Annotated in this window: 73 protein-coding genes and 1 tRNA gene; 31 read left to right on the forward strand and 43 right to left on the reverse strand. The window is 65.0% G+C overall.

What is annotated here, in order from left to right:
* Positions 1–337: 337 nt before the first annotated feature.
* On the reverse strand, positions 338–1,093 hold the full coding sequence (locus BLQ58_RS20145; protein ID WP_254776036.1) for a class I SAM-dependent methyltransferase: 756 nt from the start codon (positions 1,091–1,093) through the stop codon (positions 338–340).
* Positions 1,094–1,345: 252 nt separating this feature from the next.
* On the opposite strand from BLQ58_RS20145, the gene BLQ58_RS20150 reads away from it, so the two are divergent.
* Both BLQ58_RS20150 and trmB read left to right on the forward strand, forming a co-directional pair.
* Positions 1,346–1,420, forward strand: a tRNA-Gly gene (locus BLQ58_RS20150).
* 76 nt (positions 1,421–1,496) lie between these two features.
* Positions 1,497–2,279: a tRNA (guanosine(46)-N7)-methyltransferase TrmB gene (trmB, locus tag BLQ58_RS20155; protein WP_029051495.1), complete on the forward strand. Its 783-nt coding sequence runs from the start codon at positions 1,497–1,499 to the stop codon at positions 2,277–2,279.
* 58 nt (positions 2,280–2,337) lie between these two features.
* Here the strand turns inward: trmB and BLQ58_RS20160 are convergent, their stop codons facing one another.
* The 3 genes from BLQ58_RS20160 to BLQ58_RS20170 all read right to left on the reverse strand — a co-directional run bounded on the left by BLQ58_RS20160 (position 2,338) and on the right by BLQ58_RS20170 (position 4,179).
* Entirely contained in the window at positions 2,338–3,219 is an 882-nt protein-coding gene (locus tag BLQ58_RS20160) for an undecaprenyl-diphosphate phosphatase (protein WP_029051494.1), read from the reverse strand.
* Positions 3,220–3,298: 79 nt separating this feature from the next.
* Positions 3,299–3,865, reverse strand: a complete 567-nt coding sequence (locus BLQ58_RS20165; RefSeq protein ID WP_029051493.1) for a DUF1439 domain-containing protein — start codon at positions 3,863–3,865, stop codon at positions 3,299–3,301.
* A gap of 26 nt (positions 3,866–3,891) precedes the next feature.
* Positions 3,892–4,179, reverse strand: a complete 288-nt coding sequence (locus BLQ58_RS20170) for a hypothetical protein (protein ID WP_029051492.1) — start codon at positions 4,177–4,179, stop codon at positions 3,892–3,894.
* Positions 4,180–4,396: 217 nt separating this feature from the next.
* Here BLQ58_RS20170 and BLQ58_RS20175 point away from each other — a divergent pair, with 217 nt between their 5' ends.
* From BLQ58_RS20175 to BLQ58_RS20190, 4 genes are all read left to right on the forward strand, one after another.
* A complete protein-coding gene (locus BLQ58_RS20175) occupies positions 4,397–5,212 on the forward strand; it encodes a TetR/AcrR family transcriptional regulator (protein ID WP_029051491.1) in 816 nt (271 codons plus the stop codon).
* A gap of 240 nt (positions 5,213–5,452) precedes the next feature.
* Positions 5,453–6,106: a protein-L-isoaspartate O-methyltransferase family protein gene (locus tag BLQ58_RS20180; protein WP_029051490.1), complete on the forward strand. Its 654-nt coding sequence runs from the start codon at positions 5,453–5,455 to the stop codon at positions 6,104–6,106.
* Between the two features lie 13 nt (positions 6,107–6,119).
* On the forward strand, positions 6,120–6,443 hold the full coding sequence (locus tag BLQ58_RS20185; protein ID WP_029051489.1) for a rhodanese-like domain-containing protein: 324 nt from the start codon (positions 6,120–6,122) through the stop codon (positions 6,441–6,443).
* 163 nt (positions 6,444–6,606) lie between these two features.
* Complete coding sequence (locus BLQ58_RS20190) at positions 6,607–8,079, forward strand: TolC family outer membrane protein (RefSeq protein ID WP_029051488.1); 1,473 nt, start codon at positions 6,607–6,609, stop codon at positions 8,077–8,079.
* Between the two features lie 32 nt (positions 8,080–8,111).
* Here BLQ58_RS20190 and BLQ58_RS20195 read toward each other — a convergent pair whose 3' ends face one another.
* The 5 genes from BLQ58_RS20195 to BLQ58_RS20215 all read right to left on the reverse strand — a co-directional run bounded on the left by BLQ58_RS20195 (position 8,112) and on the right by BLQ58_RS20215 (position 14,139).
* On the reverse strand, positions 8,112–9,416 hold the full coding sequence (locus tag BLQ58_RS20195; protein WP_092601554.1) for an O-antigen ligase family protein: 1,305 nt from the start codon (positions 9,414–9,416) through the stop codon (positions 8,112–8,114).
* Between the two features lie 68 nt (positions 9,417–9,484).
* Entirely contained in the window at positions 9,485–10,321 is an 837-nt protein-coding gene (locus BLQ58_RS20200; protein ID WP_029051457.1) for an META and DUF4377 domain-containing protein, read from the reverse strand.
* A gap of 86 nt (positions 10,322–10,407) precedes the next feature.
* Positions 10,408–11,682 carry a lipid IV(A) 3-deoxy-D-manno-octulosonic acid transferase gene (gene waaA / locus BLQ58_RS20205; RefSeq protein ID WP_029051456.1) on the reverse strand — a complete coding sequence of 425 codons (1,275 nt, stop codon included), beginning with the start codon at positions 11,680–11,682 and terminating at the stop codon, positions 10,408–10,410.
* Positions 11,682–12,773, reverse strand: coding sequence for a lipopolysaccharide heptosyltransferase I (gene waaC / locus BLQ58_RS20210; protein WP_029051455.1), 1,092 nt, complete (start codon positions 12,771–12,773; stop codon positions 11,682–11,684). Before waaC ends, waaA begins: the two co-directional genes overlap by 1 nt.
* Entirely contained in the window at positions 12,754–14,139 is a 1,386-nt protein-coding gene (locus BLQ58_RS20215; RefSeq protein WP_029051454.1) for a phosphomannomutase/phosphoglucomutase, read from the reverse strand. Before BLQ58_RS20215 ends, waaC begins: the two co-directional genes overlap by 20 nt.
* Before the next feature lie 282 nt (positions 14,140–14,421).
* Here BLQ58_RS20215 and BLQ58_RS20220 point away from each other — a divergent pair, with 282 nt between their 5' ends.
* From BLQ58_RS20220 to BLQ58_RS20270, 11 genes are all read left to right on the forward strand, one after another.
* Positions 14,422–15,564, forward strand: a complete 1,143-nt coding sequence (locus BLQ58_RS20220; RefSeq protein ID WP_029051453.1) for a glycosyltransferase family 4 protein — start codon at positions 14,422–14,424, stop codon at positions 15,562–15,564.
* Positions 15,561–16,880 carry an exopolysaccharide biosynthesis polyprenyl glycosylphosphotransferase gene (locus BLQ58_RS20225; protein ID WP_049815952.1) on the forward strand — a complete coding sequence of 440 codons (1,320 nt, stop codon included), beginning with the start codon at positions 15,561–15,563 and terminating at the stop codon, positions 16,878–16,880. The genes BLQ58_RS20220 and BLQ58_RS20225 overlap by 4 nt, the downstream gene beginning before the upstream one ends.
* 32 nt (positions 16,881–16,912) lie before the next feature.
* On the forward strand, positions 16,913–18,031 hold the full coding sequence (locus BLQ58_RS20230; protein ID WP_049815951.1) for a glycosyltransferase: 1,119 nt from the start codon (positions 16,913–16,915) through the stop codon (positions 18,029–18,031).
* Positions 18,031–19,281, forward strand: coding sequence for a lipopolysaccharide biosynthesis protein (locus BLQ58_RS20235; RefSeq protein ID WP_029051257.1), 1,251 nt, complete (start codon positions 18,031–18,033; stop codon positions 19,279–19,281). Before BLQ58_RS20230 ends, BLQ58_RS20235 begins: the two co-directional genes overlap by 1 nt.
* On the forward strand, positions 19,278–20,393 hold the full coding sequence (locus BLQ58_RS20240) for a glycosyltransferase family 4 protein (protein WP_029051258.1): 1,116 nt from the start codon (positions 19,278–19,280) through the stop codon (positions 20,391–20,393). The genes BLQ58_RS20235 and BLQ58_RS20240 overlap by 4 nt, the downstream gene beginning before the upstream one ends.
* Before the next feature lie 144 nt (positions 20,394–20,537).
* A complete protein-coding gene (locus BLQ58_RS20245) occupies positions 20,538–22,940 on the forward strand; it encodes a hypothetical protein (RefSeq protein WP_029051259.1) in 2,403 nt (800 codons plus the stop codon).
* An 11-nt stretch (positions 22,941–22,951) separates the two neighbouring features.
* Positions 22,952–23,947 carry a glycosyltransferase family 2 protein gene (locus tag BLQ58_RS20250; RefSeq protein ID WP_029051260.1) on the forward strand — a complete coding sequence of 332 codons (996 nt, stop codon included), beginning with the start codon at positions 22,952–22,954 and terminating at the stop codon, positions 23,945–23,947.
* Entirely contained in the window at positions 23,940–24,302 is a 363-nt protein-coding gene (locus BLQ58_RS20255; protein ID WP_029051261.1) for a GtrA family protein, read from the forward strand. Before BLQ58_RS20250 ends, BLQ58_RS20255 begins: the two co-directional genes overlap by 8 nt.
* Positions 24,287–25,156 carry a GNAT family N-acetyltransferase gene (locus BLQ58_RS20260; RefSeq protein ID WP_254776032.1) on the forward strand — a complete coding sequence of 290 codons (870 nt, stop codon included), beginning with the start codon at positions 24,287–24,289 and terminating at the stop codon, positions 25,154–25,156. The genes BLQ58_RS20255 and BLQ58_RS20260 overlap by 16 nt, the downstream gene beginning before the upstream one ends.
* Complete coding sequence (locus BLQ58_RS20265) at positions 25,146–25,970, forward strand: PIG-L deacetylase family protein (protein ID WP_029051263.1); 825 nt, start codon at positions 25,146–25,148, stop codon at positions 25,968–25,970. Before BLQ58_RS20260 ends, BLQ58_RS20265 begins: the two co-directional genes overlap by 11 nt.
* 14 nt (positions 25,971–25,984) lie before the next feature.
* Positions 25,985–27,241, forward strand: a complete 1,257-nt coding sequence (locus tag BLQ58_RS20270) for an oligosaccharide flippase family protein (protein ID WP_092601783.1) — start codon at positions 25,985–25,987, stop codon at positions 27,239–27,241.
* A 60-nt stretch (positions 27,242–27,301) separates the two neighbouring features.
* Here the strand turns inward: BLQ58_RS20270 and rfbC are convergent, their stop codons facing one another.
* The 15 genes from rfbC to rfbB all read right to left on the reverse strand — a co-directional run bounded on the left by rfbC (position 27,302) and on the right by rfbB (position 42,108).
* On the reverse strand, positions 27,302–27,853 hold the full coding sequence (gene rfbC, locus BLQ58_RS20275) for a dTDP-4-dehydrorhamnose 3,5-epimerase (RefSeq protein ID WP_029051264.1): 552 nt from the start codon (positions 27,851–27,853) through the stop codon (positions 27,302–27,304).
* Positions 27,854–27,865: 12 nt separating this feature from the next.
* Positions 27,866–28,738, reverse strand: coding sequence for a glucose-1-phosphate thymidylyltransferase RfbA (gene rfbA, locus BLQ58_RS20280; protein ID WP_029051265.1), 873 nt, complete (start codon positions 28,736–28,738; stop codon positions 27,866–27,868).
* Between the two features lie 83 nt (positions 28,739–28,821).
* A complete protein-coding gene (gene gmhB, locus BLQ58_RS20285) occupies positions 28,822–29,394 on the reverse strand; it encodes a D-glycero-beta-D-manno-heptose 1,7-bisphosphate 7-phosphatase (RefSeq protein WP_029051266.1) in 573 nt (190 codons plus the stop codon).
* Positions 29,391–30,083, reverse strand: coding sequence for a nucleotidyltransferase family protein (locus BLQ58_RS20290; protein ID WP_092601556.1), 693 nt, complete (start codon positions 30,081–30,083; stop codon positions 29,391–29,393). The genes gmhB and BLQ58_RS20290 overlap by 4 nt, the downstream gene beginning before the upstream one ends.
* Complete coding sequence (locus BLQ58_RS20295; protein WP_029051268.1) at positions 30,083–30,682, reverse strand: D-sedoheptulose 7-phosphate isomerase; 600 nt, start codon at positions 30,680–30,682, stop codon at positions 30,083–30,085. The genes BLQ58_RS20290 and BLQ58_RS20295 overlap by 1 nt, the downstream gene beginning before the upstream one ends.
* Positions 30,667–31,695: a GHMP family kinase ATP-binding protein gene (locus BLQ58_RS20300; RefSeq protein ID WP_029051269.1), complete on the reverse strand. Its 1,029-nt coding sequence runs from the start codon at positions 31,693–31,695 to the stop codon at positions 30,667–30,669. Before BLQ58_RS20300 ends, BLQ58_RS20295 begins: the two co-directional genes overlap by 16 nt.
* A 6-nt stretch (positions 31,696–31,701) precedes the next feature.
* Positions 31,702–33,000 (reverse strand): hypothetical protein, encoded by a 1,299-nt coding sequence (locus BLQ58_RS20305; RefSeq protein ID WP_029051270.1) that lies wholly within the window; start codon positions 32,998–33,000, stop codon positions 31,702–31,704.
* Positions 32,997–34,259, reverse strand: a complete 1,263-nt coding sequence (locus BLQ58_RS20310) for a glycosyltransferase (RefSeq protein ID WP_029051271.1) — start codon at positions 34,257–34,259, stop codon at positions 32,997–32,999. The genes BLQ58_RS20305 and BLQ58_RS20310 overlap by 4 nt, the downstream gene beginning before the upstream one ends.
* Positions 34,256–35,098: a hypothetical protein gene (locus tag BLQ58_RS29215; RefSeq protein WP_029051272.1), complete on the reverse strand. Its 843-nt coding sequence runs from the start codon at positions 35,096–35,098 to the stop codon at positions 34,256–34,258. The genes BLQ58_RS20310 and BLQ58_RS29215 overlap by 4 nt, the downstream gene beginning before the upstream one ends.
* A gap of 109 nt (positions 35,099–35,207) precedes the next feature.
* Positions 35,208–36,671 carry a mannose-1-phosphate guanylyltransferase/mannose-6-phosphate isomerase gene (locus BLQ58_RS20315; RefSeq protein WP_217636045.1) on the reverse strand — a complete coding sequence of 488 codons (1,464 nt, stop codon included), beginning with the start codon at positions 36,669–36,671 and terminating at the stop codon, positions 35,208–35,210.
* A 79-nt stretch (positions 36,672–36,750) separates the two neighbouring features.
* Complete coding sequence (locus BLQ58_RS20320; RefSeq protein WP_092601563.1) at positions 36,751–37,905, reverse strand: glycosyltransferase; 1,155 nt, start codon at positions 37,903–37,905, stop codon at positions 36,751–36,753.
* 148 nt (positions 37,906–38,053) lie between these two features.
* Positions 38,054–38,923: a GumC domain-containing protein gene (locus BLQ58_RS20325; protein WP_092601565.1), complete on the reverse strand. Its 870-nt coding sequence runs from the start codon at positions 38,921–38,923 to the stop codon at positions 38,054–38,056.
* Positions 38,924–38,930: 7 nt separating this feature from the next.
* Positions 38,931–40,025 carry an MraY family glycosyltransferase gene (locus BLQ58_RS20330; protein WP_092601567.1) on the reverse strand — a complete coding sequence of 365 codons (1,095 nt, stop codon included), beginning with the start codon at positions 40,023–40,025 and terminating at the stop codon, positions 38,931–38,933.
* A 117-nt stretch (positions 40,026–40,142) separates the two neighbouring features.
* Positions 40,143–41,054 carry a dTDP-4-dehydrorhamnose reductase gene (gene rfbD / locus BLQ58_RS20335; RefSeq protein WP_092601569.1) on the reverse strand — a complete coding sequence of 304 codons (912 nt, stop codon included), beginning with the start codon at positions 41,052–41,054 and terminating at the stop codon, positions 40,143–40,145.
* Complete coding sequence (gene rfbB / locus BLQ58_RS20340) at positions 41,044–42,108, reverse strand: dTDP-glucose 4,6-dehydratase (RefSeq protein ID WP_092601571.1); 1,065 nt, start codon at positions 42,106–42,108, stop codon at positions 41,044–41,046. Before rfbB ends, rfbD begins: the two co-directional genes overlap by 11 nt.
* 257 nt (positions 42,109–42,365) lie before the next feature.
* On the opposite strand from rfbB, the gene BLQ58_RS20345 reads away from it, so the two are divergent.
* Positions 42,366–43,214, forward strand: coding sequence for a symmetrical bis(5'-nucleosyl)-tetraphosphatase (locus BLQ58_RS20345; RefSeq protein ID WP_092601573.1), 849 nt, complete (start codon positions 42,366–42,368; stop codon positions 43,212–43,214).
* A gap of 37 nt (positions 43,215–43,251) precedes the next feature.
* Here the strand turns inward: BLQ58_RS20345 and BLQ58_RS20350 are convergent, their stop codons facing one another.
* The 7 genes from BLQ58_RS20350 to BLQ58_RS20380 form a co-directional block, all read right to left on the reverse strand.
* Positions 43,252–44,067: a lysophospholipid acyltransferase family protein gene (locus tag BLQ58_RS20350; protein ID WP_092601785.1), complete on the reverse strand. Its 816-nt coding sequence runs from the start codon at positions 44,065–44,067 to the stop codon at positions 43,252–43,254.
* Positions 44,068–44,110: 43 nt separating this feature from the next.
* The gene (locus BLQ58_RS20355) at positions 44,111–45,385 is read right to left on the reverse strand and encodes a dihydroorotase (RefSeq protein ID WP_092601575.1); all 1,275 of its coding nucleotides are present in this window, start codon (positions 45,383–45,385) and stop codon (positions 44,111–44,113) included.
* A gap of 41 nt (positions 45,386–45,426) precedes the next feature.
* Positions 45,427–46,398, reverse strand: coding sequence for an aspartate carbamoyltransferase catalytic subunit (locus BLQ58_RS20360; RefSeq protein WP_092601577.1), 972 nt, complete (start codon positions 46,396–46,398; stop codon positions 45,427–45,429).
* 91 nt (positions 46,399–46,489) lie between these two features.
* Positions 46,490–47,014 (reverse strand): bifunctional pyr operon transcriptional regulator/uracil phosphoribosyltransferase PyrR, encoded by a 525-nt coding sequence (gene pyrR / locus BLQ58_RS20365; RefSeq protein ID WP_092601579.1) that lies wholly within the window; start codon positions 47,012–47,014, stop codon positions 46,490–46,492.
* Positions 47,011–47,448 (reverse strand): Holliday junction resolvase RuvX, encoded by a 438-nt coding sequence (gene ruvX / locus BLQ58_RS20370; RefSeq protein WP_092601581.1) that lies wholly within the window; start codon positions 47,446–47,448, stop codon positions 47,011–47,013. Before ruvX ends, pyrR begins: the two co-directional genes overlap by 4 nt.
* Complete coding sequence (locus BLQ58_RS20375; RefSeq protein ID WP_092601787.1) at positions 47,441–48,013, reverse strand: YqgE/AlgH family protein; 573 nt, start codon at positions 48,011–48,013, stop codon at positions 47,441–47,443. The genes ruvX and BLQ58_RS20375 overlap by 8 nt, the downstream gene beginning before the upstream one ends.
* Before the next feature lie 85 nt (positions 48,014–48,098).
* Positions 48,099–48,815, reverse strand: coding sequence for a pseudouridine synthase (locus BLQ58_RS20380; RefSeq protein WP_092601583.1), 717 nt, complete (start codon positions 48,813–48,815; stop codon positions 48,099–48,101).
* Positions 48,816–48,879: 64 nt separating this feature from the next.
* Here BLQ58_RS20380 and BLQ58_RS20385 point away from each other — a divergent pair, with 64 nt between their 5' ends.
* Positions 48,880–50,430, forward strand: coding sequence for a cryptochrome/photolyase family protein (locus tag BLQ58_RS20385; protein ID WP_092601585.1), 1,551 nt, complete (start codon positions 48,880–48,882; stop codon positions 50,428–50,430).
* Positions 50,431–50,507: 77 nt separating this feature from the next.
* Here BLQ58_RS20385 and BLQ58_RS20390 read toward each other — a convergent pair whose 3' ends face one another.
* From BLQ58_RS20390 to hemC, 3 genes are read right to left on the reverse strand one after another with little or no spacing between them, the layout of a single operon-like run.
* The gene (locus BLQ58_RS20390) at positions 50,508–51,698 is read right to left on the reverse strand and encodes a heme biosynthesis protein HemY (protein ID WP_092601587.1); all 1,191 of its coding nucleotides are present in this window, start codon (positions 51,696–51,698) and stop codon (positions 50,508–50,510) included.
* 4 nt (positions 51,699–51,702) lie between these two features.
* Positions 51,703–53,811, reverse strand: a complete 2,109-nt coding sequence (gene hemDX / locus BLQ58_RS20395) for a fused uroporphyrinogen-III synthase HemD/membrane protein HemX (RefSeq protein ID WP_092601589.1) — start codon at positions 53,809–53,811, stop codon at positions 51,703–51,705.
* A gap of 10 nt (positions 53,812–53,821) precedes the next feature.
* Positions 53,822–54,817, reverse strand: coding sequence for a hydroxymethylbilane synthase (gene hemC, locus BLQ58_RS20400; protein WP_092601591.1), 996 nt, complete (start codon positions 54,815–54,817; stop codon positions 53,822–53,824).
* Positions 54,818–54,969: 152 nt separating this feature from the next.
* Here hemC and ppc point away from each other — a divergent pair, with 152 nt between their 5' ends.
* The 4 genes from ppc to BLQ58_RS20420 all read left to right on the forward strand — a co-directional run bounded on the left by ppc (position 54,970) and on the right by BLQ58_RS20420 (position 62,199).
* Positions 54,970–57,993: a phosphoenolpyruvate carboxylase gene (ppc, locus tag BLQ58_RS20405; RefSeq protein WP_092601593.1), complete on the forward strand. Its 3,024-nt coding sequence runs from the start codon at positions 54,970–54,972 to the stop codon at positions 57,991–57,993.
* A 222-nt stretch (positions 57,994–58,215) separates the two neighbouring features.
* A complete protein-coding gene (gene argH / locus BLQ58_RS20410) occupies positions 58,216–59,625 on the forward strand; it encodes an argininosuccinate lyase (protein ID WP_092601595.1) in 1,410 nt (469 codons plus the stop codon).
* 301 nt (positions 59,626–59,926) lie between these two features.
* Positions 59,927–60,469 (forward strand): TRAP transporter small permease subunit, encoded by a 543-nt coding sequence (locus BLQ58_RS20415; protein ID WP_092601597.1) that lies wholly within the window; start codon positions 59,927–59,929, stop codon positions 60,467–60,469.
* On the forward strand, positions 60,469–62,199 hold the full coding sequence (locus BLQ58_RS20420; protein WP_092601599.1) for a TRAP transporter large permease: 1,731 nt from the start codon (positions 60,469–60,471) through the stop codon (positions 62,197–62,199). The genes BLQ58_RS20415 and BLQ58_RS20420 overlap by 1 nt, the downstream gene beginning before the upstream one ends.
* A 120-nt stretch (positions 62,200–62,319) precedes the next feature.
* Here BLQ58_RS20420 and BLQ58_RS20425 read toward each other — a convergent pair whose 3' ends face one another.
* From BLQ58_RS20425 to apbC, 4 genes are all read right to left on the reverse strand, one after another.
* Positions 62,320–64,584, reverse strand: a complete 2,265-nt coding sequence (locus BLQ58_RS20425; protein ID WP_092601601.1) for an arginine/lysine/ornithine decarboxylase — start codon at positions 64,582–64,584, stop codon at positions 62,320–62,322.
* A gap of 175 nt (positions 64,585–64,759) precedes the next feature.
* The gene (gene dcd, locus BLQ58_RS20430) at positions 64,760–65,326 is read right to left on the reverse strand and encodes a dCTP deaminase (protein WP_092601603.1); all 567 of its coding nucleotides are present in this window, start codon (positions 65,324–65,326) and stop codon (positions 64,760–64,762) included.
* A 204-nt stretch (positions 65,327–65,530) separates the two neighbouring features.
* Complete coding sequence (locus BLQ58_RS20435) at positions 65,531–66,106, reverse strand: superoxide dismutase family protein (RefSeq protein ID WP_092601605.1); 576 nt, start codon at positions 66,104–66,106, stop codon at positions 65,531–65,533.
* 137 nt (positions 66,107–66,243) lie between these two features.
* Complete coding sequence (apbC, locus tag BLQ58_RS20440; RefSeq protein WP_092601607.1) at positions 66,244–67,332, reverse strand: iron-sulfur cluster carrier protein ApbC; 1,089 nt, start codon at positions 67,330–67,332, stop codon at positions 66,244–66,246.
* Between the two features lie 376 nt (positions 67,333–67,708).
* On the opposite strand from apbC, the gene BLQ58_RS20445 reads away from it, so the two are divergent.
* Both BLQ58_RS20445 and metG read left to right on the forward strand, forming a co-directional pair.
* Positions 67,709–68,344, forward strand: a complete 636-nt coding sequence (locus BLQ58_RS20445) for a YiaD family glycine zipper/OmpA-like lipoprotein (protein WP_092601609.1) — start codon at positions 67,709–67,711, stop codon at positions 68,342–68,344.
* A gap of 310 nt (positions 68,345–68,654) precedes the next feature.
* Complete coding sequence (gene metG, locus BLQ58_RS20450) at positions 68,655–70,727, forward strand: methionine--tRNA ligase (protein ID WP_092601611.1); 2,073 nt, start codon at positions 68,655–68,657, stop codon at positions 70,725–70,727.
* Between the two features lie 166 nt (positions 70,728–70,893).
* Here the strand turns inward: metG and bamE are convergent, their stop codons facing one another.
* The 3 genes from bamE to BLQ58_RS20465 all read right to left on the reverse strand — a co-directional run bounded on the left by bamE (position 70,894) and on the right by BLQ58_RS20465 (position 77,500).
* Complete coding sequence (bamE, locus tag BLQ58_RS20455) at positions 70,894–71,442, reverse strand: outer membrane protein assembly factor BamE domain-containing protein (RefSeq protein ID WP_092601613.1); 549 nt, start codon at positions 71,440–71,442, stop codon at positions 70,894–70,896.
* A gap of 65 nt (positions 71,443–71,507) precedes the next feature.
* Positions 71,508–75,617 carry a translocation/assembly module TamB domain-containing protein gene (locus tag BLQ58_RS20460; RefSeq protein WP_092601615.1) on the reverse strand — a complete coding sequence of 1,370 codons (4,110 nt, stop codon included), beginning with the start codon at positions 75,615–75,617 and terminating at the stop codon, positions 71,508–71,510.
* Positions 75,617–77,500, reverse strand: coding sequence for an autotransporter assembly complex protein TamA (locus BLQ58_RS20465; protein WP_092601617.1), 1,884 nt, complete (start codon positions 77,498–77,500; stop codon positions 75,617–75,619). Before BLQ58_RS20465 ends, BLQ58_RS20460 begins: the two co-directional genes overlap by 1 nt.
* A 173-nt stretch (positions 77,501–77,673) precedes the next feature.
* Between BLQ58_RS20465 and BLQ58_RS20470 the strand changes: the two genes are divergently transcribed.
* The 3 genes from BLQ58_RS20470 (at position 77,674) to panC (ending at position 79,805) form a co-directional block, all read left to right on the forward strand.
* Positions 77,674–77,865 (forward strand): DUF3460 family protein, encoded by a 192-nt coding sequence (locus BLQ58_RS20470; RefSeq protein WP_092601619.1) that lies wholly within the window; start codon positions 77,674–77,676, stop codon positions 77,863–77,865.
* Positions 77,866–77,897: 32 nt separating this feature from the next.
* Positions 77,898–78,806 (forward strand): segregation and condensation protein A, encoded by a 909-nt coding sequence (locus tag BLQ58_RS20475; RefSeq protein ID WP_066731933.1) that lies wholly within the window; start codon positions 77,898–77,900, stop codon positions 78,804–78,806.
* 156 nt (positions 78,807–78,962) lie between these two features.
* Positions 78,963–79,805 (forward strand): pantoate--beta-alanine ligase, encoded by an 843-nt coding sequence (gene panC / locus BLQ58_RS20480; RefSeq protein WP_092601621.1) that lies wholly within the window; start codon positions 78,963–78,965, stop codon positions 79,803–79,805.
* 66 nt (positions 79,806–79,871) lie between these two features.
* Here the strand turns inward: panC and BLQ58_RS20485 are convergent, their stop codons facing one another.
* The gene (locus BLQ58_RS20485) at positions 79,872–81,059 is read right to left on the reverse strand and encodes a PepSY-associated TM helix domain-containing protein (protein WP_092601622.1); all 1,188 of its coding nucleotides are present in this window, start codon (positions 81,057–81,059) and stop codon (positions 79,872–79,874) included.
* 173 nt (positions 81,060–81,232) lie between these two features.
* Here BLQ58_RS20485 and BLQ58_RS20490 point away from each other — a divergent pair, with 173 nt between their 5' ends.
* Positions 81,233–81,787: a GNAT family N-acetyltransferase gene (locus tag BLQ58_RS20490; protein WP_092601623.1), complete on the forward strand. Its 555-nt coding sequence runs from the start codon at positions 81,233–81,235 to the stop codon at positions 81,785–81,787.
* Here BLQ58_RS20490 and BLQ58_RS20495 read toward each other — a convergent pair.
* Positions 81,762–83,345 (reverse strand): cobyric acid synthase, encoded by a 1,584-nt coding sequence (locus tag BLQ58_RS20495; protein ID WP_092601789.1) that lies wholly within the window; start codon positions 83,343–83,345, stop codon positions 81,762–81,764. The two genes, BLQ58_RS20490 and BLQ58_RS20495, sit on opposite strands and share 26 nt — an antisense overlap.
* Before the next feature lie 107 nt (positions 83,346–83,452).
* Here BLQ58_RS20495 and cobU point away from each other — a divergent pair, with 107 nt between their 5' ends.
* Positions 83,453–84,193, forward strand: coding sequence for a bifunctional adenosylcobinamide kinase/adenosylcobinamide-phosphate guanylyltransferase (gene cobU / locus BLQ58_RS20500; RefSeq protein ID WP_092601625.1), 741 nt, complete (start codon positions 83,453–83,455; stop codon positions 84,191–84,193).
* Positions 84,190–85,167, forward strand: coding sequence for an adenosylcobinamide-phosphate synthase CbiB (gene cbiB / locus BLQ58_RS20505; RefSeq protein ID WP_092601627.1), 978 nt, complete (start codon positions 84,190–84,192; stop codon positions 85,165–85,167). The genes cobU and cbiB overlap by 4 nt, the downstream gene beginning before the upstream one ends.
* The last annotated feature ends 40 nt before the right edge of the window (positions 85,168–85,207 follow it).

An 85,207-nucleotide genomic window follows, 5' to 3' on the forward strand; every position in this document is an offset into this window, starting at 1 on the left:
GAGACGCAGCGCACACAGGCCACGATGGTGTCCTTGTGGACGTCCAGCCCGGCACAGCGGGGATAGAGTACTTGCATGGAGCCTCCTGCCAGAGTCAACGGCGTCGGCGGCAGCCCTCGTTGTCGAAATCTAGTAGACGTGCTTCGGGGTGTTGCCACCCACGGTCACAATTCGGGGTGCTCGCAGGGCTGCGGGTCCAACTAGTCAACGGGCTCGGGGCACCAAGCGGGAGCCGACCTCGTTACCGACACCGTCTATCATCTTATTCCTGTCACCGCGCAATTCACCGGCCCCAAGCCCGCTTCATCCTTCGGGGTCCGGCCCGCCCGATGGATAACTAGTCAGGGCGATGGCGTTTTCGGTAAGCGCACACGATGGCGTCACTAGGAAAGAGCTTTGTCAGAGGGAAAAGTGCAAGCGTTCCACCGTACTGGATCAGAAAACTGACGAGGCGGGGATTGGCACAGCGAAGCCTCGCAGCCAGCCCTTTTACCCGGACTGACGGTAGTTCGATTTGACTCATTAGCTGAAAGCCAGACTTTTCAACCAGCGCCGTCAGATTGTCCTTGTTGAAGAAGTGAACATGCGGTGAAGGCAAATCCTTTTGCCAGAGCCGAGCGAACGGCCCGGTCCATCCGAGGCGCGCAAACCCGCGCGCTAGACGATAGAATAATCCAGCGCTATTTGGAAGGCTCAGGACCAACAAGCCATTATCCAACAAGCGGTCCGCCGAAGCGCGAAGTGCGGAACCGATATGTGGAATATGCTCGATTACGTCATTGAACACAATCACGTCGAACCGTTCGGCGGGTGTCAGTGCATCGGGGAAGTAACCTATGCGAACAGGTAGTCCCCGGGACACTGTCTTTTCACCAACTGCCAGATCAGGTTCGAGGCCCAGTGCATCGAAGTGCCGCACTGCTTCCTCCAAAAACCAGCCGTGGGCAGCACCAACGTCCAATAACGTCGCGCCGTTGCCATTGGACCGGATCAGATCGATCACTTCCCGGAAATTTTCAAGCCGAATGGCCTTTAGCCCTGCCTCCCGAATTTTTTCGTCGACCGCAAGGTGGGCTAGCTTGTCGTTGATCACTGGTTGCAACAGGCTTCCCTCATAGCCGCAACTGCGACAGGTGAAGTGCCAGGGCGTGATGCCCGGCCCGATCGCACCCGCGCAAACGACGCACTCCGTTGGAAATCCGCTCCCCATGGGTACACCCCCGTGTATTAATTTCGAGCATTATATCGATCCCAGCACGCCAGTCCGGCTCGCTCTCCTCTTGAGCTCAACGGTCTCTTCGCGATGGACAACGAACGTGCTACAATCCGCCCCCAGTAAGCCATGGCGGGCGTCGTATAATGGCCATTACCTTAGCTTCCCAAGCTAAAGACGTGGGTTCGATTCCCATCGCCCGCTCCACTTCCCAGATCTGACAAGCCGCCTCTGGCACCCGGTCAATGATGACCGGCGATCCGCCCGGCGGTTTTTTGTTGCCATGCTTCCCCAAAACACGAACACCGACACGCTGCCGGGCGACGACGCCGACGGCGCCAGCGGACACCCTGAAGACGCCACCCCTGCCAAGCCGGGTGACGAGGTCGCGCATCCGCGCCGCATCCGCTCGTTTGTCAGGCGAGCCGGGCGCACGTCCACCGGACAGCAGCGCGCCATCGACGATCTCGGTCCGAAATTCATCGTGCCGTATCAAGGCGAGCCGCTGGACTGGGCGGCCACGTTCGGGCGCGAGGCACCGTCGATTCTTGAAATTGGCTTCGGCATGGGCGAGACGACGGCGCATATCGCCAAACTGCGTCCGCAGGACAATTTCCTGGGCTGCGAAGTCCATGAGCCTGGCGTCGGCGCGCTGCTGAAGCTGATTGGCGAGAACGATCTGCAGAACGTGCGGATCATGAACCACGACGCGGTGGAAGTCATCGCCCACATGCTGACCGAGCAGTCGCTGGACGGCGTGCATATCTTCTTTCCCGACCCGTGGCACAAGAAGCGCCACAACAAGCGCCGCCTGGTGCAGCCGCCGCTGGTCAAGGTGCTGGCCAGCCGCCTGAAGCCCGGTGGTTATTTCCACTGCGCGACGGACTGGGAAGAATACGCGCACCAGATGGTGGAAGTTCTCAGCGGCGAACCGGCCCTGGAAAATACCTCGACCGCTGCCGGCGGCTTTGCGGAACGCCCCGATTACCGTCCCGTGACCAAATTCGAAAAACGCGGCGTGCGGCTAGGCCACGGCGTTTGGGACGTGGTATTCCGGAAGAAATAAGAAAGGGGCCAACGGCCCCTTTTTTCATGATGTCGCGGATTAGCGCTTGCGTCGCAAATCAGGCGTGCCAGGACACCATACCCGTCCAGGCGGTCAGCAGCACGATAATCCCGAAAGCGATCCGATACCACGCAAATGGCTTGAAATCATGCGTGGCCACGAATCGCAGCAGCCATCGTACGCACAGGAACGCCGAAAGGAACGCGAACACAAAGCCGATGCCGAAAATGCCCAGGTCGTCGGCCGACAGCACCGCGCGCGCCTTGTACAGTTCGTAGACCGTGGCGCCGAAAATGACCGGAATCGCCAGGAAGAACGAGAACTCGGTGGCCACCTGACGCGACAAGCCGAACAGCATGCCGCCAATAATGGTCGCGCCCGAGCGCGAGGTGCCCGGCACCAGGGCGAAACACTGCGCCAGGCCCACCTTCAAGGCGTCGCGCCAGGTCAGGTCGTCGATCGATTCGATGCGCGGCGCGCCAGCTTTCGCCGCTTCCAGCAGCGCATTGCCCTGCGGATGCGACACGGTACCGCGCCGCCGCTCTCGCCATTCCGCCCAGAGAATCACCACGCCGCCGACGATGAACGCCAGCGCCACGGTAATCGGATTGAACAGATGGGCCTTGATCCATTTGCCGAACACCAGCGCCAATACGATGGCCGGCACCGTGGCAACGATCACGTTGATCGCAAAGCGTTGCTGCCTCGGGTCGGACGCCAGCCCGCCCAGTACGGCGCCGATACGCCGCCGGAATTCCCAGCAAACCGCCAGGATCGCGCCGAACTGAATCACGATCTCGAAGATCTTGCCTTTTTCGTCATTGAAGTCCAGCAGTTGTCCGGCAAGAATCAGGTGGCCGGTGCTGGAAATGGGGAGAAACTCGGTCAGTCCTTCGACGATGCCGAGAATCACGGCCTTGAGGGCGAGTGCAATATCCATATGGACTCAAAAAGTGGGCGCGAATGGCGGGGGTACCGCCAGCGATGCCCGAAGGCATCGCATTATTGTTGCTCTGGATTTACGGCCGATTAATCTTGACGTTGATACCGTCAGGCAGGACCGTGATTGTACCGGGCTCCACGCTGGTGCCGGCCAGCCGCAACTGCTCCGGCTTGAACGTATAAAGCGGATAGTTTTGCAGCAACTGCTCTGACAGGATACCGCCCAGTGCATTCAACTGGCGTGAAAACTGGCCCGGCAATCCCTGCACGTCGAACTGCTTGACCTCGGGGTCCTGCAGCACCAGCGAATGACTTGGCGGGTCATAGCGCAGCGCGCTGTCCAGCGCGAAGCGGCCCGTCAGCGGCTGGCGGAAAAACAGCCGGTTGTCGATGGTGGCATCGAAGCTAACCAGCACGCGATTGCGCGTGGAGTCCAGCGCCAGCTGCGGGTTGGCAAGCTGGATATCGAACACCTCCATATAACGCTTGTTGAACGGGAATTTCTTCGCCAGCGCATCCTGCAGCTGGCTTTGCGAGAATGTGTACTCGCTGCGGAATACGCTGCAGCCCGCCAGCCAGCCCGTGGCCACCAGCGTAGCGACACCTGCGGCCGCCAGCCAGCGCCGGCGCGTCATCGCGATCATGCATGCATCTCCATCAAACAGTAGGGTCAGCGCACCGCCCCGGCCGGCGCCGTCGCCTGCTCAAGCCGCGTCAGCCAGGCTATGGCGGATTCGCGGGAATCGCCGCACATTTCGGCCGACGGACGCAGTCCGCCGCAGAATGCCGGCCGCTGCGGCTGCCCGAACACCGCACACCGCATGTCCGCCATCAGTTGTGCGCACCCCTGGCCGGCCGGCTTGCCATGCGGCATGCCTGGCAGGGACGACGTGATCGACGGCGCGATACAGCAGGCGCCGCAGCCGGCACGGCAGGTGGGTTCAGACTGGCAGGACATGGTGAAGGTTCAGCGACAGATTGCCGACAATAAAAGGGCACGGCGGAGGCGCTGTGCCAAGCCGGCATTGTGCCTGACCCGATCCGCAAGACCTGCAACAAAGCGCAACGTACGTATCATGCATCACTTATCCCGTTCGTCGCACGCCGCTTGACCCCGCAATTCCGGTCCTCTACATTACTGACCGACAAGTTATTAATACCCCGGTGCGTCCCGCATGCATCGCTTTCGTGCCTGCCCCGTGAGCCCTGCCCTGCCCAAAAAAGACCACGAACCCCGCCGCTGGAGCCGCCGCAAGGCCGCGCGCCCGCAAGAGCTGGTGGCCGCCGCGTTGACGCTGTTCGTAGAACGCGGCTACGCCGCGACCCGGCTGGAGGACGTGGCGGCGGCGGCCGGTGTGTCGAAGGGAACGGTCTATTTGTATTTCGCGAACAAGGAAGAACTGTTCAAGACGGTGGTCCGGGAAAACATGGTGCCCGCGCTGGCCAAGGGCACGGACCTGGTGGACACCTACGAAGGCTCCACCCCCGAACTGCTGCGCGAACTGCTGCTGGGCTGGTGGGGCCTGATCGGCGCCACGCCGGTAGCCGGGCTGACCAAGCTGATCATTGCCGAGTCGGGCAATTTCCCCGATATCGCCCAGTTCTACCAGGACGAGGTGATGGGCCCCGGCGATGCGCTGTTTGCCCGCGTGCTGGCGCGCGGGGTGGCACGCGGCGAGTTCCGCCACGTGCCGGCCAATCCCGCGACCACGCTGCTGTGCGCGCCGCTGGTGTTCCTGATGCTCTGGCGCAGCGCCTTCAGCCAGGTCAATGTGCCGGCCATCGACCCCGACGCCTTCCTGGACCAGCTGCTGCATATGCTGCTGTTCGGCCTGACAGCGGGCGCCGCCCGTGACACCCCGCTGCCCGTGCCCCAGGGCCCGTTCGTCTGGGAACGGATCCGTAACGAGCTGATGGCGGAGCGTGCCGCCTCGGAATCCGCACCCGCCGCGCAGCCCGGCCGGGACGATGCAGCGACCATCCCGACATGAAGACACCCCACGCCGCGCACCGGCCCGCGTGCCACGGCGCAACGCTAACCGTTTGTAAACATGCCAGCCCGGTCGGCGGAGGTAAAATAGCGGGCTTTTGCGTAACATCCCGGCATGCGGCGGCTCTGCCGCCGGACGGGACGAGGCAAATCCGGCACTGATCGAAACAACAGCGCGGACGGCGGGAAAAAAAAGCCGGCCGGCGGCGCAACCCCGCAAGCATCTGGAAGGAAAGGCAAGATGGATCTCGAAAAAGCCCGATTCAACATGATCGAACAGCAAATCCGCCCATGGGACGTGCTGGACCAGGAAATCCTGGACCTGCTGGCCGTGGTTAAGCGCGAGCAGTTCGTGCCGCAGGCCTACGCCGCGCTGGCTTTCGTCGACATGGAGATTCCCCTGCCGGGCGGCGAGAACATGATGCCCCCGCGCGTGGAAGCCCGCGTCCTGCAGGACCTGAACGTACGCAAGCACGAGAACGTGCTGGAAATCGGCGCAGGTTCGGGCTACATGGCCGCGCTGCTGGCGGCGCGCGGCCGCCACGTGGTGACCGTCGATATCCGTCCGGAACTGGTGGCACTGGCGCGCCAGAACCTGGCCAATGCCGGCGTGACCAATGTGGAAGTGGCCGAAGGCAATGCCGCCGACGGCTGGGCCGTGGCCGCGCCGTACGACGTCATCTGCATCTCCGGCTCGCTGCCGGAGCTGCCGCAGTCGATCCTGTCGCAGGTCAAGGTTGGCGGCCGTATCGCCGCCATCATCGGCACGGCGCCCGTGATGGAAGCCCGCATCATCACGCGCGTGTCGGACACCGAGTACCAGATGGTGAACGTGTTCGAGACGCTGGCCAAGCCGCTGCAAGGCGCGGCACAGCCGTCGCGCTTCAAGTTCTGAACCGGAGCCGGCCATGCAGGTAATTACCGCCCCCGAACTGGCGCAATGGCTGGCCGATGCCGGCCGCGCCAAGCCGGTGTTGCTGGATGTGCGCGAGGATCTGGAAGTGCGCACCGCCGCGATGCCCGGCATCACGCATATCCCGATGGGCCAGATTCCGGCCCGTCTCAACGACATCGACGAAGACGCCGAGATCGTCTGCATCTGCCACCACGGCGCACGCAGCATGCAGGTGGCCAACTTCCTGGAGCGCCAGGGCTATGCCAAGGTCTGGAACCTAACCGGCGGCATCCACGCCTGGTCGACCCAGGTCGATCCGTCCGTTCCGCAGTATTGATCCGGAACCGGCCCCGGCAGCACGCCGGGGCCGTGCCACCGCGCCGCAGCCCGGCCGTACCCGCAGCATCCGCAATATCCGAAGTACCCCGTCCCTGGCAGTACCACCCGTCGCAACCTATCGATCGTTGGCCGCGCGTGCCGCTGGCCGAGCTGGAGATGTCATGAGTTTTGCGCTTTCCGCCGTGTCCGTTGCGGCCAGGAAACCCCTGGCGCTCGCGGCTGCCCTGCTCGCCTGGCTGCCCATGCCGTCCGCGCTGGCCGCCGACCTGCTGCAGGTGTATCGCGACGCGCAAGCCAACGACGCCCAGTTCGCCAGCGCCCGCTCGCAATTGCTGGCCACGCGCGAAAAGCTGCCGCAGGGTCGTGCCGGCCTGCTGCCCCAGGTCGCGGGCACGGCGGGCGCGCAGCGGACCATGGCCGACTACAGTTCGCCGGTGGATACCACGCGCTACTTCAACGCCAACACCTGGGCGCTGCAGTTGACACAGCCCCTGTTCCGCTGGGACCGCTGGGAAACCTACAAGCAGGGCGAACTGGCGTCGCTGGCGGGGGAAGTTACGTTTCAGCAGGCGCAGCTGGACCTGATCACGCGCGCGTCGCAGGCCTACTTCGACGTGCTGGCCGCGCAGGACAACCTCTACCTGGCCGGCGCACAGAAGAAGGCCATCGGCGAACAGCTGGAACAGGCCAAACGCAATTTCGAGGTAGGCACGGCCACGATCACCGATGCCAACGACGCGCAGGCTCGCTACGACCTCGCTACATCGACCGAAATCGCCGCCCAGAGCGCACTGGAGGTGACCCGCGCCACGCTGCAGCAGATCACCGGCAAACCCGTGGACGAACTGATGGGGCTGCGGCCCGAGGCCCAGATCCCCGGGCCACTGCCGGCCGACGTGAACGCGTGGGCATCGCAGGCCGAGCAGACCAATCCGCAGGTGGGACTGGCCAGCTATAACCTGGAAACCGCCCAGCGCGAGACGAACAAGGCCAAGGCGGGCCACCTGCCTTCGGTGGATCTGGTGGCATCCTACGGCTACACCAACGCCCAGGGCACGGCCACGCAGCTCAGCAACGTCGGTAGCCGCTACAACTCCGGCGTTGTGGGCGTGCAGCTGAATATCCCGATCTTCACCGGCGGCCAGATCCAGTCCCGCGTGCGCGAAACCCTGGCCCTGGCCGACAAGGCCGCGAGCGATCTGGAATTTGCCCGCCGCACGGCCGCGCAACAGGCACGCCAGACGTACTCCGGCGTTTTTAACGGGTTGGCCCAAGTCAAGGCACTGGAAGCGGCGGAGCGCTCGGCACAGAGCGCCGTGGAATCCAACCAGCTAGGCTACGAGGTGGGCGTGCGCATCAATATCGACGTGCTGAACGCCGAAGCCCAGCTGTTTTCCACGCGGCGCGACCTGTCAAAGGCCCGTTACGACACCATCATGAATGGCATGCGCCTGAAGGCTTCGACCGGCACGCTGTCCGAGGACGATGTGGTGCAGATCAACACGCTGCTGACGCAGTTGCCGGGGGCGATGTATAAGGTGCCGGGGAAGATGAACGTGGGGTCTGCACCAGCCGCCAAGCCGGCGCGCGGAACCAGTTCCCGACGGGACATGCCCGGCTCGCCGCGTAGTTAGGCGGATATCGCTTTGCCACGCACCATGCGGCTTCAGGCGGACAAGGACGACGATCTCGTGGTGGAGGCTACCACGTCACGACCGGCGTCCGACGTGACAACAGGTCCCGCAGCACTGGCCGCCTCTCGACCAGCCAAGCCCAGCAGTAAGCCCACCAAACCAGCATAGAAAACGATATTTGCCTGGTGCGCGAGGGTCACCTGCGTCAGACCCGATAGCAACGACGCCATAATGACGGCAAGGCCTGCAGCTCCGACGCTTTCACCACGAACGTTGCCTGTTGCGCGGCACGTACGAATCATCCTCCAGAACAGCGCGGCCGGAACGAGGAATAGTCCAAGCAAGGTCAACAGCCCGGGTACACCCGTCGTAGAAGCAGCCTCCACAACATCGTTATGTGCGTGTTCAAGCACGCACACCATCGACTCCGATCGGTTGGCGCAATACGGGGCCTCCTTTAGAATCAGAGCGAACTGTCCGGCCCCAATTCCCGACCACGGATGCTCGGCAAAATAACGCATACCGATTTCCCACATCTGCAACCGTGCGCCAACCGACGATTCCGAATTACCCTGATCAAACTGACGTACCTCCATCACTGCCTTATCCACCCGCTCGGCCAGCGGACTACCAGGTACAAGGTACGCTCCGCCCACAATGGCTAAAATGGCTGCACTGGAAGCTAGGAACATGCGCAGGCTAAAGCCGCGATACCGGACCAGAAGCAAGGGAAACAGCGTAAGCAACATCGCCACCATGCCGCCCCGTGAGCCGTTCATCATGAGGGTCAGCGTCGCACAAGCAACGTTGAGCCAAGCCTGAACGTGCGTTCGGAGCCCGTTGCCGGGCCTAGCAAAGCCAACTAGAGCCAGTGCTGCCACCATATTTGCAAACGCGATAGGCTGAACCCACGCCGACGGCCTGTCAGTGTGCAAGACCAGCGTTTGGAAGGTCACGATCACCAGCGATCCAAACAATCCCATGGTAATTCCGGTCCAAAGTCGATCAGGATTCGGCGCGGCGCGAACGATAATCCAGCAGGTCAGAACCGCCAGCAGCATACGGGACGGATTGTCGATCACATTCCATGGGGTGTGGTGATAAAACTTCGACACTAGGTAGACCACCAGGAACGCCAGAACCGCGAGAGTCAGCGGCATCAGCACATTGGCATGCTGGCGCCAATCGCGTCCCAGCCCACGCCCCCCGCCCAGAAGCACCACACCGACGCCCGCCAGAAACATCCCTGCCCCCCGTGGCACGCACAGAACCAGGATCGGAAACGCAAGGACGAGAGCATCGGCCATCGTCGACAGCCGGTTGGTGCGAATAATCATAAGTCGAAAGAGTCACTCGCTCTGCCGAATACGTGCGTCCCCGGCCAGCGCCAAATCAACCCGCCATTCTAATCCATCGCCCTTTCACTTCCCCTCCGCCGCTCCACCACCTCGAGCAACTGCCACCGAATGACCGTCGCATCGGCCGGAGGATTCGGCACCTGGTACTCCCTCACCCGCAGCTTGTACGTGATGCCCGGCTCGAAATCGAGGCCCTCGATCGGCCCGTACCAGAGTTGCCAAGGCGCGTCGGACGATTCCCGCCAGCGGTAGCACTGCAGCTTGCCGGCACCGGTGCATTCCACGCGCTGTGAATCGATATAGACGATTTTCTCCCGGCCAGGCACGGCCCCCGTTGCGGGGTCCAGCTTGTCGCCGCGCCTCCCTACGCCTTCGCGTTCGACGAACTGCAGCAGATCGCCATCGGCCGTCTTCCAGATGATCTGGCGGCCCGTGGCGCCGGCCGATGGCTGCGTGCCGACCGTCGTAAAGGGCGACTGCATTGTCTTGAGCAGGGCCGACTCCGTTTCCATCCGGGGGCCCAGACACGCCATGCGCGTGCCCGCCACGCGGTCGAACCGGATGCCGGTGTCGGTCTTGCCATAGCCACCGGTAAAGCGGTTGCACCCGCTGGTGCCGTTGACGGTGCCTTGCGACGAGTCGATGCCGTCGCTGAAATTAAAGACGATCGGCTCGCCGTTGTCGCCGTACGGAATGTCACGCATCGTGCCGTCCGGCATCTGCCAGCGCACCAGTTGCCAGCGGCTGGGGCCGCTGGAGCGCGTTTCGTTCAGGCTGGCACTGGCCGATGGATTGTCGGGCGGCTGGCCCGTGGCACAGGCCGACAGGACGGCCGCCGCGCCAAGCAGCAGAGTCATCACAAGGGAACGCAGAACACTTTGCATGGGTCGACTCCTTCAGCTTGCCGCGCGAAAAGCGCAGCAACATCCACAATATCGACCAGTCTAGCGTCCCGCGCGTCGTCTGTATGTCAGCGCAACACTGGCGCCAGCGCCCCCAGCGTCCGGGCCGTCGCCCCCCGATGCAGCCCCGCGAACGTCAGTGCATTCGCCCGCATCTCGGCCAGCCGCGCCGCATCGCCCAGCACGCCGGCCGCCGCGGCCATCAGTTCGTCGGCGTTGGCCACGCGCAGGCAGGCGCCGGCGGCAATGGCATCCTCGGTGGCTTGCGCGAAGTTGAAAGTGTGCAGCCCCATCAACACCGGCGCGCCTACCGCGCAGGCCTCGATGAGGTTCTGCCCGCCCAGCGGGATCAGGCTGCCGCCGATATAGGCCATGTCCGATGCCGCGTAGTACATCGCCATTTCACCCATCGAATCGCCGAGCACGATGTCGGCCGTGATGGGTTCCGCCACCTGATCGATGTCGAGCGCGCTGCGGCGCTGGACGGTAAATCCGGCGCGCGCGGCCATGGCGGCGACTTCGTCGAACCGCTGCGGATGACGCGGCACCAGCAGCAGCGCGGGACGCGTCTCGCCGGGCCAGCGCGAGAAAGCTTCCAGGATCAGCGGCTCCTCGCCTTCGCGCGTGCTGGCGGCCGCCAATACCTGCCGGCCGCCAAACGCACGCCGCAACTGCTGCCCGCGCGCCATGCCCGCCTCCGGCGGCTGCATGTCGAACTTCAGGTTCCCGGTGATCTGCACCGCTTTCACCCCCAGCGCGCGATACCGCTCGGCGTCGCCCGGCGTCTGGGCCAGCACCATCGTGAAGTCGTTGTAGAGCGAAGCTGCCGCGTTGCCGAATCGCGCCGTGCGCCGATAGCTGCGCGGCGACAATCGGGCGTTGACCAGGAACAGCGGCACGCCGGCGCGCCGGGTCACGTGCACCAGGTTCGGCCAGACCTCCGTTTCCATGATCAGTCCGGCGTCCGGCCGGAAATGCGCCAGAAAACGCCGCACCATGTAGGGCACGTCATAGGGCAGGTAGCACTGCTGCACGCGCGGGTTGCTGCCATAAAGCTGCGCGCCGGTCTGCCGCCCGGTCGGCGTCATGTGCGTGAGCAGCAGCTGGTGCTGCGGATAGGCGGCCAGCAAGGCGTCGATCAGCGGCTGCGCGGCACGCGTTTCGCCCACCGATACGGCATGGACCCATAGCCACGGGCCGTCGGCCGGCACGTCGTCGTAGCGCCCGAGGCGCTCCCCCACGTGATGAAGATAGCCAGGTTCCTTGCGTGACCGCCACGTCAGGCGCAGCAGCGCCACTGGCAGGATCACCAGCCAGAGCAAGGTATAAACAATTCGAAGCATCAGATGGAGACTCCGCGCACGCGCCGTGCGGCGGCATAAACCTCATCGACGTCGGGCACGATGCCGTCGTCGCCCACGTTGGCGATGCGGTCCGACCAGTAGCCTTCGGTCTTCCAGCGCCACGTGGCGGTATAGATCTCGACCGTCGGCCGGCACAGCGCCGCGGCGATATGTACCAGCCCGGTATCGACCCCGATGACCACCTCGGCCCGGTTGATCAGGCCGAAACCCTGCATCACCGAGAAACGCGGCAGCACCTGCGCGCCGGGCATGCCAGCGGCCAGCGCCTCGGCGTCGCGCCTTTCGGATTCGCTGCCCCACGGCAGCAGCACGGTGAGCCCTTCCGCATGCAGCTTGTGGCCAAGTGCATGCCAGTTCGCCACCGGCCAGCGTTTCTTCGCACCCGCCGTGGCGTGGAAACAGACCGCGAAGCGTGCCGGCAGGCCGGCCCAGAGCGGATCGTCGACACGCAGCGTGCTGGCGGCCAGCCCAAAGAACTGCGGCGGCTCCGGCGGCGTCGTGCCGGTCAAGGCCGCGCCAAGCAGGCGCGACCGCCGGACGGAATGGGTCTGTCGGGGCACCGTGACGGGCGCGGTATAAAACAGCCGCGCAGCCGGCTCGTAGCCCGAACCTTGCGTCGCATTGCCCAACCCGATCACCGGTGCGCCAGCGGCGCGCGAAGCGGTGCGCGCCACGATGGCCGTCTTGAGCAGGCCCTGCGTCTCCAGCACGGCGTCATAGGCCTGTTCGCGGATGGCCGCGCGCAATGCGGCTACCTCCGCCCAGGTCTGGCCCTGCCAGAACCGCTTGCGCCACCGCCGCAGCGCAAACGGGATGACGCGGCGCACTTCGGGCAGCAGCTTCACCAGGTCGACGTAGCCCTCTTCCACCACCCAGTCGATCTCCGCATCCGGCCAGCGCGCGCGCAGGTCGTGTACCAGCGGCATGTTGTGCACGACGTCGCCCAGCGACGACACCTTGACGATCAGGATACGTGGCCGGGCAGGCAACGCAAACGTCCCCGCCGCCGCCAAAGGCTGCGGCGGGGTCTCGGCCGACGGCGGCACGCCCTCAGAACGGGAGCTTTGCATCCGGTTTTTCCGCCAGAATCACGCGCTTGAACTCGGCCTGGATGCGCGCCAGCGCGGCATCGTTGTCGGCCTCGAAGCGCATCACCACCACGGGCGTGGTGTTCGACGGCCGGGCCAGGCCGAAGCCGTCCGGATATTCCACGCGCACGCCGTCGATCGTGATCACTTCCTTTGCGCCCTCGAACTTCGCATTGGCGCGGATCTTGTCAAGCAGCGTGAAGGCTTCGCCCTCGGCGACCTTGAGTTGCAGCTCCGGCGTGCAGTTCGAGTTCGGCAACGCGTTCAGCACGGCGCTCGGGTCGGCGTGGCGCGACAGGATTTCCAGCAGGCGTGCGCCCGTGTACAGGCCATCGTCAAAGCCGTACCAGCGGTCCTTGAAGAACACGTGGCCGCTCATCTCGCCGGCGATTGGCGCGCCCGTTTCCTTGAGCTTGGCCTTGACCAGCGAATGGCCGGTCTTCCACATCAGCGGCTCACCACCGTGCTGGCGAATCCACGGCGCCAGCTTGCCCGTGCATTTCACGTCGTAGATGACCTGCTGGCCGGGGTTGCGTGACAGAATTTCCTCGGCAAACAGCATCAACTGGCGGTCCGGGAAGATGACCTGCCCGTCCTTGGTGACCACGCCCAGACGGTCGCCGTCGCCATCGAAGGCCAGGCCCAGTTCGCAATCAGTCTCGCGCAGGCACTTCATCAGGTCCTGCAGGTTTTCGACATGCGCCGGATCGGGATGATGGTTTGGGAAATGGCCGTCCACGTCGCAGAACAGTTCCACGACCTCGCAGCCCAGCCCGCGGAACAGATCGCCCACGAACGCACCGGCCACGCCGTTGCCGGCATCCAGCGCAATCTTCATCGGGCGCGCCAGCTTGACGTCGCCGATGATGCGGTCCAGGTACTGCAGGCGGACGTCCACGAGCTTGTAGCTGCCGCCACCCTTGGTGAAATTGCCAGCGTCGATGCGCTGGCGCAGGGCCTGAATCTGCTCCCCATAGATGGCCTTGCCGCCCAGCACCATCTTGAAACCGTTGTAGTCGGGCGGATTGTGACTGCCCGTGACCATGATGCCGGACGTGGCGCGGCGGCCATCCAACTCGATATTGGTCCCGAAATACACCATCGGCGTAGCAACCAGGCCGACGTCGATCACGTCCAGGCCGGCGGTGCGCAGGCCTTCAACCAGCCCGCCCAGCAGATCCGGCCCCGAGAGCCGGCCGTCGCGGCCCACCACCACGGTTTTCTCGCCAAGTTCGACGGCGGCCGAGCCAAACGACAGGCCGATGTAACGGGCCACTTCCGGGGTCAGCGTCTTGCCGACGATGCCGCGGATGTCATAGGCCTTGAAGATCGAGGGATCAATTTGCATGTGGCTTCCTGGAGACAAGGTTCATCGTGCGATTCCACCCCATGGCGGGACGCCTCGGGAGGGGCGCGGGCAGGGCGCCAAAAAGCCGTATTGTGCCGGATTGCGCGTAGCGCAGGCGCTATAATCGCCTTCAGCCGCCCCCTCAGGGGAATTTTTCGGCGCTTTTTGACTGCCATCGGTCTGCCCGCGCACGTTTTTTCGGACAACCGATCCAATCAGGAGGCGGCCGATGGGCGTCCGCCGCATTGCCGCGCATGCATCCCCTGTTCGAGACCTCCGCCATTGCCCTTGATCCCGTCGACTGAACGGCCACGCATCGCCTGTCTCATCACCAATTCCGAGACTGGCGGCGCCCAGAGCCATGTTGCCGACCTGCTGCGCGCCCTGCGCGGGCAGGCCGATGTCACGTTGCTGGCCGGTGGTGACGGGCCGCTGTTCGACCTGGCCCGCGACCTGGGGATTCCTGCCATCCGGCTGGCCGAGCTGGACAACGCCCTGTCGCCGTTCAAGGCCGTGGCCGCCCTGGGGGAACTGAGGCGTGCCCTGCGCGAGGCAAGGCCGGACATCCTGCATACGCACAGCGCCAAGGCGAGCGCGCTGGGCCGCATCGCCGGCAAGCTGCTTGGGATACCGGTGGTCTATACGGTGCATGGCTTTGCGTTCAAGCCGGCAGCGCCATGGAAGCAGCGCACCATCGCCCGGCTCGCCGAATGGCTACTTGCGCCGCTGACGAGCCACGTCATCTGCGTGGCGGAGGCCGAGCGCGCCATGGCGCGCCAGCTGCCCATCCGCGCCGATCGCATCAGCGTGATTCCAAACGGCATTGCCGACGTGGCGGAGCGCGCGCAGCCGGGCGACGCCCTTCGGCGCGTGGTGACGGTCATGCGGCTGGCGCCCCCGAAGCGTCCGGACGTGCTGATCCAGGCGTTTGCCGCGGCACAACTGCCCAACTGCGAACTGGTCATCGCCGGCGACGGCCCTCAGCGCGCCAGCCTGGAGCGGCTGGCCGGTCCACTGGCCCCCGGCCGCGTGCGTTTTGCGGGCAGCATCGACGATATCCCTGCCGTGCTTGCCAGCGCGCAGCTATTCCTGCTGGCCTCCGACCATGAGGGTTTCCCCATTTCGATTCTCGAAGCCATGCGTGCCGGGTTGCCGGTGATCGCCAGCGACCTGCCTGGCATTCGGGAACAGCTTGGCGAAGGGCGGTGCGGCGTGCTGGTGTCGGACAACTACCCGGCTGCCTTTGCCGACGCGCTGCACCAGGTCGCCGCCGACGCGGCGGCGCGCGCTGCCGCTGGCGCAGCCGGTCGGCTGCGGTGGGAGCAGGCGTATGGCCTGGAGCCTATGGTCCGCGCCACCTGGACGGTCTATCAACAGGTGCTGGCAGGCAACCGCCAGCCCGACACACGCGCCCAAGCATCATGAATACCCTGCACACCGGCTCGCTACGCCGCAGTGGTTCGGCCACCCCGGCCAGGTCGGAGACGATCCGGCGGGCCAGCCGCATGATTGCGTGGGCTGCCGTGGGCCTGGTGCTGTTCGGCGTCAACGCCGCATTGTCCGAGGCCGCTCACCAGGCGGGCTTTGTGACCTATATCTTCCCGCGCACGCTGCTGTGGTCGATGCTGCCCTACCTAGCGGCGTTCCTGCTGGTGCACCGGGCGCTGCATCTGCCGGCCATGGAAGGCGCCAGCATCGTCGGCGTGGCCGCTACCCTGCCGTTCGCGCTGCTGCTGATCGTCTATGCGGGGTTCCATATCGAGTACTCGCGGGGCGCCGTGCTGGTGGGCTACATCACCACGCTGGCATGGACCTGGCTCGGCTATCGCCGCTACGTGCAGAAGTACGTGCCGGTGTTCGGCTACATGGACCCCGAGACCCTGCAGCACCTGAACCGCATCATCGCGATGCCCGGCGCCAATCCGCCCGCCACCACCCGCTTCGAGCAGATCGGTTCGCCGGAGGAAGCCATGCATTGCGACGGCATCCTGGTGGAGCGCGGCCTGACAGCCGACCCCGCGCGCACGCGGCGGCTGACGCAGTACCGGCTGGGACACCTTCGCATGTACTCCGTCGAACGGATCGGCGAGATGCTGACCGGGCGCGTGGGCCTGGATCACATCGACGAGAATTTTTTCGACGATTACGCCGACCATTACCTGTTCGACTACATCAAGCGGCTGACCGACATCGTCGCGGTGATTGCGCTCGCCCCGCTGGCCGTCCCCATCGGCCTGGCCGTGGCGCTGGCGGTCAGCCTCGAGTCGCCGGGAGGCGCGCTGTTCCGGCAGCGGCGCGTGGGTCTTTTCGGCAGGCCGTTCACGATGCTGAAGTTCCGCAGCATGGGCGTGGACAAGCAAGCCCCGGCACAGTTTGCGCTGCGCCAGGACCCGCGCGTGACTCGCGTGGGCCGCATCATCCGCAAGTACCGGCTCGACGAGATCCCGCAACTGTGGAACGTGCTGGTCGGCGACATGAGCTTCATCGGCCCGCGCCCGGAACAGGTGCCGATGGTCGAAGAGTTCTCGGAAACCATCGCGTACTACCCTTATCGGCACCTGGTGCGGCCGGGCCTGTCGGGCTGGGCGCAGGTGCAGCAGGGATATGTCGGCTCCCATGCCGAAACGGTGACCAAGCTCAGCTATGACCTGTACTACGTCAAGCATTGCTCGTTCGCGCTGGACCTGCTGATCGCGGTGAAGACCGTGCGGACGTTGCTGACCGGGTACGGAGCGCGTTGATGACATCAACCGCGCCAGCGGGGCGCTCGCCAATGCGCATCATGCTGGTCACAACCGGGCTCAAGGTCGGCGGCGCGGAGCACCAGGTGGTGGCGCTGGCGCATTCCTTTCTGGCGATGGGCCACGCCGTTGCCATCCTGAGCCTGTCGCCGGGGCGGAAGATCGACGTGCCGCCGGGCGCCCTCGTGGTAGAGCTCAACATGCGCAAGACGCCGGCGGGCATGATGCGCGCCCTCTGGCAGGCGCGCCGGCTGGTCCGCGCATGGCGGCCCGACGTCATGCATGCCCATATGGTGCACGCCAACCTGTTCGCGCGGACACTGACGCGCGTGGCGCCCTGCCCGCCGCTGGTCTGCACGGCGCACAGCTTCCGCGAGGGCGGCCCGCTGCGTATGGCCGCATACCGGCTGACGGACCGCTGGACGGACATCACTACCCATGTCAGCAACGATGGACGTCTCGGCATGATCGCCGCGGGCGGTGTACCGGCGTCGCGGATCATCGTCGTGCCCAATGGCATCGACACCGACCGCTTTCAGCCCGACCCGACGGTGCGCCAGGCTTCGCGCGCGCAACTCGGCGTGGGTGCCGACACGCGCTTGCTGCTCAACGTCGGCAGGCTGGTGCCCGAGAAGGCCCAGGACACGCTGATCCGCGCGTTCGCCCGCATCGATCCGGCCATTCCCTCGCATCTACTGATTGCCGGCAACGGTGCGCTGCGGGAGCCGCTGTCAGATCTGGCAACGTCGCTCGGCATCGCGTCCCGCGTGACGTTGCTAGGGCAGCGCAATGACATCCCCGCCTTGCTGAACGCCGCCGACGCCTTCGCGCTGTCTTCAGACGTGGAAGGCCTGCCGATGGTGCTGGTGGAAGCCCTGGCATGCGGCTGCCCGGTCGTATCGACCGACGCGCCGGGTGCGGAGGAAGTGGTTGGCGAGCTCGGCACGATCGTGCCCCGTGGCAACGTCGATGCGCTTGCCGCGGCGCTGACCGATACCCTGCGCGCGGGGACCGGAACGCCCACGGCGCAAGCCGGCCGCCGCGCCCGTGTGCTGGCCGCCTTCTCTATTGAAGCCGTGGCCCGCCGTTGGCTCGCGCTCTACGCCAGCCTTCCAAGCACCGCCGTCGTGCCGCAAGCGGAGGCTGCCTGATGCGGCGACGCGTTGCGGGCAACCTGCTCTGGATGCTGGCCGAACGAGGCTTGCAGGTGGGCGTAGGCGTCGGCGTAGTCGCGATGCTGGCGCGCGCCCTGGGACCGGAGGGCTTCGCGCACTTCCAGTACGCGCAATCGATCGTGCTGATCGCCGCATCGTTTGCGCTCGTGTGCAGTGCCGAAGTGGTGGTGCCACGGCTGGTGGCGGCGGCGACGCCCGCGGCCGAGCAACAGTTGCTGTGGCAGGCGTTCGTACTGCGCCTGGGCGGGGGCGTCATCGGCTATCTGCTGATGTGCGGGTACCTGGGCATCACCGCACCGCTGGCCGACATCTGGCATGCCGCCCTGCTATTGGGCATCGCCATCCTGCTTCGCGAGCCTGTCGGCGTGGTCACGGCCTGGATGCAGGCCCATACCAACAACCGTCCCGGAACGCTATTCAGTCTGGCCGCACTGGCCATCAAGGCATCGCTGGTGGGCGCGCTGTTCGCCGCCCATGTCACGAACGTGGCGGGATATGCCCTCGCGTTCGCGGTAGAGGCCATCGTGCTTGCCGGCCTGCTCGCCATCTCTTACTGGCGCCAGCGCGTGCCGGGCCATGCCGGCTGGCAACCGGCGCTGGCGCGTGAACTGCTGGGCGCCGGCACGCTGTTCTGGATTAGCTTCATCCTGATGATGGGCGCACGCCGCGTCGACCAGTTGATCCTGCAGCCCGCCGTACCGGCGGCAGAGTTCGGTGCCTATGCAGCATGCATGCAGATCCTGGACAACTTCACGATGGTGGCGACTATCCTGGCCGCAGGTGTCGCGCCAAGCTATGTCTACGCACGCCAGCGTTTCGACGATGCCCACGCCAGCATCGGTCGCATTGCGCTGGGCTTGGGAGGGCTGGGGCTTGCCGGCGGCCTGGCCCTCGCCGCATGCGCCCCGTGGATCGTGACGCTGCTATATGGGCACGCGTTCTCGACCACGGTCGGGCTGCTGCGTATCGCGGCAATTATCTCCGCGCTGGTGTTCGCGGATGTCGCGCTGACGCTGCTGGCAGCCCACCTGCGCCAACCGCGCTGGGTGACCGTCAAGTGGGCGCTGGTCCTGGCCACGATTCTGGTGTGGGACCTCTTGATGATTCCGCGTTTCGGCAACTGGGCCGCCGTTGCCGGCTACGGCCTAGGCAACGCCGTCGCCGTGATGGTGGGCGCGCTGCTCTGGTGGCGGCACCGCCCCGCCCGGCAAATGGCATCGGCATGAGCAAGCTACCCACCATCTGCTTCCTGACCGGCACGCTGAACGCCTTTGCCGGCGCCGAACGCATGACTGCGGTCATTGCGAGTGCGCTGGCCGAGCGCCGGTATCGGGTATTCGTGCTGAGCCTGTGGGACCGGGACAGCGTTTTTCCGCTCCATCCGGATGTCGTGCACGACGCGCTGTTTGAATCACGGCCCTCATTCAAGCGCAAATACCTCGCCACGGTGGCCGGCATCCGGCGCTTCGTTCGCCAGCACGGTGTCGACGTGCTGATTGAAGTCGATACTATGCTGACGCTGTTCACGCTGCCGGCAACTGTGGGGCTGAAGGTGCGGCGGATTGCGTGGGAGCACTGTCATTTTGACGAGGATCTGGGACGGCGGGCGCGGCGGATGGCTCGGTGGTTGGCGGCGGGGACAAACGAGGCGGTCGTGGTGTTGACGGAGAGGGATCGCAGGCGGTGGCTCCAGACCGTGCGGCCGCGCAGCACGGTGACCTGCATAGCCAACCCACTACCCTTCCCGTTCCCGGATATGCCTTCGCCGCGCCGGAACAAGACCGTGCTGGCTATGGGGCGCTTGGTGTACGCCAAGGGCTTCGACGTGCTGATCCGCGCGTGGGCCCGGATTGCCCCGGTCGTGCCCGACTGGAGCCTCGTGATCCACGGAGACGGGGAGGAAAGGCAGTCGCTGGAGGCCCTTGTGGACAATCTTGGCTTGCGCAATTTCGTCCGGATGCCTGGAGTCTGTGCCGATGCCAGTGCTGCTTACACGAAGGCATCAATATTCTGTCTCAGCTCACGTTACGAGGGCTTCGGACTAGTATTGATCGAAGCAATGGCTTTCGGCCTGCCAATTGTCTCCACCAATTGCGAAACCGGCCCTAGGGAACTGCTGCGGTCGGGCGACAACGCGCTGACAGTGCCAGTCGAAGATCCGGAAGCCCTGGGCGCGGCACTGCTCGAAGCCATCCGGGGGACTTCCGACATGGCTTCGCTGACGGCAGCGGGCCGTCGGCTCGCTTCCACCTTCGACGCGAAACTCGTCGTGACGGCATGGGAAGTCCTGCTGGATGCTAAGGCCCGGCCCTCCGCTTGCCGGCACGGCTCCGCGTGACGAGTCAAGGGCGTCAATCTAGAATGCCGCATTTGCCCGGACCGGTTTGCACATACCAAATCTGACAGGCGACGGTTTCCATTGTCCTGCAATCTCCCGATTTCCGTGTCTCGACTGACTAGAACAAGAAGCTACCTAACAGCCGTGCTGGCTGCTGCATCCGTCGTAGGCATCCTTGCGGCGCTGTCCCGGTATAGCCCTGCGCTGCCGCTCTACTGGTCGTTCGACGCTGCCCAGGACCTCGCTGCCTGGATTTCGGGATGGCTGGCCCTGGCGCTGGCGCTGCGCCTTTGCACCCCGCTGCTCGCCCGCCCTCTCATCGTCGCAAGCCTTGGCGGATACCTTGCTTTCGGAGTCGGCCTCGATGCCGCGCTTTCCACTGCCGCCCTGTTCGTGTCGGCGCTGCTCTACGGCCGTGGCCTGTTGGCGCTAGCATTTCGCACCGACGATGGGAGCCCCGGCTGGTCGGCATCGATATTCGTCGGCTTGGCGCTGCTCTTGGCCATGTTGGGACTGGCGATCCATGCACCAATCAACTATCGGCACATTTACTGGGCGGTGCTGGCGTTGCCAGCTCTCGCCCTGCTGCGTCCGGGCAATGCAGCGAAGCTACGGCAGGAGTTGGGCAACCGGCTTACAGCGGCTGCAAAAATCGTGGACGGCATGCCGTATTGGGGCCTGGTCGTCCTGCTGGCGCTGCTGGCCATCAGTGCGCGCTACGCCTTCTTCCCGACCGTCGGCTATGACGACAATGCGCATCACCTACGACTGTGGACCGAACTTGCGCTGCATCAGCGGTATTCGTTCGATGTGCTCACGCAAGTATGGGAAGTGGCGCCGCTTTCGGTTGCGGGACTCCACGCCATTGCTTCGCTCTGCGCCGGTGAGGACGCCCGGGCAGCACTGAATCTCGCCCTACTCCTGCTGCTGTACATCCAGGTCTGGAGCACCCTGTTCCACTTCCGCCTCGGCCAACTGGACAGACTGCTGCTGTTGCTGGCGCTCGGCAGCACGCCGATGCTTGCCAGCCTTCTGAGCACGCTCCAAGCCGAGCTGTTCCTGGCAACGCTGATGGCGTGCGGTACGAGGTTGACGATGCAGATCCGCAAAAAGTGGGCATCGGCCGACGCCCTGGCGCTGCTAGCGATTGCCGCGCTCTGTGCGGCCACGAAGCTCCCGGGGGCGGTAGCAGGCGTGCTGCTGATCGGCACAGCGGTCGTACAGGCGGCCCGTACATCCGCCGGCAGCGCACCCCCCGCCGCGCTACGGTACCCCAGCTTTCTCGTGCTTGCCATTGGCATGTTCGCCGTCGCGGCACTCGGGTCGTATGTGAACGCGTGGATAGTCACCGGCAACCCGGTTTTTCCGCTCTACAACGGCATCTTCAAATCGCCGTACTTCGAGGCAGTCAACTTTTCCGACCAGCGCTGGAACCAAGGCTTCTCGCTGCAGAGCTACTGGAACGTCTTCTTCAAGACATCGGCGTTCAATGAGTCGAAGGACTTCGTGGCGGGATTCCAGTACCTCTTCTTGCCGGCGCTCGCTTTGCTGGCGCTCACGCGCGACGGTGCTTGCAAGGTGTTGATTGTCTTGATTCCGCTGTTCGGCTTCGGGATCATCATGTTCTACATGACCCAGTACTGGCGCTACGTGTTTCCGGTACTGCCGATGGCGACGGTTCTGATCGGCCTCTTGCTCGCCCAAGACCTGCCTCGGAGCATTCTGACTATCCGGGCTGTGATACTGGCCTGCGTCGGGCTGAACTTTTACTTCCTCCCAGGCATTTCCTGGGTATTTGACCGCACCAGCCCGCAACAGGCCTACACCGCCGCCCGCCGTGACGTCATTGCCAACCGGTACAACGCACCCAAGCAGCTCACGGCGTATCTCAATGACCGATACGCGGGGGCTACCGTCCTGTATCCGGCGTCGGCGCCGTTCGGGGCAACGCTACGTGGCAAGCCGGTGTACACGAACTGGTACGCACCCGTCCACGCGGCAGCCTTTGACGCGGCGCGCGATTCTGACGCGATCGTAGCCTTCCTGAAACAGGAGAGAATCGCCTTCGTTATCTGGAGCACGTTTGACAACTACCCTGCCGGAAGCGCGGGCTGGGCGTTGCGAGAATACCTTAGCCGCACGGCATACCCTGTGCTGCGGCTCGATAACTACACGCTATATCGTTTAACTGACACCGACCTGGCATATCGTAGAATCTTTGATTTACTGGACCAGACCGGTGAGAAAGGCACAATCGTCGAGAGTGAGCAGCCGAAGCCCTTGGCCACGCTTGCGATTGACCGCGCCACATCGCTGCGCTATCGGGTGACATCGCGCTGCGACTCGCCAAAGGGACGCATGATCCTGACCCTGCGGTGGAACACCAGCGATGATGCGTACTATCGACTAGTTCCCTGCGACACGACTGAATCCGATTTCACCGAAGCACTGCCCGTTCCTGTTGGCGTGACGCATGCAGAACTTCAACTCGCGAGACAGGACACGGCCCAGGTCGTCGTTACGAACGTGAAGATTGACTCCCATTGAAGACGCGAACGATGCAAAACCAACCCGCCATTGCCGTCGTGATTCCAAGCTACAGGGTCAGGACGCACATTCTCGGCCTGCTTGCGCGCATCGGGCCGGAGTGTTCCAGAATCTATGTGGTGGACGACTGCTGCCCAGATGGCAGCGGTGACTACGTGACAGCTAGCAATCAGGACCCGCGCGTCGTTGTCCTTAAGAACGAGGTCAACCTTGGTGTTGGCGGTGCGGTTATGCGCGGCTATCAGCAGGCCATTGCGGACGGCATGGACATTATGGTCAAGCTCGATGGCGACGGACAAATGGACCCGGCGCTGATACCCGATTTCGTGTCGCCAATCATGAGCGGCGAAGCCGACTACACCAAGGGAAACCGGTTCTTCGACCTCGAGGAAATCGCCGCGATGCCCAAGGTACGGTTGTTCGGCAACGCCATCCTGTCGTTCATGACCAAAGTGTCGTCCGGCTACTGGGACTTGTTCGATCCGACCAATGGCTACACCGCAATTCATCGCGATGTAGCGCAACGGCTTCCCTTCGCGAAGATTAGCCGCCGGTACTTCTTCGAGACCGATATGCTGTTTCGCCTGAATACCTTGCGCGCCGTCGTGGTTGATGTGCCCATGGACGCCAAATATGGCGACGAGGTGAGTGGCCTGCACATTCGGAAAATCGTGGGCGAGTTTCTGTTCAAGCACGCCCGGAATTTCGTCAAGCGGATCTTCTACAACTACTATCTCCGCGACATGTCGCTGGCATCCATCGAGTTGCCGCTGGGGATCGCGATGATGCTGTCAGGCATGCTGTACGGCGGCATTCACTGGGTCGGGTCGATACAGCGCGGCACGGCCACGCCGGCAGGCACCGTCATGCTGGCAGCCGTGCTCCTGCTGATCGGGCTGCAATTCACACTGGCTTTCATCGCCTACGACATCGCGTCGGTCCCGCATCGAGCCATCCAGAAGCGCGCCAGGCGCAAGCCGTCAGTTCGCGGTACGGTCGATGATTAAGCGCCAGTTCATCTTCTTCGTGTTGGGTGGCATCCTGTCGATGCTCGTGGATATCGCATCGATGCAGGCGCTGATGCACATGCGCGTGGGCTATGGCATCGCTGCGTCCGTGGGCTTTGTCGTGGGGCTCGTCGTCAACTACGTCTGCCACGCGCGTGTTACCTTCAAGGCGCGACATACAGCTTCCATGCCCTTCAGATACGGCACTGTGGTCTTGTTGAACTACCTAATCACGATGAGCCTGATCGTGGTGGCCAAGCACCAATTTGACAGCGCTCTGGTCGGAAAGATCATCTCGCTGCCCATCGTCGCGCTCAATGGATTCGTGCTTAGCAGACTATGGGTATTCCGATGACAACTTATGCACAGGCAGGTGTCGAGGCGGACAAGCTGCTGCGGTACAGGGCCCTATTCCTGAAGTGCTTTCCAACGGCAGACAAGTTCCGGCATCCCGCATTCCTTCGTTGGCTGTATGCCGGCAATCCGGACGGTCAGGTCGTCGGATTTGATGCATTTGACGGCGACCTCCTGATCGCGCACTACGCGTGTGTTCCAGCAATGGTTCGCATCGGCGGATCGCAAGCGCGCGCGCTGCTCTCACTGAACACGGCGACACACCCTGAATACCAGGGCAAGGGGTTGTTCACGCAGCTTGCGAACATGACCTATCGCCACGCGGCCGAGTTGGGTTTCGATTGTGTGTATGGCGTGGCAAATGCCAACAGCACACCAGGGTTTGTGAGGAAGCTGGGCTTCCAGTTGGTGCAGCCGCTAGACGCTCGACTCGGCATCGGCGGCTTGGGCATCGATTTTGACGCCGTCGCCCGCAACGCAGAGTTCGAGCGAACCTGGACGCGGGAAGCAATCGGATGGCGGCAGGCCAATCCCGTCAACGCGATCCAATGTCAGCGCCACGGGCAAAAACTCAGTTTGACCGCGCAGGCGTCGGGTCGGATTCTGTCTGCGTATGCGGAGCTTCCCGTCTCTGCGGCTCTGCAGAGCGCCGCCACCGGTGGACGCGGAGCGCCGTTCCGCCTCTACCTAGGACTCACACCCGACGGCGCCTGCGAATTCCACACCTACGCCCAGATTCCGGCGCGCCTGCGTCCGTCGCCGCTGAACCTAATCTACCGGTCGCTGCAGGGTGAAAGCCGGCAGCTGACGCGTGGCCACGTTCAGTTCTCGTTCCTGGACTTCGATGCCTACTGAAGCGTCCGGGGCGCGCCCCGTCTCTGCGTTCCTTTTCGCGCACCAGGACGATGAATTCGGTGCCTATGAGCTGATTCTTGCCGCCGTCAGGCGGGGACATCACGTGGTCTGCGCCTATTTCACCACCGGTGTCTCTCAGGGCGGGGATTCCTCACAGCGCGACAAGGAATCCCTGGGAGTGCTGAAACAACTTGGCGTGCTGCCGGCCGATGTCAGGTTCCCGGGTACCGAGCTTAATATCAGCGACGGCCAACTGCTGTCCTCGCTAGGGCCTGCGGGCACCTGGACCCGCCGGTGGCTCGACGCACTCGCCAACGTGCAGTGTGTCTACCTGCCTGCATGGGAAGGCGGTCATCCCGATCACGACAGCCTGCATGCCAGCGCGCTCATGGCATGCGCCGACGCGGCACTGCTGGACGTCGTCCGGCAGTTTCCACTTTACAACGCATATCGTTGCCCCGCGCCTTTTTTCAAAGTGCTTTCGCCCCTGCGCGAGAACGGGCCGGCCGATGCGCAGCGCATACCATGGGGGCATCGTATTCGGTTCCTGCGATATGCGCTGAGCTATCCGTCGCAGCGAAAGAGCTGGATCGGCTTGTTCCCCTTCATGTTGCTGCATCTCGTGTTCAAGGGGACGCAGGCGGTGCAGCGCGCCAGCCTGACGAGGATTGCCGAACGGCCTCATGCCGGCCCGCTCTATTACGAATCCCGGCGTTTCGCGACCTGGCCCGAAGTCACCTCGCACATCCAAGCATGGCTGGCCCGCCGCGCGTCGGCCATCAATGCCCCCAAGCCTCCCAATCCGGCCCTTTGATCACGGCCCATACGATGACCACTACGATCAAGAAGACCTTCTTCTATCTGATCCTGATCCAGGGCGGCAACTATCTGTTTCCGCTCCTGTTGCTGCCCTACTTGGGCAAGGTCCTGGGTGTGAAGGAGTTCGGCGTGCTCGCCTACTGCCAAGCGATCATGCAATACCTAATGCTACTCACGGACTATGGCTACAACCTGACGGCCACTCGGCTGGTATCGCTGCACCGGAACGAGCCTGACGCGCTAAATCGCGTCTATTCAAGCACCACATCGGGACGAGTTGCGCTGATGCTGGGAGCGCTGCTATTGCTGCTGGGCGGCATCGCCTTCGTGCCCGACATCCGGCAGCACTGGGCGGTATTCGCTGCAGCTAGCGTAGGGCTCATCGCAAATGCCTTGACGCCACTATGGCTGTTCCAGGGCCTCGAACGCATGAAGGCTCTGGTACTGCCCACCTTCGCATCGAAAGCTATCAGCCTGATTTGCGTGGTGTCGCTGGTAAAGGGCGATGGCGATGCAGCCTTGGCCGCACTCGGCATCAGCATTGGCAATGCGGCGCTGGCCGTGGCGGCGCTTGCCATCATTTCCAACGGAAAGCTGGTGGCCTTCACCACCGTCCGGCTGCGGGAAATCCGTGTAACGCTGGTCGATGGGTTTCCGGTGTTCCTCTCCGTCGTACTCATTAGCTTCTACGTCAACTTCAATTCGATCCTGCTGAACTACTTCTACGGACCCGTGGTCGTTGGGCAGTTCGCCATGGCCGACAAGATCCGATTAGCGGCACAAGCGGTGTTCGTCGTCATCGGGCAGGCGTTCTACCCGCGCATCAGCCAGTACAACGCCAACGACCCCGCGGCCGCGCACAGGCTGGTCCGCACGGCGGCAGTGGCCATCATGGGCTCGTCAGTCGTCATGCTGGCCGTCATCATGCTGGCCGCCGACTGGGCCGTGACGTTCTGGCTTGGCGAGCAGTTCCGCCCGTCGATCGGCCTGCTGAAGCTCGAGGCGATCATGCTGCCGGTCATCGGCTTGGCGCTGGTCTACGGCAACCTGGGATTGATGGCGATGGGCAAGACGCATGCCCTGCGCAATGTCTATGTCGTCGCGACAGTCCTGCACATGATCTACGTCGTGCCCCTGACGCTGGGGTGGGCTGCGGAAGGGACGATCGTCTCGGTCATACTGACGGAGCTGATCGGCGCCGCTGCATTCGCGTGGATATATGTCCGGGAACGCCGGCGCCTGGACACACAGGCGCCGCCCGCCTAGACGGCGGCGCACGACGACCGCCAGGCCACCCGCATTGCGCGGCAGCCTGGCGCATCGACATCAGTCGAACTTGTCCGCATCGGCAAACCGCTTGCCGGCGGCATCCTTGGCGGCCAGGGTCGGCTCGCCGTCGATGGGCCATTGCACGCCCACCGTCGTATCGTTCCAGAGAAGGCTGCGCTCGTGCTCGGGATACCAGTAGTCGGTGGTCTTGTAGAGCACCTCCACTGCGTCGCTGGTAGCCACGAATCCGTGCGCAAAGCCAGGCGGCACCCACAACTGCCGCTTGTTCTGCTCGGACAGGGTCACGCCAACCCATTTGCCAATATTGGGCGAGCTGCGCCGCAGGTCCACGGCCACATCGAATATCTCCCCGCGCACCACACGCACCAACTTGCCTTGCGGCTGGCAGATCTGATAATGCAGGCCGCGCAGCACGCCCTTGGCGGAGCGGCTGTGGTTGTCCTGGACAAAGGCCGTGTCCAGCCCGGTCAGCTGCTGGAAATCACGCTGGTTGAAGCTTTCGAAGAAGAATCCACGATCATCGCCAAAGACCTTCGGCTCGATGACGAGGACTTCGGGCAACGCTGTCGGAGTCGCGACAAATGGCATGGCAACGTTCCTTTATTTCAGAAGACCGAGCAGGTACTTGCCGTACCCGTTCTTGGCCAGTGGCGTGGCAAGCTCCTGCACTTTGGCGGCATCGATCCAGCCCTGCCCGAAAGCGATCTCCTCGGGGCACGCCACCATCAGGCCCTGGCGCTTCTGCAGCGTGGCGATGAATCCGGTGGCTTCAAGCAGGCTGTCGTGCGTGCCGGTATCCAGCCAAGCATAGCCACGGCCCATGATCTCGACGTTCAGCGAACCCTGTTTCAGGTAGTGCCGGTTGACGTCGGTGATCTCCAGTTCGCCGCGCGCCGAAGGTTTGATGCCAGCAGCAATGTCGCACACCTGACTATCGTAGAAATACAGGCCCGTCACGGCGTACGCGCTCTTGGGCTTCTGCGGCTTTTCCTCGATGCTGATGGCGTTCTGGCTGGCATCGAACTCGACCACGCCGTACCGCTCCGGATCCGTCACGTGATACGCGAACACGCTGGCCCCCTGCTCGCGCGAGTCTGCATTCTTGAGCAGGCGCGGCAGATCATGGCCGTAGTAGATGTTGTCGCCGAGAATCAGCGCGCTGGAACCGCCGTTCAGAAAATCGCGCCCGATGATGAACGCCTGCGCCAGGCCATCCGGGGACGGCTGCACGGCGTAGCTGATCTGCATGCCCCACTGGCTGCCGTCGCCCAGCAACTCGCGGAAGCGGGGCGTGTCGGCAGGGGTGGAGATGATTAGCACTTCGCGAATGCCGGCCAACATCAGCGTGCTGAGCGGGTAGTAAATCATCGGCTTGTCGTAGACTGGCATCAGCTGCTTCGAAACCGCCTGCGTGACCGGATAAAGCCTGGTGCCGGAGCCACCAGCGAGAATAATGCCCTTGCGTGTCGTCATGGTCTTTTCCTTCTCGGCCGGTGCATGGATTTGCCCCGGCCCTGTGCGCATGTACTGTGCGCACTGCGCACCCTGAAGCCTGCTTATGTGGCGCTGGCCTCCGGCGCCAGATAGCGGATCGCATCGCGCAACGAGGTGATCACCGCCGTTGCCTGGCCCTGCGATTCCTCATACTGCTTGCCCACCGGTGGCGTAAAGAGCAGGTTAGAAGCCACACCCGCCGCCAGACCCGCCTCGATATCGCTGATCTTGTCGCCGACGAGTACGGAGCGGGTCAGGTCCACCTCGAACTCGCAAGTGGCCTGCAGAAACATGCCCGGCCCGGGCTTGCGGCATTCCGACTCGCGCTTGTAATCGCCAATGCCGTGCTCGGGGTGATACGGACTGAAGTAGACGGCGTCGATTTCCGCACCGGCGGCCTTGAACTCCGCGCGCATCCATTCCGTCAGCGCGTGAAAGTCGTCCTCGGTGTAGTAGCCTCGCGCGATGCCGGCCTGGTTGGTTACCACGAAGATCCAGTAGCCTTGTGCCTTGGCGGCGCGGCACAGATCGAAGATTCCATCCAGGAATTCGAAGTCGGTCGGGCGATGGACATAGCCGTGGTCTACATTCACCACGCCATCGCGATCGAGAAACAGTGCTGGCCGTGGCGTCATTTCACGATACCTGCCAACTCGGTCTGCGCCCGCGCATAGTCATCGGGCACACCGATGTCGATGAAATACCCCCGCGTGACAAACACACCGACGTGCTGCTGCGTCATGGCATGCGCCAGATAGTCCGATTCGAGCGAAAAGGGCTGGCCCCGGGTGAATGCATCCAGGCACCGGCGCGGCAGCACATAGCACCCGGCATTGATCAGCCCCGGGCCCGCAACGCCTTTCTCGATGAAACCTCGCACACGACCGCGCTCGACGTAGAGCCGGCCGTAGCGGCTGGTATCGGGCACGTCACGGGCCACGATGATCGGGCCGGGGTCGCGCGACAGCTGGCGCACGACTTCGGTCACTTCCAGATCCAGGAACGTATCGCCATTGAACACAAAGACGTGCTCGCCAGTGCAGCGCTCCAGCGCCGCGCGCAGCGCCCCGCCAGTGCCCAGCGGCGTGTCCTCGATCTCGTAGACCAGTTCCATGTCCGCGTAGCGGTCGCCGAAGTGACGCACGATCTGCTCGGACAGATATCCCAGCGACAACACGACGCGAGTAAAGCCCTTGCCTGCCAGCGTGGTCAAAAGGATCTCCAAGAACGGGCGTCCGGCAACCGGGGCCATGGCCTTCGGGACATCTGCCACCACCTGCCGCAGCCGCGTGCCGAGGCCTCCAGCCAGGACGATTGCCTCCATCAAGCCTTACCTCCGAAAATCTCGTTCTCAATGATGCCGCACAGGATGTGCCCCAGCACCAGGTGACCTTCCTGGATCTTCGGCGTGTCGGCCGCCGGCACTTCCAGCAAATGATCGCAAAGCGCGCCCATCGGGCCACCGCGATTGCCGGTGAGGCCGATCGTCGTGATGCCGGCAGCACGGGCTGTCTCAAAAGCCAGCAGCACGTTGGGCGACTTGCCCGACGTCGAATAGGCGATCAGCACGTCGCCCGGCTTGCCCTGCGCCTGCACCTGGCGTGCGAACAGCTTCTCGTAGCCGTAGTCGTTGCCAATCGCGGTCAGGATCGACGAGTCCGTCGTCAGCGCTACGGCCGGCAGGCCCGGCCGGTCGAAGGCGAACCGGCTGACCAGTTCGCCCGCGATATGCTGGGCATCGGCCGCGCTGCCGCCATTGCCGGCCAGCAGGACCTTGCCGCCCGCCTTCAGCGACGCCACGCAGGCCATCGCAGCTGCCTCCACGGCGGCAAGCAATGCCGGCTGCGCCAGCATTTCGGCCATGATGCGCTGGGTTTCCTTGACCTGGTTGACGATGTAGGTCGCGTTCATACGATGCTCCATGCTTGCGTGCCGTTCTTGGTGAAGTGAGCGTTGCTCACCTGGCCCTCATAGTTATTCAATGTGTGAATGACCTGCATGCGGCGGTCCGGCGGCACGAAGAACATCATGAAACCGCCACCGCCCGCGCCGGACACCTTGCCCGCCAATGCGCCGGCCTTTACCGCACCCTCGTAGATCTCGTCGATCAGCGGATTGGATACCGTGCGCGCACTCTTCTTCTTGTTTTCCCAACCCTGGCGCATGGACTCGACGATGCCGGAGAAGTCACCCTTGAGCAGGCATTCCTTCATCACGTACGCTTCGCGCTTGATGTTGTGGAAGGTTTCGATGGAGTCCTGGCCGCCGGATTGCATGTTGCTGCTCTGGTCGGCGATGATCTTTGCCGATTCACGCGACACGCCAGTGTAGAACAGCACCAGCGACGCCTCCAGCTCGCAAATGATCCAGTTCTTGATACGCAGCGGGCTGATCAGCGCGCGCTCCTCGGCGTAGAACTCCATGAAGTTGAAGCCACCGAACGTTGCCGAATACTGATCCTGTCGGCCGCCCTTGAGACCGCAATCCACGCGTTCGATCTTGAACGCCATGCGCGCGATCGCGTAGTCGTCGAGTGGCAGGCGCAGCAACTCCGCAAACGCGCGGATCATCGTCACCACCAGCGTGGAGGACGAGCCCAGGCCCGAACCCGCCGGCGCATCGCAGAACGTTGCTAGTTCGAGCGCCATCTGCACGCCGTTGTTGAACGTCGTCATGATCTCCCGATAGACGGCCTCATGCAGCGCGAGCCTGGAGCCGACTGCAAACGCTTCGTCCAACGGGCGCTCCACTGCCACATTCTGGTCCGTGGCGACAAACCGGACCGTAGGCGTATCCAGCACCTTGATCACCGCGTAGGCATAGCGATCGATCGTGGCGTTGAGAACTGCCCCGGTATGCACATCGCAATACGGCGATACATCGGTACCGCCGCCCGCGAGTCCCAGACGAAGTGGCGCGCGTGCTCGAATAATCATAGTCAATCACCTGAAAAGACAATCATCTTGATGTGGTTTCCCGATCCCGTGCATAGGCCGGGCGGCGATGTCCGGCGAGCTGGCCGTCACCGCGCGGCGATCCTCGCGCGGAAATGCCAGCAACAGCACCGCAAAGCCAAGGAAGAAGGAAATCGATTCGTGCCCCGCGCTCGCGAGCGACGTCAGCAGCAGGTAGACGATGGCTGCCTTGGCGCGCGGGTCGCTGATGCGGATGCGGCGGCATATCATGTACAGGGTCCAGATGAAGAAGACGCCGAACACCAGCAGGAAATCGAACAAGGTGGACTTGGTCGATACATTGCTGAGGTTCTCGACGATCTCCGTCACCTCGGAAAAATTGAGCGGGAGCATCGAGCCCAGCCACCCCATCGCCCAGCCGCCAAATGTCTGGACCGCGCCATAAAATCCATAGTAGCCGAACCCGAATGGGTTGACGACCTGGCCCACCAGCCCCGTCAGCCACAGCGTCATGCGCGTGGAACCCGAGGTGAAATTACTGAGGTCGTGCGCCACCGCCTCGGCCTGGCGGAAGCCCACGGCGATCACGATCGGCGCGAAGAACAGCAGGTACGGAATCAGCCGACGCGACATGCTGACCCAGAGGAACGCCACGAGAATGCTGATGGCGGCGCCTTTCGAGCCCACCAGGCCCAGCACGACCATCATCAGCAACATGAACGTCGCCTGGCGCTTGGCCGAATACGGGCGGGCCATCTCCTTGATCAGGTACAGCATCATCGCGTAGCGGCCGATGATCGTGCCGAAGTGCGAATTCTCCTGCATGAAGCCGCGCGCGCGTTCGTCGCCGATCACCTGGTACGCCGGCGCGAACACCAGCTCGCTCACGGCGGATGGCAACAGGTGGAAATGATCGCTGAACACGTAGCCGATCGCACAGATCACGAGTGCCGCTATCAGCGCCCGGCGCAGATGCCGGATGCGCAGATGGTCGATGAACAGCAGCGGCGACAGCCATACCATGGACAGCACCAGCAGCGTCACCGACTTGCCCACGAAAAACACGGTCGGACCGGCAATCAACGCGCAAAAGATCGATACCACGGCCCCGTAGGCAATCATCCACCAGACATTGCGGCTGACATCCGACTGGGCGCGCCCTTCCACCAGCCGTACCAGCAGCACGACGGGCAGGCAGCACGTGAGCAGCAGCGGCCCCGGAGAGGCGGCCAGATAGCCGAGAACCTCCGGACGATAGAATGCCCCGAACGCCATTAGGGCGATCGACACCGAGAACGCGATGGATAACAGCCAGGAAATAATCATGCTGGTTCCGACACCGACACGGTGCCCGCGCCGCTGAGCAATCGGCCGATTTCCGCATGAATCTCGTCCGCGAACAGCTGCCAGCTTGCGTGCTGCTCCACGGTGCGGCGGCCGGCCTCGGCAATATCGCGCCAGAACGCGTCGTCGGTCACCAGGCGGCTCACGCCGGCGACGAATTCCTGCGCCGTGTCGAACGCCAGCAGGTTCTCGCCGGGACGGAAATAGCCGCAACTTTCGGCGTCGAGGCGGGTGGCCACGACCGGCACCTGGTTGGCCATGGCCTCAAGGATCTTCTTGCGGATGCCGCCGCCGACATAGGTGGGCGACACCAGCGCCAGCGATTCGGCGAACGCGGCGGCAAGCGACGGCACGAACCCCAACGCGCGAATGCGCAATGCGCCAAGCTGCTCCGGCGTCATGCCCACCAGCGCCGCCAGGCGGTTCTCGTCGACACCGGTCACGGCGACCGATACTTCTTGCAGCGCCGGTTCCGCCGAAGCCGGCGCCCACACGGTGTGGAGGAAGCGCTTCAGGCTGGCGACGCTCTGGGTTGCGCTCGGATTGAGCAAGGCCAGCAGCTGGGTCGATACCACCTGACGGCTCACCGTACGCTTCGGGGGAATCGGAATGCCCTCGGGCGCCAGGCGGAAATTGCTGCGCTTGTCCTGGGCCCGCGCAATCGCCAGGTCGTGGTCCGTCAGAAATGCCACGGCGTCCACGCGCTTCCAGATGTCAATCTCTTCGCGACGCGTAAGGTGGGCGAACAGGCCCGCCGCCAGTCGCTTGACCCCGCCCAGGGAATCGCGATAGCTGTACACCAGTTCGTACTCGATATTGTGCTCGCGCAGCACGATGGGCACATGCCAGCCCCTGGCCCGGCTGATCTTCTCCGCCAGCGCCACGGTATGAGGGTGAAAGCAGAGAATGGCGTCGAACGTATCGCTGCCGATCGCTTCCAGATGCACCCGCGCGGCATCCGCCGTCGAGTACTTGGCAAACTTGTAGGGTTGCCCGCGCATCGTGGCATTGGCCACCACGCTGATCGATTCCACCGGCGCGAACGGCACGGCGAGCTGGCGCACACCCATGGCCTGGTAGCCATCGGCAACGGCGGCACTGTTCTCGGCTCGCGGATAGGCATAGGTGACATCGAAATGGCGGGCCAGCGATGCCAGTGCCCCCTGAATGCCTTCCTTGCCGCCGTTCACCGGCGGAATGACCTCCTGGGGCCCCAGCGCGAGTAGCTTGATTCTCTTCATTTTCGTACGATCCGCGAGAGCAGTACGTTGGCTTTCGCACCGAGCCGGTACTTGAATCCATAGTTGACGGGCATCACCAGCCCCTGCCGCTGCAGGAGCGTCTCGCTCAGGAGATATTCGAACGCCACGGTGACGGCCTTGCGCAGGATCAGGTCCTCGGGCGTCGACGGGTTCAGGCGGCCCTTCCATGACCAGGGGCTGACCGGGCCAAACAGATGCACGTGCAGCAGGTGCTTCAGGGGCGTATGCGCGCTGCAGAGCTGGTCGAGCCAGGCACGCACGGTGCCGCTTTCGGCATCGGACGGCAGTTGCCGGCTCAGATCCCACATGGTCTCGAACCCCGCCCGGTTCAGCAGGAAGCAGAACGTCGAAAGGTGCCGGCGCGTGGGATTGCGCGCATCCACCATCAGCAGGTCGGTGGAAGGATGGACTTCGCCCGCCGCAGCGGGCTCGTCGACAGCGGCCAGGCTCGGCATCAGGGCACTCAGGCGCTGGGCCAAGGGCCGCCACGCGTGCTTGGTGAACAGTGTGTCGTTCAGCACCACGTACAGGTCGTGATCCCCAGCGATGTCCAGGGCCGAGGCATAGGCCGAGATATCGAAGAAGCGGCCCTTGCAGGGTACCCAGGATGTGGCGCCGACTGGCTCCACGGCGGCCTCCACTGGCGCACGCATGCTTACCAGGCACTGGCGGGAAAATCCGCCGTCCTGCATCAGGATCTCAGCAAACGACGATGTCAGGCGTGCGAATTCCGCAGGCGACGTGTAGTAGCACGCACCGATGAGCGCAACGCGCAGGTTCTGCAGGTGTCGGGGCGACAGCGGTGAATTGCTTGTCATACGGGGGTCCAGGAATACAGCGTCCGGCAAGCGCCGGTCATTCAACAGTGAAGGGAAAGGGGCGGCAGGCGCGGTGACAGCGGGTCACCGCGCTGGCGACGCCCTTCAGTCATCGGCGTCCGTAGTTGTCCTCGAGCCGGACGATGTCGTCCTCGCCAAGATAGCTGCCCGATTGCACTTCGATGATCTCCAGCGGCATACTGCCGGGATTGGCAAGCCTGTGTACTTCGCCAAGCGGGATGTACGTCGACTGGTTCTCGGTCAGCAGGGTCGTCCTGTCACCGCAGGTGATCTCGGCCGTGCCCTTGACCACGATCCAGTGCTCCGCGCGGTGGTAGTGCTTCTGCAGGCTCAGGCTGGCCTTGGGCTTCACCTGGATGCGCTTGACCTTGAAGCGGTCGCTTTCGTCCACGCTGTCGTACCAGCCCCACGGGCGATGCACCTTGCGATGCAGGGTCTGCTCCTGGCGCTGCTGCCGGCTAAGCGTGTTGACGATGTGCTTGACGTCCTGGCTGTGCGACTTGTCCGCTACCAGGACGGCATCCGGCGTCTCGACCACGATGAGATCCTCGACCCCAACCACCCCGACTAGGCGGCTGGTGGCATGTACCAGCGTATTTCGGCTACCGGTGGTAATGACATCGCCGAGATGCGCGTTACCGGCCGCGTCCTTGGGCAAAATGTTCCAGATCGCGTCCCATGCGCCGAGATCGCTCCATCCGGCATCCAGCGGCACCATGCGGATCGGGAAGCGGCTGTTCGGGCAGCGCTCCATCACGGCGCAATCGACGGAATCGTCCGGAATCTCGCAGAACTCGGCCTTGCCGGGCCGCGTGAAATTGTCGTCGCGGGTGCGCGCATCCCAGGCCAGCCGGGTTGCGGCCAGCACATCGGGGCGAAACTCCCCAAGGGCGGCCAGCCAGACCGAGGCGCGCAACACGAACATGCCGCTGTTCCAGCAATAGCCGCCCGCCTCCAGGTAGCGCTGGGCCGACGCGGCATCGGGCTTCTCGACGAAGGCCTCGACGTCGCGCACCGTACTGGCATCGGCCGGATTGTCGCGGGTCTTGATATACCCGTAACCGGTTTCCGGACGCTCGACAGGAATGCCAAGAATGACGATAGCGCCCGTCGCCGCTTCGCGGACCGCCGTCTGCAGCGCGGCGGTATAGGCGGCATTGTCGGCAATCGCCTGGTCCGCCGGCGTCACCACGAGCACCGGGTCGTTGCCGGACTCCACGGCAGCCAGTGCGGCCAGCGTGAGCGCGGGCGCAGTGCCGCGTCCGGCCGGTTCCAGCAATGCCGCGCCCAGCGGCACCCCGGTTTCCCGTAGTTGCTCGAGCGCCAGGAAGCGCTGCTCCTCGTTGCTGACGATGATCGGATGACCAACTGGCGCCTCGGCGGTTCCCAACCCCGTCACCCTGGAAATTGCCTGCTGGAAAAGGCTCTCGTTACCCGTCAGGCAGAGGAACTGCTTGGGAAACCCGGCCCGTGACAGCGGCCAGAGGCGCGTGCCGGAACCACCGCACAGAATTACTGGAGTCACCGAAATCATGAGATATTCCTTTGCCATTCAAGGCACCGCCCTGCGACTATGCTGGCGCAACCGCCCGTCCCGACTTCACGCACCGGACGCCTAGCCTCCCAGGGCACTACACCACCAGACGCTCGTAGGCAGCCATCATCCGCTTCACGGAAACCTCTTCGGTGAATTCCGTCATGAATCGTTGGCGCGCCCCCTCCGAAAAGCGTCTGCGGTCCTGGTCCGAGTTCAGGATGCGGTTGCAGGCTTCCGCCAGCGCCCCTGCGTCATTGATCGGCACGTTGATGCCGCTGACGCCCTGCTTGTTGACCCAGGGCACGCCGGAGCCGGGAATGTTCGTGGCGACGATCGGCAGGCCATAGGCCATGGCCTCCAGCAACACGACGCCGAACGCCTCGGCACGCGTCACGGAAGGCAGGCAGTACAGCGACGCAGCGCCAAACAGTGCGTGCAGCGCTTCGTCGGAAAGCCGGCCGGCCAGGATGACACGGTCTGCCACGCCCGCTGCGCGAATCGCCGCATCGAGAGACGCCTGCAAGGGGCCGCCGCCCACGATCACGACCACCGCATCGTCGCACAAGCGGCCAGCGGCTTCGATCAGGACATCGAACCCCTTGTACGGCACCAGTCGGCCCACGGCGAGTATCACCTTCCGGCCCGCCAGCTTGCGCGACAGGTCGGCCGGTACGGTGGCTTCGGCGACAGGCTCCTCGCTGGGCGCTCCGGCCTGTTTGCGGGCGTCGGTCACGCCGATCGGCACCACCGTGACCTTTGACTCGAAGCGGCTCAGTAGCGGCGACGCGTGGGCGTACACCTGCGAAGTTGCCACGATGCAGTCCGCGCGCTTCAGCAGAGCCACTTCCAGTGGGCGCAGTAGCCTGCCCAGCACGCCCTTGTTGATTACGTCGGCGTGCCAATGCACCAGCAGCCGGGGCTTGCGCCCGATCAGCAAGGCGCCCAGCGCGCCCAGCATGTTGGGTACGTGCAGGTGAACCAGATCGGCGCTGCGGGCCGCCTTCAGGCATGCGAGCAGATAACGCAGTCCCAGCGGCTGCGAAGCGACCATCTTGCCGATCGGCAGGCGAACGATGCGCACGCCGTTCACGACGCTGGTCTCGTCAGCAGCCGATTTCTTGAAACACACGACCGAGACATCGTGGCCGGCGTTCGCCGCGCCTTGCGCGAGGCTTGACGTCACGCTTTCGATGCCGCCGGCATCGGGGGGATAGTACTTCCCAAAATGAACAATCTTGGACATCATCATCTTGCTTCCGGCGGGCGCCAGCGTGGGCAATCAGCCATCACATCGGGACCGGGCTGCCTGCCCTGGGCAATTGCCACCCGGCACGTCGTTATCCATCCCGCTGATCTGCCAGGGACCTTGCCCCGATGACACGGATCCGCGGGGCGCCTCAGCGCTTCTTGAAAAACCAGACCAGCGACAGCACCAGTGCCGCCACGAGCCCCAGCAACAGGCCCACCGCGGCAAACGCGGACTTGCGCGGGAACACCGGGAAACGGCTCACATCCGGCGCGCCCAGTGCGCGGGTTTCGAACGTGCGGGCCGGATCCAGACGCTCCACGAGCGCGCGCTTGCGGCGCTCCAGCGCCTGGACGGTGGCTTCGCTCTGCGTCAGCAGTTGGGACAGCAGTAGGCGTTCCGAGAACTGCTTCGAAACGTCGCCGCGGAATTGATCCTGTACGATCTTCTGGAACTCGGCCCTGCGCGCGGCCTCAGCCGTCAGCGACGCATCGATCTGCCCCAGTTCCGACTTCAGCCGGGCGATCGATGGCTTGGCCAGCGCCGCGTGAACTTGCGTCAGCTCGTCCTCGAAGCCCTTGGCATACTTCGCCGCCTGCTCCTTGCTATACGCACGCACCGAGACTTCCAGCAGGTCCGAGTTGCGCATCTGGTTCACGGTGGCCGACTTCAGGAAAAGATCGGCGTCGACGCTCGGCTGGCTCGCCGAATACGGAATGCCCAGCCGCTGTACCACGGTTTCCAGGAATGGCCGCGAACGCATGCGGTCCACTGCCCGGCCCGGCGGCTCCAGCGCGGCACCGTTGGTACCCTCCTCGCCACCTATCTGCCCGATCTGGAGCAGGACCGTGCCTTGCCATTGCGGCTTGACCAGGTATGTCACGCCAAAGCCGGCAACCGCACCCAGCAGGGCGCCCACCAGCAGCCACCATTTCGCGCGCTTCAGAAACTCCAGAGTCATCCGGCCGAGCGCGGCATCCAGCTCGTCGTCGGTCGATCCAATAGGCCTAGTGGAAGACATCCTCACCTCACTTCCGAAAAATCATCCAGCGTGGGACCCGAAAACGCACAATGCGCCAATAAATCCACACATAAAAAACCATGAATACTGCCGAGAAAATCGCCAGCACCACTCCGTTATTCCAGAACAGCGTGGCGGGCACCACGGCGAACAGGCTCAGAAGCCAGAGGTATGGCGAAGTCATGGAGTTACGGCGCAGCTTGTGATGCTGTTCCGCACTGCCCACGGCCCAGCGCATCAGGCGCTTGTAAATCAGCGTGTGAAGATGCACGCCATCCGGATGACCCGCCGGCACGCCCCTGACCACCTTGCGGCGATAAATGCTGAACAGCGTCTCGAAAATCGGGTAAATCACCATCAGGAAAGGGTACCAAGCAGAAATTTGCGGATGCCTGACGATAAGGAGAATGGAGAGCTCGGCCAGCACGAAGCCAATCAGATAAGCGCCGCCGTCTCCGAGGAAAATCGCGCCCGCCGGAAAATTCCAGATGAAGAATCCAAAAATGGCGCCGATCATGGCAAAGGCCACGGTCAGCACAAATGCATCGCCCACCTGGAACGCGACATAAGCCAGCGACAGGAACATGATCATCGACACCATCGACGCGAGTCCGTTGAACCCGTCGATAATGTTGATGGCATTGGCCAGGCCCGACACGGCAACGGCGGTAATGGCGATCGACACGAAAGAGATCGCCAGGATCTGGTCCACCGTCGCAAAATCGACTCGGGTAATACTCGCGCCCAACACGAAGCTCGCCGCCAGGGCGGACACCATCGTGGCAATCAGCCGCTCGCGCGGCGACACCCGCTTGGTGAGGTCTTCCCAGAATCCCGCACCGAATGCGAATACCGCGCACCCCGCCAGCTTGAGCATGGTGATACCGGTCACGGCATCGGCCCGATACCAGGTAATCAGCGAAACGAACACCAGGCTCACCGCGATACCCAGTCCGCCAATACGCGGCACTGGCTTCGCATGGTGCTTTTGCACGCCACCCAGATCCCAGTCAGCCGTGAGATGCTCATGGAAATGCGAATATCGCACCACGAAAAACGTGAGTAACGACGAGACGAGAAACGCCAATGTAATGGTGATCATACGGACTGGAAACTAACGCCTCACATCAATTTCGTTCTTTCAAGGGAGCCACCGAAAACTGGAACAAACCGACTCACGCGGGACCTGATCCAGCTGCCTTCAGCGGAGGCGAGCCCACTAGAGGATCTGATCGAGCAAGTAGTGAATGCCTTGGCGCCAGTCCGGGAGGCAAATACCGAACGTATTTCTCAGCCGTATGGTGTCAAGTCGTGAATTGGCCGGTCGCGGCGCAGGCAGCGGATATTCGGACGTGGAAATGGACTCGACCTTGTCGGGGTCGACGCGCAATGAGACGCCACACTGCCTGGCGTACCGCAAAACCTCTGCCGCGTAGCCGTGCCATGTCGTTTCCCCGGCGGCAGCCAGATGATAAACGCCAGGGGCGAAGCTAAGCTGGTCGCGTTGCAGCCATTGACGCACCACGACTGCCGTGACGTCGGCGATAAGAGATGCGGTCGTCGGCGCACCAAACTGGTCGGCAATCACACGAAGGCTGTCGCGCTCTTGCGCCAGGCGTAGCATGGTTTTGGCGAAATTACTACCATGTGCTCCCGCAACCCATGACGTGCGCAACACCACAGCGTTGGCATTGCACTGCGCAATCGCCTGCTCGCCGGCCAGCTTGCTCTTGCCGTAGACCGATTGCGGATTTACCGCATCCGTCTCGTCGTACGCGCCGGACTTGGCCCCATCGAATACGTAGTCGGTCGAATAGTGAATGAGCAGGCCACCAATTGCTTCGGCTTCGCTCGCCAGCACGCCGACCGCCGTGCCATTGATCGCGAATGCGAGGTCCGGCTCGCTCTCGGCCCTGTCGACCGCCGTATAGGCGGCGGGATTCACAATCACATGAGGACGAACTCGTCGCACCAAGTCGCGCAACGCTTCGGCATTGGCCAGGTCACAGGATTGGCGATCGAGCGCCACGACATTGCCGAGGGGCGCCAAACTCCGGCGCAGTTCGAACCCAACCTGACCGTTGCTTCCTGTTACAAGAATGGTGGGCGCGGTAAACGGCTTACGCTGCATATTGCTTCGCCACCCAGTTGCGGTAGTCCCCCGAAACCACGTCCTGCACCCATGCCTGGTTATCGAGGTACCACTGCACGGTCTTGCGAAGCCCAGTCTCGAACGTTTCAGCCGGTTTCCAGCCGAGTTCCTGCTCCAGTTTGCGTGCGTCGATGGCGTACCGGCGGTCATGGCCGGGCCGGTCCTTAACAAACGAAATCTGATTGCGATACGAACCTGCCGCCCTGGGCTTCAGTTCGTCAAGCAGATCGCACAGCGTATGCACGACATCGAGGTTGGTCTTTTCGTTCCAGCCGCCTACGTTGTACGTCTCGCCCAATCGACCGCGACCCAACACTTCACGGATCGCGCTGCAATGGTCGCGCACATAGAGCCAGTCGCGCACGTTCTGGCCATCACCATAGACCGGCAACGCCTTGCCCGTCAGTGCATTGGTGATCATCAGCGGGATCAACTTCTCCGGGAAGTGATACGGGCCGTAGTTGTTCGAGCAGTTGGTCGTCACCACCGGCAAGCCGTAGGTGTGGTGATAGGCACGCACGAGATGATCCGAGGCCGCTTTCGATGCCGAGTAAGGGCTGTTCGGCGCGTAGGCAGTGGTTTCGGAAAACTGCGGGTCATTGGGTCCCAGCGATCCGAACACCTCGTCCGTGGAAACGTGCAGGAAGCGGAAAGCGGCCTTTGCGCTCTCGTCGAGAGTGCCCCAATATGCGCGCACCGCCTCCAGCAACGTGAACGTGCCGACGATATTGGTCTGGATAAACTCTGCCGGCCCATGAATTGACCGATCAACATGGCTTTCCGCTGCGAAATGCACAACCGCACGCGGCTTGTATTGGGCGAGCAAACTGTCCAGCGCGGCACGATCGCAAATGTCGGTCTGCGAGAAGACGTGACGCCTGTCGCCGTCCAACGGGGCCAGCGTCTTCAGATTTCCGGCGTACGTCAGCTTGTCGACGTTGACAATGCTGTCGGCACCCGGCTGGGCAAGCCAATCCAGGACAAAATTTGCCCCGATGAACCCGGCCCCGCCTGTGACAAGAATGTGCGACAAACTTTTGCTCCCTGCTTATCGATATATTCCGAGTACCCGACAATAGTCGGGGGGGCCGCCTGATCCAGTGGGGGATAGCGGCTTTTTTAAGTCCATGTGGAAGTGGCGCTATTCTAACTGACCCTGCCCCTCATCCTTGGGGCGGTACCCAACTTTTTGTAGCGTGTTGTAACGAATCGCCAAATCGATTATGTGGCGACATGAGAATGCCTGATTTGGCACTTTTTCGCCCTTTCTGATAATTGCGGCAATTTTCAATGCATGTGAATCCAACTGCGTCTGACTGCGCCTTCGCCATCGGCGACCTCCAGGGTTGCGCCCCTTCCCTTCACGAATTGCTCGCACAATTGCCGGCGAACGCCCCCCTTCGCTTCGTCGGCGACCTTGTCAACCGCGGCCCCGCCTCGCGGGAGACGCTGCGCATCGTCAAGGCCATGGGCTACCGGGCGCAAACAGTCCTCGGCAACCACGACATCCACCTGCTCGCGGTAGCCGCCGGCGTCCGCAAGAAGGGCAAGTCAGACACGCTCGACGACATCCTCAAGGCGCCTGATTGTGCTGACTTACTCACATGGCTTCGCCATCAGCCGCTGGCTATCGCCGAAAACGGCTTCCTCATCGTCCACGCCGGCGTCCTCCCCCAATGGACAGCCCAGCAAGTCATCGACCTTGCGCAGGAAGTCGAAGCCGAACTGCAGGGCCCGAACTGGCAAGGCTTCCTGGCGGATATCTTCGGCAATGCGGCGGATCGCTGGGATGACAGCCTGCGCGGCATCGAGCGTCATCGGGTAATCGTCAACGCCCTGACCCGCCTGCGCTTCTGCTCCGCCGACGGCGTCATGGACCTCAAGACCAAGGAAGGTCTCGGCAAGGCGCCCGCGGGCGTCATGCCATGGTTCGACGTCCCGGGACGACGCACCGCTGACACCACCGTGGTATGCGGACACTGGTCGACGCTAGGTCTGGTGATGCGCCCCGACCTGATGGCTCTCGATACCGGCTGTGTCTGGGGAGGGGAGCTAACCGCTGCCAGGCTGGCGCGCGACCCGGACGCGCGAACCGTCATCCAGGTGGATTGCCCCCAGTATTCTGATCCGTTCGCCTGAAATTGCGAATCCCGCGGGAGCGGGGACGACCAGAGGCTCAGGACGTGGCAGTCGCAGGCTGGACTACCGGCACCGGGGCTTGATGTAGCTTTTTAGCTACATTCAGTGCCGCGTCGGGCACCCCATCCAGCAGGTGCACCACCACCTCCCGCGCCGCCTCCGCCAATTCCCGCCGGCTCGCCGACTCGGCCAGCAATTGCGGCCCGAGCGTCAGCCGCACCTTGATCGGCGGCGACTTCAGGACGGCGTTCAGGCATTCGACTAGCGAGATGTCGTCGATATACGCCGGTGCCAGCGTCGGCTGGCCGGTGGCTGCGTCCAGGTAGCTCAGGCCCACCGGCTGCACGGGCAGGCCGCCCACCAGCGGGGCCTGCATCAGGTTGGCGTGGAACGGCAGCACCTTGCTGCCATCGGTGGTCGTGCCTTCGGGGAACACACAGACGAGATCGCCCTGCCGCATCACGTCCGCGACGTGGTGCAGTACGCGGTGTGCGTCACGTTTGCTGGCACGTTCGATGAAGATCGTCCCGGTCTTGTCACAAAGCCAGCCGATCAGCGGCCAGCTGCGGATTTCCGATTTGGCGACGAAGCGCACCGGCTGCCAGCTGTGGATAACGTAGATGTCCAGCCACGAGATATGGTTCGACACCAGCATGGCGCCGCGCGGTGCCGCTTCGCCGGGGGCCATGCCCTCGACTTCCACCTGGATGCCGCAGATAGCAAGCAGTTTGCGCGACCAGTCCCGGATCAGCCGCTCGCGCAGGTGAGCGCTCGCCCACGGGAAGACCGTTGCGCAGACCAGCATCCCGCGCAACAGGTGTAATCCCAGCCGCAGCTTGCGTAACCAGATCATCTTCAAACCCCGGTAGCCTTTCAGGCGATCGGCAAGCCGCCGGTCAACGCTGCTCGTACACGACCTGGCCGTCGACCAGGGTCATGCGCACGCGCCCTTCCATCTCGTAGCCGAGCCATGGCGAATTCTTGCCCTGGCTCTTCAGTGCCGAACGCTCCACTTTCCACATCTGCTTCGGATCGAAGATGCAGATGTCCGCGGCATTGCCTGCGGTCAGCGATCCGGCGTGCAGGCCGATCACGCGGGCCGGTTCGCTGGTGATGCGGGCCAGCGCCTTGACCAGCGGCACGTTGTGCTCGGCGGCCCAGCGCAGCGTCAGCGGCAGCAGCAGTTCCAGGCCGGTGGCGCCCGGGGTAGCTTCGGCGAACGGCAGCAGCTTCTCGTCGTCGTCCACGGGAGTGTGGTCCGAACACAACGCATCGATGGTGCCATCGGCCAGCGCCGCCACGATAGCGTCGCGGTCGCGCCCGCTCCTCAGCGGCGGCGTGAAGCGCATCTGGCTGTTGAAGAAGCCGATGTCCATGTCGGTCAGCGACACATGGTGGATGTTCACGTCGCACGTGACCGCCAAGCCTTCCTTGCGGGCCTGGCGCACCAGTTCCAGCCCGGCCGCCGAAGACAGGCGGCACAGGTGAACGCGCGCGCCCGTGGCACGCATCAGTTCGAAGATCGTATGCAGGCGCACCGTTTCGGCGATCACCGACACGCCGGACAGGCCCAGCCGCGACGCCACCGCGCCGCTGGCCGCCACGCCGCCGCCCAGGAACGGATCCTCCGGGCGCAGCCACAGTGTGAAGCCGAACGTCTGCGCGTATTGCATCGCGCGCTGCAGCACCTTGGTGTCCTCGATCGGCATCTCGGCCTGGCTGAAGCCGACGCAGCCGGCCTCCGTCAGCTGGCCCATCTCGGTCAGCGCCCGGCCCTTCAGGCCCACCGTCAGCGCGCCCAGCGGATAGACGTGGGTCTGGTTCAGCCGGCGCGCACGGAACTTGAGCATCTCGACCAGGCCGGGCTCGTCGAGCACGGGATCGGTGTCGGGCGGGCACACCAGGCTCGTCACGCCGCCGGCGGTGGCTGCGGCCACCTCGGATTCGAGCGTCGCCTTGTATTCGTAGCCCGGCTCACGCAGGCGCGCGGACAGGTCCACCAGGCCCGGGCACACGATCAGGCCACGGGCATCAATGGTCTTGTTGGCGTTGAAATCGGCAGGCGCCTGGCCCACGGCGACAATCTTGCCGGCGGCGATATACAGGTCCTGTTCGGCGTCGACGTTCGCGGCCGGATCGATCAGGCGGCCACCCTGGATGCGGATCTTCATGTCTTCTTGCGATGTGCGGTTCGTTATATCCAAGGTGCTGCTCAATCGTTGTTGCCGGCTACGATGCCCATGACTGCCATCCGGACGGCGATCCCAAAGGTCACCTGGTTCAGGATCACCGACTGCGGGCCATCGGCCACGGCGGAGTCGATCTCCACGCCGCGGTTCATCGGGCCCGGGTGCATCACGATGGCATCGGGCTTGGCCAGCGCCAGGCGCTCCGGCGTCAGGCCATAGGCCTTGAAGTATTCCTGCGCCGACGGCAGCAGCGCGCCGCTCATCCGCTCGTTCTGCAGACGTAGCATGATCACCACGTCCACGCCCTTCAGGCCCTCTTCCATGTTGTGGAAGACGCGTACGCCCATCTGCTCCAGCCCGGACGGCAACAGCGTGCGGGGGCCGATCGCGCGCACTTCGGGCACGCCCAGTGTGGTCAGCGCGTGGATGTCGGAACGGGCCACGCGCGAGTGCAGGATGTCGCCGACGATGGCTACCGTCAGGTTCGTGAAGTCCTTCTTGAAATGCCGGATCGTGTACATGTCCAGCAGGCCCTGCGTCGGGTGCGCGTGGCGGCCGTCGCCGGCGTTGATCACGTGGACGTGCGGCGCCACGTGTTCGGCGATCAGGTACGGCGCACCCGAGCTGGCATGGCGCACCACGAACATGTCGGCCGACATCGCCGACAGGTTGTTGATGGTGTCCAGCAGCGACTCGCCCTTGCTGGTCGACGACGCATTGATATTGAGGTTCAGCACGTCCGCCGACAGGCGCTTGGCGGCGATCTCGAACGTGGTGCGTGTACGCGTGGAGTTCTCGAAGAACAGGTTGAACACGCTCTTGCCGCGCAGCAGCGGCACCTTCTTCACGTCGCGGTCGGAGTCGGACAGCGAAACGAACTGGCTGGCGGTGTCGAGGATGTGCGTGATCATGTCACGCGACAGCCCCTCGATCGACAACAGGTGCTTGAGCTCTCCGTTCCGGGTGAGCTGCGGGTTGCGGAACATCTTGGTCATGGCAGGTGGGTCGGGCGCGGGTTCGGTCTGGCGGGTTCGGTCTGGATACGGCTTCGGTGCTTGACGTTCTGATGGCGTCTCGGGTTGACACTCAGGTGCGCGCTTCGGTGGCGAAGGCAAAGCGCGTCGCGGCGCCTTCGCCCTGGCGCGACAACACCAGCGTCTTGTCCTGGGGCAGCTCGACGGTGGCCGCGGCATAGTCGGCGGCGAACGGCAGTTCGCGGCCGCCACGGTCCGCCAGCACGGCCAGCGCCACGCGCGCGGGCCGGCCATAGTCGAACAGCTCGTTGACGGCGGCGCGGATCGTGCGGCCGGTGGCCAGCACATCATCGATCAGCAGGACATTGCGATCTTCCACGGAAAACGGCAGCGTGGTCGGCTGGGCCTGGCTGTGCAGCCCCTTCTTTGCGTAGTCGTCGCGGTGGAAGGCCACGTTGATCACGCCGTGCTCGCCCAGCTTCAGGTCCGCCGCCAACCGTTCGGCTATCCAGGCGCCACCGGAGTGGATGCCCGCCACGGACCAGCGCGCGCGGTCGCTGGACGGCATCAGGGCCTGGGCCTGGTCGCGCAGCGCGTGATATAGCGCCTCGGCGTCGGGGGTAGAGGTCTGAGTCATAGCGGGATTTCGTCGAAATACTGTTGCAGGATGATCCGGGCGGCCTCGGCGTCCAGCGCGCCGCGCTTTGCCCCGGCCATCGAGGCGGCGCGCGACGAATAGCGTTCGTCCACCCAGTCCACGGGCAGGTTGAACCGCCCGGTCAATTGGTTGCCAAAGCGGCGCGCAAGCCGCATCGACGCCTGTTCCGCGTCATCGGGTCCGGCTTCGGGGTTGACGGGCATGCCGACCACCAGCCGCACCGGCGACCATTCCTGGATCAGCGCGCCAACCGCGTCGAAGCGGGCCTCGACCGTCACATTCGGGAGTATGGTGAGCGCGCGGGCCTGCCGGGTGATGAAATTCCCAAGCGCCACGCCGATTTTTTTCTCGCCATAGTCGAACGCGAGCACCGTGCCGTCGCGGGGCGTCTCGCGCCCCGCCTGCTCAGGCATGCCCGGCTTCGCCCGACAGCATCGTCACGTCGATGCCAAGCAGGCGCACGGCTGCCGCGAAGCGTTCTTCGGGCGGCACGCTGAAAATGATTTCGGGATCGGCCTGGACGGTCAGCCAGCCGTTGCGGCTCAGTTCTTCCTCGAGCTGCCCGGCGCCCCAGCCCGCGTAACCGAGCGTCAGCAGGAACCGGTGCGGGCCGCTGCCGTTGGCCACGGCTTCGAGCACGTCCTTGGATGTGGTCATTTCCAGCCCGCCGGGCACCGCCAGCGACGACACATAGATGCCGACCGGGTCATGCAGCACAAAGCCGCGCTCGGTCTGCACCGGGCCGCCGAAGTAGACCGGCTGGTGGGCAACAGGCTGGATTTCGAGCTTGAGATCGATCTTGTCGAATAGCGTGGCCATGTCGATGTCGATCGGCCGGTTGATCACCAGGCCAAGCGCGCCACGCTCGTTATGCTCGCAAAGGTAGACAACGGAACCCGAAAACGTCGGATCGGCCATGCCAGGCATGGCAATCAGGAACTGATTGGTGAGATTGATAGAAGCTTCGGGCGTCGCCATGGCTTGCATTCTACCAAATCGCACCCCGGCTGCTGCGGAAAACTTCTGCCCGCAAGCGCACTTTACGACGCCCGCCCAGCGCGCCTCAGTCCCCCGCCGACTTCAGCGCCACCATGTCCTCTGGCGTCAGCCAGCGCCATTCGCCCAGCGCCAGCGCCGGGTCCAGCCGCAGCCCGCCGATGGCGCTGCGATGCAGGGCCGTCACATGGTTGCCGGTGGCTGCCACCATCCGCTTGACCTGGTGATACTTGCCCTGCAGCAGCGACAGCCGCAGGCTGCGTTCGCCGGTGGCCTCGCAGGCATGCGCGGCAATCGGGGCCGGTTCATCGTCCAGTTGCACGCCGGCGCGCAAGGCTTCCACCTGCTCGGGCGTCACTGGATCGAACGTGGTCACCTCGTACACCTTGGGCACCTGCTTCTTCGGCGACGTCTGGGCGTGGATGAACTGGCCGTCGTCAGTCAGGAGCAGCAGGCCCGTGGTGTCGTGGTCGAGCCGACCCACCGCCTGCACCTCGCGCTGGCGCAGCGGCACGGGCAGCAGGTTGAATACGCTGGGATGATGGCGCGGCCGCTGCGAGCATTCGTAGCCGGCCGGCTTGTTCAGCATCAGGAAGGCCTTGGTGCAGGCCAGCCATTCCTCGCCGTCGACGGTCAGGCGCAGGCCGTCAACCTCGAAGCGTGCACCCGGGTCTTCACACAGCACGCCGTTGACCTCAACCAGCCCGGCCTCCACCAGGTCGCCACAATAGCGGCGGGTGCCGAAGCCTTGGGATTGCAGGATGCGGTCGAGTGTAATGGCCATGAGTGATCTGGAAACTGCTTGTAAATGGTAGGGAAGTCTCTGGAGGCTATGTTAGGTTACGGCGATGTCGAGATCACCTTCCCCTGCGCCCGCACCGGGCGAACGTCTGCCTTACCGGATTGACCGGCAATTCGCGCGCGGCCTGGTCTGGTTCCGGCGCGACCTGCGCATGGACGACCACGCGGCGCTGCATTATGCCCTCAAGCACTGCCAACAGGTATGGTGCGTGTTCGTGTTCGACCGCGAAATCCTCGATCCGTTGCGCGAACGCGGGCTCAAAGCCGACCGGCGCATCGAATTCATCCTGAAATCGCTGGATCCGCTGCGGCAGGCGCTGACCGATGCCGGCGGCGGTCTGATTGTGCTCGACGATTCGGCGCGCAATGCCATCCCGCGCCTGACGGCGGAACTCGATGCCGGGGCGGTGTTCGCGAACCACGACTACGAGCCCAGCGCCAAGGACCGCGACGCCACCGTGCGCCGTGCGCTGGCGGCGGATGGGCGCGAACTGCTCACGTTCAAGGACCAGGTAATCTTCGAGGCCAGCGAGATCCTGACCGGCCAGGACCAGCCGTTCAGCGTATTCACGCCGTACAAGAACGCGTGGCTCAAGGCGCTTCGGCCGTTCGACCTGCGCCCCTATCCGGTCGACACATACCGCAAGGCGCTGGCCCCGGTGCCGGCCGTGCACCGGAAGGCTCTGCCCACGCTTGAGTCGCTGGGCTTTGCGCCCAGCAACCTCCAGGACATCGAGATGCCCACGGGCATGGATGGCGCCCAGGCGCTATTCCACGAATTCCAAACCCGCATGGGCGATTACGGCCAGCGCCGCGACTTCCCGGCGCTGCGCGGCCCAAGCTACCTGTCGGTGCATCTGCGTTTTGGCACGATTTCTATTCGCGCGCTGGCGCGTACCGCGCACGAAGTCGTGCAACAGGGCGGCGCTGCCGCTGCCGGCGCCGCCATCTGGCTGTCCGAACTGATCTGGCGGGATTTCTATTTCATGATCCTGCACCACCACCCGCGTCTGGCCGAGGGCAAGTCGTACCACCCTGAATACGATGCGATCCGCTGGGTCGACCTTCATACCGGGAACCAGTATTTCGAGGCCTGGTGCCAGGCCCGCACCGGCTACCCGCTGGTGGACGCCGCCATGTTGCAGATCCGCCAGAGCGGCTACATGCATAACCGGCTGCGCATGGTCACGGCCAGCTTTCTGGTCAAGGACCTGGGCGTGGACTGGCGCCGTGGCGAGCAATACTTCGCCGATCAGCTCAACGATTTCGATTTCTCGGCGAACAACGGCGGCTGGCAGTGGGCGGCGTCCACCGGCTGCGACGCGCAGCCCTACTTCCGCATCTTCAACCCGGTCACCCAGTCGGAGAAATTCGACCCGCAGGGGCGCTTCATCCGCAAATACCTGCCGGTGCTGGCAAAGCTGCCGGACAAGTACATCCATGCGCCATGGACGGCGCCGGACGATGTGCTGGTTGCCGCGGGGGTGAAACTCGGGGAGAACTATCCCGAGCCCATCGTCCAGCACAAGGTGGCACGGATGGAGGCGCTGGAGCGGTATGGGGCGGTGAAGGGGTCGAAGGCAAAAGCTGCGGATTGAATCCGCCGGGCGGAGCGTTGCACCCCGCCCGAATTACGCTGAGACGATCAGGCCGCGCCCGAATTACGCTGAGACGTTCAGGCCGCCAGCATGGCACTTTCCCGATAGTGCTTCTGGGCCTCCTCGGGACGGTCGGTTTCCTCGAACAGGCGCGCCAGCGCCAGATGCGCGCGCACGCAGATGCGCTGCTGCGCGTCGCGGTCGGCATACCGCAGCGCGCGTTCGAAGCTCGACTGCGCCTTGCCCCACAACTGCTCGCCCAGGCAGAGCACGCCCAGCGTGTAGTACAGGTCGGCATCGTTCGGATGGTCGACCAGCCACTTTTCGGCCTGCTGGATCTGCGGCAGCGCCTTGCCTGGCTCGGCGCAATCGGCGTAACGCTGCACAAGCCGGCTGTCCCAGTTGACCTTCAGGGCTTCCTCGACGATCCGGCGCGCCTCGTTCTGGCGGTTCAGCGCCGAGAAATAGCGTGCGGCCTGTTCGGCGATGCGCACCGCGTGCCGCTCGTCGGGCGACAGCGAGCGCCAGAAGTGGTAGAGCGACTCCGCGTCATGGCGGCGTTCCTCGAGCATCGCTTCCACGGCCATCTGCTTGAGGCGCAGCGCCAGCACCGGGTGCAGCGCGTTGCGCTTTTCCAGCGACCGGGCCAGGCGCAGCACCTCGGTCCAGTTCTTCAGATGCTGGTGCGCACGCAGCGCGATCCGTTGCACGTGAATCTGGCGCCCGCCTTTTTCCTGCAGCAGGGCGATGGTTTCCAGCGCGCCCTCGGGATCGCGGGCATCGACCAGCAGTTCGGCCATCGACACCAGACGGGCCTGTTCGCGCTCCGGATCGGTCACCTGCGACATCCATGCGTCGCGACGTTCCGATTCCTGCATCCGGTGCGCGGCGCGCGCGCCCACCAGTGCGGCGGTCTGCGCCTGCTCGGGCCACGTCTGCGCTTCCTTGGCCGCGCGCTCGGCGCGGGCAAAGCGACCGGCGAACAGGTTTTCGATGGACTCGCGCAGCGCGGCCTGGGCCTTGCTCATGCGGCTGCGCTCCCGGTACGCGGCGGCCCGGCGCGGCATTTCGGACAGATGCCGCATCGTCGACATGACGGTCCACACCACGAAGAACACCAGCAGCAGCAGTGCCAGCGTCAGGTTCAGCGACATCTCCACGCGGTACGGCGGATAGAACAGCACCACGTTGCTGTGATTGAACTGCGTGAACAGCGCCAGCCCCACCGCGCCGCCGAACAGGACGGCCACCCAGAAAAGCAGTCGCATGCGGCTACTCCTTCTTCAGGGCGCGCAGCGCGCCAAGGCTTTCGGCCATGGTCGGCAGCGACACGCTCACCGCGCTGGCCTGCGACTGCTTGAGCAGCGTCAGCACGCCCTGCACGCGGCGCGAGCGGGTATCGAAATAGCGGCCGATCATGGCCTGCGCGGCGGCCAGGTCGTTGCGGAAGACCGGTTCGTTGCGCGACAGCAGCGCCAGCCGTGCGTTGAGCAGCCGCAGCTTCACGTTCTCGCGCAGGAACCAGCCCTGGTCGCCGGACAGCAGCAGCGCGTTGGTGTCGTCCACCTTGCGCACACGGATTACCTGGCCCAGTTCGGACAGCACGTAGTCCCACGAGCGGGTCAGGAAATTGCCCGTGGCGGCAGGGGCCGACGCGGCGCCCTTGGCATCGGTCCTGGCCGGCTTCTCGTTCTCGCCCGGCACGCGGTCGAGCATGCGTTCCCCGGACAGCAGCGGCAGCGCGTCGATCTGGTTGATCGATTCGTCCAGCTTGATGGCCGCGCCGGTCAGGTCCGTATCGGGCACCGCCTTCATGCGCGCGATGTCGCGGGCGATGGCGCGGCGCAGCTGGTTGTACTGCGGCTTGTCGGCGCGTGCCAGACGCGCGTCAGCACTCTGCAGCGCCGACAGCGCCACCTGAACATTGCCCGTCAACTGGAGCTGCTGTCCGGCATTGGTCAGCAATTGCTGGATTTCGGCGATTTCCCAGTCATCGCGGTTACGCATCAGGTCCTGGTAGACCTGCTCCAGCGCGGCCTGCTTGTCGCGGGCTTCCACCACCTGACCATCGAGCGCGCCGACCTTGGCCTGCAACTCCTTGACCGTGTCCTGGGCGTTCTTCGACAGCACGCGCGTTTCCTGCACCAGCGCATCGTTGCTCTGCTGGCGCCGTGCAAGTTCCTGGGTCAGGTGTTCCACGCGCATCTGCAGCCAGAAGAAGCCGCCAGCGATGGCCAGGACCAGGACGACGGCGACCACCCACCAGGCGGCCATGCCACGACGGGCACCGGCGTGCCCAGCGGGCGCATGCGTAGTAAAAGACGTGCCGGCACCACCGGATGGTGCGGCCTGGCTAGACGAGGGGGACGTAGTCTCTGGCGTCACGCGTTCGACCTTCGTTGTCGTGGGTCCTGTGGACCCTGTTGATTCTGTGGCTGCCGGTGCGGGCGCGGGCACCGGTGCGACCGGCACCGGCGGCTCTACCGGGACAGGCGCCGGCACCACTGGCTCGGGCGCCGCAGGGCCCGCGTGGGCATTGCCCCATTGCGTACATGCGGCCAGCAGGCCGGCATCGCCGGGCGCGGCGGGCATCACGTGCGCAAAACCCAGCGCCTGGGCCTGCGCCGCAATTCTCGCATGCGGCGCAATGCACTGCATCTGCTTCAGGCGTTCGTGTTGCTGGGGCGACAGGTGCAGGCGCGCCAGCGCATCGAGGTTGCGGACGGCTTCCGAACTGGTCAGCAGCCAGGCATACGGCGGCGCGTCGGGCTTGAGGCTGTCGCGCACGGCCTGCCACTGCATGCCGGTCGGCTCGGGCAGCGTGCGGCTGTAGGCCTCCACGCCATCCACCGTAGCGCCAGCTTCGCGCAGGCGGTCGCCCAGCCAGTCGCGGCCGCCGTTGCCGCGGATGATCAGCACGCTGCGGCCCGCGAACGCGCCCGGCGTGGTGTCGAGTTCGGTCCAGAGGGCTTCGGAGTCGAAACGGGGCGCATCGGCGGGAGCATCGGCCTCGCCCTGCGCGCCAGCGGGGGCAATCACGCGATGGGTCGGCGGGGCGATGCCGCGCTCGGCCAGCGCCGCCACACTGGATGGGCCGACCACGGCCACGGGAACGTCCGATGGCCATTGCGCCGGGCCGGCGGTATTCTGCACCTGCGCCAGCGCGTCCAGCGCGAACGACACCGCGTTCGGGCTGACGAACACCACCAGCGCATAGTCGGCCAGGCGCGCCAGCGCCGCGCGCAGCGGTGTGTCGTCGGCGGCCGGGCCGATGGCCAGCAGCGGGAATCCGAGCACATCGAGACCGGCGGCATGCAAGGCCTCGGTCAGTTGCCGGGACTGCCCGGCGGGTCGCGTGACTACGACGGTCGGGCGAGGCATCGGGCGTTCCTCAGGCGGGGCCGGCGGTCGACAGTGCAGCCAGTACGGCGTCGGCGCCCTGACCCAGCAGGTCGCCCGCCACGGCGGCGCCCAGTTGCTCGGCTGTCTGCACCGATTCCACGGGCGCCGTGGCATGGGCGCGCACGCTGCGGGTGCCATCGGGCAGCGCGACGAAGGCGTCGAGCTGCAGCGTGGCGCCGTGCCAGCGCGCGTGGGCGGCCAGCGGGACCTGGCACGACCCGCCCAGGCGGCGCGATACGGCACGTTCCGCCGACACCGCCAGCAGCGTCGGCACATGGTTGAGCGGCGCCAGCCATTCGGCCAGTTCGGGGCGGTCCGAGCGGATCTCGATCCCCAGCGCACCCTGCCCTGCGGCCGGCAGCGAGCTGTCGGGCTCGATCAGCGCGCGGATGCGGTCGCCTAGGCCCAGGCGCTTCAGGCCGGCTGCGGCCAGAATGATCGCGCCATATTCGCCACGGTCGAGCTTGCCCAGACGCGTGTCGAGATTGCCGCGCAGCGGCTTGATCACCAGCTGCGGATAGCGGCTGCGCAGCGCTGCCTCGCGGCGCAGGCTGGATGTCCCCACCACGGTGCCCGCCGGCATGTCGTCGAGCGAGGCGAATTGCGCGGAAACCAGCGCGTCGCGCGGATCTTCTCGTTCCATGACGGCCGTCAGCGCAAACCCTTCGGGCAGCTCCATCGGTACATCCTTGAGCGAATGCACGGCCAGGTCGGCGCGACCCTCGGCCATGGCCACTTCAAGCTCCTTCACGAACAGGCCCTTGCCGCCTACCTTGGACAAGGTCTTATCGAGAATTTGATCACCCCTTGTCGTCATGCCGAGAATGGACACATCGCACTGGGGATAGTATTGTTGCAACGCAGCACGCACGTGTTCAGCCTGCCACATCGCCAGCCGGCTTTCGCGCGACGCGATGACGAGCTTGTGTGGCATGCTGCGTGACGCTGCAGCGGACGGAGACGACGGTTGGGCAGGTGCTTGCATGCGCGCATGTTAGCACGCACCCCCTCGCAAAACCGCCAGATTGCCAGACCAGAAGTGACTTTCCGGCACGCGATTGATGCCGGTCGAATCCCCTGCCAGGTGTATGGGGTTCGATACATATAAGCCATGCAGTGAGACGAGGAGATAAGTCAATGACGCAGCCTGCTGCGCGCCCCACCGGTCGTGTCCGTTCCATCGGCCGCAAATCAGTTACGCCAGCCTCAGGCCAGCATGACGCGAAAGGCACTGCCCCGGGCACTACCCCGGGCCCGAAGAAATCCCCCGCCCGCAATGCCAGGGCATCGGGCAAGCCAACGCTGTCTGTGGTGACGCCGGAAGGCAATACCGTCGCCCCGGCCCGCCGCACCGCGGACAAGGACCTGCCGCTGCGCGAGGACATCCGATTCCTGGGCCGCCTGCTGGGCGAATGCGTGCGCGAGCAGGAAGGCGATGCCGCCTTCGACCTGGTCGAGACCATTCGCCAGACCGCCGTGCGCTTCCGCCGCGAGAACGACCGCGCCGCCGGCGCCGAGCTGGACCGCCTGCTGAAACGGCTGTCGCGCGACCAGACCAATTCCGTGGTGCGCGCCTTCAGCTATTTCTCGCACCTGGCCAATATCGCCGAGGACCAGCACCACAACCGCCGCCGCCGCGTGCATGCGCTGGCCGGATCGCCGCCGCAGCCAGGCAGCATGGCCCGTGCGCTTCAGGCCATCGACGCCGCCGGCGTCACCGGCAAGCAGGTGCGCGACTTCCTGGACGGGGCGCTGATCATGCCGGTGCTGACGGCGCACCCGACCGAGGTGCAGCGCAAGTCGATCCTCGACGCCGAGCGCGAGATCGCCCGCCTGCTGGCCGAGCGCGACCTGCCGATGACGGCGCGCGAGCGCGACCACAACACGGCGCAGCTGCGCGCCCGCGTGACCACGCTGTGGCAGACCCGGATGCTGCGCAACACCCGGCTGATGGTGGTAGACGAGATCGAAAACGCCCTCTCCTATTACCGCACCACGTTCCTGCAGGGCATTCCGCGCCTGATGGCGGAAATGGAAGAGGACATCGCCGAGGTCTTCCCGCGCCGCGGCAAGGCCGGCGTCGCGCCCGCCCCGCTGGCGCCGTTCCTGCAGATGGGTTCGTGGATCGGCGGCGACCGCGACGGCAATCCGAATGTGACGGCCGAAACGCTGCAGCATGCCGCGCAGCAGCAGTCCACGCTGATCATGCTGTGGTATCTCGATGAAGTCCACGCGCTGGGCGCCGAGCTGCCGCTATCGTCGCTGATGGTCGACGCCAGCCCCGAACTGCTGGCGCTGGCCGAGGCTTCGCCCGACCATTCCGAGCACCGTGCCGACGAGCCGTACCGCCGCGCGCTGATCGGCATCTACGCCCGCCTGGCCGCCACCACGGAACGTCTGACCGGCCATGTGGCCCAGCGCCACCCGGTGGCCGACGTGGCACCGTACGACAACGCCGAGGCGTTTGCCGCCGACGTGCAGGTCGTGCTTGATTCGCTGCGCTCGCACCACGGCGGCGCCCTGGCCCGTGGCCGCATCGATTCGCTGGTGCGCGCCATCGCCATCTTCGGCTTCCATCTGGCATCGGTGGACATGCGCCAGGTGTCCGACGTGCATGAAGCCGTGGTGGCCGAGCTGTTCAAGGCCGCCGGCATCGAGGCCAACTACGCGGGGCTGTCCGAGGAGCGCAAGCAGGAACTGCTGCTGGCCGAACTGCGCCAGCCCCGCCTGCTGATGCTGCCCTGGCACGACTATTCCGAGCAGACCCGCAAGGAGCTGGCCATTTTCGCCATGGCGCGCGACCTGCGGGCCCGCTACGGCAACCGCGTGGCGCGCAACTACATCATTTCGCACACCGAGACGCTGTCCGATCTGGTGGAAGTCATGCTGCTGCAGAAGGAAACGGGCATGCTGCGTGGCACGCTGGGCAGCAAGACCGACCCGGCCCGCATGGAGCTGATGGTCATTCCGCTGTTCGAGACCATCGAGGATCTGCGCAACGCGGCCGGCATCATGCAGTCGCTGCTGGACCTGCCGGGCTTCGATTCGGTGATCCGGCACCATGGCGTCGAGCAGGAAGTGATGCTCGGCTATTCGGACTCGAACAAGGACGGCGGCTTCCTGACGTCGAACTGGGAGTTGTACAAGGCCGAACTGGCGCTGGTGAAGCTGTTCGAAGAGCGCCGGGTGACGCTGCGCCTGTTCCACGGCCGCGGCGGCACCGTGGGCCGGGGCGGCGGCCCCACCTACGAGGCCATCCTGTCGCAGCCGCCGGGCACCGTGAACGGCCAGATCCGCCTGACCGAGCAGGGCGAAATCATCAACAGCAAGTTCGCCAATCCGGAAATCGGCCGGCGCAACCTGGAAACGGTGATCGCGGCCACGCTGGAGGCGTCGCTGCTGCCCACGCAGAACGCACCGGCCGGGCTGGCCACGTTCGAGGGCATCATGCAGCAGCTGTCGGACCACGCGTTCCGCGCGTACCGGCACCTGGTCTATGAGACACCGGGCTTCAAGGATTACTTCTTCGCCACCACGCCGATCACCGAGATTGCCGACCTGAACCTGGGTTCGCGGCCGGCCTCGCGCAAGCTGATGGACAAGAAGCACCGCAGGATCGAGGATCTGCGGGCCATTCCGTGGGGCTTTTCGTGGGGCCAGTGCCGCCTGCTGCTGCCGGGCTGGTACGGCTTCGGCAGCGCGGTCAAGGCGATGCTCGACGCGGCGCCGGACGAAAAGTCCCGCAAGGCCTGCGTGGCCACGCTCAAGCGCATGGTCAAGACCTGGCCGTTCTTCCGCACGCTGCTGTCGAACATGGACATGGTGCTGGCCAAGACCGACCTGGCCGTGGCCTCGCGCTATGCGGCGCTGTGCGACGACCCGGCACTGCGCAAGACCGTGTTCTCGCGCATCAGCGCCGAGTGGCACCTGACCTGCGACATGCTGTCGCTGATCACGGGCCGCGCGGAGCGCCTAGCCGAGAATCCGCTGCTCGCCCGGTCGATCAAGAACCGCTTCGCCTACCTGGACCCGCTGAACCACCTGCAGGTGGAACTGCTCAAGCGTTACCGGGCCGGCAAGGATGCCGACGACGTGCGCGTGCGGCGCGGGATCCACTTGACGATCAACGGCGTGGCGGCCGGGCTGCGCAATAGCGGTTGACGCCGTGTGATCTTTTCGCTGGTTTTCTCCCGTCTCCCGCTCGCGGGAGAGGGGTCGGGGGAGAGGGCGCGGCGGTTCAAACTGCGCCCGTCGCATCCTGAGCGGCCTGCCCTCTCCCCCAGCCCCTCTCCCGCGCCCGGGGAGAGGAGAGCCAACCGCCAGCATTTGTCCCCCTCCCAGGCGATATAATCGCCGTTTCCGATTTTCCGCCCTGCCCCTGACATGACCTCCCAACTTGCCAAGAAAGGCGAAGCCTGGTCCGCCCGCTTCTCCGAACCGATGTCCGACCTGGTGAAGCGTTACACCGCGTCGGTCTTCTTCGACAAGCGCCTGGCGCTGTTCGATATCCAGGGCTCGCTGGCACATGCGGCCATGCTGGCGAAGCAGGGCATCATCGCCGACGCCGACCGCGCCGAGATCGAGCGCGGCATGACGCAGATCCGGGGCGAGATCGAGTCCGGTGCGTTCGGGTGGAAGCTCGACCTGGAAGACGTCCACCTCAATATCGAAGCGCGCCTGACCGCGCTGGTCGGCGATGCCGGCAAGCGCCTGCACACGGGCCGTTCGCGGAACGACCAGGTGGCCACCGACATCCGCCTGTGGCTGCGCAGCGAGATCGACAACATCATCGGCCTGCTGGGCGACCTGCGCGGTGCGCTGCTGGACCTGGCCGAAAAGAACGCCGACACCATCCTGCCGGGCTTCACCCACCTGCAGGTGGCGCAGCCGGTGACGTTCGGCCACCACCTGATGGCCTACGTGGAAATGTTCACGCGCGACGCCGAGCGCATGGCCGACTGCCGCCGCCGCGTCAACCGCCTGCCGCTGGGCGCCGCCGCGCTGGCCGGCACGAGCTACCCGATCGACCGCGAATTCGTGGCGCAGCAGCTGGGCTTCGACGGCGTGTGCCGCAATTCGCTGGACGCCGTGTCGGATCGTGATTTCGCCATCGAATTCCTGGCCGCCGCGTCGCTGGTCATGACCCATATCTCGCGTTTCAGCGAGGAACTGGTGATCTGGATGAGCCCGCGCGTCGGTTTCATCGACATCGCCGACCGCTTCTGCACGGGCAGCTCGATCATGCCGCAGAAGAAGAACCCCGACGTGCCCGAGCTGGCGCGCGGCAAGACCGGCCGCGTCTACGGCCACCTCAACGGCCTGCTGGTGCTGATGAAGGGCCAGCCGCTGGCGTACAACAAGGACAACCAGGAAGACAAGGAACCGCTGTTCGACACGGTGGACACCGTCGTTGACACGCTGCGAATCTTCGCCGACATGGTGCCGGGCATCAGCGTCAAGCCCGACAACATGCGCGCCGCCGCGCTGCAGGGCTACGCCACCGCCACCGATCTGGCCGATTACCTGGTCAAGCGCGGCCTGCCGTTCCGCGACGCCCACGAGGCCGTGGCCCACGCCGTGCGCGCCTGCGACGACCGCCGCTGCGACCTGGCCGACCTGACGGTCGAGGAATTGCGCCAGGTGTCCGGCCTGGGCGACAAGGCTTCGCTGATCGGCGACGACGTGCATGCCGTACTGACGCTGGAAGGCTCGGTCGCATCGCGCAACCATATTGGCGGCACCGCGCCGGACCAGGTCCGCGCCGCCATCGCCGCCGCACGCAAGGCGCTGTAAGTTTCGCGTAAGTCTTCGTGGCAAAAAAGCCGCTGTGCCAATTGGCCAGCGGCTTTTTGTTTGGCCATGGGTGCTCTCCCCCCTCCCGCAAGCGGGAGCGGGGCGGGGGAGTGGGCCAGCGGCTCTGCTTGCTGCCATGTCGCAGTTTGAACCGCTAAAACCCTGTCCCCCGGCCCCGCTCCCACCGGTGGGAGCGGGGAGCAACCATCGTGTTTGCCAAACCTTCTAGGACAATCCCCTAGCGCCCACATAAATTGTTACAGATACACTAATCGGCGCATAAAACCGGGGGAGACAACCCATGAACTACTTGCTTGGTCTGTCACGACAGATCGACAGGTTGAATCAGCACACGGGCAGGCTTGCAAACATCATGATCCTGCTGTCGTGCCTGATCAGCGCAGGGAACGCCCTGCTTCGTTACGGCTTCAACCTTAGCGACAACTGGCCGCTGGAACTGCAGTGGTACATGTTCGCCATTGCCGTGATGTTCGGCGCGTCGTACACGTTCCAGCGCAACGAGCACGTGCGCGTGGACCTGATCTACGGCAACGTGTCCGAACGCGCGCAGCACTGGATCGACATCTTCGGCATCATCGTGTTCCTGCTGCCGTCGACGATCCTGTTCACGTGGTTGTCGTGGGAATCGCTGTTCCTGCCTTCGTGGCGCATTCTCGAACAGTCGGGCAACTCGGGCGGCCTGCCCCGTTATCCGATCAAGCTCGTGGTGCCCATCGGCTTTGCCCTGCTCACGTTGCAGGGGATTTCCGAACTGATCAAGCGCTTTGCCGCCCTGAAGGGCCTGGTGCGCATCGAATCGAAATACGAAAGGCCGGTGCAATAATGATTCCATTGGAATATATGCCGCCGCTGATGTTTGGCGGCCTGGTGGTATTCATGCTGATCGGGTTCCCGGTCGCATTCTCGCTCTCGGCGGTGGGCCTGGCCTTCGGCTTCCTGGCCATCGAATGGGGCTACTTCCCGCTGCAGTTCCTGCAGGCCGTGCCCAGCCGCGTGTTCGGCAGCGTGCTGGCCAATGAACTGCTGCTGGCGATTCCGTTCTTCACCTTCATGGGCGCGATCCTTGAGAAATGCGGGCTCGCGGAGGACATGCTCGACTCGATGGGCCAGCTGTTCGGCCCGGTGCGGGGCGGGCTGGGCTACTCGGTGATCATCGTCGGCTTCATCCTGGGCGCGATCACCGGCACGGTGGCCGCGCAGGTGATCGCCATGGCGATGATCTCGCTGCCCGTGATGATGCGCTACCGCTACAACATGAAGTACGCCACCGGCGTGCTGGCCGCATCGGGCACGATCACGCAGCTGGTGCCGCCGTCGCTGGTGCTGGTGGTACTGGCCGACCAGCTCAAGACGCCGCTGGGCAGCGCCGACGTGGGCAGCATGTACCTGGGCGCCTGGGGTCCGTCGGTCGTGCAGATTGCGCTGTTCGCGCTCTATACCTTCGTTTTGACCCGCATCAAGCCCGACTGGCTGCCGCCGGTGCCGCCCGAGGCCCGCACGCTGCGCGGCTGGGCGCTGTGGGGCAAGTGCCTGCGCGGCATCATCCCCTGCGCGGTGCTGATCTTCCTGGTACTGGGCACGATCATGCTGGGTATCGCCACGCCGACCGAATCGGGCGCGATGGGCGCCGTCGGCGCGCTGGTGCTGGCCGTGATCCGTGCCAAGGGCTTCAACCGGATCGACCGCAACATCTACCGCATCGGCATTGGCGCCACGCTGGTGGCGGCGGCGGTGGGCGTGTTCGCGTTCGGCTCGCATGTGTTCCGGATTCCGCTTGCCGTGGCGTACCTGGTGGTGCTCTGGCTGCTGATCCGCGCCGGACAGCTGACCGAACTGCGCCTGCTGATCGTCGAGGCCTACCAGTCCACCGCCCGCATTACGGCGATGGTGGTGTTCATCCTGATCGGTTCCACCTGCTTCTCGGTGGTGTTCCAGGGCGTGGACGGCGGGGCATGGGTGGAGCACCTGTTCACCTCGCTGCCAGGCGGCTGGATCGGCTTCCTGATCGTGGTCAACCTGTTCATCTTCTTCCTGGCGTTTTTCCTGGACTTCTTCGAGATCGCGTTCATCGTGGTGCCGATGCTGGCCCCGGTGGCGGTCAAGGTCCTGGCGCCGGTGGTGGCCGATTCGATGGGCGGCAACCCCGAGGCCGCCGCCACCGCCGCGCTGGTCTGGTTCGGCGTGATGCTATGCGTGAACATGCAGACGTCGTTCATGCACCCGCCGTTCGGTTTCGCGCTGTTCTACCTGCGCGGCATCGCGCCGAAGGAAGTCAAAAGCTCGGACATCTACTGGGGCGCGCTGCCCTGGGTCGGCCTGCAACTGATCATGGTGCTGCTGGTGATGTTCTGGCCGGGCATGGTGACCGGGCTGCTCGACAAGGGATCGCTCAAACATAGTAATTCCGCCGAAGTCAGTATTCCGCTAGGCGGGCAGGAAAGCGAGAGCAAACCAGGCGGGCCGGCATCGACACCGGGCACGCTGGAGCTGCCGGGCAGCAGCAGCGAAAGCGAACCCGCCGCACCGCAATTCCAGTTCGAGAAGGGCAAGTAATGGCGGGAAGCATGGTCGGATAAGGATGCGCCGGGCAAGGCTGCTCCATCCCGACCACGGCAAAACAAAAAACCCCCGGCCTCGCGGCACGGGGGTTTTTCGTTTGGATCGAACGAAGCCTTACTGCTTCACGCAGTCCACGAAGTACGCCGTCTGGCCATCGACCTCGTCTTCCACCAGGCCGTGGATATCGGTTTCGAAGCCCGGGAACAGCTTGTTGAACTCGCGCGCGAACTTCAGGTACTGCACGATGGTGCGGTTGAAGCGTTCGCCCGGGATCAGCAGCGGAATGCCCGGCGGGTACGGCGTCAGCAGGATGGCGGTCACGCGGCCTTCCAGCTCGTCCACGGGCACGCGCTCGATCTCGCGGTGCGCCATCATCGCCCAGGCGTCCGACGGCTTCATCGCCGGCTCCATGTCCGACAGGTACATCTCGGTGGTCACGCGGGCCACGTCGTTGGCCTTGTAGACGCTGTGGATGGCGTCGCACAGGTCGCGCAGGCCCATCCGCTCGTACTGCGGATACTTGCCGACGAACTCGGGCAGCACGCGCCACAGCGGCTGGTTCTGGTCGTAGTCGTCCTTGAACTGCTGCAACTCGGTCACCAGCGAGTTCCAGCGGCCCTTGGTGATGCCGATGGTGAACATGATGAAGAACGAGTACAGACCCGTCTTCTCGATGATGATGCCGTGCTCTGCCAGGTACTTGGTGACGATGGCGGCCGGGATACCGCGTTCGCTGAACTCGCCGTCCACGTCCAGGCCCGGGGTGATGATGGTGGCCTTGATCGGGTCCAGCAGGTTGAAGCCATCGGCCAGGTCGCCGAAGCCGTGCCAGCGCTCGTTGGCCTTGAGCATCCATTCGTCGCGGTCGGGCACGCCTTCCTCGGCCAGCGTGTCCGGGCCCCAGACCTTGAACCACCAGTCGCCGTTGTTCACGACGTCGTAGTCGGCCTCGACCTTGCGCACGGCGCGGCGGAAGTCCAGCGCCTCGGCAATGCTTTCCTCGACCAGCGCGGTGCCGCCTGGTGCTTCCATCATGGCCGCCGCCACGTCGCACGACGCAATGATCGAATACTGCGGGCTCGTCGAGGTGTGCATCAGGTACGCCTCGTTGAAACGGTAGCGGTCCAGCTTGCGGGTCTCGGAATCCTGCACCAGGATCTGCGATGCCTGCGACAGGCCGGCCAGCAGCTTGTGCGTGGACTGCGTGGCGAACACCAGCGCGTCCTTGCTGCGCGGCCGGTCCCGGCCAATCGCGTGCATGTCACGGTAGAAATCGTGGAACGCGGCGTGCGGCAGCCAGGCTTCGTCGAAATGCAGCGTGTCGATCTCGGACGTCAGCATTTCCTTAATCTGCTCGGCGTTGTACAGCACGCCGTCGTACGTACCCTGCGTGATCGTCAGGATGCGCGGCTTCTGGTTCTTGGCCTTGCTGGCGAACGGATGGTTCTCGATCTTCTTGCGGATGGTCTCCGGATCGAACTCGCTCTTCGGAATCGGGCCGATGATGCCGTAGTGGTTGCGCGTCGGCATCAGGAACACCGGGATCGCGCCGGTCATCATGATCGCGTGCAGGATCGACTTGTGGCAGTTGCGGTCCACCACCACGATGTCGCCCGGCGCCACGTTGGCGTGCCAGACCATCTTGTTCGACGTCGACGTGCCGTTCGTCACGAAGAACATGTGGTCCGAATTGAAGATGCGCGCGGCATTGCGCTCGGACGCCGCCACCGGGCCGGTGTGGTCCAGCAGCTGGCCCAGTTCTTCCACGGCGTTGCAGACGTCGGCGCGCAGCATGTTTTCGCCGAAGAACTGGTGGAAGACCTGGCCCACCGGGCTCTTCAGGAACGCCACGCCGCCCGAGTGGCCCGGGCAGTGCCACGAGTACGAGCTGTCCTGCGCGTAGTCGATCAGCGCCTTGAAGAACGGCGGGGCCAGCGTGTCCAGATAGACCTTGGCCTCGCGGATGATATGGCGCGCCACGAATTCGGGGGTGTCCTCGAACATGTGGATGAAGCCGTGCAGCTCGCGCAGGATGTCGTTCGGAATGTGACGCGAAGTGCGCGTTTCGCCGTACAGGAAGATCGGCAGGTCCGTGTTGCGGCGGCGGACCTCGTTCACGAATGCGCGCAGCTTCTCGATGGCGGCGGCTTCGGGTTGGTCGTCGGCGCGCACGAACTCGTCGTCGTCGATCGAGACGATGAATGTGGAAGCCCGGCTGGCCTGCTGGGCGAACGATGTCAGGTCGCCATAGCTGGTCAGACCCATCACTTCCATGCCCTCGCGCTCGATGGCCTCGGCCAGTGCGCGAATGCCCGAGCCGGAAATGTTCTCGGAACGGAAGTCTTCATCGATGATGATGACGGGGAAGCGGAATTTCATCGGGCAATCCTTGATGAGGGTGCTTGTAAAGACTTGAGCCACATGGCCGCCGGGAGGTTCCCGCAACAGCGACATGTGGCTCGTTCGTCAGGTCTGGCGCCCGGGCTGTTGCGCCCGGTGGCGCCGCCGGCGCGTTTCACACGCCGGCATTGTGAGGCAGGAATATGACAGGGCGTCAGGTCTTCGGCAGCGTGACACCGTGCTGGCCCTGGTACTTGCCGCCGCGGTCCGCATACGAGGTCTCGCAGATCTCGTCCGATTCGAAGAACAGCACCTGGGCGCAGCCCTCGCCGGCGTAGATCTTGGCCGGCAGCGGCGTGGTGTTCGAGAACTCCAGCGTCACGTAGCCTTCCCATTCGGGCTCGAACGGCGTCACGTTGACGATGATGCCGCAGCGGGCGTATGTGCTCTTGCCCAGGCAGATGGTCAGCACGCTGCGCGGAATCCGGAAGTACTCCATCGTGCGGGCCAGCGCGAACGAGTTCGGCGGGATGATGCAGACGTCACCCTTGAAGTCCACGAACGACTTCTCGTCGAAATTCTTCGGATCGACGATGGTGCTGTTGATGTTCGTGAAGATCTTGAATTCGTCGGCGCACCGGATGTCGTAGCCGTAGCTCGACGTGCCATAGGAAACGATCTTGCGCCCGTCCGACTCCCGTACCTGGCCGGGCGCGAACGGTTCGATCATGCCGTGTTGTTCCGCCATGCGGCGGATCCACTTGTCGGATTTGATGCTCATATAGACGTGGCAGGAGGGTCGGACGGCTGGCCGGCCATAGCCCGGCGCCGCTGGAATGGGGCGCATTGTACAACCATTCGCCGGGCGGACCCCGGGGGAAACCCGATGCACCCCCGGCGAGGTCAATTCAGGCCGGACGCCCGTCTCCCGTCAGGCGGAAGACGGGCCGGCCGAGGCTGCCAGCGCCCGGCCAGGTCGCCGCAATCAGATTGCCGCAATCACGCCGCACGCGATGCGGCCACCCGCATTGCCCGTGGGCTGGGTGCGATAGTCGTCCGGATCCTTGTGGACGATCACCGACCGGCCCACCACGCTGTTCGGGCCGGCACCCACGGTTACGTCGCTCATCACGAACTGCGCGCGCGCATTGCCGGAGGAATCGGCCGTCAGGTTGTTCATGTCGCCGGCATGGTGTTCAGGCATCGACATCTGGCCATGCGGCTTGGCGCCCGGATTGAAGTGGCCGCCCGCGCTCATGCCGTCCGGCGCCGAGCAATCGCCCTTTTCGTGGATATGGAATCCGTGCGTGGTGCCCGGTGGCAGGCCGGTCACCGCCACCACCACCATCACGCCGCCGCCCGGCTGCTGCTCGAACGTGACGCGCCCACCGGTATTGGTGCCGCTCCTGGACGCCAGCGGCGCGGCGGCCCGGGTGGCGCCGGGGGCGGCCATGGCCGCGCTGGCCGTGGGCGCGGCCGACGGGCTCTTGTCCGTCTGCGCACAGCCGGCCGCCAGCACCGCGGCAGCACCGACCGTCAATCCGAAAAGTACACGTTTCATGCCGTTCCTCCTCTTCTTGCTTGTGTGCGCGATGCCCGCGCGTGAACGTCGACGCCCTGCCGTGTGGATTGTAGGACAGGCGCCCGGCACGACAATGTCGGACAGCCTCCCATTTTCCTGCTGCCCCTTCAAACGCTTCAGGTGTTCTGGACCACGATGCTCGGAAACTTGTTGCTCATGTCGCGCGCCTTGTCGGCAACCTTGATGGCTACCTTGCGCGCGACTTCGCGATAGATCCCGGCGATCTGGCCATCGGGATCGGCCACCACGGTCGGATGGCCCGAATCGGCCTGCTCGCGGATCGACAGGTTCAGCGGCAGGCTGCCCAGCACGTCCACGCCATAGTCGGCGCTCATCTTCTGGGCGCCGCCGGCACCGAAGATGTGTTCTGTATGGCCGCAGTTCGGGCAGCAGTAGACGGCCATGTTCTCGACGATGCCAAGAATCGGGATGCCGACCTTCTCGAACATCTTGAGGCCCTTGCGGGCGTCCAGCAGGGCAATGTCCTGGGGCGTGGTCACGATCACCGCACCGGTGACCGGCACCTTCTGCGACAGCGTCAGCTGGATGTCGCCGGTGCCCGGCGGCATGTCGACGATCAGGTAATCCAGGTCCGTCCAGTTGGTCTGGCGCAGCAGTTGTTCCAGCGCGGAGGTCACCATCGGGCCGCGCCAGACCATCGGGTTGTCCTGCTCGATCAGGAAACCGATCGAATTCGCCTGCAGCCCGTGGCCCTGCAGCGGCATCATGGTCTGGCCGTCGGTCGATTCCGGGCGGCCGCTGATGCCCAGCATCATCGGCAGGCTCGGGCCATAGATATCGGCATCGAGCATGCCCACGCGCGCGCCCTCGGCGGCCAGGGCCAGCGCCAGGTTCACGGCCGTGGTGGATTTGCCCACGCCGCCCTTGCCGGATGCCACGGCGATCACATTGCGCACGCCCGGCAACAGCTTCACGCCACGCTGCACCGCGTGGGCGACGATCTTCATCGACACCGCCACGCTGACGTTGGCCGCGGCGTCCAGCTTGCGCACGGCATCGGTCACGAGGTTGCGGATCAGGTCGAACTGGCTCTTGCCCGGGTAACCCAGCTCCACCTCCACGGACACGTTGTTGCCATCGACCCGCACGTTGCGGGCCGACCGCGTGGAGACAAGGTCCTTGCCCGTATTGGGATCGATGACCGTACGCAGGACTTCGGTTACCTGTTCAGTGGTGAGGCTCAAGGCAGACTCCGCTCTTGGAATGAAATAGTGGGGGATGCGAGGCGCGTAATGTAGCAAAAGAACGTCTGCCGGCAGCAGCCACGGTAGCAGGTCCGCGCGCACCGTGGAACGCCGTCTGATTTAACCCTTGATTAAGTGTGGATTTACAGACATTTACATCTCTCACATTCCTGGACTTGTGCCGCTGGCGCCATCTGCCTATTGTAGTGCGCCGGCCTTGCGGCGCTCCGGCGCTGTGCGTCAGCGCACGGCATGGCCAGAGCGTTTTCATACGCATGTTGAAACTTGTCGCGCCCCGACCGCCCTCCGGCGGCAGGCGTTACCATGCGACATGCCGTTGGCCAAACATTTACGGGTATCACCAGAAGGAGAAAGCATGAACCTCAAGCTCGTTACCGTCTCGATCGTCGCCGCTGCCGCTCTGGCAGGTTGTGCCACCGAACAGCAGACCCATACCGCGGTCGGCACCGGCGTTGGCGCGGCCGTGGGGGCTGGACTGGGCAACCTGATCGGCGGCAACACCACGGGCACGCTGGTCGGCGCCGCCGTGGGCGGTGCGCTGGGCGGCACCGCCGGTTACAACTGGAACGCTATCCGCGGCAAGCTGAACAAGGATACGGCCGGCACCGGCACGCAGATCACCGAGCAGCCGGACGGCTCGCTGAAGGTCAATATCCCCAGCCAGGTGACGTTCGATACGGACAGCGCCACGATCAAGCCGTCGTTCCGCGCAGTGCTCGACCAGGTTTCCCAGACGCTGAGCCAGCATCAGGACGTGACCGCCAATGTCGTGGGCCATACCGACAGCACCGGCAACCCGAGCTACAACATGCAGTTGTCGCAACGCCGCGCCCAGAGCGTGGCTTCGTACCTGGGTGACCATGGCGTGGGCCGCAACCGCCTGACGGCCGAAGGCCGGGGCCAGACCCAGCCCGTGGCAGACAACGCCACCGAGGCCGGACGTGCACAAAATCGTCGCGTCGAAATTTTCTTGAAACCAATTTCCGGGTGACCAGTCATAGAGTTCAGGTACCGCTTGCCACCGTTGCTGGCTCGCGATGGGTGGCTGACCTCCCGGGCGGTACCTGATTTCTCCTCCTTTTCCGTTGTGGAAAGCTGCGCCGGTACCTAACCGGCGCTTTTTTTTGCCCGTTTCCGTGCGGATCGTGCCATCGACCGTGCCATTTCAGCGAGATTGGGCGCCGATTGTGCCGCGTTCGACGCCATTCCGAGCAATCTGGCCGGGCAGTTGCTAAAATAGCCGGTTCCTTCGTCCGGCAGCCGCCGGGCGCGCATCGACACCCCACTGAACGGCTCTTTTCATGACCGCACGCCGCATTCTCGTTACCTCTGCCCTGCCGTACGCCAACGGCCAGATCCATATCGGCCACCTGGTGGAGTACATCCAGACCGACATCTGGGTGCGTTTCCAGCGCATGATGGGCAACGAGGTCTACTACGTCGGCGCCGACGATACCCATGGCACCCCGGTCATGCTGCGCGCGGAAAAGGAAGGCATCACGCCCAAGCAGCTGATCGACCGCGTCTGGACCGAGCACAAGCGCGACTTCGACAGCTTCCTGGTGTCGTTCGACAACTACTACAGCACCGATGCCGAGGAAAACCGCGAACTCTGCGAAAAGATCTACCTGTCGCTGAAGGGCCAGGACCTGATCGCCGAGCGCGATGTCGAGCAGTTCTTCGACCCGGTCAAGAACATGTTCCTGCCGGACCGCTTCATCAAGGGCGAGTGCCCGAAGTGCGGCGCCAAGGACCAGTACGGCGATTCGTGTGAAGTATGCGGCACCACATATGTGCCGACCGACCTGAAGAACCCGTACTCGGTGGTTTCGGGCGCCACGCCGGTGCGCAAGTCGTCCACGCACTTCTTCTTCAAGCTGTCCGACCCGCGCTGCGAGACGTTCCTGCGCGAATGGGTGGCCGACCTGGCCCAGCCCGAGGCCAGCAACAAGATGCAGGAATGGCTCGGCGCCGAAGGCGAGGCCTCGACGCTGTCCGACTGGGATATCTCGCGCGACGCCCCCTACTTCGGCTTCGAGATCCCGGGCGCGCCCGGCAAGTACTTCTATGTGTGGCTGGACGCCCCGATCGGCTATTACGCCAGCTTCAAGAACCTGGCAGCGAAGCGCGGCATCGACTTCGACGCCTGGGTGGGCCCCCATTCGACCGCCGAGCAGTACCACTTCATCGGCAAGGACATCCTGTACTTCCACACGCTGTTCTGGCCCGCGATGCTGAAGTTTTCGGGCTATCGCACCCCGACCAACGTGTTCGCGCACGGCTTCCTGACCGTGGACGGCGCCAAGATGAGCAAGTCGCGCGGCACGTTCATTACCGCGCAAAGCTACATCGACACCGGCATGAATCCGGAATGGCTGCGTTACTACTTTGCCGCCAAGCTCAACGCGAGCATGGAAGATCTGGACCTGAACCTGGACGACTTTGTCGCCCGCGTGAACAGCGACCTGATCGGCAAGTACGTGAACATCGCCAGCCGCGCGGCCGGTTTCCTGGTCAAGCGATTCGACGGCAAGGTGAATGAGGCCGCGCTGGCCAATCCGCTGCTGGAACAGCTCCGCCAGGCCGCGCCGCAGATTGCCGCCTATTACGAAGGCCGCGAGTACAGCAAGGCGCTGCGCCTGGTGATGGAGCTGACCGACGCCGTGAACGCGTTCGTCGACACCAACAAGCCGTGGGAACTGGCCAAGGACGAAAGCAAGCGCGATGCCCTGCACGCTGCGTGCTCGGTCTCGCTCGAAGCGTTCCGCCTGCTGACGGTCTACCTGAAGCCCGTGGTGCCGACCATGGCTGCCGGCGTGGAGTCGTTCCTGAACATCGAGCCGCTCGACTGGCGCGGCATCGACCGTCAACTGTCGGCGGAGCGTCCGATCCAGGCGTACCAGCATCTGATGACCCGCGTGGACACCAAGCAGATCGACGCGCTGCTGGCTGCCAACAAGGAATCGCTCCTGGCTTCGGGCGCTGCGCCCGCCGCCGATGCTGCCTCGCCGGCCTCGATCGAGCCGATTAACGAAACCATCACGATCGACGACTTCGCGAAGATCGACCTGCGCGTGGCGAAGATCGTCGAATGCCAGAAGGTGGAAGGTTCGAACAAGCTGCTGCAGCTGACGCTGGACCTGGGCGAAGGCAAGACGCGCAACGTGTTCTCGGGCATCCAGTCGGCCTACACGCCCGAGCAGCTGGTGGGCAAGCTGACCGTGGTGGTGGCCAACCTGGCCCCGCGCAAGATGAAGTTCGGCATGTCCGAAGGCATGGTGCTGGCCGCCTCGGCCGCCGACGAGAAGGCCAATCCGGGGCTGTATATCCTCGAACCGCATAGCGGGGCTGTGCCCGGCATGCGGATTCGTTAAAGCCCGCGACCGCTACCCCTCTCCCGCCGGGCGGGAGAGGCGTTGGGGGTGAGAGCGCAGCGGTTCAAATTGCGACAGGTCGGCAAGCAGCCGCGTTGCCCTCTCCCCCTGCCCCTCTCCCACTTCGCGAGAGAGGGGAACACCCCTCGACACCTCAGCTCGTCATTTACCCGCCCTGCCGTTTCGACGGATCGTCGCTGCGCGACGTGGTGGTTACCGTGCCATCGGTGTTGAAATGCACGTTGAAGAAGGCCCGGTCCGTCGGGCTTTCGAACCAGCGGTAGCCCCACACCTCTTCCTGCTTGAGGCGGAATGCCTCCACCTTGGTCGGCTTGCCCAGCATCCGGCGGATCTGGTCCTTGTTCATGCCGGGTCGTACTTTTGCGAAATTCTCGGCGGTCAGCACCTGTTCGATGGCACGCACGGTGCCGTCGGCGTTGGTCGTCACCATCCATGTGGTGGCGCCTTCGGGGCCGCGCGGGTATTCCAGGCGGCGGCCGCCGTCCGGTTCTTCCCAGACGATCTCGGGCTTGCCGGCCTGGCGCCGCACATCGTCCTCGGTGGACTTGCCGATCTCGATGCCCTTGAACAGCTGGCTATCGGGCTTCACGCTGTTCCAGGTATCGGTGGCCACCGATTTCGCCTTCTTCATGGCTTCGTCGACCTTCTGCTGGTCGCATCCGAACAGGGCAAGCAGGCTGGCAATCAGTCCCATGGCGGCAAGGCGTCGGCGAGACGCGTGGTGGAAGGGTGGCATCGCAAGCCTCGCAAGGATTGGCTTCATCGTTTGATGGCTTCGACGGGATCGCCGGCCGGCGCGCTGGCGCCTTCCGCGGTGGCGCCGGCCGCCGCATTCCGGCGCCGGCCCGAATCGCCGGCGAACAGCGTATCCCAATTGTTGAACCGGCGGTTGAACAGCACCGACAGGCCGTTGATCGATCCGCCCTTGGCAATCAGCGACCAGCGCCGCGAGAACGCCCAGGTCAGCTTCACCACGTTCGATGCCGATGTCAGGCTTTGCTCGTAGCCGACCGAAATCTGGTCGGACACCGCCTTGCCGATGCTGACCACCTGCTGGTCGTTCAGGCCGGCGGTGCTGGGGCCGATCGAGAATTCGTCGATGCCGAAATGCGACACCACGCTCTTGCCGGCCTTGCCGCCGATCATGCCCAGCGCCGCACCGCCGATGGCGCCGCCACTCAGCTGTCGCTGCTGGCTGGACCCCGCGCTCTCGGCGCCGTAGCCGAACATCAGCCACGACAGCTTGTCTTCGTCCGGCACGTTCGGCTCCGACACCAGCCGCACGCGCGGCAGCCGTACCGTGCCCGTGACTTCCACGCCCGCTTCCACCTCCTGGTTGCGGCGCAGGGCGCGGATGAACATGTTCGGGTTGTCCACCGGACCGTTGAAGTTGATCGTGCCCCGGTCGATATCGAGCTTGCGGCCGAAGGCCTCGTACGTGCCTTCCACCACGCGCACCGTGCCCGTGGCCCGCATCGGCGCCAGCGGCTCGCTCTTGATGCCAAGCTGGCCGGCCAGCAGGATGTCGGCGCCGGCGCCACGGAAGCGGAAGTTGTCGCCCAGGTCGATCGTCACGTCGATCAGCGGGCTGAAGCGGCTGGCCGGCTTGGATTCGGGGACCACTGGCGTGGCGGCGGTCTTCAGTTCGCGCTCGTCCTTGCGGCGCACCACCACCACGTCGTCGCCCAGCACCGGCGCGCTGGCCTTGGGCAGGTCGAACAGGCCGCGATCCACGCGGAACTTGCCACGGATGGCGATCAGCTTGTTTTCGTTGGCGATGCCGGCCTCGCCGGACACGATCAGCGTGCGCTCGGGGCTGGCAAACAGCTGGAGCTTGTCGGCAACGATGCGGCCGGTCAGGTTCGGATCGGTTTCGCCCAGCTTCACCGCGCCGGTGGCCGTCAGCGTGCCGTCGCCGCCCCGGAATCGCACCTGCTTCAATTCCACGGTGTTCTGGTCCAGCACCACGTGCACTTCGCCGTCGGTCAGCCGAATGCCCAGGTCGTAGAGCGTGATGCCGATCCCGTTGCCGTCGATGGCGCCGGTCAGCAGCGGATTGCCCACCGTGCCGGCCAGTTGTAGCGCCGCGGCCAGCTTGCCTTCGAGCGCGTACTGCGGGCCGCTGAGCGCCTCCAGCGATTTCAGGCGCGGGATGTCGGCCGTGACCGTGCCGCCGAGCGTCGATCCCGGCCCCACCGTCAGCAGGCCCTGTTCGCTGACCAGCCCCGCCGATGCATCGACGGTCACCTTGCCGATCCGTTGCGACGTGCTGCCGCCGCGCAGCGTCACGCGATTGCCGCTGAACTCGGCCCGCAGCGCCGTTTCGCCCAGGCCCAGGGTCGTCCAGCCACGGCCCGCATTGACCGACGCATCGCCGCCGCGGCGCCGGATCTCGGCAAACCCGGTGGCGGTTTCGGCAAGGCTCAGGTTCCAGCCGCCATCGAGCACGAGGTCGGAGCGCACCGGCAGCGATTCGCCGGTGAACGTCTCCACCAGCTTGATGATGTTCCCTACCTCCACGCCGTTGAAAGCGCCCTGCGTGCGGATGCGGCCGTGATCGAACTCGAAGCCTTCGATATTCATCGTCGCGCGCTCGAACTGCAGCCGCGTCTGGCCCAGCCGGATATGGCGGTCCGCCACCATCAGCTGGGTGGGCGAGACGAGCCGGACCTTGGCCGTGCCGCTCTCCTCCAACGTGCGGATCGTGCCGGCCCAGCCCTGGTCGCCGCGCCAGGCGCCCTGCCCCGACAGCGACAGCTGCAGCGGGCGCTCGTGCATCGTGCCGGCCGCCTTGGCGTCGAACGTGTGATCGGCCTGGGTGCCGCTCAGGTTGGCATCGAGCGTCCGGACCGTGGCCTGCGGACCGTGATAATCGCGCGCGGCCAGTTGCGCCGACAGCGTGCCGTTCAGCCCGCCGCGCAGTTCCACGTGGCCATTGGCGCTGGCCACCTTGTGCGGCCCCACCACCAGCGATTGTGCGCTGTAGTCGCCCACCACCTCGGGCTTCTTCAGCGTGCCCGTGACCACCGCGTCCACCTTCGCGCGGCCGCCGACGCCGAACTTCAGGCGATCGAGCTGCGGGGCGTCGATGTTGACCTTGAGGCTATCCCCGCGTGCGCCGAAACTGCCGTTCAGGTTCACCTGGTTGCCGGCCATCAGCAGCGATGCCTGGCTGGGCAGCAGGCGCTCGCCCTCCAGCCGCACCTTGCCGTTGCCGGTCATCGGCAGCCCCGCGTATTCGCTCTCGCCCAGCGCGAAGTCGAGCGCCACACGTAGCACTTTCTCCAGCGATCCCTTCGTTGAAAATTCGGCGTTGATCCGGCCCGGCGCCACCTTGGCCAGCCGTGCCGGATCAAAATTGGCGAGCTTGCCCTTGAAGTCGAACGGTTGCTCGTCCTTCAGCCCGAGCTTGCCGTCGGCGGTGAGCGTGCCGCTGCCCAGGCCTGCCCGCAGCGCCTTCAGCGTGATCGCGTCTTCGTCGATCCGGGCATCGGCAAACAGCTTGATCTCGCCGCCGGCCACATCCAGCGCCACGCTCTGGCGGCCCGGTTCGAGCCGCAGGATCACCGGGCCGGACAGGTTCGTGGCCACCATGCCCGTATGCAGCGCGGCGGCGTCGAGATGCCGGACATCGAGATCGAAGCCGCCCCGCCCTTCGCGCAGGGTGCCCTGGCCGACGATCTCGGCGCGCCCCGGCAGCTGGATCCGCAGGTCGCGCAGCGTCTGCGTCAATTCGCTCAGCTCCACGCGCGCCTGCACGGCATGCACGGGCAGGCGTTCCTTGTCGATCGGGCCCGGCTCCAGGTTGCGCACGGTGACTTCGCCGGCCACGGCCAGCGGGTTCTTAGTGGGGGCCACCGGTGTGGGAACGGGCGCCGATGCCGACGCGGCCGATGCGGCGGCCACGGCGCTGGCGGTCGATTCACCGGGCTTCGGTTTGGCCACCTCGGGCGGCGGCGGCACCGATTCCACCGGGCGCAGATCCGCATGGACGGTCAGGTTGGCCTGGGGCGCGGTGGGGCTGAACAGGCGCGGGTTGATGCGCTCGCCATCGATAATCAGGTGCGTGAACGGCACCTTGCCGAACGGCGTCACATCGGCATTGCCGCGCGCCCGGATACGGTCGCCGTTGGCTTCCAGTTCGGCACGCAGTTGCTCCAGCGATCCGCCGGCCGTGGCGGACACCGCATAGGTTTCCTCTTTCCAGCGGCCCTCCAGCAGCGCCTCGGCCGTCAGCGGGAACGGCGTCCTGCCGCCGATCTGCGCATTGGCCTGCAGCTTGCCGTACGGCGTGACGAGCTTGTCCACGACCAAGCGATGGCGCTGGCCGTCGCTATGCAGCGCGCCGGACAGGTCCGACAGCACCAGCGGAGTCGACGTGGCGGCCGGCCCCTGCAGCAGCGACAGCTCGCGGACGGTCAGCGTATCCACGTCGACCGCCAGCGGCAGTTCCAGCGACTGCGGCATCTTCGCCGGCTCGGTGCTCGGCGGGGAAGCCGGCAGGCGCGCGTCGATCTTGCCCAGCTTCAGCCATGCCACATGCAGCTGCGCGGGCGACCACGACACCTCCCACTTTGCGTCGATCCGGTCGATGGTGACGCGCGTATCGCCACTGGCGAATACCACATCGTGCAGTCGCAGCCCGCTGGTCACGGTGCCGCCATCGAACTGGCCGGCGAGTATCCCGGCCGACAGCCGGGTGGCCACGTTCCACAGATGGCGGGTGCCGGTCTCGGTGCGCAGCGCCGTCACGGCCGTGGCGACCAGCGCAATCAGCAGCACCAGCAGGATACCCAGCAGCCAGGCCAGCACCTTCCACACGCGGCGGCGGGGGCGGCGGGGCTCGGGCGGCGTGTCCGGCATGTTCATCAGAACGCCACCCCCAGCGAGATATGCGGCCGGAACTGCTTCTGCTGGATGCCGTAGCCGATATCGAGCTGCACCGGCCCCACCGGGCTGCGCCAGCGCGCGCCCACGCCCACGCCGTGGTAGATCTTGATGCCGCTCAGGTTGTTGGTGGCGGTGCCCATGTCCCAGAACACGGCGGCGCCCCATTCGGGCTTGAACCAGTACTGGTATTCCAGGCTGCCCGTGCCCAGGTAGCGCGCCGGCAGCACGCTCTGGCCGGACGGCGTGCCGATCGACTGGTAACTGTAGCCCCGGATCGAATCGGTGCCGCCCGCACGGAACCGCAGCGTGGCCGGAATCAGCGACGGATCGTTCGACGTCATGTCGGCACCCAGTTCCAGCCGCGCCAGGAACAGGTCGCGGTTGCCCACCGGCACGTACTGGCGGATCCGGCCGTACACGCGAAGAAAGGTGGCGTCGCTGAGCACGCCCTTGGCGGCCACGCCGATCTGGGTGTTGATCACGTTGCCGCGGCGCGGGAAGACCGGGTTATCCACGTCGCGGCGCGTCCACGCGAATGCCGGCACCAGCGCCTTCGAGTACTGCGAGGGTTCGCCGTATGGCGTCAGCACGTCGTAGTAGAAGTCGAGCGACACGGTGGTGTCGTACTTTTCGCGCGACCGCGAACGCTTCAGGCCGGCGCGCCAGCTCTTGGTGTCGGTGCTCTCGACATCGATCAGGCGTTCGTAGCTCGTATAGATGCTGTTGCGGTAGGTGTGCGGGTCCGGCGGCATCGCCATTTCCACAAACCCGTACTGGCGCTTCTGTTCGATCCGGGCCTGCGAGTCGAGCACCCAGGCGCGGTTGAACAGGTTGTAGTACGAATAGCGGCCTTCCACCTGGGCGCCGGTGTCGGTGGTGAAACCGACGCCGGAACTGAGCCGGTGCGTCGGATATTCGCGCACCTTCACCTTGACCGGCGCCGTCACCGTCTGCCGCTGCGCCGCGGCCTCCGCCGACGTGGCGGCGGGCGGCTCCTGCAGTTCGACCTGCACGTTCGAGAAATAGGGCTGGTTCTGGACCGCCCGCTGGAATTCCAGCAGCCGCTCCACCCGGTAGGGCTCGCCCTCGTTCAGCGGATTCACGTTGCGGATGATCTGGGCCGGATAGCGGCGCGTGCCTTCGATCTCAAGCGGCCCGAGCACATAGGCCGGGCCGCTCTCGTATTTGGCCCGCAGGTCGGCGGCCTGCTCGTCGGGTTCGATGCGCGCCTGCGACGACGCCAGCCTGGCGCCGTAGTAGCTCTTGCTCTGCAGTTGCACCAGCGCGTCTTCCTTGGCCTTGTCCCAGTCGGCCTGCCGGAACGGCTGGCCCACGGGCAGCCCCCATTTCGCGCGCATCTGCTCCACCTGCTCGGGCGACAGGGTGGCGGCGGGGCCACTTACCTCGACATCGGCGCGCCGGATCACGGTGCGTGCGCCGGGATCCACGCTGATATGGACCACGCGATGGTCGCCCTGGCCTTCCACCGTGGCCTTGGTGACCGGGTCGAACCAGCCTTCGGTGGAAGCAAACTGGCGCACCTGGTCGCCCACGGTTTCCACCATGTACTGGAACTGGTCGTCGGAAATATCGGTGCGGGTGGTGTAGCGCGACAGGTCGAGGTGTTCTTCGAGAATGTCCTTCAGCGCCTTGGGCGCGTCGATCTCGACCTTGTACTGGGCCTTGGCGGCGTGGGCGGGCAGCCAGGGGGCCGCCAGCAGCATCAGGGCGATGGCCAGGGTGGCGGCATGGGTTGCGGCATGGGTGGCAACCACACGCGAGAGCCGGCGGGCACCGCCAAAGGTGCCTGGCGCCTTGGCTGGGGCGGGCTGTGCGGCCAAGCGGCCCAAAGCAATCGTCATCCGTCCTGGTGGCTCCCGAATCAAGTCGCTATTTGACCACACCACCGGCGCCGCAAGGCCATCCCGACGCCAAAATTCGGGTTTCAGGGGTCCGCACCGGCAGCCGGGCTTGCCGATACGGTAAAATCCTGCCCCGTCATCCCCAACGCCGCCCAGTGGGCACAGGTTTCATCATGGCCATGTACGAATCGGATATCACCCAGTTCCTGAAGACGCTCAAGCAGGAGCGCCCGTCGCTGGAAGCGGAGCAGCGCGAAGGCCGCGGCCTGCTGTGGGACAAGGCCCCGATCGACCTCGACGAACGCGCCCAGGCCAACGCCTCGCGCGTGGCGCAGAAGCCCTACGTCTACTCGTCTGACAACTGAACGGCCCTCCGGCCACGCCGACGACCATCCCGATGCATCCGAGCGATCCGCTGGACCCCGGCGCGCAGGAAAAACTGACGCTGCCCGTGGAGCTGCCCAGCGTGGCGCAGCCGGTCGGCGCCAGCGCCAATCCGGCCGACATGGTCGACGGGATGGCATTCGCCCGCCTCTACGGCGAGCCGCTGTTCAAGCTGCCCCAGGATCTGTACATCCCGCCCGATGCGCTGGAAGTCTTCCTGGAGGCCTTCGAAGGCCCGCTTGACCTGCTGCTGTACCTGATCCGCAAGCAGAACTTCAACGTCCTGGACATCCCGATGGCCCAGGTGACGCGTCAGTATCTTTCGTACGTCGATCAGATCCGCCAGACCAATCTGGAACTGGCGGCCGAGTACCTGCTGATGGCGGCGATGCTTATCGAGATCAAGTCGCGCATGTTGCTGCCGGTCAAGAAGGCCGACAGCGACGAGGAAGCCGAGGACCCGCGTGCCGAACTGGTGCGCCGCCTGCTCGAATACGAGCAGATGAAGCTGGCCGCCCAGCGCCTGGACACCGTGCCGCAGCTGGGCCGCGATTTCCTGCGCTCGCAGGTCTACATCGAACAGAGCCTGGTGCAGCGTTTTCCCGATGTGGAAACGGTGGACCTGCAGTCGGCCTGGGCCGACGTGCTCAAGCGCGCCAAGCTGAACCAGCACCACAAGATCTCGCGCGAGGAACTGTCCGTGCGCGAGCATATGAGCCAGATCCTGCGCCGCCTGCAGCACGCCCGCTTCATGGAATTCAGCGAGCTGTTCGAGGACGCGATCCGCTCCGGCAAGGGCGTGCCCGTGGTGGTGGTCAACTTCATCGCCATGCTGGAGCTGTCGCGCGAGGCGCTGGTCGAGATCACGCAGGCCGAGCCATTCGCACCCATTTATGTGCGATTGGCGTACACGCCCGCCTGATCCTTCCACCCAGCGGAACAATTCCCCGCCAGGGCCGGGCCCGAACCGGCGCGGATGCTCTACAATCCGCCGACAGCCGGCCAATGCGTACCCAGAGAGCCGGCACGCCAGCTGCCACGCAGCGGCACGCTCCAACCACGACGGCACACCACATTCATGAAAGTCATTCCTTCCATCCAGGAATTGCGGGACCAGTTGCGCGGCCAGAACCGCGTGGCGTTCGTGCCTACCATGGGCAACCTGCATGAAGGCCACCTGTCGCTGATGCGCCTGGCACGCCAGCATGGCGACCCCGTGGTGGCGTCGATCTTCGTCAACCGCCTGCAGTTCGGCCCGAACGAGGATTTCGACAAGTACCCCCGCACGCTACAGGACGACGTGGAAAAGCTGCAGAGCGAAGGGGTGTACGTGCTGTTCGCGCCGACCGAATCGGACATGTATCCGGTGCCACAGGAATACCGCGTGGAACCGCCGCATGACCTGGGTGACATCCTCGAAGGCGAGTTCCGCCCCGGGTTCTTCAAGGGTGTCTGCACCGTGGTGATGAAGCTGTTCTGCTGCGTGCAGCCGCGCGTGGCCGTGTTCGGCAAGAAGGACTACCAGCAGCTGATGATCGTGCGGCGCATGGCGCAGCAGTTCGCGCTGCCCGTGGACATCATCCCGGCCGAGACCGTGCGGGACGAAGACGGCCTGGCGCTGTCGTCGCGCAACCGGTATCTCGGCGAAGCCGAGCGCAAGGAAGCGCCGGTCCTGTACAAGACACTGCACGAGGTGCGCGACACCGTGCTGGGCAATGGCACCGTTGACCTGCTGGCCGTGGAGGCCGACGCGCTGGGCCGGCTGCAGGCACGCGGCTGGAAGCCCGACTATGTGTCGATCCGCAAGCGCAGCAACCTGCAGGCCCCGACGCGCGAGGAATTCGCCGCCGGCGAACCGCTGGTGGTGCTGACCGCCGCCAAGCTCGGCAATACGCGCCTGATCGACAACCTCGAAATCTAAAGATTCTCCGAGTCTTGACTTCTCTCTCCCTCAGCGCGGGAGAGGGAAGAACACCCCCGCCCCGCTTCAGGCCCGCTTCAGCCGCGCCTTTTCACGTTCCAGATGGCGCTTGTGGCCGCTGCGGCGTTTCCACCAGATCAGCACGCCGGTCACGGCGAACGCCAGCGGCATCAGCCCGAATGCGGTGATGAACGCGCGGCCGTAGGTGCCGAACGCCTCGCCGGTATGCAGCGGGAACAGCCACAAGATCAACGCGTCGCCGGACCGGGCATCGCGGGGATCGCGCGCGCCGAGCGGCCGGCCGGTGTAGGCATCGAGCCAGAGCCGCGTGGCGCCGCTGTCTTCCTGCAGTTCGCCCTCCTGGCGCAGCCGCACCTCGTACGCATCGCCGGGCTTGCGCGGCAGGCTGATGCGCGTGACCTGCGCCCCCGGGAACTGCTGTTGCGCCGCCGTCATGGCCTGGGCCGGGGTGATGGCGTGCGCGCCGGCGGGTGGCGTATCGGACTGGTGCTTCACCTGCGGGCTCACGGTCATGACCGTGCTGATGATCGGCGTGACCCACTTCGGCAGGTTCAGATACCAGCCCGAGAACGCAATGGTGGCCAGCACGGGCGCCGCAAAGAAGCCTCCCGCACGATGGAAGGTATAGAAGAAGCGCGACCACGAACCGCCGTGCGCGATCCGCACAGACTGCTTCAGCGCGCGCAGCTTCATCCTGGGCCACCACAGCACCACGCCCATCAGCACCGTGAAGAACAGCACCATCCCGGTCACGCCGATGATGGTCTTGCCTGTGTCGCCAGACAGCAGGTAGCGATGCAGATGGAACAGCGTCGGCATGATCTGCTGACGCGACAGTCCCGGCACGCCAAACAGGCGCTCGCCCTTCACGGCCAGGGTGATGGGGTCGATCATGACCTGCCGCGAGCGGCCCGGCATCGCCTCCGGCCCCTTGATCGGGTAGTAGGCGATGAACACGTCGTGTTCGTCGATCGGCAGCATCAGCAGGTTGGGCTTGCCATACTTCGGATCCGCCATCAGCCTGGCCGTGACCGATTCCACCGTGGCCGCGCCCACCGGGATGCGCGTGGCCGATACCCCCTGCAGCAGGTCTGGATTAAGCCACTTGTCGATGTCGTCGCGCCACGAAATCAGCGTGCCGGTCAGGCCCATCATGACGAACAGCAGGCCGAAGACCAGCCCGATATAAAGGTGCAGCTTGACGAGAACGGTACGCAGACGACCGGAGACCATGGGAGTCTTTCTTATGAAATGCGGCGTTTGATGCACACATGAGGCGGCTTTCGCCATGCATCTGTGCGGCACCGCCCAAATGCAAATGCGAAGAATTCGCGATTCTAGCAGCGAGCCGCTAAGATCGTGGACGCGCCATCCATTGCGCCCATCCCGTGCCGCCCCGCCCTGCCATGCCCTTGATCGAACTGGTTCCCGCCACCCCGGCCGACGCCGATCTGCTAGCCGCCATGCACGCCGAAAGCTGGCGCGATGCCTATGGCGGCCTGATTCCCGCCGATTACCTGGAAAGCTATGCGCCGGCCGAACGGCTGGCCACCTGGCGCGCACGGATGCTTGAAGGCGCCGAAGCCCCGCTGGAAGCCACCCTCCTGCGCGTGAACGGGCAGCCAGCCGGATTCTCGTGCCTGATGCCGCTGGCCGAGCCCGGCTATGGGATCTATCTGGACAACCTCCACGTGATGAAAGCGTTTCACGGACGAGGCTATGGCAGGACGCTGATGGCCCACTGCGCGGCGCGTGTGGCCAGCCAGTGGCCGGGCAAGCCGTTGTTTCTTTATGTACTCGACGGCAACACGCAGGCGCGCGCGTTCTACCGGCGGCTGGGCGGCGTGGAATCGGACGCCTTCAACGATCCGTTCCCGGGCACCGACCTCATGGTGGCCATCCGCCGCGTCAGCTGGGACGACGTGGACGCGCTGGTCAGCCGGCTGGCGCCGGGTCCGTAGCCCCTGCCAGCGGCGCGAACATCGCCCGCAGGTCGAGATGCGCGGCCATGCTGTCGGCCAGCCGGTCGATCGACGCTTCGCGCAGCGCATCCAGTTGAATGCCCTCGGCCCGCGCCAGACCCGCCCAGCGCAGCAGCGCGCCACAGGCGTCCGGATGGTCGAACAGGCCGTGTACATACGTGGCCATCACCTGGTTGTCATCCGATACGGCGCCATCAGGCCTGGGATTGCCGCCCGCGTAAGCCGCATCACCCGCATCATCCGGACCGTCTGCCACGTCCAGCCACAGCGCCGGGCGCGCCAGTGCCGGGCCGTGGGTGATGCCCAGATGGATCTCGTACCCCTCCACCGCCCCGCCGCCAGTTTCCGCATCGAGCCGGCCGGCTACGCGCCGCAACTGCTTCTCGGGCGCCAGCGTGGTTTCGAAGTCGAGCAGGCCCAGCCCATCGCTGGTGCCGGCGGGCCCTTCGCGGCCGTCGGGGTCGTGGATCAGCCGCCCCAGCATCTGCATGCCGCCGCAGATACCCATCAGCTTGCCCCCGTAGCGCAGGTGCCGCAGCAGCGCCGGCTGCCAGCCGTTGGCGCGCAGGAAGGCCAGGTCGGCGCGCACGCTCTTGCTGCCCGGCAGGATCACCAGGTCCGCCGGCGGAATCGGCATGCCAGGGCCGATGAACTGCAGGTCGACGTTCGGGTGCGCCCGTAGCGCGTCGAAATCGGTATGGTTCGAGATGCGCGGCAGCACCGGCACGATCACGCGCAGCACGTCGCCGTCGCGGCTGGCCACCTGCGCGCTGGCGATGGCGTCCTCCGCATCGAGATGCAGGCCGTGCAGGTAGGGCAGCACGCCGAACACCGGTTTGCCGGTGCGGGCCACGAGCCAGTCCAGGCCCGGCTGCAGCAGCCCGATATCGCCGCGAAAACGGTTGATGATGAAGCCCTTGACGCGCGCCCGCTCGGACTCGGACAGGCAGTCGAGCGTGCCGACCAGATGGGCGAACACGCCGCCACGGTCGATGTCGGCCACCAGCACGACCGGGCAGTCGACACGCTCGGCAAAGCCCATGTTGGCGATGTCGCGGTCACGCAGATTCACTTCGGCGGGGCTGCCCGCGCCTTCCACCAGCACCACGCCGTACGCCTGTTTCAGCCGCTCGTGGCTTTCCAGCACGGCGGCCATCGCCTGCAGCTTGTAGGCGTGATAGGCCTTGGCGTCGAGATCCATGCGCGCCCGGCCGTGGATGATGACCTGCGCGCCGATGTCGCTGCTGGGCTTGAGCAGCACCGGATTCATGTCGGTGTGGGGCGCCAGCCCCGCCGCCTGGGCCTGCAGCGCCTGGGCGCGTCCGATTTCGCCGCCATCGACGGTGACCGCGCTGTTCAGCGCCATGTTCTGTGGCTTGAACGGGGCCACGGCCACCCCGGCGCGCGCCAGGATGCGGCACAGGCCGGCCACGACGGTACTTTTGCCCGCGTCGGACGTGGTGCCCTGAACCATCAGGGTGCCGCGCAGGGCACGCGGCGCAAACGGAAAGGAGTTGGCAGAAGGATCGTTTCGCATCGCGCGATTATGGCAGCAGCGGCCGGCCGCCCGCACGGCGCCCTTCGCCAGAAACTCTGCAAGATCCATGCATGCGGCCGGGGGATGCGACGGCTACAATACGCCGGATGAAGACCCAAGCCCCGCCCCAGGCGCTCAATCTCTCGGCCACTTCCGAGCCGGCTTCGGCAGGCGCGGCCACGGACGCCGAGCCGGCGACCGAAGCAGCACCGCGGCCGCAGGCCGGTACCGCCGCGCCGCGCGAACTGACGCTGGTGCTGGGCGGCGCCCGCTCGGGCAAGAGCCATTTCGCCGAGCAGCTCGCCGCCGATCATGCGGCCCTGACGCGTGGCCCGGTCACCTACATCGCCACGGCCCGGCACGACGTCGAAGCGGCCGATCAGGAAATGGAAGTCCGCATCGCGCTGCATCGCGCGCGCCGGCCGGCCGACTGGACGCTGGTGGAAGAGCCGGTGCATCTGGCCGACGCGCTCTACGCGCATGCGCGCCACGACGGCTGCATCCTCGTCGATTGCGTGACGCTGTGGCTCAACAATCTGCTCTTTGGCGAGAACCGCGAGTATCCCGAGCACGGCGTCATCACGCCGCCGCCGGCCTTTACCGAGGAAATCGACGCGCTGATGACGGCGCTGCCGATGCTGCCCGGCCATGTGATCCTGGTGTCGAATGAAATCGGCTTCGGCGTGGTGCCGATGGGCGCCATCACGCGTTTCTACGTCGACGAACTTGGCCGCCTGAACCAGAAGCTGGCAGCCGCCGCCGATCGCGTGCGGCTGCTGGTCGCCGGCATCCCGGTATCGATCAAGGACCCTGCTCCGTCCCAGGCTCGCGGCAGCCACACACGATGATCATGATGTCCTGGGCTGCCTGCGTGGCGGCCGCACTTGCCGGCGTGCTGCTGGACCGCTGGCTTGGCGAGCCGCGCCGCTGGCATCCGCTGGTCGGGTTTGGCCGTCTCGCGTCGGCCGTCGCCCACCGTCTCAATCGTCCCGAACGCAGCGCCGCGCGCCAGCGCCTGGCCGGGCTGCTCGCGTGGGCGCTGGTGGTGCTGGGGCCTGCCGCGCTGGCCGCGTGGCTGGTCTCGCTGGCAGCCGATGTCCATCCGATGCTGGCCTGGGCGCTGCACGCCGTCGCGCTCTACTTCGCACTGGGTGCCTGCAGCCTGACGCAGCACATCGCCCCCATTGCCGATGCACTGACCCGCAACGACCTGCCCGCCGCGCGCACGCTGACGGCGCGCATCGTGTCGCGCGACACGGCCGATGCCGATGCCGAAGCCCTGGCGCGGGCCGCCTGCGAATCGGCGCTGGAAAACGGCAACGATGCCGTCTTCGGCGCGCTGTTCTGGTTCCTCGTCGGCGGCGCGCCCGCCGTGATCGTCTTCCGGCTGGCCAATACGCTCGACGCCATGTGGGGCTATCGCACGCCGCGCTGGGAAATGTTCGGCTGGGCCGCTGCCCGCATCGACGATGGCTTGAACCTGGTGCCGGCGCGGCTGACCGCGCTGTCGTACGCGCTGCTGGGCGCCACCGCGCAGGCGATGCGCTGCTGGCGCACGCAGGCTCCGGCCTGGTCGAGCCCGAACGCCGGCCCCGTGATGGCGGCCGGTGCCGGCGCGGTGGGCGTGGCGCTGGGCGGCGGCGCGCGCTACCACGGCGAGTGGGAAGAACGCCCGCCGCTGGGCATCGGCGACGCGCCGCGCGCTGCGCACGTCCACGCCTGCCTGCGGCTCGTGCAGCGCACGCTGTGGCTGTGGCTCGGCGTGGCGATGCTGAGCGTGCCGCTGGTGACGGTCCTGGTTTCGAAATGGGGGGCGGCGTGAGCGGTGTGAGCGGTGTGAGCGGTGTGAGCGGTGTGAGCGG

Source organism: Ralstonia sp. 25mfcol4.1 (genome assembly GCF_900104095.1).
GTDB lineage: Bacteria > Pseudomonadota > Gammaproteobacteria > Burkholderiales > Burkholderiaceae > Cupriavidus.

Coding starts and splice junctions, on each gene's coding strand:
- trmB (WP_029051495.1), top strand. CDS start 1,497: ATGCTTCCCCAAAACACGAACACCGACACGCTGCCGGGCGACGACGCC.
- BLQ58_RS20160 (WP_029051494.1), bottom strand. CDS start 3,219: ATGGATATTGCACTCGCCCTCAAGGCCGTGATTCTCGGCATCGTCGAA.
- BLQ58_RS20165 (WP_029051493.1), bottom strand. CDS start 3,865: ATGATCGCGATGACGCGCCGGCGCTGGCTGGCGGCCGCAGGTGTCGCT.
- BLQ58_RS20170 (WP_029051492.1), bottom strand. CDS start 4,179: ATGTCCTGCCAGTCTGAACCCACCTGCCGTGCCGGCTGCGGCGCCTGC.
- BLQ58_RS20175 (WP_029051491.1), top strand. CDS start 4,397: ATGCATCGCTTTCGTGCCTGCCCCGTGAGCCCTGCCCTGCCCAAAAAA.
- BLQ58_RS20180 (WP_029051490.1), top strand. CDS start 5,453: ATGGATCTCGAAAAAGCCCGATTCAACATGATCGAACAGCAAATCCGC.
- BLQ58_RS20185 (WP_029051489.1), top strand. CDS start 6,120: ATGCAGGTAATTACCGCCCCCGAACTGGCGCAATGGCTGGCCGATGCC.
- BLQ58_RS20190 (WP_029051488.1), top strand. CDS start 6,607: ATGAGTTTTGCGCTTTCCGCCGTGTCCGTTGCGGCCAGGAAACCCCTG.
- BLQ58_RS20195 (WP_092601554.1), bottom strand. CDS start 9,416: ATGATTATTCGCACCAACCGGCTGTCGACGATGGCCGATGCTCTCGTC.
- BLQ58_RS20200 (WP_029051457.1), bottom strand. CDS start 10,321: ATGCAAAGTGTTCTGCGTTCCCTTGTGATGACTCTGCTGCTTGGCGCG.
- waaA (WP_029051456.1), bottom strand. CDS start 11,682: ATGCTTCGAATTGTTTATACCTTGCTCTGGCTGGTGATCCTGCCAGTG.
- waaC (WP_029051455.1), bottom strand. CDS start 12,773: ATGCAAAGCTCCCGTTCTGAGGGCGTGCCGCCGTCGGCCGAGACCCCG.
- BLQ58_RS20215 (WP_029051454.1), bottom strand. CDS start 14,139: ATGCAAATTGATCCCTCGATCTTCAAGGCCTATGACATCCGCGGCATC.
- BLQ58_RS20225 (WP_049815952.1), top strand. CDS start 15,561: ATGAATACCCTGCACACCGGCTCGCTACGCCGCAGTGGTTCGGCCACC.
- BLQ58_RS20230 (WP_049815951.1), top strand. CDS start 16,913: ATGCGCATCATGCTGGTCACAACCGGGCTCAAGGTCGGCGGCGCGGAG.
- BLQ58_RS20235 (WP_029051257.1), top strand. CDS start 18,031: ATGCGGCGACGCGTTGCGGGCAACCTGCTCTGGATGCTGGCCGAACGA.
- BLQ58_RS20240 (WP_029051258.1), top strand. CDS start 19,278: ATGAGCAAGCTACCCACCATCTGCTTCCTGACCGGCACGCTGAACGCC.
- BLQ58_RS20250 (WP_029051260.1), top strand. CDS start 22,952: ATGCAAAACCAACCCGCCATTGCCGTCGTGATTCCAAGCTACAGGGTC.
- BLQ58_RS20255 (WP_029051261.1), top strand. CDS start 23,940: ATGATTAAGCGCCAGTTCATCTTCTTCGTGTTGGGTGGCATCCTGTCG.
- BLQ58_RS20260 (WP_254776032.1), top strand. CDS start 24,287: ATGGGTATTCCGATGACAACTTATGCACAGGCAGGTGTCGAGGCGGAC.
- BLQ58_RS20265 (WP_029051263.1), top strand. CDS start 25,146: ATGCCTACTGAAGCGTCCGGGGCGCGCCCCGTCTCTGCGTTCCTTTTC.
- BLQ58_RS20270 (WP_092601783.1), top strand. CDS start 25,985: ATGACCACTACGATCAAGAAGACCTTCTTCTATCTGATCCTGATCCAG.
- rfbC (WP_029051264.1), bottom strand. CDS start 27,853: ATGCCATTTGTCGCGACTCCGACAGCGTTGCCCGAAGTCCTCGTCATC.
- rfbA (WP_029051265.1), bottom strand. CDS start 28,738: ATGACGACACGCAAGGGCATTATTCTCGCTGGTGGCTCCGGCACCAGG.
- gmhB (WP_029051266.1), bottom strand. CDS start 29,394: ATGACGCCACGGCCAGCACTGTTTCTCGATCGCGATGGCGTGGTGAAT.
- BLQ58_RS20290 (WP_092601556.1), bottom strand. CDS start 30,083: ATGGAGGCAATCGTCCTGGCTGGAGGCCTCGGCACGCGGCTGCGGCAG.
- BLQ58_RS20295 (WP_029051268.1), bottom strand. CDS start 30,682: ATGGAGCATCGTATGAACGCGACCTACATCGTCAACCAGGTCAAGGAA.
- BLQ58_RS20300 (WP_029051269.1), bottom strand. CDS start 31,695: ATGATTATTCGAGCACGCGCGCCACTTCGTCTGGGACTCGCGGGCGGC.
- BLQ58_RS20305 (WP_029051270.1), bottom strand. CDS start 33,000: ATGATTATTTCCTGGCTGTTATCCATCGCGTTCTCGGTGTCGATCGCC.
- BLQ58_RS20310 (WP_029051271.1), bottom strand. CDS start 34,259: ATGAAGAGAATCAAGCTACTCGCGCTGGGGCCCCAGGAGGTCATTCCG.
- BLQ58_RS29215 (WP_029051272.1), bottom strand. CDS start 35,098: ATGACAAGCAATTCACCGCTGTCGCCCCGACACCTGCAGAACCTGCGC.
- BLQ58_RS20315 (WP_217636045.1), bottom strand. CDS start 36,671: ATGGCAAAGGAATATCTCATGATTTCGGTGACTCCAGTAATTCTGTGC.
- BLQ58_RS20320 (WP_092601563.1), bottom strand. CDS start 37,905: ATGATGATGTCCAAGATTGTTCATTTTGGGAAGTACTATCCCCCCGAT.
- BLQ58_RS20325 (WP_092601565.1), bottom strand. CDS start 38,923: ATGTCTTCCACTAGGCCTATTGGATCGACCGACGACGAGCTGGATGCC.
- BLQ58_RS20330 (WP_092601567.1), bottom strand. CDS start 40,025: ATGATCACCATTACATTGGCGTTTCTCGTCTCGTCGTTACTCACGTTT.
- rfbD (WP_092601569.1), bottom strand. CDS start 41,054: ATGCAGCGTAAGCCGTTTACCGCGCCCACCATTCTTGTAACAGGAAGC.
- BLQ58_RS20345 (WP_092601573.1), top strand. CDS start 42,366: ATGCATGTGAATCCAACTGCGTCTGACTGCGCCTTCGCCATCGGCGAC.
- BLQ58_RS20350 (WP_092601785.1), bottom strand. CDS start 44,067: ATGATCTGGTTACGCAAGCTGCGGCTGGGATTACACCTGTTGCGCGGG.
- BLQ58_RS20355 (WP_092601575.1), bottom strand. CDS start 45,385: ATGAAGATCCGCATCCAGGGTGGCCGCCTGATCGATCCGGCCGCGAAC.
- BLQ58_RS20360 (WP_092601577.1), bottom strand. CDS start 46,398: ATGACCAAGATGTTCCGCAACCCGCAGCTCACCCGGAACGGAGAGCTC.
- pyrR (WP_092601579.1), bottom strand. CDS start 47,014: ATGACTCAGACCTCTACCCCCGACGCCGAGGCGCTATATCACGCGCTG.
- ruvX (WP_092601581.1), bottom strand. CDS start 47,448: ATGCCTGAGCAGGCGGGGCGCGAGACGCCCCGCGACGGCACGGTGCTC.
- BLQ58_RS20375 (WP_092601787.1), bottom strand. CDS start 48,013: ATGGCGACGCCCGAAGCTTCTATCAATCTCACCAATCAGTTCCTGATT.
- BLQ58_RS20380 (WP_092601583.1), bottom strand. CDS start 48,815: ATGGCCATTACACTCGACCGCATCCTGCAATCCCAAGGCTTCGGCACC.
- BLQ58_RS20385 (WP_092601585.1), top strand. CDS start 48,880: ATGTCGAGATCACCTTCCCCTGCGCCCGCACCGGGCGAACGTCTGCCT.
- BLQ58_RS20390 (WP_092601587.1), bottom strand. CDS start 51,698: ATGCGACTGCTTTTCTGGGTGGCCGTCCTGTTCGGCGGCGCGGTGGGG.
- hemDX (WP_092601589.1), bottom strand. CDS start 53,811: ATGCCTCGCCCGACCGTCGTAGTCACGCGACCCGCCGGGCAGTCCCGG.
- hemC (WP_092601591.1), bottom strand. CDS start 54,817: ATGCAAGCACCTGCCCAACCGTCGTCTCCGTCCGCTGCAGCGTCACGC.
- ppc (WP_092601593.1), top strand. CDS start 54,970: ATGACGCAGCCTGCTGCGCGCCCCACCGGTCGTGTCCGTTCCATCGGC.
- argH (WP_092601595.1), top strand. CDS start 58,216: ATGACCTCCCAACTTGCCAAGAAAGGCGAAGCCTGGTCCGCCCGCTTC.
- BLQ58_RS20415 (WP_092601597.1), top strand. CDS start 59,927: ATGAACTACTTGCTTGGTCTGTCACGACAGATCGACAGGTTGAATCAG.
- BLQ58_RS20420 (WP_092601599.1), top strand. CDS start 60,469: ATGATTCCATTGGAATATATGCCGCCGCTGATGTTTGGCGGCCTGGTG.
- BLQ58_RS20425 (WP_092601601.1), bottom strand. CDS start 64,584: ATGAAATTCCGCTTCCCCGTCATCATCATCGATGAAGACTTCCGTTCC.
- dcd (WP_092601603.1), bottom strand. CDS start 65,326: ATGAGCATCAAATCCGACAAGTGGATCCGCCGCATGGCGGAACAACAC.
- BLQ58_RS20435 (WP_092601605.1), bottom strand. CDS start 66,106: ATGAAACGTGTACTTTTCGGATTGACGGTCGGTGCTGCCGCGGTGCTG.
- BLQ58_RS20445 (WP_092601609.1), top strand. CDS start 67,709: ATGAACCTCAAGCTCGTTACCGTCTCGATCGTCGCCGCTGCCGCTCTG.
- metG (WP_092601611.1), top strand. CDS start 68,655: ATGACCGCACGCCGCATTCTCGTTACCTCTGCCCTGCCGTACGCCAAC.
- bamE (WP_092601613.1), bottom strand. CDS start 71,442: ATGGGACTGATTGCCAGCCTGCTTGCCCTGTTCGGATGCGACCAGCAG.
- BLQ58_RS20460 (WP_092601615.1), bottom strand. CDS start 75,617: ATGAACATGCCGGACACGCCGCCCGAGCCCCGCCGCCCCCGCCGCCGC.
- BLQ58_RS20465 (WP_092601617.1), bottom strand. CDS start 77,500: ATGACGATTGCTTTGGGCCGCTTGGCCGCACAGCCCGCCCCAGCCAAG.
- BLQ58_RS20470 (WP_092601619.1), top strand. CDS start 77,674: ATGGCCATGTACGAATCGGATATCACCCAGTTCCTGAAGACGCTCAAG.
- BLQ58_RS20475 (WP_066731933.1), top strand. CDS start 77,898: ATGCATCCGAGCGATCCGCTGGACCCCGGCGCGCAGGAAAAACTGACG.
- panC (WP_092601621.1), top strand. CDS start 78,963: ATGAAAGTCATTCCTTCCATCCAGGAATTGCGGGACCAGTTGCGCGGC.
- BLQ58_RS20485 (WP_092601622.1), bottom strand. CDS start 81,059: ATGGTCTCCGGTCGTCTGCGTACCGTTCTCGTCAAGCTGCACCTTTAT.
- BLQ58_RS20490 (WP_092601623.1), top strand. CDS start 81,233: ATGCCCTTGATCGAACTGGTTCCCGCCACCCCGGCCGACGCCGATCTG.
- BLQ58_RS20495 (WP_092601789.1), bottom strand. CDS start 83,345: ATGCGAAACGATCCTTCTGCCAACTCCTTTCCGTTTGCGCCGCGTGCC.
- cobU (WP_092601625.1), top strand. CDS start 83,453: ATGAAGACCCAAGCCCCGCCCCAGGCGCTCAATCTCTCGGCCACTTCC.
- cbiB (WP_092601627.1), top strand. CDS start 84,190: ATGATCATGATGTCCTGGGCTGCCTGCGTGGCGGCCGCACTTGCCGGC.